We start from the raw sequence: 111,042 nt of genomic DNA, 5'->3' as shown, positions 1-111,042 counted from the left end.
AGGACCGGGACGTCTTCCAGCGTCATACGTTCACGGTGACCGACCGGAGCACCACCCTGGAGGAGCAGGCGGCCGCCTACACCGCGATCCAGGAGATTCTCCACGCGCTGGTACTGACCAAGCGGGCCGAGCCCACCGACGATCTGCTCAGCGACCTGACCAGCAGCGATCTCACCGACGAGGAACTCTCCGGCATCGGCACCTTCCTGCTGGGTGCCGGACTCGACACCACCGCCAACATGCTCGCGCTGGGCACCTTCGCGCTGCTGAGCAATCCCGAGCAGCTCGCCGCGCTGCGCGGCGACCCGGGCCTCGCCGACCAGGCCGTCGACGAGCTGATGCGCTATCTGAGCATCGCCGACACCGGAATACGGGCGGCGCTGGAAGACGTCGAGCTGGACGGTCAGCTGATCAAGGCCGGCGAGACGGTCGTCCTCTCCGTCCAGGCCGCCAACCGCGACCCGGAGCGGTTCCCCGACCCCGACGTCCTCGACGTGCACCGCAAGGCCACCGGACATCTGGGCTTCGGCCACGGCATGCACCAGTGCCTGGGCCAGCAACTGGCCCGCGTGGAGATGCGCGTAGCGCTGCCCGCGCTCCTCACCCGGTTCCCGTCGCTGCGGCTGGCCGTGCCGCCCGAGGAGGTGCCGCTGCGTACCCAGTCGAGCATCTACGGCGTGCACGCGCTGCCGGTCACCTGGGACAAGGAGGAGAACGGTGGAACTCCGCGTTGACCGCGACCGCTGCTGCGGCGCCGGGATGTGCGCACTGACCGCTCCTGAGGTCTTCGACCAGGACGCCGAGGACGGCCGGGTTCTGCTGCTGCTCCCCCGGCCGCCGCACAAGCACCATGCGGCCGTCCGCGAGGCCGCCGGGCTCTGCCCCGCCGGGGCCATCTCCCTCGGGGAAGGGGGAGACATCGGCTCGTCGGTGCCGTAGCCGAACGGGCCGCCCGCGGCCGCGACACAGGAACGGCACACCGCTGCCGGACAGCCGCCCGCCGGTCGGGCGGCTGTCCGGAGTACGTCGGTACCGGCGTCCGTACCGCTGTCCGGACCGGCGTCCGTACCGGCGTCCGGACCGGCCGACGGGGCGGACGGAGCCGGTGCGCCGGACGCTCGAAGGGGCGTTGTCGGTGACGGACCGTAAGGTGATCCGTGGCTCGTTCCCGGCTCCTGCCTGCCGCGGGGACGGCGCGTGCGCTACGGTCCCGGCGACCGCGCAGGGGATCTTCGTGACGGGTTCGGAAGGGGGGCCGGTGGCGGCGACGGGGTTCGATGAGAGCGAGCGGCTGATCTGGGCGGGACGGGCTGCTGCCTATGCCCGCAGCTACGCCAGGCTGTGCGCCCATCCGGTGGCGCGATTGCTGGACGCCGCCTCGGTCGGTCCCGGTGTGCGGATGCTGGATGTGGGGACCGGGCCCGGCACGGTCGCGACGGCCGGGTGCGCGCGAGGCGCGACGGTGACGGCCGTGGACGCGGAGCCCAGCATGGTCGAGCTGGCCGGCCAGGCGGAGCCTGCGGCCGATATCCGTGTCGCCGCCCTGCCGGATCTTCCCTTCGGCGAGGGGGAGTTCGATGCCGTCGTCGGCAATTTCGTGCTGAATCACGTGGGCCGGCCCCGGGCCGCGCTGGCCGAGCTGCGCCGCGTCGTACGGCCCGGCGGCTGGGTCGCGCTGACGATCTGGGCGGCACCTCCCGCGGCGGGGCAGGCCTTGCTCGGCCGTGCCGTTCAGGCCGCGGGCGCGGCGCGGCCGGCCCACTTGCCGTCGCTCGCGCCCGAGGAGGATTTCCCGCGTGATGATCGCGGTCTGACGGATCTGCTGGCGTCCGCGGGGCTGCGCGATGCGGTCTGCGAGACGCTCCGGTGGGAGCATCGGGCGAGCGTTGAGGAGTGGTGGCGCGGTCCCGCGGCCGGTGTCGCGGCCATCGGGCAGGTGGTGCAGAGCCAGGCGCCGGGCATGCGCGCCGAGATCAGGCGTCACTTCGAGGCGCTCAGCGCGGAGTTCGCCGACGCCGACGGCATGCTGACGTTGCCGCACGCGGCCTTGCTGGCCCGTGCGCGTCGCTGACCGGTCGGCTCCGTGCGTTGCGCCCCGCCCCCTCACGTAGCGCACGCTCTCCCCGCGGAGGCGGCTCGCGTTCCGGCGGCTCGTCAGAGGGCCGGTGCGGCCGCTTCACCACGCCGCTGCCACTCGCCGCGGGTGAGTGCGTACTCGACCTCGCCGTGCTCGGATCCCTCGATCGCCTCCGGCCATTCCCCGGTGAAGCTCCGGACGAAGGACAGGCCCGCCTTCTCCATCACCCGCCGGGACCGCGTGTTGACGGCCATGGTGTTTGCCGTCACCCGCTCCACCCCCAGCCCCGTGAACCCCTTACCGATCAGGGCCCGCGCCCCCTCCGTGGCATAGCCCTTGCCCCAGGCGGCCTCGTTCAGCCGGTAGCCGAGTTCGACCACGGCGGAGCTGTCCGCGTCCAGCGGCCGGAATTCGAACCAGCCCAGAAAGACCCCGGTGGCCCTCTCCTCCGCGGCCCAGTAGCCACGGGTCCCGAAGCACGGGTAGTCGCGCAGCAGCCGCGGCAGGGTCTGCGTCCGGATCGCGTCGAGGCTCGTCGGCCGCCCGCCGTTGATGAAGCGCATCACGCCGGGGGCGTTGTCGAGGGCGAACAGATGGGTGTCGTCGCCTTCGGTGAACGGGCGCAGCACGAGCCGGTCGGACTCCAGGAAAATACGCATGCCGCGATCTTCGCCACCACCGGCCGGTTCCGCCACCGGCCCGTACGGAGAAAGGCCCGCACCACGGAGCACCCGCACCACGGGGAAGAGGCCGCACGCGGAGAAACGCCGTCAGGACCGGCGCCGCAGCCCTCTTGGTAGGGTCTTCGGCCATGAGTGCGCCGGAACCCACCATCCTCGCCACCTCAGGTGGTCACCGCATCGGAGACCGCACCCGGGTGACGTTCGGCCCCCTCGTGCATCACGCGGTCCATCTGTCGGGCGTCCATGGGCGCCGGCCTCGCGTCATGTATGTGGGTACGGCGATCGGCGATTCCGAGCACTTCACGGCGCGGATGAGTGAGGCCGCGCGGGTGGCCGGGTTCGACCTGACGCCGCTTCATCTCTTCCCGATGCCGAACGTCGAGGACGTGGCGGGCGCCGTCCTCGACCAGGACGTCGTCTGGGTCATGGGCGGTTCGGTGGCGAACCTGCTGGCGGTATGGCGCGTCCACCGACTCGATGCGATTTTCCGGCGCGCGTGGGAGGCCGGCGTCGTGCTCAGCGGTGTGAGCGCGGGATCGATCTGCTGGTTCCAGGGCGGCACCACCGACTCCTTCGGGCCTGAACTGCGCCCGCTGACCGATGCACTCGGATACCTGCCCTACGGGAACGGCGTGCACTACGACAGTGACGGTGGCCGCCGCCCCCTGGTGCATCGCCTCGTCGCGGACGGCACGTTGCCCCTCACCCACTGCACCGACGACGGGGTGGGTCTGGTCTACCGCGGAACGGAACTGGCGGAAGCCGTCACCGAGATCCCGGGAAAGAGTGCGTACATTGTCAGACGCGACGGTGACTCGGCCGTCGAGCAGCGCATCACACCACGGCTGCTGCCTTCGCCGTAGCCCTGGAAGGTCGTCAAAGGTTCCAACGTTCCAAGGGCACGAAGGTACGAAGGCGCGACGGAACGCAGCACGGGTCACCGCGGTGCGTCGTCAGCCCGGCATCCCCACGTCCCCGTATCCCCACGTCCCCTCATCCCACGTCCCCTCACCCTCACGTCCCCTCATCCCCGCATCTCCGTGAATAAGGACAGCCCCACCCGTGAAAAAGAGCGCGATAGCCGGCATCTTCCTCCTGACCCTCCTCCTGGCCGTCGGCATATACAAAGCCAGCGCTCTCACCAACGATCCCCTGACCCTCGCCGAATTCAACGAGATCAAGACCGGCAGCAGCCAGAAGGTCCTGCTCAAGTACGCCAGCACCTGCCAGGAGGACAACGAAGCCGGACACGCCCACGGCTACCCCACCACCTGGACGTGCTACGGCGCCGACGGCAGCAGCAATGCGGTGTTCTTCTACTCCGAGGGCGAACTGTTCAGCAAGACGCAGACGGGGCTTCAGTAAGGCGGCGGGGCCGTGCCGCGCACCGGCACACGGCCGCGGTCAGTCGTCCGGCATCTCCGCCAGCCGGAAGGGCCCCGCGGCGCCGGGGCCGAACATCACCGGCAGGTTCCGGCCGAGCGGCACCACGACGAGCGGCTCGTCGCGGTACTCGCGGAGGAACTTCTCCAGCGGCTCCCAGATGAGGCTCCGATACCCGGACTCGGTCCGCTGACGGTCGAAGGAGAGGGTGAGCGCGGACTCCTCCACGGTGACGCTCACCGCGTCCACCTCGAGCCACTCTCCACCGATCCAGGCTTCCAGCCTTACGTGCGACATGACGCAAGGGTGCCTGTCACCACACGAAACCCGCAATCGGCCACGGCGGGGCACCCGCCGATGGCGGCGCGGCGGCGCGTCCGCGGACGCTCGTGGGGAACCGCTCCGACCGGCGCGACCGGCCGCGCCGGCGGGTGATCAACGGGCCCGTGCCGCGCGGTGCGGAGCGGGTAGCTCGGTGACGTGGGGCGATGTGCGTTCACGTGACGTGATGGCGTCCGGGCCGGGCTTGACGAAACGGCCATCCCCGATCTTGACTGCCGGGGTCCCCACCACGGGTAGTGTCCCCTTACCAAAGGTCTCGCGAACATGACGGTTGACGCCTCCGCCGCCACTGAGGTCGCTCAGTTTCTCCTCGGCGACTCATTTCCCTGCCTGGCCGGCCGTTCGGCATGGCGGCAGGGCGGGATCACCCACCACCACTACACGTGGTTCGGGGATGACGATTCCGCCCGGCTGATGGCGGCTGACCTGCAGGCCTACGTGGAGGCGGTGGACTGGTCCGCCAAGCCCTTCACCAGCTTCGTGGCCACCTTCTCGGGTCCCCTGATGCTGTCGGAGCTCGACTTCGAGCGGCTGATGTGGGAGCAGCTGCAGGCCCTGCACGATCATGACAGCCTGACGCACCCGTGGGCCGAGGGCTACGACCGCGACCCGTCGTCCGGCGCCTTCGCCTACAGCGTCGCCGGGCACCCGTTCTTCGTGATCGGGCTGCACGAGACGCACAGCCGCATCGGCCGCCGCCCTCCGTTCCCGATGCTCGCTTTCAACTCTCACGCGCAGTTCGACCGGATAAAGGCCGCCGGGCTGTGGGACCGGCTGCAGGAGAAGATCCGTAAGCAGGACATCGAGCTGTCGGGCGATATCAACCCCAATCTCGTGGAGTACGAGAAGCTCTCCGAGGCCCGGCGCTACTCGGGCCGGCGCAAGCCCGCCGACTGGGCCTGCCCCTTCACTGCCCGGAACTGAGCCCGTACGCCGTCGCCCCTGAGGGACGCTCCGGCCCGCCGTACGGGGACGCCGGCGGGCCGTACCGACAGGTGATGGGTGTGACGCATTCCGGCCCCGTTCAATTTCCGGTCACGCGCGCCGCGGACTCTTTCGGAAGGAGATGTTCCGCTTGGTGACACCGCCGTGACCGGTACGCCGGCCACGGCACGGAGGGCCTCATGGCCGGTATGGACACCACCGCCAATCGTCGTCGATTCCTCTTCACGTCCGGTGCCGCGCTCGCCGGAGTCGGGGCCGGATGGGCGCTGCCGGGCCAGCGCCGCGGCAGTGCGTCCGCGGCCGCGCCCCCGCAGGCCGCTCCCGCCGCGTCCCAGGCCCGCCCGGGTGGCGGGCGAGCGGCACCGCATGGGGCCACCACCCTGGAGACCACGGCACGCCTGGCCCGCGGCAGCGGCTACCGGCGCATCGTCTCCGGCCCCGGCTGGCCGGTGGTCGTCCGGCCCGAGCTGGCCGCCGCGCGACCCGGACGCCAGGACCGGCGCACCGCGCTGGCGTGCTTTGTGCAATTCACCGACCTGCATGTGGCCGATGTCCAGAGCCCCTTGCGTACGGAGTTCCTGCGTGCGCGGTCGGCGGGGTCATGGCGGGCGCAGGAGGCCCTGTCGGTGGCCGGCTCGGTCTCGCTGGTGGAGCAGGTCAACGCGCTCGGCGGCGGCCCGCACACCGGCCGGCCGCCGGCGTTCGTCATGTCCACGGGGGACAACATCGACAACCACTCCGCGGTGGAGCTGGAGTGGTTCCTGACCCTCATGAGCGGCGGCCGCATCACGCCCAACACCGGCGACCCGCACGCGTACGAAGGCGTGCAGAACTCCGGTCTGCCGCTCTACTGGCACCCGGACCGGGGCCTGCGCGACCAGGACAAGCGGCGTGGCCTGCCGCAGATACCCGGCTACCTCGACGCCGCGCTGCGCCCGGTGGTCAGCCCCGGTCTGCGCATCCCCTGGTACTCGACGCCCGGCAACCACGACGATCTGCCGGGCGGCTGTCTGGCACCGCAGGATCCCCTGCTGCGGGACTACGTCACCGGGGCGCGGAAGCTGTTCGCCGTACCGGATACGGACGTGGCCGCCCTCGCCCGCGTGCTGAACACCGGCGGCGACCCGAAGAGCACCGTGCTCAAGGAGATCCTGCGCCGCAACGCCGCCGGGGCCCGCACCGTGACCCCCGACGAGCGCCGGCGCATGTTCACGCCGCACGAGTACCTGCGCGCGCACCTGGACCCGGCCTTCGCCGGAGCGGGACCGGTGGGGCACGGGTACCGCGAGGACCATCTGGACGGCGAGCGGATGTACTACTCGTTCCCCGTGGCGGAGGGGGTCATCGGCATCAGCATCGACACCACCTATCGCAGCGGTCACTACGAAGGGTCCCTCGGCAGCGAGCAACTCGCCTGGCTGGAGCGGACGTTGGCCGCGCACAGCACCCGGTACTACGACGCGGACGGGCGGCTGGTGCGCCATGCCGGGGCGGACGACGCGCACATCCTGGTCTTCAGCCACCACCACAGCCCCAGCATGACGCGGCGCCCGGACGCCGGGCGCGGGGAGGAGCGGCGGCACGACGGCGAAGAGGTGATCGCGCTGCTCGGGCGGTTCCCGAACGTGGTGGCATGGATCAACGGCCACAGTCACATCAACCGCATCACACCGCACGCCCATCCCACGGCCGCCCGGTCCTTCTGGGAGGTCAACACCGCCTCACACGTGGACTATCCGCAGCATGCGCGGCTCCTCGAACTCGTCGACAACCACGACGGGACCCTCTCCCTGTTCGGGACCCTCATCGAATCCGCCGCCCCGCATCGCACGGACTTCGACGATCTGTCGGCCGTGGGCCTCGCCTCGCTCTACCGCGAGCTGGCCTACAACGCCCCTGGCCTCGCCGCCAAGATGACCACCGGCGTGCACGAGGCGATGGCGGGTGGCGCGGCGGACCGGAATGTGGAGCTGGTGGTGCGGCGGGCCTGACGCGACCCTCATGAGGCCCCTGCGACCCCAGTGGGCTCCCGCGCCCAAGCAAGCTCACTGTGGTCTTGCCGAGGCGGTGCGCCCGGCCGAACTCCGGGTATCACCCTGGTAATCCGCCTTTGCGCCCTGGGAGCTGCTCATGAGGCACACCCACCCCCTGCCCGGCGACATCGGGCTCACCCAAATATCCGGCGTCACGGGCCAGTTGATCCGCTTCGGCCAATGGATCAACAAGGACGGCTTCGCCGACTACGAACACGCCTTCCTGGTCCTGCCCGAGGACCGGCTGCTGGAGGCCGAGCCGGGTGGGGCCCGGATCGGCGACCTCACCCGCTACAACGGCGCCAACGTCCTCTACGTCTGCCCGGCAGGGCTCACCGAGCGGCAACGCACCGCCATCTGCGAGGCGGCCACCTCGTACGTCGGGGTGCCGTACAGCTTCCTCGACTACTTCGCGATCGCCGCGCACCGCTTCCATCTGCCCGTTCCGGGGCTGCGCCGCTATATCTCCGGCACCGGCCACATGATCTGCTCCCAACTCGTCGACCAGTGCTACCAGGACGCCGGTGTGCATCTCTTCACCGACCACCGCTGGCCCGGTTATGTGACGCCGATGGCGCTCTACAAGCTGCTCGCCCGCTGATCCGGTCCGAGCGCCTTCGGGGTAACGTGGAGACGTCGCTTCGAACGGCGCTTCGGACGGCGGACCGGATGCCGATGCAGAGGGTGTCGTCGGCACGGCGCGAGGGAGGACGCGGGCGCATGGACAGCGTGGGCAAGCAGGCCGTACTCGTCTATGACGGGGACTGCGCCTTCTGCACGTCCGCGGTGCGGTTCGCCGAGCGGCGGCTGCGCCCGCGCTGCGCGGCAACGCCCTGGCAGTTCGCCGATCTGGAGAAGCTCGGCGTCAGTCAGCGGCGCGCCGAGCACGAAGTGCTGTGGGTGACGCCTCCCGGATCCGTGTACGGCGGCGCCCAGGCCGTCGCCAAGCTGCTGCTGAGCGCGCGCGGCGGATGGCCGCTCGTGGGGGCGGTGCTCACGCTCCCGCCCGTGCGCTGGGCAGCCCATGGCGTGTACCGGCTCATCGCGGTCAACCGGCACCGGATGCCGGGAGGCACGGCGGCCTGTGCGCTGCCCGCCGCCGCCCGCGTCCCGCGGCAGGAAGTCTGACGACACCGGGACGCCCGGTACGACACGGGACGCCCGGTGACCTCCAGGCCCCCGGGCGCCGCATTCCCGTTGTCCGCCGCTGTCCCTCAGGTGCCGGGCTTACGGCCGTAGACGTGGACGTCGTCACCGTTCCTGAGCAGGGACCAGTACTTCTTGGCGTCCTTGCTGCGCATGTTGACGCAGCCGTGCGAGCCGGGTGCCGACCAGACGCTGCCGCTGATGGAGTGGAACGCCTGGCCGCCGTCGAAGAACTGGCTGTACGGCATGGCGACGTGGTAGAGCGTCGACACGTGGTGCAGATGGCGCCAGTAGATCCGCTTGGCGCCGGTGCGGGTCTCGAAGCCGTTTCGGCCGGTGCGGATCGGTACGGGGCCGAACACCAGCTTCGATCCGTCCTGGACCCAGCTGATCTGGCGGGTCAGGTCGACGCAGGCTATTCGCCCTTTGTTGGTGGGGCACTTGTGGGCCTTGTTGGGGTGGCGCCCGGCCGCCTTCTGCTGGGCGACCACGCGCATCACGCCCCAGGTGACGGGGCCCGCGTAGCCGATGTTCGGCGTGATGCCATGGCTCGTCTGGAACGCGCGGATCGCCCGGCAGTCGGACGCCGATTGCCGGCCGTCCACCCGCAGCCCGAGGAACTTCTCGGCCTGCTTCTGATACGGGCCGCGGACCGCGTAGCACGGGGACGCGGCAGCGGCCGAGGCGGGAGAACCAAAGGCCACCGTCAGTGGCACGGTCAACGCCGTGAGGGCGAGCGCCGCGCCCGCTCTGTGGGCGGTGCGGGACCGCCGCATGCGGAGGTTCAGTAGTCGTTTCATACCGGGTAGGACCAATTGCCCCACGCGCCGGTTGCAGGCCGGCCCACCCGGAATATTTCCTCCGTCGTACTTCGGCCACCTGGGCGGCGGTTCGGGCGGTGCCGGGCCATGGGTGCACGAAGCGGCCGCCCGGCCGCACCTGAGGTGCGGCCGGGCGGCCCTTTGGGTGACGGTGCATCACCAGGAGTGCGCGACGTCCACGATCAGCTGGTGGCCGGACTGGGACACGCGGAACGGCAGCTTGGCGCGGGTGCCCAGGCCGACCTGGGTCTGTCCCTCGAAGCTCGCCCCGAACTTGGTGTCCTTGAACGTCTTGTATCCGGTGATGTTCACGCCCGGCAGCGGCTTCCCCGCCTTCCCGGCGTAGGTCGGCTTGCCGGTCGCCGTGTCATAGCTGGGCGCGGACACGAAGATCTGCAGGATGGCCCCGCCCTTGACCGGTATGCGCTCGCCGGACCCGTCCTGGTGGAACGCATCGACGTATCCGACGTGGTAGCCGACCTTGCCGCCGGTCCCTCCGATGTCGAAGACCATGCGGTCGTAGCACGCGCTTCGGCTGGTGGTGATGTTCTTCAGCGGCTTGGCGTTGGCGTCCTCGCCCGACTTGGCGCCGCTTCCCCAGGCCGTCGAGCAGGCCTTGGCCGACGCGGCCTTGCCCACCGGTGCGGATGCCGCATGCGCCGAGCCGGCCGTCGCCGCCAGGCCGGCGGCCGCCAGCACGAGTGCCGCGGCCGCTGTTCCCCACTGTCGCAAGATCTACCTCACAGAAGAATTGAGTACAGGTGCACGCGAGAGGAGGTCGTAACCGGCAAAAGCGTTGCGCATCGGTCGGAATTTGGCCAATGACGGCGCGAAGTTGTCGTAAAGCGGGGGCGTCGCGGCGGTGACTCGGGGAGCGTTGCGGCGGTGAGGCGGGCGCGTTTCGGCGGTGACGACGGGCGCGGGCGGCCGTGGACGCGGGGCCGGTCGCCGCACCCCCCGGCCGTACCGATGGGCCGAGCCGCCCTAAGGTGGCCGGATGGGCGACAACGAGACACCCGCCCGGGACCGGCCCGCACCGGGAACCGGTCGGCCCGCACCGGCGCCGAGCGACGGCACGGACCACTGGGACGCGGCGTCGGTCCGGGCCCGGATCGACGCCATGGCGCGTCAAGACCCCGACTGCGCACGCTTCGGCGCCGACCTGCACCGCTACCGGCTCCGGCCGCCGCTGCCCACCGCCGAACTCCATGCCTTCGAATCCCGGCACGGCATCGAACTCCCCCACGCCTACCGCGGCTTTCTGACCCAGGTGGCCGACGGCGGCGCCGGCCCGCACCACGGCCTGTTCCCGCTGGAGGGTCCCTGCTACGCGGGCGGCTACGACGACTGGGCCGCGGACGACGAACGCGAACAGGACCGGCGGCCCGGATTCCTGTCGACGCCCTTTCCGCTCACCGAGGCCTGGCGTCCCGGCCCGAAGGAGCGGTTCGACGCCGTCGCCATGGTGACGGGTTCCCTGGCCGTCGCCGAGACGGGATGCGGCGGCTTCGCCCGTCTCGTCGTCACCGGCGAGGGAGCCGGGCGCATCTGGTTCGGCGACCTGACGGTCTGGCCCCACCTGACGCCGGGCCCCGACTTCCGCGAGTGGTACGCGTCCTGGCTGCGATCCGACCCACCGGGGAGCGCCGCCCGTCGGCCGTGACGGGGGCGGCGCCGAAGCGTCGCGGAGGTGCCGGCGGGGTGGCCGATCTTCCTGCGGCGGAGCGGAAACAGCAGGTCACGGCCATGGTCAGCAGGGCGGACAGTGGCGCAATACTGCGGCAACACCACAGCCCGTAACGCGTCGGTATGGTCCGGCGCAGGCCCGCCGAAGGCATCCGCCGCCGCGCCGGCCTGCCCTAGCTGCCGCGATGAGAGGCACCCCCATGGAGATCCCCGCCCCCGACGCCCCAGAGGAACTCTCCTGCGACGTCCTGGTCATCGGCGGCGGCACCGCCGGCACCATGGCGGCGCTCACCGCAGCCGAACACGGCGCGGACGTCCTCCTCCTGGAGAAGGCGCATGTGCGCCACTCCGGTGCGCTCGCCATGGGCATGGACGGCGTCAACAACGCCGTCGTCCCCGGCCGCGCCGAACCCGATGACTACGTCGCCGAGATCACCCGCGCCAACGACGGCATCGTCGACCAGTCCACCGTCCGCCAGACCGCGACCCGCGGCTTCGCGATGGTGCGGCGGCTGGAGTCGTACGGCGTGAAGTTCGAGAAGGACGAGCACGGCGAGTACGCGGTCCGCCAGGTGCACCGTTCCGGCTCGTACGTGCTGCCGATGCCGGAGGGCAAGGACGTCAAGAAAGTCCTCTACCGGCAGCTGCGGCGCCGCGAGATGCGCGAGCGGATCCGGATCGAGAACCGCGTGATGCCCGTGCGGGTGCTGACCGGGGACGACGGCCGGGCGATCGGTGCGGTGGGCTTCCACACCCGCACGGGCGCCTTCGTGGCGGTCCGCGCGGGCGCGGTGATCCTCGCGACCGGCGCCTGCGGCCGCCTCGGCCTGCCCGCCTCCGGCTATCTCTACGGCACCTATGAGAACCCCACCAACGCGGGCGACGGCTATGCCATGGCCTACCACGCGGGCGCCGAACTGACCGGCATCGAGTGCTTCCAGATCAACCCGCTGATCAAGGACTACAACGGCCCGGCCTGCGCCTATGTCGCCAACCCCTTCGGCGGCTACCAGGTCAACCGGCACGGCGAGCGGTTCGTGGAATCCGACTACTGGTCGGGGCAGATGATGGCGGAGTTCGCGGCCGAGGTGGCCTCGTCACGCGGGCCGGTCTACCTCAAACTCAGCCATCTCCCCGAGGAGTCGGTCTCCGCGCTGGAGACGATCCTGCACACCACCGAACGCCCCACCCGCGGCACCTTCCACTCCGGGCGCGGCCACGACTACCGCACCCACGACATCGAGATGCACATCTCCGAGATCGGGCTGTGCGGCGGGCATTCGGCGTCGGGCGTGCGCGTCGACGACCATGCGCGCACCACCGTGCCGCGCCTGTACGCGGCCGGGGACCTGGCCTGCGTCCCGCACAACTACATGATCGGCGCGTTCGTCTTCGGCGACCTGGCGGGCGCGGACGCCGCCCGGCACTCCGCGTACGAGGGCGCACTGCCCACCGACCAGCTGCGGGCCGCCCATGAACTGATCTACCGGCCGCTGCGCCACCCCGACGGTCCGCCCCAGCCCCAGGTCGAATACAAGCTCCGCCGCTTCGTCAACGACTATGTCGCCCCGCCCAAGAGCGGCGCCCGTCTGTCGCTGGCCGTCGAGCACTTCACGCGGATGCACGCCGACATCGCCGCCATGGGCGCCCGTACCCCGCACGAACTGATGCGCTGCGCCGAGGTCACCTTCATTCGCGACTGCGCCGAGATGGCGGCCCGGTCGTCACTGGCCCGGACCGAGTCCCGCTGGGGGCTCTACCACGAGCGCACCGACCATCCGGAGCGCGATGACGCCGGGTGGCTGCACCACCTCGACCTGCGCAAGTCCGCCACGGGGACGATGGAGTTCACGGCCCGGCCGGTGGCGCCGTACCTCGTGCCGGTGGACGAGTACGCGCCCACCGGCGGCGCGTCCCGCTTCCTCGGGGAGGTGCATCCCGAGCAGGTGGCGACGGCGGGCCCGCGCGACACCCCGCCGATGGGCGCGACGGCGGCCGCCACGACCGCGGGCGCGGGCGGCGGCGCGGCCGGACCGGAGCCGGTCGCCGCGCCCGCCCCCCGCATCCTCGAACTCCTCGCCCTCGCCGAGGACCAGCCGGACCTGCCCGCCCTGCGCCCCTACCTCGCCGACCCCGACCCGGCCGTCCGCCGCGCCGCCGTCGACGCGCTCACCGAAAGCGTCCCGCCCGGCACCGGGCAGGCCCTCGCCGCCCTGCTCGCCGACGCCGACCCGGCCGTACGGGCGGCGGCCGGTGCCTCGCTGCGCGAACTGGTCGAGGTCCTGCCGCCGGACCCCGGGCTGCGCACACCGCTGAGCGATGCGGCCGTGCGCGGCGCCGACGCCCTCGTGCGCGCGGCGGCCCTGCACGTCCTGTACGTGCGGGGTCTGGGCGAGCGCCCGCTGTACGCCGCCGCCCTCGCGGACCCCGTGGTGGACGTCCGTATCCAGGCCGTCCGCGCCCTGGTCTCCGTCGACGCCGCCGACGACCTCCGGCGCGCCGCCACGGACCCCTCCCGCGAGGTCCGGGTCGCCGCCGCGCACGGACTGGGCGGCGTGGGCGCGCCGGAGCACCTCGCGACGCTGCTCGGCGATGCGGACCTCCTCGTACGGGCCGCGGCGCTGGCGGCACTGGCCAGCACCGGCTGCCCGCCGCCGTACGCGGCCCTCGCCGTCGCCGCCCTCGACGACGAGGCCTGGCAGGTCCGCTCCGGCGCCGCCCGCGCGCTGACCGCCGCCGCCCCCGAAGCGGCCGTCCCCGCACTGCGGTCGGCCCTCGCCGACGGCCATGCGGACGTACGCAAGGCCGCGGTACTGGCCCTGGGCCGCCACACCGCGCACCCGGACGCCCTGCGCGCCCTGGCCACGGTCGCGGACGACCCGGACGCCGATGTCCGTGCCTACGCCCGGCTGGCGTCCCGGGGCCCGGAACACCCGCCCGCGCGATCGGGCGCGAGGGGGGAGTGAGCTGGGGCGTGTCCGATGGGTCAGGCCCTAGGGCGTGTCCGCAAACTCCCGTCGTTCGCCCGGAGGGCGGGCGCGCGGCGTCTGGTGCGGTGCATCGCAAGGCGGAGGTGCGCCCGCATAGTGGTTCTATGCGGGTGTGCCGACAACGCCGCGAGGTGCCGTGCCAGGCGTCGCGCGCCAGGCGGGAGTTTGCGGACACGCCCTAGGTGTATTGATCACGAGCGTTGTTAACGGTCGCTGAGCTTGATCATGGCGAAGACCTCCGGTGTGGTGGAGGTGTCTAGGACTACACCGTACGGAGGTCTTCGTGTCCCACCGTAACGCCCGGCTGACCGTCTTCGGCAGGCGGCTGCTGGTCGAACGTGTCCGCTCCGGCCGCCCTGTGGCTCATGTGGCGGCTGAAATGGGCGTATCCCGGCCCACCGCGCACAAGTGGGTCCGACGCTGGCGAGCCGAAGGCGAGGCGGGCCTGCACGACCGCTCCAGCAGACCTCGCACCACCCCGCACCGCACAGGGTCCGAGACCGAAGCCCGCGTCTGCGAACTGCGGCAGAGCCGCAAGCTGGGACCTGCCCGCATCGGACCGATCCTGGGCCTGCCGGCTTCCACCGTGCACCGCATCCTCACGCGCCACGGACTGCACCGCCTGGCCTGGCTGGACCGGCCCACCGGCCGGCCGGTAAGGCGTTACGAGCGGGCCCGGCCGGGCGAGCTGGTCCACGTCGACATCAAGAAGCTGGGCAACATCCCCGACGGAGGCGGATGGCGCACGGTCGGCAGAGAAACCGGCGACCGCAACCGCCAGGCCACCACCGACCAGCGCAGAAGCTGTAAACCGGTGATCGGCTACAGCTACATCCACTCCGCCGTCGACGACCACTCCCGCCTGGCCTACAGCGAAGTCCTCACCGACGAACGCAAAGAGACCGCCGCAGGCTTCTGGCAGCGGGCCCATGCCTTCTTCACCGCCCACGACATCACCGTCGAACGGGTCCTGACCGACAACGGCCCCTGCTACAAGTCCAGGCACTTCACCCGCACCCTCACCGCCGCGGGCATCGCCCACAAACGCATCCGCCCCTACCGCCCACAGACCAACGGCAAGGTCGAACGCTTCAACCGCACCCTGCTCGACGAATGGGCATACCTACAGCCCTACACCAGCAACACCCAACGCACCGAAGCCCTGACAGACTTCCTCCACACCTACAACCACCACCGATGCCACACCGCACTGGACGGGAAACCACCCATCAGCCGCGTGAACAACGCTGCGGGTCAATACACCTAGGCCCGGTCCCCCACCGCCGCCGTGACGACCCCGGCCCGCTTGTACGTGCGCAGCAGCAAGGCCGTCTCGGCGCCCGTGAGTCCCTCCAGTTCGGCGAAGACGCGGGCGGTGAAGGCGTGCAGGTCCTGGGCGGAGCGGTGGCTGGTGTAGCCCAGGACGTTGGCGCGGCCGGTGGTGATCAGGAGGTGCCGTACGTCGCTTTCGCGGGCGAGGTGGCGTACGGCCGCGTCGAGGGCGCGGTGCTCCAGGCTCAGGCGGAAGCGGGCCTCGACCGGGAAGCCCAGTACCTCGGGTTCGGCGTGCATGCGGAGGTGGAGGACATGGGACTCCATCAGGCGGGTCAGCCGGCGGCGAGCCGTGGTTTCGCCCACGCAGAGCTCGCGGGCGAGCCGGGTCATGGGGGCGCGGGCGTCGCGCTCCAGGAGGGCCACCAGGCGCCGGTCGAGTTCGTCGACGACCAGCGGTGGGGGCGGCTCGCCGCCCTCGGTGGCGCGCAGGCGGGCGGCGGTGGGTTCCTCGCCGTACGGGTCCCAGTCGTTGGCGGTCAGCAGCAGGCGCAGCACGACCGAGGTGTGGATGTCGGTGACGCCCGGGATACGGGCGATGGAGCCGTCCACGGTGGTCAGGAGGTGGTCGGGCCCCGGGACGATGACCTCGGCGACGACCTCGGAGGAGCCCGAGGCGACATCGACGGCGCGGGTGTCCGGCCGCTGGGCGAGGGCGACGGCGGTGTCGTGCAGCCGGCCCGGGGCGCAGCGCACGCCCAGTTCGACGACCAGGCCCTCGCCGAGGAATTCGGGCACGAGGAACGCGGTGAAGCGCACCAGCCCGGCCCCGACCAGGCGGTCGAGCCGGCGGGCGATGGTGCGTTCATGGACGCCCAGGCGCTCCCCCACGTCCGCGAAGGCCGCTCGGGGCTCGCGGCTGAGCACCCGGACGATGGCGTGATCCAGCCCGTCCAAAACCTCCGGCGCACTGCTTTCCCTGCCTGAATCCGCCAATGATCACCCCTAGGATGCGGGTTTCCCTCGTTCTTACGGTCGAATATTGCCGAGGGTACGCCGCCCCCGCCACATTGGGCAGCACTTTCCGCCACCGGCCCTTCTCAGCCACCGTGGCGGCTTCCCCTTCTGGCACGTCCGGCACGGCACTGCCCCCGCGTGCCCTCACAGAACAGGTGCGGCACCCTCCATGACCGAGACCGGAGCCCTTGGGCTCACCTCTCCCGCCGGATCCGGCGGGGCCGCCGGAGGCGGGCGTCGTACGACCCCGGCGGCGGCCGTGATCATCAGCCTGGTCCTGGTCGAGCTGGCGAGCGGCGTCACCCAGGGCTTCCTGGGCCCGCTGCTCAAGGGGCTCACCGCGACCCTGCACGTCACCGTCGCCCAGCTGAACTGGATCAGCGTCGCCAATCTCCTCGCCAGCGTCGCCTTCACCCCCGTCCTCTCCCGGCTCGGCGATCTGCACGGACACCGCCGCGTACTGCGCTGGAACCTGGCCATCGTGCTGCTGGGCTCGGTGCTGGTGGGCGTGAGCCGGTCCTTCGGACTGCTCCTCGCGGGTTCGGTGCTGCAGGGCGCCTTCGCGGGCTTCTTCCCCCTGCTGGTCGGCATCGTGCGCAACCGCCGCACCGCGGCGGAGAACCGCCGGGGCATCAGCTTCATGGTCGCCGCTCTGGTCAGCGGGCTCGCGCTCGGCACGGTGTGCAGCGGACTGATCGCCCAGTACGTGGCCCGGCCGACCGCCGCCCTGTGGGTGCCCGCGCTGGCCGTGACGATCGCGATGGCGGTGACCTGGCCGCTGCTGCCGGAGAGCGATGCGCGTCCCGACGGCAGGGCCGACTGGGTCGGCGCGGTGCTGCTGTGCACCGGCCTGGTGGCGATCATGCTCGGGCTCGGGCAGGGCGGCGCCCCCGGCTGGGCCTGGACCTCGCCGAAGACCCTGGGCAGCCTCGTCGGCGGACTGGTGGTGACCGGCATCTGGGTGCTGGTGGAGCTGCGCACGGCCGAGCCGGTGATGGACGTACGGCTCTTCCGCCGACGCAATGTCGTCGTGGTGGCGCTGGTGACGCTCACCTTCAGCTCCTGCATGCTCGGGCTGCTGGTCGCCAGTCCGGTCTTCCTCAGCACCTCGCGCGCCGAGGCCGGTTACGGGCTCGGGCTCTCCCCGCTGATGACGGCGTTCGCCCTGTTGCCCAACATGCTGGCCCTGGTGCTGGGTGCGCTGATCGCGCCGTCCGTCGCCGGGCGGATCTCCGACCGGCTGACGCTGGTCACCGGCTCGCTGCTGATGGCCGCCGGAAATCTGGCGACCTTCGCCTGGCACCGCACGCTGCTGCCGTATCTCGTCTTCACCGCGGTCGTCGGGCTGGGCAGCGGGCTGCTGCAGCACGCCACCCGGACCCTCGCCGTGGAGGCGGTGCCGCAGCACCAGACCTCCGTGGGCTCCGGCATCAATGAGCTGCTGATCAATGTTGGCGGCTCGCTCGGCGCGGCCGTGGTGCTGTCCGTCTTCGCCGCGCAGACCGCCGCGGGCCGGCCGCTGCCGGCCGTCACCGCCTACACCCACTCGTGGGCGATCTGCGCGGCCGTGTCGCTGGCCGGCGCGCTCATCGCGCTGCTGTACCGCCGCGGCCGCACCCCTGACGGGCCCGGGTCCCGCTGACCCCGCCCGACCGACCCCAACGAAGGAGAGACGCATGGTGATGAGCGAGACGGACGCGATGGACGCGTCGTTGGGCGCGGGCCCCGCCACGGCCGCCCTGCGGGAACGCTGCCGGGAAACCGTCACGAGCCGCCAGGACGACGTCATCGCGCTCAGCCACAGCCTGCACGCCGAGCCCGAACTCGCCTATGAGGAGCACCGGTCGGCGAAGAAGATCGCCGATCTCGTCGAGGGCGCGGGCTTTCAGGTCGAGCGCGGGGTCGCCGATCTGCCGACGGCGTTCTCGGCCACCGCCGGGTCGGGCGATCTGGTGATCGGGATCTGTGCCGAGTACGACGCCCTGCCGGGCATCGGGCACGCCTGCGGGCACAACGTCAACGGGGCCGCCTCGGTGACCGCCGCGCTGGCGCTCGCCGCCGTCGCCGACGACATCGGCGTCACGGTGAAGCTGCTCGGCACACCGGCCGAGGAGTACGGCGGCGGCAAGGCCGACATGTTGCGCGGCGGCGTCTTCGACGATGTGGCGGCGGCCATGATGGTGCACGCCGCGCCGTCCGACGCGATCGGGATGAACGCCCTGGCGATCAGCAGCTGGCAGGTGACGTACACCGGCCGGGAGGCGCATGCGGCCGCCCTGCCGCACCGCGGCGTCAATGCGGCCGACGCGATGATGATCGCGCAGGTCGCGATCAGTGCGTACCGGCAGCAGATGGTGCCGGGCGGCGTCGTCCACGGGATCGTCACCTCGGGCGGCGAGGCGTCCAATGTCATCCCGGGCCGGACCACCGCCGCCTACGACTGCCGGGCCGAAACCCTGGAGGAGCTGCGGGAGTTGCAGGCCCGCATCCGCGCCTGCTTCGAGGCGGGCGCCCTCGCCACCGGCGCCGAACTCGCCCTGGAGGCCGTCGGCAACGACTATGCGGACCTGCGCCAGGACCTGGAGATGAGCCGCCTGTACGGCGCCGCCGCGACCTCCCTCGGCCGCACCGTCGCACCGCGCGATACGGCTCTGCGCGGCGGCTCGACCGATATGGGCAATGTCTCCCATGTCCTGCCGACCATCCATCCCATGATCGGCTACGACTGCGCCGGCGCCATCATGCACAACCCCGAGTTCACCCGCCACGGCATCACGGCGGGCGCGGATCGCGCGGTGCTCGACGGCGGCCTCGCGATGGCGTGGACGGCGCTCGCGCTGGCCGCGGACGAGGGGCACCGCGCCCGGCTGCTGGGACGGCTCGCCGAGCGCACGCGGGCGGGGGCCGGCGCGCCGGTCGGCGCGGGGACGCCGTGATGCCGTGACGCCTTGACGCGGCATCAGCCGGTGGTGGCGGCCGCCATGCGCCGTACGGCCTCCGTGATCAGTTCCGGTGAGGTCGCCAGGTTGAGCCTGGCGTGCCCCGCTCCCCCGGTCCCGAAGGCCGTACCGGAGCTCAGGGCCACCCTGCCGCGTTCCAGGAAGACGGCGGCGGGGTCGTCGCCGAGTCCGAGGTCACGGCAGTCGAGCCAGGCGAGGAAGGTGGCCTCGCCCGGCCGGTAGCGGACGGCGGGCAGCTGCTCGGCCAGCAGGCCGGCGAGGAGGTGGCGGTTGCGGTCGAGGCCGGGCAGCAGGGCGTCGAGCCAGGCGGTGCCGTCGCGCAGGGCGGCGGTGTGGGCGATGACCCCGATGTGGCTGGGGCCGTGGCCGACCTCTTCGGGCAGCCGCGCGAGGTCCCCGGCGGCCGCGGGGCCGGCCACGGCGACGGCGGCCTTGAGTCCGGCCAGGTTCCAGGCCTTCGACGCCGACAGCAGGGACAGGCCCCGCTCCCCGCCGGGCACGCTCAGATACGGCACGAAGGCGGCCCCCGAGGCCACCAGCGGGGCATGGATCTCGTCGGCGACGACCCGTACCCCATGGGTTTCGGCCAGTGCGGCGACGGCGGTCAGTTCCTCGGCGGTGTGCAGGGTGCCGGTCGGGTTGTGCGGGCTGCACAGCAGATACGCGGCCCGCCGCCCGCCCACGACGGCGCGCCGGAACGCCTCCTCCAGCGCGGCGAAGTCGATCCGCAGGTCCTGGCCCAGCGGCGCCTCGACGACGCGCCGTTCCATGTTGCCGACGAACTGGTAGAAGGGAGGGTAGACGGGGCAGTTGACGACCACCGGGTCCCCTGGGCCGGTGACCAGCTTGAGCATCTCGACGACGCCGAGCATCACATCGGGCACCAGCGCCGTCCGCTGCACGGCGAGCCCGTCCCAGCCCCACCGCGTCCGCGCGAACTCCGCCAGCGCCTCGGCGTAGCCCGTCCCGTACGCATATCCGGTGTCGCCGAGCGCCATCGCGTCCGCGACCGCCCGCAGTACCGGGCGGGGCGGCGATACGTCCATCTCGGCGACCCACAGCGGCAGGACGTCGGGCGGATACCGGCGCCACTTCATGCTCGTGCGCCGCCGGAGCCGTTCGAGGGTGTGGTGGCTGAGGGGGTTCGCCTCGTCCGGAGTCTCGCTCGGGATGCGGTCCATGACGCCACAAGATAGGCGCGATGGAGCGCCAAGTCTGTACGCCCTGCTCCTACCGTTGTCGCCATGTCCCTTCACACAGGTCGCAAGCAGAGACGGCGCCCGGGGTATGTCGCGGCCGCGGGCGTGTTCGCCATCGGCATGGCCGGCACGACGCTGCCCACCCCCCTGTACGGGCTCTACCGCCAGCAGCTCGGGTTCTCCGAACTGATGGTCACGGTGGTCTTCGCCGCGTACGCGATCGGGGTGATCACCGTGCTGCTGGTGGCGGGCCATGTCTCCGACGAGGTCGGCCGGCGTCCGGTGCTGCTGTGCGCGCTGGGGCTGTCCGCGGCCAGCGCGCTGTGCTTCCTCTTCGAGGGTGGGCTGATTGCGCTGTTCGCGGGGCGGGTGCTGTCCGGGTTTGCCGCGGGGCTGCTGAGCGGCGCCGCCACCGCCACCGTGCTGGAGCTGGCGAAGCCCGGCCACGAGGGGCGGGCGGGGTTCGCCGCGACGGCCGCGAACATGGGCGGTCTGGGCTGCGGTCCGCTGCTCGCGGGTGTCCTGGCCCAGTACGCGCCCCGGCCGCTGGCACTGCCGTTCCTGGCGCATCTGCTGCTGCTGGCCGTGGCGGCGGTGGTCACCTGGCTCCTGCCGGAGACCGTCCGCACGCCGCGGCGGCCGGTGCGGCTGCGGCCGGACGGGCTGCGGCTGCCGCCCGAGGTACGGGGGGTGTTCACGCCCTGCGCGGTCGCGGCGTTCGCCGGGTTCTCGCTGCTGGGCCTGTTCACCGCCGTCTCGCCCGGCTTCGTCGGGCAGACGCTGAAGGTGCACGACCTGGCCGTGACCGGGGTGATCGTCTGCACCGTGTTCCTGGGCTCCACGCTCGGCCAGTTGCTGACGGGACGGCTGGGGGTGCGGCGGGCGCTGCCGGGCGGCTGTCTGGTGCTGGCGGTGGGACTGGTGCTGGTGGGGACGTCCCTGGCGGTGCAGTCGCTGCCGGTACTGGTCATCGGCGCGCTGTGCGGCGGCACCGGGCAGGGCCTCGCCTTCCGCGCCGGTCTGACCGCCGTCAGCGCCGCGGCGCCGCCCGAGCACCGGGGCGGCACCATCTCGGCCTTCTTCCTCGTCGCCTACCTGGGCATCTCGCTGCCGGTCGTCGGCGTCGGGGCGCTCACGCTCGCGCTGGGCCTGCGCGGCGCGGGCCTGACGTTCGCCGGCTGTGTGATCGCGCTGGTGGTGTGCGTCGGCCTGTACGTGCTGCGCCGGCCACCGGCGGAGGCGTGAGCGCGGCCGGCACCGGGCCGAGGGGCGGGGCAGGGGCCGGGGCCGGGCGGCTACGGCCCCGTGGGACATGGCCGGGCCGAGACCGGGCCACCAATGGGGTGAAATGGTAGAAAGTAGACCAATGCGCCACCATCGAGAAAGGAGCCGGCATGTCCTCGAAGCGACGCCGCAAGAAGAAGTCCCGCCGTAAGCACGCGGCCAACCACGGGAAGCGGCCTCAGTCCTGAGACGCGAGCCGGACCCGGACCACGCCGTCGGGCTCCCCGCACCCGCGCCGCGGGGAGCCCGGCGGGTCAGGCCGTCCCCTGGCCCGCACCCCCGGTGATCTTCTCGATCGCCTGCCGGGCCTGCTCCCCCGGGGAACGGGCGGGCAGCGGCGACACGGGCGCCGGCGCGACGGCGGGCTGCGGCCGCTCCCGCCCCTGCGCCACGGGCTTGACCGGGGCCGCGGACGGACGGCCGCGCAACCGGTGACTGGCGGCCTCGTCGAGCGTCACCGGCCGCTTCATCTGCACGGCGAGCCGCCCGGCCTCCTGGCCGAGCGCGGCGATGTCCTCCCACTGCAACCGGAGCACCACACGGAGTTCGGCCTCTCCGTCGGGCAGGGCGGTCAGCGGCGGGGTGATGGGCTCGGACATATGCCCCTCCTCAGAGGATGAGTGATGAGGAGTAATACGGGAGCGGCCGCGCCGGCGTTCAGCCATGGCGATGCGGACTTCGCGTCCGGCTCGTGACACGGGCTCATGACCATCGGCCGAGCGGGCGGGCATGGATGTGACTGCCCGTCAAAATGTTAGCCACGGCCCTGGTTGAATCTGCCATGTCCCGCCACCGGGGCGAGCGGGAACCGTTCGCGACGGGCTCGCCCAGCTCCTCCGGCCGCGCCGCGCCCCTCAGCCCCCGGCCAGCACCCTGCGCAGTACGCCGACCACGGCCTCGTCCGGGAAGCGTTCGCGGGCGGCCGCTTCGGCGCCGGCCAGGGTGTCGGCGAGGCTGTCGGGCCCTGCGTCGGCCAGCAAGGAGTGGATCCAGGGGGCGAGGTCGTCGATCCGGTCCGGGACGCCCGGCGGCAACGGGCCCTCGAAGGGCGCCAGTTCGTGGCGGGCGGGTCGCTTCGTCCGCCTCGTCCGCCGCTGGAGCAATGCCCGCGCGGGGGTGGCATCGGGCTCGCGGGGCGGCAGTGGGTCGACGGCCGGTACCGGCGCCGCGACGGCCTCGGGCAGCTCCGGCATCCGGCCCTCGGAGCGGTACTTGCCCGCCTCCAGGCCGATCCGCTCGGGGTGGACGCACGCCGGTACCCGCGTCACCCGGTGGTATCGGAATCCGTCCGCGGCATCGAACGGATAGTCATGGCTGGGCCCCTCCAGCACATCGAAGCCGCCCGGGGGCAGGCGCAGGGAGGGGCAGAACCAACAGGCGCGATGGTCGGTGGCATCGTCGATGAACGGCTCGGTGCTGTGCATACCGCCGGACGATAGCGGCCCGCGGCCTTCCGACGCAGTCCAACTGACCTGCGGTGGAACGTTGTTGTTCGCCGTCGCCCGCTCGTCCGTCGATCCGCGCGCGCAGCGGTCCGGCGTGCCGTTGGGCGGGCGCACTCCGCCACCTCATTCCCGCGCGCGGAGATACGCCTCCAGCTCGGCGGCCCCGGTCAGCAGCGCACGTCCGCGGGCGGACAGCCGGCCGTGCCAGTCGTGCAGTGCGGCCTCCAGCGGCTCCAGCCCGCCGGCCGCCCGCACCTGGGTGAGCAGCGGGGCGATCTGCTCCAGCAGATAGCCGCCCCGCCTGAGCTGGTGGGCCAGCCGGGCGTCCCGGACGTCGGCCTCGTCGTAGACGCGGTATCCGGTCAGCGGGTCCCGGCGCGGGCGCACCAGCCCGGCGCGCTCCCATTTGCGCAGCGTCGCGGGCCGGATTCCGAGCTTCCCGGCCAGCGGCCCGATGAAAATGCCGCCGGACGCGGACGCCGAGCCCGGCCCGGACCCCGCACCGGGCTCGGGCGCCGGGGCGGGCTCCAGGTCGCGGAGGGCGTTCTCCACGGCCTGGAGGGTGCGGCGGTCGTCGAGGAGCTGGGCGTGGCTCTCGTCGATGAGGCGGAACGCCTCCTCGGCCGCGCCCGCGTTCACCGCCCGCATGATCGCCGTCGCCGTCCGGTGGCCGTGGCCGGGCAGCAGGGCGAGGAAGGCGCGCAGGGCCCCCGCGTGCAGCGAGGTGTAGGTGCGGTAGCCGTGGGCGGTGCGACCGGCGGCCGGAAGGATGCCGGCCTCCTCGTAGTTCCTGACCGCCTGGGTGGACAGACCGTGCCCGCGCGCCAGATCAATCGGCCTGAGCCGCTCGCCATTTTGAAGGTTTCGCGCCATGGAACCGACGATATCGCGGAAAAGTTTCCACCGAAGGTTCAACGATACCGTTGATGGCATGGCTACCGACATCAAGGACACCACCCATGCCGTCGAGGCGGCCGCGGTCATGCGACTGCTCCCGGCCCGGCCCCGGCTGCTCGCCCTGGGCGAGCCGACCCACCGCGAGGACACACTGCTGGACCTGCGCAACGAGCTCTTCCGGCAGCTCGTCGAGCAGGAGGGCTACCGGACGATCGCGATCGAGAGCGACTGCATGATGGGTCTGGTCGTGGACGACTACGTCACCTCGGGCACGGGCACCCTCGATGAGGTCGTGGAGCGCGGAATCAGTCACGGCTGGGGCACCTCGGCGGCCAACCGCGAGCTCGTGCGCTGGATGCGCGACTACAACGACGGTCGGCCCGCGGCCGAACAGCTGCGTTTCGCCGGTTTCGACGGCCCGCTGGAGATCACCGGCGCCGCGAGCCCCCGGCAGGCCCTCACCGCACTCCACGGCCACCTCGCGGCCCGGGTGGACGCGGACCTGCTCCCCTGCACCGCGGAAACCCTCGACCGTCTGCTCGGCGCCGACGAGCGGTGGAGCGACCCCGACGCGATGACGGACCCGGCGAAGTCCGTGGGGCAGTCGGCCGAGGCCGGTCAACTGCGGCTGCTCGCCGATGACTTGGTGGCACTGCTCGACCAGCAGACGCCGCACCTGCTCCGGACGGACTCCCGGGACGACCGGTTCCGGGCGCACCTGTACGGGCGCACCGCCACCGGCCTGCTGCGCTACCACCACTGGATGGCCGACACCTCGGCGGCCCGGATGACCCGGCTGTGCGCGCTGCGGGATCTGATGATGGCCGACAACCTCCTCGCCCTCGCCGCGCGGGGTCCGGTACTCGTCCACGCCCACAACTCCCATCTCCAGCGGGAGAAGAGCAGCATGCAGATGTGGCAGGGGCCGGTGGAGTGGTGGAGCGCCGGTGCGCTGGTGAGCGCCCAGCTCGGTGCGGAGTACGCCTTCGTGGCCACGGCCCTCGGCACGATCCGGCACCAGGGAGTGGACACCCCGCCGCCGGACACCGTCGAGGGACTCCTCTACGCGCTCCCGGAGGACCGCTGCGTCGTCGACGCCCGGCGGCTGGCCACCGCCCTCGGCGACACACTGCCCGCGCCCCGTGTGTCCCCCTGGTTCGGTTACGCCTCGTTCGACCCCGCCCACCTGGCGGACAGTGACGGCATCGTGTTCGTCAAGGACGTCCCGCAGAGCCAGGGATAGGGGGGCAGGAGGCCGCGACGGCGGAGTTCCCGCCGGGTCCGCTCAGCGGCCCGGTCCGACGGCCGGTGACCCGGCCCCTGTTGGGGCGCATTCCGGAGGCCGGGTCACCGGGAGGTCCGGTCGGTCGTCAGGCGCGGCAGCGCAGCATCTCCAGGGGGCGGTTGGCGAGGAAGTCCGCCCAGTAGTCCGCACCGAACTTGCGCATACCGGCGTGGGACACCTCCATCTGGGACCAGGTCAGCTCGCTGAACCCGGCCGTACGCAGACACTCTTCGCGGACCTCGCGGCGCGGCAGTGTGGAGACGAAACTGACCGGGTGGCCGTCGAGCAGCGCCGTGGTCCGGACGCGCGGTCCCGTCTCGGCCTCCCCGCCCGCCAGTTCGCTGCGAAAGCCGTACTTCTCCGGGGACGGCCCGTCGAACCGGAAGTCGGGCGACTGGTTGACCATGAAGAACTCGGCGCCGGGCTTCAGGCTCCGGTGTACGTTGCGGCACATCCGCTCCATGGTGGCGATGTCCTCCGCGTAGTTGAGCAGCTGGACTCCCACGGCCACGTCGAAGCGCTGCTCCAGGGAGCGCAGTTCGGAGACGTCACCGACCTCGTAGCGCACGCCCAGCGGATCGCGCTCCTCCAACCCCTGGGCCACGGCGATCATTTCGCCGGAGATGTCGACACCGAGCACCTCCGTGGCGCCGCGCCGCTTGAACTCCCTGCTGTAGAACCCGGTGCCGGAGGCCAGGTCGAGGACCGACTTGCCGCGTACGTCCCCGACCATGGCCAGGAAGCTGGGCACCGCCGCGTACTGCTCCAGCGGCAGGGCCTTGAAGCCCTCGTACGCCTCACCGATCACGTCATACTGCTGCACGCCCATGGCGCCGTCCTCCCCGTGTGTGTCATGCCCTTGGCCGCGGCCCCCCGACTACGGGGCAGGCCACGGCCGCTGACGGGCAGTCTTCACGAATCCGGGCGGGCTCTCGTACTGGCAGAAGCCACAAAGATCAGGACCTCGTCCCGGCCTCCCGTACGGAACGATGCGCCGCGGGCGGCCACCGATTCCCGGGTCCCCGGGCGTCACCAGGCCGCGGGCGCGTAGTCCTTGAGGAAGCAGCCGTACAGGTCCTCGCCGAGTTCGCCGCGGACGATCGGGTCGTAGACGCGGGCCGCGCCGTCGACCAGGTCGAGGGGGGCGTGGAAGCCCTCGTCGGCGAGGCGCATCTTGTCGGGGTGCGGGCGCTCATCGGTGATCCAGCCGGTGTCCACGGCGGTCATCAGGATGCCGTCGGTCTCCAGCATTTCGCGGGCGCTGGTGCGGGTGAGCATATTCAGCGCCGCCTTGGCCATGTTGGTGTGCGGGTGGCCGGCGCCCTTGTAGCCGCGGCTGAACTGGCCTTCCATGGCGGAGACGTTCACGACGTACTTACGGCGGGCCGCCGCGGCCGCCATCGCCGGGCGCAACTTGCTCACCAGCAGGAACGGCGCGGTCATATTGCACAGCTGGACCTCGAGGAGCTCGACCGGGTCGACCTCGTCCACCTTCTGGATCCAGCTGTTGGTGGCGTGCAGGTCGGGGACGAGTCCGCCGGCGTCGATGGCGGTGCCCGCCTCGATCCGGGCGGGCGAGGCGGAGCCGCTGGTGAGGGCGAGGGCGGTGAGGCGCTCGGCGGACAGGCCGCCGTCCTCGCCCGCGGCGGCGGGCAGGGCCGCGGGGGCGCCGCTGCCGAAGTGGCCGAGCACGAGGGAGGCGGGCAGCTCACCGGCGGGCAGCGGGGCGGACTCGGCGCTGACCAGCTGTCCGTACGCCTCGGGGGAACGGCGGACGGTCTGCGCGGCGTTGTTGATCAGGATGTCGAGGGGGCCCTCGGCGCTGACCGAGTCGGCGAGGGCGATCACCTGGGCCGGGTCACGCAGATCGATACCGACGATCTTCAGCCGGTGCAGCCACTCCGCGCTGTCCGGCATGGCCGTGAAGCGCCGGATCGCGTCGTTGGGGAAGCGGGTGGTGATGGTGGTGTGCGCGCCGTCGCGCAGCAGGCGGAGCGCGATGTACATGCCGATCTTCGCGCGGCCGCCGGTGAGCAGTGCGCGCCGGCCGGTGAGGTCCGTACGGGCATCGCGGCGCGCCCGGTTCTCGGCGGCGCAGGTGCGGCACAGCTGGTGGTAGAAGGCGTCGACCTCGACGTAGCGGCTCTTGCAGACGTAGCAGGACCGGGGCCGCTCCAGGACCCCGGCTATCTCGGACGTCACGGAGCTGGTCAGGGCCAGGCCCTGGGTCTCGTCGTCGATGCGGTCGGGTGCCCCGGTGGCGGTGGCCGCGGTGACCGCCTTGTCGTTGGCGGTCTTGGCGGCCCGGCGCTCCTGGCGGCGGCGCTGCTTGACCTTGCGGAAGATCCCGGCGGTGGCGCGCCGTATGGTGATCGCGTCCGGGTGGTCGAGCGGCAGTGCGTCGAGCTCCTCGAGCACGCTCAGGCAGATCGCCATCCGCTCCACGTCGATGGCCGCGCCCGCGGCCCGGCCTTCCTCGGTCACCGTCATCGCCGCTGCGCCGCTTTCCTGGGATTGTGTGTTCGCTGCAAAGTGCCTGTTCACGCTTCGGCGGAACTGTACGTAGACGGGGGCGGGTCCGCCAAACCCGGCAGGGCCCGGCGGACCCGGCGAGCCGCCCCGGAAGCGGTCCGCTGTGCGGCGCGGCGCCGGGCGGCCAATAGTGGAGGGGTGGAACGTGGCGGACCTGGTCTGCGGGAACACCGGGCCGTGGTGGGCAATGCGGCGCGGGTGACGGTGGCCGCCTGTGCCGCCTTCTACCTCTGCCGTTACGGCCTCGGTGCGCTGGTGATGGCGCTGTACGCCACCTTCGCGGTGGTGGCGCTCGGCGCGCTCGCCCAGGTCCCGGGGTCGGGGCGGCAGCGCGCCGCGACCCTGCTCATGGCGATCCCGGCGGGAACGGCGCTCGTCACGCTGGGCACGCTGCTTGCGGTGCGCACCTGGGCGGCCGTCCTCGGCATGCTCGTCATCGGCTTCATGGTCGCCTACGCGGGGATCGCGGGGCCGCGGATCGCCGGGGCGGCGCCGGGGATGCAGCTGCTGTACATCCTGCCGTGCTTCCCGCCGTATGCGCCGGACACTCTGGACCAGCGGGTTTTCGGGTTCCTGCTGGGGGTGGTGCTGTTGGCGGCGGCGGAGGTCCTCATCCTGCCGGAGCCGGCGACGCCGTCGTTCCGGGCGCTGCTGGCCGATGCCGCGGATGCGGCCGCGGAGCTGGCGGACCACCATGCCTGTCCCGCGCCGCAGGGTGTGCTCGCGCGGGCGCGCTCGGCCGGTGACCGGCTGCGTCCCTCCCGGGTGCCGCCCGCCGATCTGCCCGCCTCCCCCACGCTGGCGCACAAGGCCATGCGGCACGCCGCCGAGGCGGTGCGCACGCTGCTGGCCCAGCTGGCCGCGCTGCACGGCGGGGCCGGGGCGTCCGGCTCGTTCCAGGCGGAGACGGCGGCGCTGCTGCAGGGGATCGGCGATGCGGTGCGGCAGGCGGCGCGCGCGCTGCGCGAGGGGCGGCCGGCTCCGTCCGCGGCGGCGCTGGAGGACGAGCTGGACCCGGTGCGGGCGCGCCGGGCGGTGGCCGCGCTGGGGCGGCTCGGCGCCGATGACCGGCTGGTCTCGCTGCGCCGCCGGGCGCTGGCGGTGCAGGCGGCGGACTCCGCGGTGGTGCTGGTTCTGGCGACCCGGCTGCTGGGCGGGGACCGTACGGTCGGTGCGGACCGGGCGGGGCACGCCTTCGCGTATGCGCGGGTGCGCGGCCCCCAGCGGTGGTGGCTGCGGTTGTCCACGCATTTCACCCCGCGCTCGGTGATCTTCCAGAACGCCTGCCGGTTCGCGCTGGGTCTGGCCGCGGCGCGGGCGATCGCCGGGGTGCTCGATCTGTCGCACGGCTTCTGGGTCCTCCTGGCGACGCTGACGCTCACCCGCACGACCACTCTGGAGACCCGCTCCGTGGTCCGGCGGGCGCTGCTGGGCACGCTGGTGGGGGCGGTCGCGGCCGGGGGGCTGCTGGCGCTCGTCCAGGACCGCAACACGGTGTATGCGCTCGTGCTGCCGGTCGTGATGTTCTCGGCGTTCACCCTGGGGCCGCTGCGGGGTCCTGCCTGGGCGCAGGGCGGCTTTACGCTGGTCGTCGCGACGCTGTTCGCGCAGGTCGCGCCCGTGACGTGGCACCTGGCGCCGACCCGCTTCGCGGATGTGCTCACCGGCAGCCTGATCGGCCTGGCCTGCGGGCTGCTGGCGTGGCCGCGGGGTGCGGGCAGCGAGCTGCGGCGGAGCATGGCGGGGGTGTGCGCGGCGGTGGCCGATGCCGTCGGGCGGACCACGGCACGGGTCGTGGCGCGGACCGCCGTCGGCCCGGACCGCAATGACTCCGGCGCCGGTGTCGTCGCCACGGACCGCGCCCTGATCCTGGCCGAGGAGAGCCTGACGCAGTATCAGAGCGAGCCTCGGGAGAAGACCGCCCGGCAGATGGACTGGCCGGCCGTACTGGCCGCCGGGGCGCATGCCCGGCGCGGCGAGCGGCTGCTGCCGGGACGGCCCGGACGGATCGCCGATCCGGCGGTCGGTGACTGGCTGCGTCAGGCGGCCGGGCAGACGGCCGACGGCTATCGCGCGCTCGCCGAGCGGCTGTGCACGGGGGCCGTGTCCGCTGCGCTCCCGGACGCGGCCGCGCTCGACTTCCACGGGCTGCCGTCCGTCGCCCCCGTCCCGTCGGACGGCGACGGCGCGGAAGGGGGCGGCATGGAAGGGGGCGGCATGGAAGGGGACGGGGACGGCATGGAAGGGGACGGCCTGCCCGCCCTTTCCGCGGCGTTGCTCGTCGACTGCGTGATCTGGCTGGACACGCTCACCGCCGATCTGCGCCGCATCCATGAGGAGGTGAACGGCCGGGCACCGAGCGCCAACTGATCCACCCTCCGGTCGAGTGGATGAACGAGGCGGGGCTCTGCCGCTGACGCAGCGGGCAGGAGGCAACGGCGCGGCTATTCCCGGCCCTCCGGCGGCCCCTCCAGCAGGGTGGTCAGGGCGCCGCCGGCCAGGGCGCATATCGTGTCCGGGTCGGCGCTTGCCAGTGGCTCTTTCCCGACAACCACTCGCATCAAGCCAATTCCGAGCAGCCAGGAGAGCGCCAGATCGGCCCGCAGATCGCCGTCTTCGGCGCGGGCGAGGGTCGCCAGCACCTCCGCGTACTCCTCGCCCAGGCCCCGTAGCGCCTCGGCGATCTCGTCGCTGCCGCCGATGGAGCGCAGGCAGACCTCCAGCGAGCGGTCCTTGGCGGCGCCGTCGTCGGCGAGCATGCCGCGCAAGGCGGTCTCGAAGAGCCGGTCCGGCGGGGTGGCCCGCAGCTGCTCCTGGCCGCCACGCGCCATGACCTCGCCGAACAGGGCTTTCTTCGTGCCGAAGTAGCGGAAGAGCAGGGCCTGGTTGACGCCGGCGCGGGCGGCGATATCGCGTACGGTCGCGCGTTCGTAGCCGCGCTCGGCGAACAGCTGCGACGCGGCGTCGAGCAGCCGTCGCCGGGTGCCCTGCGCGTCCCGGCGGCGTTCGGGCGCCGCACCGGCGGCGGCCGTGCCGGTGCGCTCGGCGGTGTCCTGCGGGGTCTCCTCCATTGCCACGCTCCTCTCGTCGGCGCGTCACCATGACGGCCATATTGCGTCGTTGACCACTCCGGAGGGAGCGGCCTACCTTGTGTAAGCAGGTGCTTACATGAGGGAGGTCTCCATGACCATGGCCGACACAGCACCACTGTCCTACCCCTTCAACACGCCCGAGAGCCTCGACCTCGCCGAGGAGTACGAGCGGGTGCGCAGCCGTCCCGGGCTGCTGCGCGTGCGGATGGCCTACGGGGAGCCGGCGTGGCTCGTCACGCGGTACGCCGATGCCCGGCTGGTCCTGGGTGATCTGCGCTTCAGCCGGGCCGAGGGGGCGCTGCACGACGAGCCCCGGCAGTCCGAGGGCCGCCGCAGCAGCGGCATCCTGGGCATGGATCCGCCCGATCACACCCGGCTGCGCTCGCTGGTCGCCAAGGCCTTCACCGTCCGCCAGGTCGAGAAGCTGCGACCGCAGGTCAAGCAGCTGACGCACGAGCTGCTGGACGAGCTGGAGGCGGCCGGTCCGCCGGCCGATCTCGTCGACCGGTATGCGCTGCCGATTCCCGTCGCGGTGATCTGCCGGCTGCTCGGGGTGCCGGCCGAGGACCGGCCGCGCTTTCGGGTGTGGAGCGATGCCGCACTGTCCACCAGCTCACTGACGGCGGAGGAATTCGACGCCAATCTCGAGGAACTGCGCGCCTATATGGGCCAGTTGATCGAGGATCATCGCCGGGAGCCGCGCGATGACCTGATGACGGCGCTGATCGACGCCCGGGACGTCGACGACCGGCTGTCCGAGCTGGAACTCGTCGATCTGTGTGTGGGGATCCTCGTCGCGGGCCATGAGACGACCGCCACCCAGATCCCCAACTTCGTGCTGGCGCTGCTGGATCACCCCGGACAGCTGGCGCTGCTCCGCGAGCGTCCGGAGCTGATCGGCGGCGCCGTGGAGGAACTGCTGCGGTTCGTTCCGCTGGGCAGCGGCGCCGGCCAGGCACGCTACGCGAAGGAAGACATCGATGTCGGCGGCACGCTGGTGCGGGCGGGCGACCCGGTACTGGTCGCGGTGGGTGCCGCCAACCGTGATGCGCTGCGCTTCAGCGAGCCGGGGAAGCTGGACATCTCCCGGGGCGGCAATCAGCACCTGGGGTTCGGGCACGGTGTGCATCACTGCCTGGGCGCGCCGCTCGCCAGGCTCGAACTCCAGGAGGCGATCGGCGCGCTGATCGGCCGCTTCCCCCGCCTGCACGTCGCCGGGGACGTGGAGTGGAAGAGCCAGATGCTGGTGCGTGGCCCACGGGTCATGCCGGTGGGGTGGTGAGCGCCGATGACGTGGAAGGTGGCGGTCGATTCCCGCCAGTGCATGGCGTCGGGGATGTGCGCGAACATCGCGCCGGAGCTGTTCGTCCTCGGTGAGAGCTCCTCGCGCCCGGTGAACGACGAGATCGGGGCGGACGAGCGGGCGCTGGACGCCGCGGACTGCTGTCCGGCCATGGCCATCAGCGTGCGCGACGACGCGGGCGAGGTCATCGGGCCCCGCCCTTAGTGCGGCGCCCCACGCCGGGCGGGTCCCGGCGTGGGGCGCGCGGCGTCAGCTCGTACGGAGTGCCTCCGCGAGGTGATTGATCGCCGACCAGCTGAAGGTCATGGCCGGCCCGATCGTCGCCCCCGGCCCCGGATAGGTCTCCCCCATCGGCGCCGCGGACACATTGCCGGAGGCGTACAGCCCCTCGATCGGGCTGCCGTTCTCCCGGAGCACCCGTGCCGTGCCGTCGGTGACCAGGCCGCCCTTGGTGCCGATGTCCCCGGGGTGTACGGGGATGGCGTAGTAGGGCGGCTTGGACAAGGGGGCGAGGTTGGGATTGGGCAGGGTCGGATCGCCGTAGTAGCGGTCGTAGACGCTTTCCCCGCGGTGGAAGTCGGCGTCGCGGCCCGCGTGGGCGAAGGTGTTGAAGCGGTCGACGGTGGCGTTCAGGCGCTTGGGGTCGATGCCTGTGCGGCCGGCCAGCTCGGTGATCGAGTCCGCCTTCTCGATGAAGCCGCCGGACAGCCATTTCTTGGGGAACGGCTGTCCGGGGAAGAGGCCCAGGAAGAGATAGCGGGACTTCGCGCGCGCGTCGAGGATGAGCCAGGAGGGGACGGTGGACGCCTCGGGGGTGTGGTGGGCGTACATCTCGTCGACGAACTCGCTGTACGGCGCGGCCTCGTTGGCGTAGCGGTCGCCCGCCTGGTTGACGATGACCATGCCGGGGATGCCGCGGTCGGCGACCAGGAAGAAGGGGCGTTCGCCCGGGGGGACGACGGAGGGGGCGCCCCAGACCTTGTCGAGCAGGTCGGTGGCGGCGCCGGCCTCGATGCCCAGCTCCAGCGCGTCCCCGGTCTGCTGCTCCGAGGCCGAGGACCAGACCGTGGAGGTGGGGGCCGGGAGGTGCTTCTCGCGCAGCTCCTGGTTGTGGGAGAAGCCGCCCGAGGCGAGGACGACGCCGCCGGTCGCGGCGACGGTGACCTCCTTGCCGTCGCGCCGGACGCGGACGCCGGTGATCCGGCCGTTCTCCTCGACCAGGCCGGTCAGGGGCGAGGACAGCCACAGTTGGCCGCCCAGGCCGTCGAGGGAGTGCCGCATCCGGGCGATCAGCGCCTCGCCCAGCGACAGCGGCTTGCTGCGGGTGGCCAGCGCCTTGGCGGCGCGCAGGCCGACCTTGAGGGAGGTGCGGCGGCCGGCCCAGGTGCGGGCGACCATGTTGAGGTAGCGGAAGTCGTAGCTGGTGATGGTCAGCCCGTACGTGGGCAGACCGGCCCGGCGCATGGTGCGGCGCGCTTCGGGCTGGAGCCGGTTGAAGTCGAAGATGGCCGGCTCGATGGATCGGCCCTGCGGGTAGCCGCCGAGGCGCTCGGGGAAGTAGTCGCAGTAGCCGGGGGTGTAGACGAATTTCACGTCCGTGCGGTCGTGGAACTCCCGGACCATACGGGGGCCGTTGCTGAGGTAGGCGTCCTTGAGGGCGTCCGGTACGCGGTCCCCGACGGTGGCGTCGAGGTAGGCGCGGGCCTTCTCCCGGGTGTCGCCCAGGCCCGCGGCGTCCAGGTGGAAGTTGGTCGGCACCCAGATGGCGCCGCCGGACAGGGCGGTGGACCCGCCGTAGAACGCGGTCTTCTCGACGACCAGGGCGCTCAGGCCCCGTAGCCGGGCGGTGAGGGCGGCGGCGAGGCCGGCCGCGCCGGATCCGACGACCACCACGTCGTAGGTGTGGTCCCAGCTCTTGCTCATCGGGGCTCCGTTCGGTGCGGAGGACTGCTGAGGGTGACGCTCGCTCCGGTCAGTACCGGCGCCTCGTCGCGGTCGGCCGCGCTCGCCCGGAACACCAGGCCGCCGGCGTCCTCCCAGATGTGCAGCCGCAGCGTCTCGCCGGGGAAGAAGACCCCGGCGAAGCGGGTGCGGCAGGCGGCGACCCGGGTGGGGTCGCAGTGCAGCAGCCGGTCGGTGATGGCCTTGACGGCGATGCCGAAGGTGCACAGGCCGTGCAGGATGGGGCGGTCGTAGCCGGCCGCGCGGGCGGTGGCCGGGTCGGCGTGCAGCGGGTTCCAGTCGCCGGTCAGGCGGTAGAGGAGGGCCTGCTGACGCATCGTCGGCACGTCGAGGACATGGTCGGGGGCCCGGTCGGGGGCGGCGGTGCGCTGCGAGGGGCCGCGGTCGCCGCCGAAGCCGCCGGCGCCGTGCACGAAGATCTGGTTGCGCTGGGTCAGCAGGGGCTCGTCGTCCTCGTCGTACAGGGTGGATTCCTGCACGATGACGGCGGCCTTGCCCTTGTCGTACACGGCGGGGACGTGGGTGACGGCGGTGGCGCGGGCGGCGGCGGGCAGCGGGCGGTGCACGGTGATCTCCTGACCGCCGTGCAGCGCCTGGGCCAGGTCGATATCGGCTCCGGGGAGGTCGAAGACCTGGAAGCCGATGCCGCCGGTGCCGCCCGCGACCGTGCCGAAGGTCGGCAGTACGGCGAGGCCGCGGGGGTGCCGCTCGTAGACATAGGCCAGTTCGCGCTCGTCGGTCTCGGGGACGCCCGCGCCGAGGGCGAGGTGGTAGAGCCGCACCTCGCGGTCGTCCCACGTCACCTGTGTCCGGACGGGCGGCGCGCCGGTGAGCTTCGCGGCGTCGAGGGGCATCAGAACGCTCCGGCGGCGTAGGCGCTGCGGAAGTACAGCAGCGGCGATCCGTCGTCGCGGGCGGCGAGTTCGGTGACCCGCCCGGTGACGACGTAGTGGTCGCCCGCCTCGTGGACGGCTTCCAGCGCGCAGTCCACGGTGGCCAGCGCGCCGTCGATGTGCACGGTGCCGTGTACGGAGGCGCGCCAGTCGATGCCGGCGAACTTGTCCGGGCCGGAGCGGCCGAGCGCCGCGCAGATGTCGCGCTGCTCCTCGGCGAGGATGGAGACGGCGAACCGTCCGGCGGCCTCGATCGTCGGCCAGCTCGTCGAGGACTTGCCGACGCAGAGCATGATCAGCGGCGGGTCGAGGGAGAGCGAGGCGAAGGACTGGCAGGCCAGACCGGCGGGCCGGCCGCCGTCGCCGAGGGTGGCGACGACGGTGATGCCGCTGGCGAAGCGCCCGATGATGTCGCGGAATGCCGCGGGCTCGATCAGCCGTTCCACTGGTGGCCCCAGAAGCTGTCGGAGGTGATCTCCTTCGTGGTCCAGGTGGCCGGGTCGACGATCAGGCCGTCCCAGCCGTATTCGACCTGGAAGCCACCGGGGGCCTGGGCGTAGAACGACACCATGTGGTCGTTGGAGTGCCGGCCGAGCGAGGAGGCGATCGGGATGCCCGCCTTGTTCATCCGGTCCAGGCAGAAGCCGACGTCGTCGAGCTTCTCCAGCTCGACCATGAAGTGGACGATGCCGGGCGGGAGGGCGCCCGGGTAGAGGCCGAGGCTGTGGTGGCGGGCGTTGGGGCTGAGGAAGTTCATCCAGTAGAAGTCGCGGCCCGGCTCGCCGGTCGGGACGGCGACGGGCGGCAGCTTCATCCGGTCGCGCAGCTGGAAGCCGAGCAGGTTCTCGTAGAAGTCGACGGCCGCGTCCATATCGGGTGCGGGCATCACGACATGGCCCAGGCCCAGGTGGTCGCCGGTGACGAAGCGGTTGCCGTAGGGGGTGCCGAGGGGGGTGTGGTCCTGGGCCTGGCCCCAGTAGATCTCCAGGGGGTTGCCGGCCGGGTCCTCGCAGTGGATCAGGCCCTGCACCCGGCGCTCGGCCAGGGTGGCCTCGTCGGCCTGCTTGACGGCGACACCGGCCGCCTCGAGTTCGGCGGCGGCCTCGGCCAGCGCCCTGGCGTTCGCGACCTCGAAGCCGGCGCCGATGAGCCGGTCCTGCTCTCCGGCGACGAAGGAGAAGCGGCGGATGCGGTCGTCGATACGGACGTGCAGCACCTCGTCCGTGCTGCCCTCGGCCTCGGTCATGCCGAGGATGTCGAGGACGTAGGTGCGCCATTCGGCGAGCTTGGCGGTCTCGATGCGCAGATAGCCCAGAGAGCGAATGTCCATGGTGAAGTCCCTCGGTGTTCCGGTGTCACTCAGTGCGAGAAGAAGTCGATGGCGAGGCGGTTGAACTCGTCGAACCGCTCCGTCTGTGCCCAGTGGCCGCAGTGCGGGAAGACGTGCAGGCGCGCGTCGGGGATGGTCTTGAGGGCGACCAGCGCCCCGTCGAGGGGGTTGGTGCGGTCCTCCCGGCCCCAGGTGATCAGCGTGGGGTGGGTGATGCGGTACGCCTCGCGCCACAGCATGGTGTCCTGGGGCCACTTGGCGAACGAGGCGCCCATCCGGGCCGTGCCGAGCCGGGCCTCGGGGTCGATGGCCTGCGCATAGCGCTCCTCGACGAAGGCGTCGGTGACGATCGCCGGGTCGTACGCCATGGTCAGCAGGAAGTCCCGCATCTGCTCGCGGGTGGGCTCGCCGGAACCGCTCGCGGCGTTGAAGGCGAAGAGCTTCTTGATGCCCTCGGTCGGGTCGGGCGAAAAGAGGTTGACGGAGATGCCGCCGGGACCCATCAGCAGGAGCTTGCCGACCTTGTCCGGGTGGTCGAGGGCCATCCGGGTGGCGGTGCCGCCGCCGAGCGAGTTGCCGATGAAGTGGGCCTTCTCCAGGCCGAGTTGGTCCATCAGCGCCGCCACGGCGGCGGCGGAGAAGGAGAAGAAGTCCCGGCCCAACTCCGGCTTGTCGGAGGCGCCGTAACAGGGCTGGTCGATCAGCAGGGTGCGGAAGTGCTCGGCGAAGACCGGGAGGTTGCGGCCGAAGTTTGACCAGCCGGAGGCGCCGGGGCCGCCGCCGTGCAGCATGATCACCGCGGGTGCGTCCTGCGGCCCCGCCTCGTTGTAGTGCAGGCTCAGCCCGCCGGCCTTGGCGACCTTCACGGTCTTCGAGGTGCTCTCGTAGGTGATCACAGCATCGTGTCCTGGATGTCGATGCCGAGCGCGCCCTGACCGTAGAGGACGAGCGCCCGCTCGGGGTCGTTGGCGGCGTGGCCGCGGCCGGTGTGCACATCGCGCCAGGCGCGCTGGACCGGGTTCGGGCCGGTGCGCATGGCGCTGCCGCCGGCGTTCTCCATCAGCAGGTCCACGGCGGCGACCGCCCGCTCGGTGGCGAGCACCTGGTCCCGCCGCGCGCGGGTGCGCAGCCCCATCGGCATCCCCTCGCCCCGCACCGCGAGGTCGTACAACTCGCCGATGTTGCGGGTCAGTTGCAGCCATGCGGCGTCGATGTCGCTGGCCGCGCGGGCGATCCGCACCTGGGCGAAGGGGTCCTCGGCGACCTTCTGGCCGTAGGAGACCCGGAACCGCTCCCGGGTGGCGGCGACATAGCCGTCGTAGGCGCCCTCGGCGATGCCGACGATGGGGGTGGAGATGGTGGTGGTGAAGACCGCGGCGTACGGCAGCCGGTACAGCGGTTCGGGGTGGATCCGGTGGCCGGGGCAGTCGAGCGCGCTGACCGGGCCGAAACCCAGGGCCCGGTGGTCGGGGACGAAGACGTCCTCCATGACGATGTCGTTGCTGCCGGTGCCGCGCAGGCCGACGGTGTCCCAGACGTCGATGATGCGGTAGTCGGTGCGCGGGACCAGGAAGGTGTAGACCTCGACCGGCTTGCCGTCGCTGTCGGTGACCAGGCCGCCGAGGAGCGCCCAGTCGGCGTGATCGCAGCCGGAGGAGAAGTGCCAGCGGCCGGAGACCTTGAAGCCGCCGGTGACCTGGGTGACCTGGGTGGTGGGGGCGTACGAGGAGGAGATCCGGGTGTGGGGGTTGTCGCCCCACACCTCGTCCTGGGCACGCCGGTCGTAGAGCGCCACATGCCAGGGGTGCACGCCGACGACGGAGGACACCCAGCCGGTGGACCCGCAGGCCTTGGCTATCTCCTTGACGCAGCGGTAGAAGACCAGCGGGTCGGCGGCCAGTCCGCCGTAGGCCTGGGGCTGAAGCAGCCGGAAGAAACCGGTCTCCTCCAGGTCCTTGATGGACGTGTCGGGCACCTTGCGGAGCGCCTCGGCCTCCGCGGCACGCTCGCGCAGGGTCGGGGCGAGTTCGCGGACCGCTGCGAGTACGTCGTCGTCGCGCATGCGCATCCCCTCTCGGGTCGTACGGGATGGGCCCCTGCCGCTCCGTCCCGCGACAGGGGTAGGGGGAACCTACGCTTTACTATTCCGAAACGAAATACCCTCTTCCCACTCAGCGGGAGGGCTGGCAGTCTCCTCGCAACCCCGGAAAGAACCTGGTCACGACCCTGCTCGGGCCCGCCCCAGGCACCTCTGACCGGGGTGTTCACCATGAACGCCAGTCATGTGGGAGGTGGGCCGATGTCGCAGCAGTCCGTCGAGGGCGGCTGTCCGCCGCTGTCTCTGCTGGAGAAGGCCGCGCGGGTGATGAGCGCGTTCAGCAGTACGGATCCGCGGCTCACCCTGACCGAGGTGGTGGAACGGTCGGGGGTGCCCAGATCCTCCGCGCACCGCATCCTGGACCAGCTGATGCAGCTGCGCTGGCTGGAGCGGGAGGGCCGGGGCTACCGCCTCGGCATGGGGGTGCTGGAGCTGGGTGCGCTCGCCTCCCACCATCACCGGCTGCGCCGGGCGGCCCTGCCGCATCTGCACGCGCTCCACGAGTCCACCGGGCATCTGGTGCATCTGACGGTGCTGGACGATGCGGAGGTCGTCGTGGTGGAGCGGATCGGCGGGGCGATGGACACCGCGGTGCCTTCGCGGGTCGGCGGCCGGCTGCCCGCCTACTGCACCGCGGCGGGCAAGGCGATCCTGGCGTTCAGTGACGATGCGCTGGTGGAGCAGGTGATCCGGCGGGGGCTGCGGGCCCGTACGCCGCGCACGATCAGCCGCCCGCAGACGCTGCACGGCGAGCTCGTCTCGACGCGCGAGCGCGGCATCGCCTTCGACCGCGAGGAGGCGTACCGGGGCGTCTCGTGCGTGGCGGTACCGCTGCGCGGGGCGGGCCGGGCGATCGCGGCGATCTCGCTGTCCGGCAACGGGGCGCATCGCGAGCTGGAGCGGCTGGCGCCGGCCGTGACGGACTGCGCACGGGCGGTGTGGCAGTCGCTGTTCGGGCCGGGGCGGCGGGCCGCGAAGCCGCAGCGGCCGCCCCGGCCCGTCGCCCCCGCGGGGCCGAAGCTGTCGCCGGCGGCGATGGACAGCACCATGGCCTGGATCCGGGACAGCGAATGGCTGTGACCGGCGGGGTGGTGCCGTTCTCCGGACATGTCGTTCTCCGGCGGGGCGTGCCCCGCCGGAGAGTGTGTGAGGGTCGGCCGGTGGCCAGGGTGTCGGGGGGTCAGTGGGTGCGGTTCAAGAGTAGGTGAGGCCGACCCGGGGGGTGAGGGGCAGGCTCTGGCAGGCCAGGACGTAGCCGTCCGCGAGATCGGCCTCGTCCAGTACCTCGTTGCGTGTCATCTTCACCTCGCCGTCCAGTACCCGGCAGGTGCAGGCGGCGCAGGCACCCTCCCGGCAGGAGTACGGGGCGTCGACCCCGGCGGCGAGCAGCGCATCGAGCAGGGGGGTGCCCGACGGCCAGTTGATCTCATGGGTCTCGCCGTCGAGTTCGACCCGGGCGGTGCTGCCGGGTTCGTCCGCAGCCGCTGCCGCCGCGGGCCCACCCGCCGCGGACGGCGCCTCGAACGCGGCGCCGCTGAGGGAGAAGAACCGTTCGCGGTGCAGCCGGTCGCGGGTCGCGCCGAGTCCGCTCAGGGCTTCCTCCGCGGCGTCCATCAGCGGTTGCGGGCCGCACAGGTAGGCGGCCCGGCCGGCGTACGGAGCGAGCGCGGTGGCCAGCCGGTCCACGGCGGGCAGGCCCTGGAGGCTTTCCAGCCAGTGGATCACCTGGAGCCGGTCCGGGTAGTCCTCGGTCAGCTCCCGGAGTTCGTCGCGGAAGATGACGGCGGATTCGGAGCGGTTGGCGTAGAGGAGGACGAGCCGTCCCCGGCCCTGGGTCAGCACGGATTTGAGGATCGACATCACCGGGGTGATGCCGCTGCCGCCGGCGATGAGCAGCAGGTCCGTGTCCAGGCCGGGCGGGGTGAAGGTGCCGGCGGGCGGTAGGACCTCCAGTTCGGTGCCCGGTGCGGCGTGGTCGCACAGCCAGTTGGAGCCATGGCCGCCGGGCACCCGTTTGACCGTGACCTTCATCGGCTCGCCGGTGTGCGGGGAGCTGGCGAGGGAGTAGCAGCGGGCGCTCACCGCGCCCCCGTCCGTGCCGGGCAGCTTGAAGGTCAGGAACTGACCTGGCCGGTAAGGGAGTTGAGTGGTGGACTCGAAGACCAGCGAGCGGGCGTCGGCGGTCTCCTCGACCACTTCGGCGATCACCAGCCGGTGCGTGCGCGGCTCAGCCATCGGTCACCGCCACGCCCGCGTAGGCGTACGCGCCGCCCGCCTGCTCGGCCTCGCGGGTGTCGTCCACCGTCAGCGTCCCGTCCTCGACGGCGCGGGCGATGCTCTCGCGCAGCGCGTCGCAGGAGCGGACCCGGGCGCTCGGTTCGCCCGCCGCCACCCGGGCGCGGATCCGCGGGCAGGCCTCGGCCGCGTCGCCGGTCCACTGCACCTGGGTGTGGGCGGGGCTGAACTTCTCGCACAGGACCTGGTTTCCACAGGCCCCGCATGCCACGGGCCGCACCTCAGGCTCCGGACGCGCGGCGGGCGAGGTTGTCCGCGACCTCGGCCTGCCAGGCCGCGTTGGCCCGGGTGGTGTCGATCTCGAACTCGAAGCGGCGCACCATTTCGTCCTTGACGTCGGCGGCGTCCACATAGAACTGCTCGTACCAGCGGCGCAGTTGATAGACCGGGCCGTCCTCCTCGGTGAGGAGCGGATTGTCGATCCGGGTCTTGTTCCGCCAGATCTCGACGTCCTGCTCGAAGCCGACCTTGAGGCCCTCGGAGGCGAGCTGGGCGGCCTCGGCGGCCTGTTCGTCGCTCATACCGGGGAGCTTCTTGATGCTCGCGCCGTACATCAGCAGGAAGCTGTTCTCGTCGATGGGGTAGTGGCAGTTGATCAGCACGGACTCCATCTCGACGCCGCCGCCTACATCGGTCCACAGCTTGTCGATCATGTAGGAGGGGCCGAAGTACGAGGCGTCGGAGCGGAGTTCGCCGATCGAGGAGGGGGTGGTCAGGTCGATGTCGCCACGCGGGGAGGACTCCATGTACTGGGTGGCGATGTGGCCGTCGAAGACGTTCTTGAAGTAGGTGGGGAAGGAGTAGTGGATGTAGTAGAAGTGCGCCATGTCGACGACGTTGTCGACGATTTCGCGGCAGTTGGAGTTCTCCACGCGCAGCGAGTTCCAGGACCAGCCGGACCACTCGGCGGTGCCGATGCCCTCGATTTCGGGGATGGTGACCTCGGCCGGTGGCGGGTTGCCCTCGGGGTCGTGCCAGACGTAGAGCTGCTGGTTGCGTTCGAGGGCGATCCAGGTGCGGGTGCGGGCGCGCGGCGGGACGCGGCGGGCGTAGGGGATGCCGGCGCAGCGGCCGTTGCCGGACCAGCGCCAGTCGTGGAACGGGCAGGCCACGGCGTCGCCCTTGATGCTGCCGCGGGCGAGGTTGCCGCCCATGTGGGGGCAGTAGGCGTTGAGGATGTGCAGTTCACCGTCGTCGGCGCCCTGGAAGACGACGAGTTTGGTGCCGAACGCCTCGATCTCGTGCGGCGCGCCGTCCTTGAATGTGTCGGCGAGGCCAAGACAGTGCCAGCCCCGGGCGAACCGGGTGGGCAGTGCGGCCGCCTCGATGACACGGGCCTCTTCATTGAGTGCGGTCATCGTCTCTCCTTCGTGGATACGCCCACCTTTGGGTGGGGGAGGAAGCGAAGCTCCTGCGGAGCAGGGCAGGGATAGCCGGGTCGCCGCCGGGCGACCGGGTGTCTAGCACGGGTGGCGAGAGACCCGTAACGATCAAGAAATCTCAACTGTCAGTCCTCCCAGGTAGGTTCAGGACTGTGACGACACCAGCGCAGGCGACGGAGGGTTGCGGGTATGCCCGCTACACCTACCGTCTTCGTGTGTCGTCCACGGCCCGCACGGCCCTGGAAGCGGAGTGGGCGCGGTGAATGGGGTATCCCCTGCTCGAGCGGAGTTCGAGAGCTTGGGGAAGGGTGTGGAATGAGTGCGTGGCCAAGTCGAAGGCCGTGTCCGCGCACACCAAGGCCACCGGCGAGAAGAGGACGTGCGGTCCGGTGCAGCTCGCGGCGACGCTGACCGGGGCGCGCGCCGTGACGCCGTGGTTGCGTGAGGGGGCGTGCGTTCCGCAGCAGCAGCTGATTCGCGACTTCGGCAAGTCCCGGGCGAAGGCGCTCAAGGACATCAAGGCCCGGTTGCCGATGCGGCAGCGGGCGGGGATGCCGAAGTACGAGAAGAAGCGCGAAGCGCTCCCCACCCTCGCATACACCCGGCGTGCCTTCCGCTTGAAGGACGGCCGCCTGCATCTTGCCGGTGGTATTGCGGTGACCGTTGTGTGGTCGCGGGACCTTCCCGGGCCCCCGTCCAGCGTACGTGTCTACCGCGACAGCACCGGAGCCTGGTACGCCTCCTTCGTCGTACCCGCCGTGACCGAGCACCTGCCGGAAGCCGGCGCGGTGATCGGGATCGACTGGGGCGTCAAAGAAACCGCGACCACCACATCCGACGAACACGACCTCCCCCACGCCCAGCACGGGAAGACGGCGGCGCAGAAGCTTGCGCGCTATCAGCGGATGATGGCCCGCAGGAAGCCGAAGAAGGGTCAGGCTGCCTCGAACGGCTACCGGGCCGCGAAGAAGCAGACGGCGAAGCTGCACAAGAAGATCGTCCGGCAGCGTCAGGACACCGGCCGAATGGGGTCTCCCCTGCTCGAGCGGAGTTCGAGAGCTTGGTGAAGGGCGAAGTCCGTGGTCCGCGACCACGACGCCCTTGCGGTGGAGGACCTCCACCCGAAGTTCCTCGCGAAGACCACCATGGCCCGCAAGGCAGCCGACGCCGCGATCGGCGCTACCAAGGCGGCATTGGTCGAGATGGCCCGTAAGCACGGCAGGGCCGTGCATCTGGTACACCCCGCGCACACCACCATGGACTGTGCGCAGTGCGGAGCGAGAACCAAGCACGCACTACCTCTCTCAGAACGAACCTACGCCTGCACCGCGTGCGGAGCCATATCCCCCAGGGATAAGAACTCCGCCCGCGTAATGCTCGTCCGGGCTGGTCTCATACCCGGCTGGTGCTGATCGTGTAAGACCTGTCGGCCCGCCGGGCCACAGGCGACGTGAGCCAGGAATCCCCCTTTTACGAGGGGGAGGAGTCAATTCTGTGCCGCGAGTTCGACGGCGATGTCGATGAGCTGGTCCTCCTGGCCGCCGACGAGGCGGCGTTCGCCCGCCCGCAGCAGGATTTCGGCGCCGGAGACGCCGTAGCGTTCGGCCTGCTGGTAGGCGTGCTTGAGGAAGCTGGAGTAGACGCCGGCGTGGCCCATCAGCAGGGCGAGCCGGTCGAGTTGGCACTCGTCGTCCATCACGGGGCGGACCGCGTCCTCGGCCGCGTCGATGATCTTGAGTACGTCGATGCCGGTGCGGATGCCCATCTTGGCGCAGACCGCGACCAGTGCCTCGACGGCGGTGTTGCCGGCGCCCGCGCCGAGGCGGCGGGTGGAACCGTCGATCTGGAGCGCTCCCGCCTTGATGGCGGCGATGGAGTTGCCCGTACCCAGGGCCAGGTTCTCGTGCCCGTGGAAGCCGACCTGGGCGTCGTCGCCGAGCTCGGCCACCAGGGCCGCGACCCGGTCGCTGACATCGTCCATGACCATGGCGCCGGCCGAGTCGACGACGTACACGCACTGGCAGCCCGCGTCGGCCATGATGCGGCCCTGCCGGGCGAGCTTCTCGGGGGTGGTGGAGTGCGCCATCATCAGGAAGCCGACGGTCTCCAGGCCCATCTCGCGGGCGAGCCCGAAGTGCTGGACGGAGATGTCGGCCTCGGTGCAGTGGGTGGCGATCCGGCAGATCTGCGCGCCGTTGCCGTGGGCGGCGCGGATGTCGTCCTTGACGCCGAGGCCGGGCAGCATCAGGAAGGCGATCCTGGCCCGTTGTGCGGTGTCCACGGCGATCTTGATGAGCTCTTGCTCGGGGGTCTTGGAGAAGCCGTAGTTGAAGGACGAGCCGCCGAGTCCGTCGCCGTGGGTGACCTCGATGACGGGGACGCCCGCGCCGTCGAGGGCCGCGACGATGGTCCGTACGTCCTCGCCGGTGAACTGGTGCCGCTTGGCGTGCGAGCCGTCGCGCAGCGAGGAGTCGGTGATCCGGATGTCCAGCGCCTCGGAGTAGGTCTTCGGGGCGGGGACGGTGTGCGTGCCGGAGTCGGTCTTCATGCCTGCATACCCTTCGCGAACTCCTCGCCGACCTTGGTGGCGGCGGCCGTCATGATGTCGAGGTTGCCTGCGTACGGCGGCAGGAAGTCACCGGCGCCTTCGACCTCCAGGAAGATCGCGACCCGCGCCATTCCGCCGCTGACTGGGGTGGGGTCGTCGAACTGCGGCTCGGTGCGCAGCCGGTAGCCGGGCACGTAGGTGGCGACCTGCTCGGCGATCTCCTTGACGGACTGGGCGATGGCGGCCCGGTCGGCGTCCTCGGGGATGGCGCAGAAGACGGTGTCGCGCATGATGACCGGTGGCTCGGCGGGATTGAGGATGATGATGGCCTTGCCGCGGTCGGCGCCGCCGATGGTCTCGATGCCGCGCGAGGTGGTGCGGGTGAACTCGTCGATGTTGGCGCGGGTACCGGGCCCGGCGGAGACGGAGGCCACCGAGGCGACGATCTCCGCGTACGGGACCGGGACCACCCGGGAGACCGCGTAGACCATGGGGATGGTGGCCTGGCCGCCGCAGGTGATCATGTTGACGTTGGGGGCGTCGAGGTGCTCGCGGAGATTGGCGGGCGGGACGACGGCGGGGCCGACGGCGGCCGGGGTGAGGTCGACGGCCTTGATGCCGAGTTCGGCGTAGCGGGGCGCGTTGGCCCGGTGCACGTAGGCGGAGGTGGCTTCGAAGACGATGTCGGGCTTTTCGTCCTGGGCGAGCAGCCAGTCGACGCCCTCGTGGCTGGCCTCCAGGCCGGCGCTGCGGGCGCGGGCGAGTCCCTCGCTGTCCGGGTCGACGCCGATCATCCAGCGGGGTTCGATGACATCGGAGCGTTGCAGCTTGTAGAGCAGGTCGGTGCCGATGTTGCCGGATCCGACGATCGCGGCGGTGGCCTTGCGGGCCGGCCTGGTCTTCGCGGAGGGCTTGGCCGTGTCGGACGGCTTGGTGTTGCTGGTCATCATCACCTCAGATGAACGAGAGGGAGACCGAGCCCAGCCCGGTGAACTCGGCGGTGAAGGTCGCTCCGGCCGTCACGTCGACGGCTCGGGTGCAGGAGCCGGGCAGCACCAGGTGGCCCTTCTTGAGGGGCACGCCGAAGCGGGCGACGGTGCGGGCGAGCCAGGCGACGGAGCGGGCCGGGTCGCCGAGGACGGCGTCGCTGCGGCCGGTGGCGAGCTGCTGGGTGTCGTCGTGCAGCGTCGCGTCGATGGCCTTGAGGTCGAGCTCGCGCGGGTCGCGGCCGTCGCCGATCACATAGCCCGCGGAGGAGGCGTTGTCGGCGATGGTGTCGGGCAGTGCGATCCGCCAGTCGCGGATGCGGCTGTCGATCAACTCCAGTGCGGGCACGACCCGTTCGGTGGCGGCGAGCACATCGGCCACCTCGCATTCCTCGCCCGGCAGGTCGTCGCCGAGGACGAAGCCGACCTCGACCTCGATGCGCGGGGCGCAGTAGCGGGCGAGGGGCACGGGCCGGTCCTGATGCAGTGCCATGCCGTCGAGGAGGTGGCCGTAGTCGGGTTCGTCGACGCCCATCATCTGCTGCATGACCGGCGAGGAGAGGCCGACCTTGTGGCCGGTGACGGTGGCGCCGGCGGTGCACTGCCGGCGGATGTTGATCAGCTGGATCTCGTAGGCGTCCTCGGCGTCGACGCCCGGGAAGGTGTCGACGAGGGGGGCGACGGGGGTGCCGCTGCGCTCGGCGTCCCACAGCAATTCTGCCGCGAGGTGCCGTTGGCGGTCCGTGAGCATGAGTGGTCCTTCGCAGGGCGGTCGGTTCGTCCGGGGAGGCTAAGCGGGGTGGCCTGCGGGCGGGGAGCGCGCGTTCCCGCTGAGCGGGATTTCGACGCCGTGAGGTTATTTCGATCAGTCATAACTCCGGGAGCGGGGCCGGGTCGGGGCGGGGCGGGCGGGAGTTGGGGCGCCGCAACCGGCCGCCCGCTCGCCCGGAGCCGCCCCGTACCGGCCCGCGCCACCCCGCACCGCCCCCGTCGGCGTGCCGTCAGCGCGCCCCGTACACCGGCTGCGGCGCTTCGGCGTCGGCGAGGAGTTTGCGGGCGGCCTCGCCGGCCTCGGCCGGGGTCCAGCGGGCGGCCTTGTCGGCGGTGGGGCCGGGCCGCCAGCCCTCCATCACGGTGATCCGGCCGGCCTCGGCCTCGAAGACCCGGCCGGTGACGCCGTCGCTGGCGGCGGAGGACAGCCAGACGACCAGCGGGGAGACGTTCTCGGGGGCCATGGCGTCGAACTCCCCCTCGGCCGGGGCCGCCATCGTCTCGGCGAAGGTCTGCTCGGTCATCCGGGTGCGGGCGGCCGGGGCGATCGCGTTGACCTGGACGCCGTAGCGGCCCATCTCGGCGGCGGCGACGAAGGTGAGGCCGAGGATCCCGGCCTTGGCCGCGGAGTAGTTGCCCTGGCCGACGCTGCCGAGGAGTCCGGCGCCCGAGCTGGTGTTGATGACCCGGGCGTCGGGCGTCCGCCCGGCCTTGGCCTCGGCGCGCCAGTGCCCGGCGGCGTGCTTGAGCGGCAGGAAGTGGCCCTTGAGGTGGACCCGCATCACCGCGTCCCAGTCGTCCTCGTCGAGGTTGACGAGCATCCGGTCGCGCAGGAATCCGGCGTTGTTGACGAGGGTGTCGAGGCGGCCGAAGGCGTCGAGGGCGGTGGTGACGAGGGAGGCGGCGCCGTCGGTGGTGGTGATGTCGCCGGTGTGGGCGACGGCCTGGCCGCCGCGGGCGCGGATCTCGTCGACGACCTGCTGGGCGGGCCCGGCGGAGGTGCCGGCTCCGTCGGCGGCCACGCCGAGGTCGTTGACGACGACGTGGGCTCCTTCGGCCGCGAGGGCGAGGGCATGGGCGCGGCCCAGTCCCCGGCCGGCTCCGGTGACGGCGGCGACGCGTCCGGCGCAGATTCCGGTCATCTCAGGACTCCTTGGTGGCTTCGGTGGTGGGGTGGTCGGCGGTGCTGGAGTGGTTGACGGTGGCGGCGTCGAGGAAGGCAGGGCGTTCCCCGCCGCCGTGGACGAGCAGTTGGGCGCCGCTGAGGTAGGCGGCGCGGTCGGAGGCGAGGAAGACGCAGGCGTCGCCGATCTCGGCGGGCTCGGCGAGCCGGCCGAGGGGCACTGTCGCGCCGACGGCCGCGATGCCCGCCTCGTCGCCGTAGTGCAGGGCGGAGAGTTCGGTGCGCACCATGCCCAGGACGAGGGTGTTGACGCGGACCTTCGGCGCCCATTCGACGGCCATGGAGCGGGCGAGGTTCTCCAGGCCCGCCTTCGCGGCACCGTAGGCGGCGGTGCCGGGTGAGGGGCGGGTGCCGCTGACGCTGCCGATCATGATGACCGAGCCGCCGTCGGGCTGGGCGCGCATGACCTCGTACGCGGCGAGCGAGGCGGTCATCGGCGCGATGAGGTTGAGTTCGACGACCCGGGCGTGCCGTGTGGCGTCGCTCTCGCCGAGGAGGCGGTAGGGGGTGCCGCCGGCGTTGTTGACCAGGCAGTCCAGGCGGCCGTGGTCGGCCGCGACCTGGGGGAAGAAGGCGCGTACGGCGTCCGGGTCGCGCAGGTCGAGGGGGCGGAAGTCCGCGGTGCGGCCGGCGGCCTCGACGGGGACGTCGGGCGGTCTGCGGGCGCAGACCACGACGGTGGCTCCGGCCTGCAGGAATGCGCGGGCGATTCCCGCGCCGACGCCCCTGGTGCCGCCGGTGACGACGGCCACCTGTCCGGTCAGATCGAGGGTCAGGCTCATGTGACACCCCTCCCGCAGCGCGCGATCCGCTGCTAACTTCGCTACCTAACAAACGCTTGGTGGAAAGGTAGCTGATCTGCTCATGGGTGTCTCCACCTCCAGGCCGGACAAGGGAATCGCGGTCGTCACCGTCGATTTCCCGCCGGTCAACGCCCTTCCCGTTCAGGGCTGGTACGACCTCGCGGACGCGGTCCGGGCGGCCGGCCGCGACCCCGACGTCCGCTGTGTCGTGCTCACCTCCGAGGGACGCGGCTTCAATGCGGGCGTCGACATCAAGGAGATGCAGCGGGACACCGCTTCCGGCGGCCATGGCGCGCTGATCGGCGCCAACCGCGGCTGCGCGGAGGCGTTTGCGGCGGTCTACGAGTGCGAGGTGCCGGTCGTCGCTGCGGTGCACGGCTTCTGTCTGGGCGGCGGCATCGGCCTCGTCGGGAATGCGGACGCGATCGTGGCCAGCGAGGACGCCACCTTCGGCCTGCCGGAGCTGGACCGTGGCGCGCTCGGCGCGGCCACCCATCTGGCCCGGCTGGTCCCCCAGCACCTGATGCGGGCGCTCTACTACACCTCGCGCACCGCCACCGCCGCCGAACTGCACTCCCACGGCTCGGTCTGGAAGGTCGTCCCGCGCGAGCGGCTCAGGGACGCGGCGCTGGAGCTGGCGCGCGAGATCGCACGGAAGGACGGCCTGCTCATCCGGCTGGCCAAGTCCGCCATCAACGGCATCGACCCCGTCGACGTACACCGCAGCTACCGCTTCGAGCAGGGCTTCACCTTCGAAGCGAACCTCAGCGGAGTCGCCGATCGCGTCCGCGACACCTTCGGCAAGGAGGACTCATGACCGACAAGACCATGACGCCCGAGGAGGTCGTCTCCCGCCTGCGCAGCGGGATGACCCTCGGCATCGGCGGCTGGGGCTCGCGCCGTAAGCCGATGGCGCTGGTGCGGGCGCTGCTCCGTTCCGAGATCACCGATCTCACCGTCGTCTCGTACGGCGGCCCCGACGTCGGCCTGCTCGCCGCCGCCGGGAAGATCCGCAAGCTGATCGCCCCGTTCGCGACCCTCGACTCCATCCCCCTGGAGCCGCATTTCCGCGCGGCCCGCCAGCGCGGTGCGTTCACCCTTACGGAGGTCGACGAGGCGATGTTCATGTGGGGCCTGCACGCCGCCGCCAACCGCCTGCCCTTCCTCCCCGTCCGCGCCGGCCTCGGTTCGGACGTCATGCGGGTCAACCCGGAGCTGAAGACGGTGACGTCGCCGTACGAGGACGGGGAGACCTTCGTCGCGATGCCCGCGCTGCGGATGGATGCGGCGCTGGTCCACATGAACCGCGCCGACCGGCTGGGCAACGGCCAGTACCTGGGGCCCGATCCCTACTTCGACGATCTGTTCTGCGAGGCCGCGGACACCGCGTACGTCTCCTGCGAGCAGCTGGTGGACGGCTTCCAGGACGCCGCCCCGCAGACCCTTCTCGTCAAGCGGCATGCGGTCACCGGCGTCGTCGAAACGCCGAACGGCGCGCACTTCACCTCGTGCGTGCCCGACTACGGGCGCGACGAGCCGTTCCAGAAGCTGTACGCGACCACGCCCTGGGCCGAGTTCGCGGAACGCTTCCTGTCCGGAGCGGACGAGAAGTCCTACCAGTCCGCGGTGCACGCCTGGCACGAGGAGCAGAAGTGACGACGACCGTGAGCGCGGCCACCCGCGCCGAGTACTGCGTGATCGCCTGTGCCGACGCCTGGCGGGACAACGGCGAGGTGCTCGCCAGCCCGATGGGCCTGATCCCGTCCATCGGCGCGCGCCTGGCCAAGCGGACCTTCTCCCCCGACCTGCTCCTCACGGACGGCGAGGCGATGATCGTCGGGCTCGACGGGGAGCCCGAGGGCTGGCTGCCGTACCGCCAGCACCTGGCCATGGTCACCGGCGGAAAGCGCCACGTCATGATGGGCGCCAGCCAGATCGACCGGTTCGGCAACCAGAACATCTCCTGCATCGGCGACTGGGAGCGGCCCGCCCGCCAGCTGCTCGGCGTCCGCGGCGCGCCCGTCAACACCCTCAACAATCCGGTCAGTTACTGGGTGCCCAAGCACTCGACCCGGGTCTTCGTCGAGAAGGTCGACATGATCAGCGGCGTCGGCTACGACAGCGCGGCCGCGGCCGGCCCGTCGGCGACCCGCTACCACCGCATCCCGCGCGTGGTCACCAACCTCGGCGTCTTCGACTTCGAGACCCCGGACCGCGCGATGCGCCTGGCCTCCCTGCACCCCGGCGTGACGGTGGACGAGACGGCGGAGGCCACCGGCTTCCCGCTCGCCCGGCCCGACGAGGTGCCCTGCACCCGCGAGCCCACCCCCGAGGAGCTGCGGCTGATCCGCGAGGTCATCGACCCGAAGGGACTGCGCAACCGCGAGGTGCCGTCGTGAGCGGGGCCGGCGAGGCAAGCAGTGCGGGCGGGACGAGCGGTACGGACGAGGCAAGCGATCCGGGCGAGGCGGGCGTTGCCGGCTTCGCGACGCCGCTGACGAAGCTGGTCGGGGTACGGCATCCGATCGTGCAGACCGGCATGGGATGGGTGGCCGGGCCCCGGCTGGTCTCGGCCGCCGCCAACGCGGGCGCGCTGGGGATCCTCGCCTCGGCCACCATGACGCCCGCGCAGCTGCGGTCCGCCATCCGCGAGGTCGCCTCCCGCACGGACCAGCCGTTCGGCGTCAATCTGCGCGCGGATGCGGGCGATGCCGCCGAACGCGTGGGCATCATCATCGAGGAGGGCGTACGGGTCGCCTCGTTCGCGCTGGCCCCCTCGCGCGATCTGATCGCCCGGCTGAAGGACGCGGGAGTGATCGTCGTCCCGTCCATCGGTGCCCGCCGGCACGCCGAGAAGGTCGCGGCCTGGGGCGCCGACGCGGTCATCGTCCAGGGCGGCGAGGGCGGCGGCCACACCGGGAACGTCGCCACCACGGTCCTGCTCCCGCAGGTCGTGGACGCGGTCGACATCCCGGTGATCGCCGCCGGCGGCTTCTTCGACGGCCGGGGACTGGTCGCGGCCCTCGCCTACGGCGCGGCCGGCATCGCCATGGGCACCCGCTTCCTGCTGACCTCGGACAGCACCGTGCCGCAGGGCGTACAGGCCCGCTATCTGGAAGCGTCCGTCAAGGACATCACCGTCACCACCAAGGTGGACGGCCTGCCGCACCGGATGCTGCGCAGCGAGCTGGTCACGGCGCTGGAGAAGTCCGGGCGCGCCGCCGCGCTGCTCAAGGCGGTGCGGCACGCCGCGTCGTTCAAGAAGCTGTCCGGGCTGAGCTGGGCGCAGATGGTCACCGACGGCCTGGCGATGAAGCACGGCAAGGATCTGACCTGGAGTCAGGTCCTGCTGGCGGCCAACACGCCGATGCTGTTGAAGGCGTCGATGGTCGACGGCCGTACCGACCTCGGCGTGATGGCCTCCGGCCAGGTCGCCGGGCTGATCGACGATCTGCCGTCGTGCGCGGAACTCGTCGACCGGATCATGGCCGAGGCGCGGTCGGCGCTGACGGCCCTGCCCCGCTGAGCGGGACCTTCCGGTCTCCCCACTCCCCACTCCCCCGTCCCGGACCGTCCTCCGGGCGGCGGCCCGCCGGCTGTCGCCACGGCGCCGGTCCGGGACGGGGTTCCCCGTCTCCTCCCCCCATCCCCCTTTCTCTCCTCCCCTCTGCACAGGAGCTGCCGCGTGTTCCCTACTCGCCGTCGCGCCACCACCCTGCTCTTCGGGTCCGCCCTCACGCTCGGCGGGCTCTCCGTGACCGCCGCCTGCGGCCGGGCCGCCCGCGCACCGTCCGACGAGGCTTCCGAGGCCCACGCCAAGGCCGCCGCGCCGGCCGCCGTCCACCGCATAGCGCTCCGGGGCGCGGTCAACGTCCGTGATCTCGGCGGCTATCGCACCACCGACGGCCGGGAGGTCCGCTACGGCAGGCTCTTCCGCGCCGGCTCCCTCGCCAAGCTGACCCCGGCGGATCTGCGCACGCTGGCCGGTCTCCATCTGCACACGGTCGTCGATCTCCGGGTCCCGGCGGAGCTGCGGTTCGACGGCAGGGACCGCCTGCCGCACGGCCTGGAGGTGACCTCCCGGCCCGTCGACGACACCGGGCTGTTCCAGGCGATGCAGTCGGCCGTCGCCACCAAGGACCCGGCCGAGCAGCGGAAACGGCTGGGCGGCGGCCGGGCCGAGCGGCGGATGCGGGAGATCTACCCGGGCTTCGTCAGCAACGCCCGCAACCGCGACCAGTTCGCGGCGACCATCGAGGACATCGCGCGCGACGACCGGCTGCCGCTGCTGTTCCACTGCACCTCGGGCAAGGACCGCACCGGCTGGCTGAGTTACGTCCTGCTGCGCCTGCTCGGCGTCCCGCACGCCGCCGCCGAACGGGACTATCTGCTCTCCAACACCATCCGGCGCCCGGCGGACGCCAAGGTCAACGCCGGGCTGAAGAAGGCCGGGATGATGCGGGACACGGATCTGCTGCGGCCGCTCCAGGAAGTGCGCGGGAGCTATCTGGACGCGGGGCTCAAGGAGCTGCGGCAGGAGTACGGCAGCATCCAGCACTACGTCGCCAAGGGCCTGGGGCTGGACGGGAAAACCGTGAGCCGGGTCCGCGCCAATCTGCTGCGCTGACCCGGCCCGGGTTTCGCCGCCGCCCGTTCAGCGGGCGGCGGCGTGTGCGCCGGCGCGGCGTCCGGAGAACACCGCGTCGGCGATCGAGAGCCCGCTGACGTAGCTGTGCGAGCAGACTCCCACCGCGCTGCGGCCCGCGGCGTACAGCCCGTCGATGACCGAGCCGTCCGGGCGCTGTACCTGCCCGGAGTCGTCGTGCACCCGCAGGCCGCCGAGGGTGATCATCGGGCAGGGGTAGAACAGCGAACTGCCGAGCGAGCAGTCCAGGACGTAGTACGGGCCGCCCTCCAGCGGCTGGACGTACTCCGCGGGCTTGCCCAGCGGATCCGGGCGGCCCTCCCGCGCCGAGGCGTTGTAGGCCTCCAGCGTCCGCATCAGCCCGTCCGGGGAGATTCCGGCGCGGGCCGCGGCGGCCGCGGGGGTGGCGGCCTTGTCGTGGCCGAGGGCGAACAGATAGCCCATCTGCGCCTTCTGGAAGAAGACGGTCTGGGTGCGCAGCTCCTTCCTGGCCCGTTCCCAGATCGCGCGGTCGACGACCAGGTAGGCGTGTCCGTCATGGTGGTTGACCATGTGGTCGCCGATGGCCGCGCCGTAGAGCAGCTCGTTGCAGATCCGCCGGCCCGCCCGGTCGACGAGCAGACCGCGGCCGAGCGAGGTGGGCGGGGAGAAGAAGCGCCAGGCCGACACCCGGTCGAGGTGGGCGGTCGCGCCGCCCACCGAGGTGCCGAGCCGGATGCCGGACCCGTCGTCGCCGATGGTGCCGAGCGGCCGGCCCGGCAGGTACTGCGGGGCGTGCTCGGACAGCATCCGCGGGTTGAACGCGAAGCCGCCCGCGGCGAGGACCACGCCGCGGCGGGCCCGTACGGTGAAGGTCGGGGCGCGGGCCTCCAGCCGCCGCACCGCGCGGACGAGGGCGCCCACGCCCTGCGGGTAGTAGTTGCTGCCCTTGCCCAGGGGGGCGGACAGCGCCTGGTGGGCACGGGCCGCGGCGCCGGTCAGCCGGCCGTACTCCACGCCCACGACCCGGTCCCCGTCGAGGATCAGGCGCCGGGCGCGGGCCCGGGGGACGAGGGTGACGCCGCGGGCGCGGGCCGCCGCCGCGAGATGCCCGAAGAGCACTTTGCCCGAGGCGAGCCCCTTGGCCTTGGTGCGGTGGCCGCGGGGTGCGGGCGGTGCCGCGTCGCGGTAGGGCGGGAACTGCTCGTTGCCCGAGTGGTAGAGGAGGTAGTCGTCCGTGGGGTAGGAGGTCTTGAACGGGCAGAGGGTGCCCTCGAAGACCGCGCCCTTCTCCTCCAGCCAGGTGAGGTTCGCGGCGCTGTCCGCGCAGAATCTGCGCAGTACGGCATCGCTCACCACGCCCTGGGTCTCGGCCTTGAGGTAGGCGTACATGGCGTCGGGGGTGTCGCTCGCCCCGGCGGCGCGCTGCTGTGCGGTGCCGCCGCCGGCGTAGACGACGCCGCCGCTCAGGGCGGTGGCGCCGCCGCCGCCGAAGCGGTCCAGGGCGAGGACCTCGGCGCCGGCGTCCATGGCCTCCAGGGCCGCGGACGCTCCGGCGGCGCCGAATCCCACGACGCACAGATCGGTCTCGGCGTCCCAGTGGGTCACGGGCGCGGGCATCAGAGGCGCTCGATGATGGTCACATTGGCCTGGCCGCCGCCCTCGCACATGGTCTGCAGCCCGAACCGGCCGCCGGTGCGCTCGAGTTCGTGCAGCATGGTCGTCATCAGCCGGACGCCGGTCGCGCCGAGCGGGTGCCCCAGGGCGATGGCGCCTCCGTTGACGTTGACCTTCTCCGGGTCGGCGCCGGTCTCCTTGAGCCAGGCCAGGACGACCGGTGCGAAGGCCTCGTTGATCTCGACCAGGTCGATGTCGTCCAGCGACATACCGGCCTTCTTCAGCGCGTACGCGGTGGCGGGTATCGGCGCGGACAGCATCCGGATCGGGTCCTCGCCGCGCACCGAGAGGTGGTGGATGCGGGCGCGGGGGGTCAGGCCGTGCTCGGCCACCGCCCGCTCGGAGGCCAGCAGCATGGCGGCCGCGCCGTCGGAGACCTGCGAGGAGACCGCCGCGGTCAGCCGGCCGCCCTCGACGACCGGTGCCAGCGAGGCCATCTTCTCCAGCGAGGTGGCGCGGCGCGGCCCCTCGTCGGTGGTGACGTCCCCGTAGGCGACGATCTCCCGGTCGAAGCGGCCCTCGTCGATGGCGCGGACGGCGCGCTGGTGGGAGCGGAGCGCGAACTCCTCCATGTCCGTCCGGCTGATGTCCCATTTGGTGGCGATGAGTTCGGCGCCGTGGAACTGGTTGACGGGGGCGTCGCCGTAGCGGGCGCGCCAGCCCGCGGAGCCGGCGTAGGGGCCCTCGGTCAGGCCGAGGGGCTCGGCGGCCTGACGGCTGGCGAAGGCGATCGGGATCTGCGACATGTTCTGTACGCCGCCGGCGACGACCAGGTCCTGGGTGCCGGAGAGCACGCCCTGGGCGGCGAAGTGGACGGCCTGCTGGGAGGAGCCGCACTGGCGGTCGACGGTGACGCCGGGGACCTCCTCGGGCAGCCCGGCGGCGAGCCAGCAGGTCCGGGCGATGTCCCCGGCCTGCGGTCCGACCGTGTCCAGGCAGCCGAAGACGACGTCCTCGACGGCGGCCGGGTCGGCGTCCGTACGGTCCATCAGCGCCTTGAGCACATGGGCGCCGAGGTCGGCGGGGTGGACGGCGGCGAGACCGCCGCCTTTCTTGCCGACGGGGGTGCGCAGTGCATCGACGATGTAGGCCTCGGCCATGAGGGTCTCCTTGGTGATGATTCTGCGGATGTGCCGGTCAGTTCCGCAAGGCGATGCCGTCCAGGACCATCGAGAGGTACTGGCGGGCGATCTCCTCGGGGCTGTGCTGTGCTCCGGGCCGGTACCAGCTCGCGGCGACCCAGACGGTGTCGCGGACGAAGCGGTAGGTGAGCCGGATGTCGAGATCGGCGCGGAAGACCTGGGCGGCCACGCCGCGCTCGAGGGTGCCCAGCCAGGCCTGTTCGAAGTTGCGCTGCGCGGTGGCGAGGTAACCGAAGCGCGGCTGCTGGGCGGCCAGGTGCTTGGCCTCCTTCTGGTAGATCGCGACGGCCGCACGGTGCCGGTCGATCTCCCGGAAGGAGGCGGTGACCAGGGCCTCGATGGTCTCGCGCGGGCCGAGCCGGGCGGCGAGGACCGCGTCGTAGCCGGCCCACAGCTCGTCCAGGAAGGTGCCGAGGATCTCGTCGAGCATCGACTCCTTGGAGTCGAAGTGGTAGTAGAGGCTGCCCGCGAGCATGCCGACCGCATCGGCGATCTGCCGGACGGTGGTGGCGTTGTAGCCCTGGGCGGCGAACACCTCCGCCGCGGTGGCGAGGAGTTCGCGACGGCGGGTCTCAGGCATGCTGGGAGCTGACGGAGACGGTTTCGCCCGTCATGTACGAGGAGTAGTCCCCAGCCAGGAAGACGATCACGTTGGCGATCTCCCAGGGTTCGGCGTAGCGGCCGAACGCCTCCTTCTCGGTGAGTTCGGCCAGCAGCTCGGGCGTGGTGACCTTCACCAGGTGCGGGTGCATGGCGAGGCTGGGCGAGACCGCGTTGATCCGGACCCCGTACTCGGCGGCCTCGACGGCGGCGCAGCGGGTCAGGGCCATCACCCCGGCCTTGGCGGCGGCGTAGTGGGCCTGGCCGCGCTGGGCGCGCCAGCCGATGACGGAGGCATTGTTGACGATCACGCCGCCGTCGCCGGTGGCCTTCATCCGGCGCAGCGCGGCCCGGGTGCAGCGGAAGGTGCCGTTCAGGGTCACGTCGAGGACCTTGCTCCACTGCTCGTCGGTCATCTCGACGAGGTCGGCGGTGCCGCCGAGGCCGGCGTTGTTGACGAGGATGTCGAGGCGGCCGTGGCGCTCCTCGGCGAGGTCAAAGAGACTGTTCACCTGGTCTTCGTCGGTGACGTCGCAGGGCAGGCCGGCGACCTTGTCGGCGCCGAACTCCTCGGCGAGGGCGTCCGCGCTCTCCTTCAGCCGCCGCGGATGCGCATCGCCGATGACGATCCGGGCGCCTTCTTCGAGGAACCGGCGGGCGGTGGCGCCGCCGATGCCGGCTCCGGCGGCGGCGGTGACGACGGCGGTGCGGCCGGCGAGCAGGCCGTGGCCGGGGACGTAGCGGGGCGGGGGTGCGGGGGTCATGCGCGGGCCTCCTTGGGCAGGCCGAGCACCCGCTCGGCGATGATGTTCCGCTGGATCTCGTTGGAGCCGGCGTAGAGGGTGTCGGCGCGGGAGAAGAGGAAGAGCCGCTGCCAGTCGTCGAGGTCGTAGGGCTCCCCGGCGGCCAGCATGCCGCCCGCGCCGCAGATGTCCATGGCGAGTTCGCCCAGGTCGCGGTGCCAGGTGGCCCAGAAGATCTTGCCGATGGACGCCTCGGGGCCGGGGGCGCCGGCCGCGACGCCGTCGAGCATCCGCAGGGCGTTGAAGCGGATGGTCTCCAGGCCGATCCAGGCCTGTGCGAGGCGGTCGCGGATCAGCGGGTCGTCGGCCGCGCCGTTGCGGCGGGCGAGGTCGATGAGCGTTTCGAGTTCGCGGCGGAAGCCGACCTGCTGGCCGAGGGTGGAGACGCCGCGCTCGAAGCCGAGGGTGGCCATGGCCACTTTCCAGCCGTCGCCGGGGGCGCCCACGAGGTGTTCGGCGCGGGTGCGCGCCCCGTCGAAGAACACCTCGTTGAATTCGGAGGTGCCGGTCAGCTGCTCGATGGGCCGTACGTCGACGCCTTCCTGGTCCAGTGGGACCAGGAGGTAGGACAGGCCGCGGTGGCGTGCGGAGCCCGGCTCGGTGCGCGCGACGACGAAGCACCACTGCGACTCATGGGCCAGTGACGTCCAGATCTTCTGCCCGTCGACGATCCAGTCGCCGCTGCTCTCGTCCCGTACCGCCCGGGTCCGTACGTTCGCCAGGTCGGAGCCCGCGTCGGGCTCGCTGTATCCCTGGCACCACAGTTCCTCGACGGCGACGATCGGCGGCAGGAAGCGGGCGCGCTGCTCGGGGGTGCCGAAGGCGATCAGGGTGGGGCCGAGGAGCTGTTCGCCGATGTGGTTGACGCGTGCGGGGGCGTCGGCGAGGGCGTACTCCTCGTGGAAGGCGACCTGCTGTTCCAGGGTGGCGCCGCGGCCGCCGTACTCGACCGGCCAGCCGACGCAGGTCCAGCCCGCGGCCGCCATGTGCCGTTCCCAGGCGAGGCGTTCGGCGAAGGCCTCGTGTTCGCGGCCGGGGCCGCCCCGGCCGCGCAGGGAGGCGAACTCGCCGGTGAGGTTGGCCTGCAGCCACTGGCGGATCTCGGTGCGGAAGCTCTCGACGTGGGATGGGGCCTCGACGCTGCTCATGGCGGTACGTTAACCTACCAAACACTTGTTAGGGAAGTTGCTTGTGAGGGAAGGAGGGGCGGGGAATGACCGCTGCCCACGACGACGAGCCCGTGCGCTATGAACGGCAAGGACCGATCGCGACCGTCACCATGAACCGGCCGGACTACCGCAACGCCCAGAATTCCGCGATGACCTACGCCCTCGACCGCGCCTTCTACCGCGCCGCGGACGACGACGAGGTCAAGGTCGTGGTGCTGGCCGGCGCGGGCCGGCATTTCTCCGCCGGCCACGACATCGGCACCCCCGAGCGCGACGCCCACCTCCCCTTCGACCGCACGGCGGGGCTGTGGTGGGACCACTCGGACAAGGCGGGGGCGGAGAGCCGGTTCGCCCGCGAGTCCGAGGTCTATCTCGGTATGTGCCGCCGCTGGCGGGAGCTGCCCAAGCCGGTCATCGCGTCCGTACAGGGGGCGTGTGTGGCGGGCGGGCTGATGCTCGCCTGGATCTGCGATCTGATCGTCGCCTCCGACGACGCGTTCTTCGCCGATCCCGTCGTACGGATGGGCATTCCCGGCGTCGAGTACTTCGCCCACCCCTGGGTGATGCCGCCGCGGATCGCCAAGGAGTTCCTCTACACCGGGGACCGGATGGACGCCCGGCGGGCGTACGAGGTGGGCATGGTCAACCGTGTCGTACCGCGGGACGAACTCACCGACCGCACACAGGAGTTGGCGCTGCGGATCGCGGAGATGCCGCGCCTCGGTCTCGCCCTGACCAAGCGCGCCGTCAACCAGGCCGAGGACCTTCAGGGCCTGCACACCGGCCTGGACTCCGTCTTCGGCCTGCATCACGTGGCGCATGCGCACAACGCCGAGACCGCCAAGGACTCGCTCGGCGGCATGGACATCCGGAAGATGAAGGAGGCCGGTGCCTGATGGACCTCGACTTCACCGCCGCCGAGGACGCCTTCCGGGCCGAGGCACGCGCCTGGCTCGCCGAACACGTCCCCGCCACCCCGCTGCCCTCCCTGGAAACCGCGGAGGGCTTCGCCGCCCACCGCGCCTGGGAGCAGCGGCTCGCCACGGACCGCTGGTCGGTGGTCTCCTGGCCCGAGGAGTACGGCGGCCGGGGCGCCTCGATCCTCCAATGGCTGATCTTCGAGGAGGAGTACTACGCCGCGGGCGCACCCGGCCGGGTCAGCCAGAACGGCATCAACCTCCTCGCCCCCACGCTCTTCGAGCACGGCACCGACGAGCAACGCGCCCGCATCCTCGGCCCGATGGCGAGCGGCGAGGTCATCTGGGCCCAGGCATGGTCCGAGCCGGAGTCGGGCTCCGACCTGGCGTCGCTGCGCTCGACGGCCGAGCGGACCGACGGCGGCTGGCTGCTCAGCGGCCAGAAGACCTGGTCGTCCCGGGCCTCCTTCGCCGACCGCGCCTTCGGCCTCTTCCGCAGCGAACCGGACACACCGAAGCCGCACCAGGGGCTCACGTATCTGATGTTCCCGCTGGACGCACCCGGTGTGACCGTCCGCCCCATCGGCCGCCTCGACGGCAAGCCGGCCTTCGCCGAACTCTTCCTCGACCAGGTCTTCGTCCCCGACGCGGATGTCATCGGTGAGCCGGGACAGGGCTGGCGCGTCGCGATGAGCACCGCCGGCAACGAGCGCGGGCTGACCCTGCGCAGTCCGGGCCGCTTCACCGCGGCGGCCGACCGGCTGACCGACCTGTGGCGTTCGAGCGCGGACCCGTCCGACACCGCGCTGCGCGACCGCGTCGCCGACGCCGTGATCGGCGCCCGCGCCTATCAGCTCTTCACCTACGCCAACGCCTCCCGGATCGCGGCCGGAGGTTCGATCGGCGCCGAGTCGAGCCTGAACAAGGTCTTCTGGTCCGAGCTGGACATCGCGCTGCACGAGAGCGCACTGGACCTGCTCGGCCCGTACGGAACCCTCGCCGATGACGCCGATGACGCACCCGCACACGGGAGTTGGGCCGAGGGCTACACCTTCTCCCTGGCCGGACCGATCTATGCCGGCACCAATGAGATCCAGCGCGACATCATCGCCGAGCGGCTGCTCGGCCTGCCGAAGGGACGCCGGGCGTGACAACCAGGACCCCACGCAACGACACCGCCCGACGAGAACACCACCCCCACCACACGGACCGGACCGGCCGGGGGCCCGGGGGTTGCCCCCCGGAACAGCACAGGATCACCGAGCGGTTGCTCGGCCTGCCGAAGGGACGCCGGTGATGCGGTTCCTCCTGAACGATGAGCAGCGGGAGTTCGGCCGCACGCTGGACGGCATGCTGGGCGCGTCCGGCACCCCGGCCGCCGTGCGGGCCTGGGCGTCCGGCGACCACAAGCCGGGGCGCGACCTGTGGGCGCGGCTCGCGGCGGCGGGGGTGTTCGGCCTCGCCGTGCCCGAGGAGCACGACGGCATGGGGCTGCTGCCCGTCGAACTCTCCGTGGCCTTCACGGAGCTGGGGCGCCATGCGGTGCCGGGCCCGCTGGTGGAGACGGTCGCCGCGGCCGCCTTCCTGGGCCGCCTGGCGGATGCCGCGGTGGCCGGCGACCGGCTCGCCGGGATCGCGTCCGGCGAGACGGTCGTCAGCCTCTGCGCCGGGACCCCCTACGCGCTGGACGCGGACGCCGCCGACGCCGTGTTCGTCGTCCAGGACGACACCGTCCGGCTCACGGAGCGCCACGGCCCCGTCCAGGCCTCCCTCGACCCGGCGCGGCGGCTGTCCCGCCCCCTCGACGGCACCGTCCTCGCCCAGGGCCCGGCGGTGACCGCGGCCGCCGCACACGCCCTCCAGGTCGCCCGGCTGGCCACTGCCGCGCAGTCCCTCGGGCTGGGCCGCGCGCTGCTGACCGAGACCGTCTCCTACGTCGGGCAGCGCACGCAGTTCAAGGTCCCCATCGGCTCCTTCCAGGCCGTCAAGCACCGGCTCGCCGACGCGCTGATCGCCCTGGAGTTCGCCCAGCCGCTGGTGCACGCGGCGGCGCTGGCCGTGGCGGCGGACGCCCCGTCGGCCGGCCGGGAGACCGCCGCGGCGAAGGTGGCGGCCGGTGAGGCGGCGTACACCGCGGCGCGTACCGCCCTCCAGCTCCACGGCGCCCTCGGCTACACCGACGAACTGGACCTCTCCCTCTGGATCCGCAAGGCCCGCGCACTGCGGGACGCATGGGGCACACCGTCCGAGTGCCGGGCGCGCGTGCTGGCCGACTAGCCGGCCTCCCGAAGCCCGCGGCGCCTCCGGTACGAGTCGTCGCGGGCCGGGCCCGACGTGGGGCCTCAGGGAAGGTGGCCGGTGACGGCCCGACGATCGTCACCGGCGTCGCGGCCCACGTCCGGGCGGCCTCCTCCCGCGCGCGCCCGCCCGAACCGGGGCGCGCGCCAGGCCCGCTCCCCCAGCAGGGCCATCGCTGCGGGCAGCAGCACGCCCCGCACCACGGTGGCGTCCAGCAGCACCGCCGGCGCCATCCCGAGCGTAACTCGGCTGTCAGTGCCGGAAGTTAGAGTTCGGGGCATGACTGATGAGCGCATTGACGAGCGGATGATGACCGGCCTCTCCGGCCACCTCCACGCCGGTTGCCGCGACACCTCGCCCGTCATCGAGCTCGACGGCGCTCCCGTTGGGGTCGGCATCGACGACGACGGCATCCTGTGGACCTGCGACCTCCGCACGGGCGCGTGTGCCCAGCGCCCGCTGGAGCTCGAAGCGGCCGTACCCGAGGACGACTGGTACCGCGAGGTCGGTCTGCTGGACGACGACACCGGTGAGGACCTGAGGTCGGAGGTCGAGACCGACGCACCGGGGATCGTCTCCGTCTTCACGACGGCCCGCCTCGGGGGCCGGCCCGTGGTCGTCACGGGCGGTGGGCGTTTCGACCTCACCCGCTTCGAGGAGGAGATGATGGGCGGGGCCGTACGGGTCTGGGATCTGCGGACCGGCCGCAAGATCGGCAAGACCGGGACCGGCCATGAGCTGGGCGTCTGCTCGCTCGCCACCGTTCCGTACGAGCAGGGGCTGCTGGCCGTCAGCAGCAGCGAGGAGGGGCTGCTGCTGGCATGGGATGTGACCACCGGTGAGCGCGTCGCGACGATCGAAGGCAGCTATAACGGCGGGATGGGCGCCGCGCTCATAGCCGGCCGACCGGTTGCCGCCACCGGAGGGCACGACTCCTTCGTCGAGGTGTGGGACATCCTCAGCGGGGAGCGGCTGGGAGAGCCGCTGACCGGCATCGAGCCCGTCGTCAGGGCGCTCGCGCTCACCGAGGTGAACGGGCGCGCCGTGGTGGTGGCCGGGGGCGACGACGGCGCGCTGCACATATGGGACCTGGTCGGTCAGGAGCCGGTGGGAGCGCCCCTGACCGGTCACACGGACAGCATCCGGACGCTGGGCACGGCGACCGTCGCCGGGCGCACGATCGGCGTGACCGGCAGCGATGACGGCACCACCCGCGTGTGGGACCTCGCCCGCCGCGAACAGCTCGGGGAGCCGTTCGCCGGGCATCGCCTCCAGACCGTCACCGAGTTGGCCGGTGTCCCGGTCGCGGTCACCCTCGGCCCCGACACGACCGTCCGGGTGTGGGATCTGACGCGCGCCGCCCCCGCACCGACGGATCGGCTCCGGTAGTACGGGGGCGGTCGCCCGGTCAGGTCAGCGGCTCGCGGTCAGGTCAGCGGCTCGCGCTCGCGGTCAGCCCCAGCTCCTCCGCGAGCCGTTCGCGGTGCCGCGCTGGTGCACCGAGCAGCTGCGCGCCGCCGTGCGCCCGCTTGAAGTAGCGGTGGGCGTCGTGCTCCCAGGTGATCCCGATTCCCCCGTGCAGCTGGATCATCTCGCCCGCGACCGCCGAAAACGCCTCCGAGCAGGCCGATTTGGCGACGGCCGCGTAGCGGGGCAGCTCCGCCGCGCCCTCGGCCGCCGCGAAGGCGGCGCCCAGTGCAGCCGACCGCGCCGCCTCCACCCGTACATAGGCATCCGCCAGCCGGTGCTTGACGGCCTGGAAGGAGCCGATGGAGCGGCCGAACTGCACCCGCTCCCCGGCGTACGCCACGGTCAGTTCGAGGCAGCGCTCCGCCGCCCCCACCTGCTCGGCGGCGAGCGCCACACAGCCGAGGTCCCGTACCCGGCGCAGCGCGCGGGCGCCGTCGCCGTCCGTGCCGAGGGGCCGCCCCTCTGCGCCGTCGAGGACGATCCGCGCCTGCGGGCGAGAGGAGTCCATCGTCACCAGCCGCTCGCGCCGCAGACCGGGGGCGTCCACCGCCACCTGGAACAGCCGGACGCCGGTGTCGGCACGGGCGGCCACGATCAGGACATCGGCATCGGCGCCGTCAAGGACGTGCTCCTTGACGCCGGTGAGCCGCCAGGTCCCGTCCGCCGCGCGACGGGCCCCGGCCTGGACCGCGTCCGGGTCCCAGGAGCCGTTCTCCGCCCAGGCCAGCGCGCCGACCGCACTCCCCTCGGCGAGCGCGGGCAGCAGCTCCCCCTCGCCGCAGGCGAGCAGGGCCTGTGTGGTCAGCACCGCGGAGCCGAGGAAGGGTACGGGTACCAGTGCCCGCCCCAGCTCCTCCATGACGACATGGATTTCGAGCGCGCCGCAGCCCGCGCCCCCGTACTCCTCGGGTACCGCCAGCCCCGCCACGCCGATCTGTTCGGTGAGCGGGCGCCACGCCGACGCATCCGGATGGCGGGCGAGCAACGACCGTACGGCGGAACGCAGTTCCTCGTGTTCCTCGGTCAGTGTCATGTGCCGAGGTCTCCTTTCCGTGCCGTGCGGCGCAGCTCACCCTTGAGGATCTTGCCGCCGGCGTTGCGGGGCAGTTCCGGAAGCAGGTGGTAGCGGCGCGGCACCTTGAAGTTGGCGAGCCGTTCGCGGGTCCAGGCGGTCAGCTCGTCGGGGTCGGGTTCGGTATCGGTCGCGGGCACGATGAAGGCGACGCCGACCTCACCGAGCCGGTCGTCGGGGGCGCCGACGACGGCGATGTCGGCGATGTCGGGGTGGCCGCGCAGCACCTGTTCCACCTCCGCCGGATAGGCGTTGAAGCCGCCGACGACGTACATGTCCTTGATCCGGTCGGTGATGGCGAGGAAACCCCGGTCATCGAGCACGCCGACGTCACCGGTGTGCAGCCAGCCGTCGGCGTCGACGGTCCGGGCCGTGGCCTCCAGGTCGTCGAGGTAGCCGCGCATGACGTGGTAGCCGCGGACGACCACCTCGCCCGGCTCGCCGGCGGGCAGCGGTTCGCCGGCCGGGTCGACGATGCGCAGTTCGGTCCCCGGCAGCGGCAGGCCGACGGTGTGCGCGATGGTCCAGGCGTCGGCGTCGGTGGGGCAGACGGTCACCACACCGGCCGATTCGGTCAGTCCGTAGGCGGTGAAGACAGCGGGTGCGCCGAGCACGTCGCGGATCTCGCGGACGAGTTCGGTGGGCACGGTGGCGGCTCCGGTGCCGGCCAGCCGGAGCGCGGTGAGCCGGTGGCGGGCGCGTTCGGGGTGGTGGATCAGGCCGTGGAAGACGGTGGGCGGCCCCATGAGCACGCTGACCGATTCGGCGGCCATCCGCTCCAGGATGCGGTCGGTGTCGTAGACCGCCTCGGGCAGCATGGTGACGCCGCGCAGCAGGCAGGCGAGGATGCCGGCCTTGTAACCGAAGGTGTGGAAGAAGGGATTGACGAGGAGATAACGGTCGCCCGCGCGCAGCGTGACCAGGCGGGACCATTCGGCGAAGACGCGGAGGGTCTGGCCCTGGGTGGTCATCACGCCCTTGGGGCGGCCGGTGGTACCGGAGGTGAAGAGGATGTCGCCGAGGTCGTCGGGGCCGACGGCCTGGGTGCGGGCGGCGAGCTCGGCGTCGGTGACGGCGCGGCCGGCCGCCAGATATGCGTCGTAGGTCAGGGTGGGCCCATAGGGCGGGACGGGCGTATCGGACCCGCCTGTCCCCGCTCGCCCGCCCGACCTGCCCGACCCACCCGACTCGCTCGGGGTGCCGGTTTCCGCCGGTCCCGGGGACGGCTCACCGTCGTCCCGCAGTACGACCGTGCCGCGCAACTCCCCAAGTTCCTCACCGGAGTTGAGCAGCATCGCATCGTAGTCACAGCCGAGGAAACCGCGTGCGGTGAAGAGCAGCCGTGCCCCACTGCGGCGCACGATGTCGGCGGCCTCGGCGGCCTTGTAGCGCGTATTGAGGGGGACGAGTACGGCGCCGACGGAGACGGCGCCGAGCACCGCGGTGATCCACTGGCGGCTGTTCGGTGCCCAGACGGCGACCCGGTCTCCGTGCCGTACGCCGTGTGCGAGCGCGGCCCGTGCCGCGGCGTTTACCTCCCTTTCCAGCCGGGCGAAGGTCCAGCGGACCTCGCCGTCGGCGAGCGCCTCCCGGTCGCCGTACGCCTCGGCGGCGTACGCGACGAGCTGCCCGATGGTGGCCGGCTCCAACTGGTCAGGCGGCCCTTGCTGGTTGTCATGTGCGCTGGTCATGGCCTCCCGCTCCCTTGCTCGGAGGTGGCGGCCGCGGTCCCGCGCGGTGCCGCCTACTTGACGTGCGGACGTGGCCGGTATCCAATCACAGTGTTTCGGTTAGACATATACCTAGTAGAAACAACTTTGGGAGGCCGCGTGCCCACCTTCGCCCCAGACACCCAGCAGCCGCCCGCCGCGCCGGCCCTCCCGGTCGACGACGCGGCGATGCGCGAGACGCTCAGCAGCTTCTGCACCGGCATCGCGGTGATCACCGCGCTCCAGGCCGACGGACGGCCGGCCGGCATGGCGGTGCAGTCCTTCGCCTCGGTATCCCTCGACCCGCCGCTGGTGTGCTTCTGCCCGGCAAAGACGTCCACCACCTGGCCGAAGATCAGCGCCGCCGGACGCTTCGCGGTCAACCTCCTCGCGGCCGACCAGCAGGAACTGTGCCGCCAGTTCGCGGTCACCGGCGGCGACAAGTTCACTGGGATCGACTGGCGGACCGGGCTCAACGGCGCGCCGCTGCTGACCGCGGCGCTGGCGACGATCGAATGCGACCTGGTGGACACCCTGCCGGGTGGCGACCACGTCATCGCGCTGGGCAGGGTCACCGCACTCACCCCCGCGGACCGGGTCCGTGACACCGATCCGCTGCTCTACTTCCGCCGCACCTACGGGCGCTTGCGGCCCTTCTCGCCCGCCTCGCCGGCGGCCGCCGCCTCGGCCGCCTCATCCAGGTCCGCCAGCATCGCGTCGGCCAGATCCCGTTCGGAGGCGTAGTACCGCTCCGACCACTTCAGGACGAGCGACGGGTAGGCCCACTCCTCCTTGTCCCGGGCGCCCGCCGCGTCCACCTCGGCGCGCTGCCGCATGGTCTCCGCGTACTCCCGGTGCCGGCCGAGCACTTCGCGCATCTGGTCACCCTCGAGCAGATGGCCGAGCCAGAGGCGCAGCATCACACCGTGCTTGAGGACCGGGGGCTCCACCGGCGCCTCGCGCGCCCAGTGGCGGACCGCCGCCATGCCCTCGTCGGTGATCACATAGACCCGCTTGTCGCGGTTGCCGGTCTCCTGCGCGACCATCCGCGAGGTGACATAGCCGCACTTCTCGAGCCGCTTGAGCTCGCCGTAGATCTGACTGAACGACGGGCTCCAGTAAAAGAAGCGCAGCGACCAGTCCGACCACTTCTTGAGGTCGTAGCCGGACAGCTCCTCGCCGAACGAGAGCAGCCCCAGCACCGCCCAACTCGTTGCCGGCAGCGCCGGGCGCCCGTCTTCACCGGCCTTCGTCCCGCTGGCTTTCTTCTCCGTCACGTTCCGCAGTCTACGGTCCGCGCCCGTCGGCTCCATGGGGGCACCTGCCGGACGGAGTCCGGAGGGCGGGACATCACCGACTCCACTTCCCTAGCCCTCGTATACCTGCTAGACATATTCCTATTAGGAATAACTACTCTCGATGTAACAGCTTGATGTAGCCGGAGTATCCAGGAGGCAGTTCCGTGAAGTTCTCGATGATCTTCGAGGCACAGCTCGCCAACCCCACCCCCGAACGGGAACAGCAGGTCATCCGCGATTGCGTGGAACAGGCCGTGTACGCCGAGGAGATGGGCTTTGACCGCATCTGGGCGGTGGAGCACCACGCCCTGACCCAGTACGCGCACATGAGCGCCTCCGAGATCTTCCTCACCTGGGTGGCCGCGCGGACCTCCCGAATCCGTATCGGGCACGGCGTGGTGACGATGCCGTTCGGCTACCAGCACCCCGTACGGGTCGCCGAGCGGGCCGCCATGCTGGATGTGCTCTCCGGCGGACGCGTCGACATCGGCGCGGGGCGCGGCGCCACCAAGCAGGAGATGTCCATGTACGGGGTCAACCCGGCGGACACCTACCCGCAGATGGAAGAGGCGCTGCGGATCTTCGCCAACGCCTGGCGCGAGGAGCAGTTCGAGTGGCACGGGTCGATCGACATCGGCCCCGGCGCGATCCTGCCCCGCCCCGTCCAGGACCCGCACCCGCCGCTGTTCATGGCCTGCAGCAAGCACGACACCCTCAAGCTCGCCGCCGAACTGGGCATCGGCGCGCTGGTGATGGGCTTCGCCGGGGCCGATGACGTCCGCGAGATGCGCAAGGTCTACGACGAGGCGGTCGCCACCCGCGGCACGGAGCGGCTGGTCTCCACCGAGGTCAACAACCACTTCTCGGCACTGTGCCCGACCATCGTGCTGGACGATGCGGAGGCGGCGTACCGGATCGGCACCCGCGGCCAGCGGTTCTTCGCCGAGTCCATCGCCCACTGGTACGGCAACGGTCCCGCGCCCACCGGTTACGACGAGGGTGAGGACCATGTGGCGGCGATGGAGCAGGGCCGCGAGCGGCTGGTCGCCAAGCTGCACGAGGCGAACATCCCGGCGCGCCCCAACGACACCGGTGCCTACAACGCCCAGCACGCCTACGGCACCGCGCAGGACGCCATCGCCTACGTCGAGCAGCTGCGTGAGATCGGCGTGGACGAGGTGATGTGCCTGATCCAGATGGGCACCGTGCCGCAGGAGGCGTGCATGGAGACCATCCGGCAGTGGGGCGAGACGGTGCTCCCGCACTTCCGGGCCCTTGAGGAGCGCGCTTGACTCCTCCCCCTCGTGAACGAGGGGGATTCCTGGCTCACGTCGCCTGCGGCCCGGCGGGCCGACAGGTCTTACACGATCAGCACCAGCCGGGTTGAAGACCAGCCCGGACCAGCATCACGCGGGCGGAGTTCTTATCCCTGGGGGATACGGCTCCGCACGCGGTGCAGGCATACGTTCGCTCGGAAAGAGGTAGTGCGTGCTTGGTTCTCGCTCCGCACTGCGCACAGTCCATCGTGGTGTGCGCGGGGTTCACCAGGTGCACGACCCTGCCGTGCTTGCGGGCCATCTCGACCAACGCCGCCTTGGTGGCGCCGATCGCGGCGTCGGCGGCCTTGCGGGCCATGGTGGTCTTCGCCAGAAACTTCGGCCGGAAGTCCTCCACCGCCAAAGCGTCATGGTCACGGACAACGCGCTTGGCCCACTTGCGTGCCGTGTCCTGACGCTGCCGGGCGATCTTCTTGTGCAGCTTCGCCGTCTGCTTCTTCGCGGCCCGGTAGCCGTTCGAGGCGGCCTGGCCCTTCTTCGGCTTCCTGCGGGCCATCATCCGCTGATACCGGGCAAGCTTCTGCGCCGCCGTCTTCCCGTGCTGCGGGTGGGGCAGGTCGTGTTCGTCGGATGTGGTGGTCGCGGTTTCCTTGACGCCCCAGTCGATCCCGATCACCGCGCCGGTTTCCGGCAGGTGCTCGGTCACGACGGGCACGACGAAGGAGGCGTACCAGGCTCCGCTGCTGTCGCGGTAGACACGCACGCTGGACGGCGGCCCGGGAAGGTCCCGCGACCACACAACGGTCACCGCAATACCACCGGCAAGATGCAGGCGGCCGTCCTTCAAGCGGAAGGCACGCCGGGTGTATGCGAGGGTGGGCAGCGCTTCGCGCTTCTTCTTGTACTTCGGCATCCCCGCCCGCTGCCGCATCGGCAACCGAGCCTTGATGTCCTTGAGCGCCTTCGCGCGGGACTTGCCGAAGTCGCGGATGATCTGCTGCTGAGGAACGTTGGCGCCTTCCCGCATCCACGGCATCACAGCGCGGGCCCCGGTCAGCATCTTGGCGAGCTGGACAGGCCCGCACGTGCGCCTGTCTTCGGGGTTGGTCTGGTTGTACACGTGCACGGCCTTGGACTTGGCAACGCACTCATTCCACACCCTTCCCCAAGCTCTCGAACTCCGCTCGAGCAGGGGATACCCCATTCACCGCGCCCACTCCGCTTCAAGCGCCGAGCGGGCCGTGGACGACACACGAAGACGGTAGGTATAGCGGGCATACCCGCAACCCTCCGTCGCCTGCGCTGGTGTCGTCACGGTCCTGAACCTACCTGGGAGGACTGACAGTTGAGATTTCTTGATCGTTACGGGTCCCTCGCCACCCGTGCTAGACACCCGGTCGCCCGGCGGCGACCCGGCTATCCCTGCCCTGCTCCGCAGGAGCTTCGCTTCCTCCCCCACCCAAAGGTGGGCGTATCCACGAAGGAGACCCGATGACCACCGACGGACAGCGCCTCGACGGCAAGGTGGCCGTGATCACCGGTGCCGGGCGGGGCCAGGGTGCGGTCGAGGCACGGTTGTTCGCCGAGGCCGGCGCGCGTGTGGTGATCACCGACGTACGCGAGGAGGAGGGCCGCGCGGTCGCCGCCGGGCTGGGCGACGCGGCCGTCTTCGTCCGGCACGACGTGACGGATGCGGCCGGCTGGGACGCCGTCGCCGACACCGCCGTGGCGTCCTTCGGGCGGCTCGACATCCTCGTCAACAACGCGGCCCTGTGGCGTACCGCCCCCGTCGACACCGAGACCGAGGAGAACTTCGAGCTGCTGCTCCGCGTCAACCTGCTCGGCTCGTTCCTCGGGATCAAGGCGGTGGTTCCGGCGCTGCGCGCGGCGGGCGGCGGCTCGATCGTGAACATCTCGTCGACCGCCGGGCTCAAGGGCCTGCCGCAGCACGCGGCCTACGGGGCCAGCAAGTTCGGGCTGCGCGGCCTGACCAAGTCCGCCGCCCTCGATCTGGCCGGCGACCGGATCCGGGTCAACTCCGTCCACCCGGGAATGATCGACACCCCGATGGTGGCGAGCGTGCTCGGGTCGGAGCGCCGCGACCAGGAGTACCCGCGGGTGCCGTTGCGGCGCGTCGGGCAGCCGGACGAGGTGGCGGAGCTGGTGCGCTTCCTGGCGTCGGACGCGTCCTCGTACATCACCGGCGCCGAGTTCGCCGTGGACGGCGGGCTGACCACGGGGTGAGGGCCGCACGTCCGGGGTGGGGCCACCCCGTCCCGCCCCTCGTCGAATCAATGTGCGGGCCCCTGCGGGCCGTTGACGGAAGACCGCGCTCCGCCCCGAGCGGCGGAGCATCCACGGAGGACATCTCATGAACACGTTAAGGCCCCCCGCGACCGGGCCCGGTTCCCCGGACCCGCTGACCCCCGCGGCCCGCCAGATCTGCGACGCGATGTCGGCGACCTTCCCCGACCCCGCGCGCGGGCCGCTGGACGTCGATTCCCTGCGTCGCGCCAGCGGCGCACGCGGCGGCCGGCCCCTCCGGGAGGGCGTCACGGCAACGGACCGCACCATTCCCGGGCCGCCGGGGTCGCCCGACCTCCCGGTCCGCCTCTATCACCCGGAGACCGAAGCGACCGGCCCCCGGCCCCTCCTGGTCTTCTTCCACGGTGGCGGCTGGGTGATGTGCGATCTCGACACCCACGACGGCCTGTGCCGCGAACTCGCCGCGCTCAGCGGTGCGTTGGTGATGTCGGTGGATTACCGCCGGGCGCCGGAGGACCGTTTCCCGGCCGCCGCCGAGGACGCGTACGCGGCCACCCAGTGGGCCGTCGAGCGGGCGGCCGAGCTGGGCTGCGACCCGGGCCGGGTGGCCGTCGGCGGCGACTCCAGCGGCGGCGGGCTCTCCGCCGCGGTGACCCTGATGGCCCGCGACCGCGGCGGCCGGGCGCCGGCCGCCCAACTTCTGCTCTATCCCGCCCTGGACCACCGGCTGACCGGCGACTCGGCGGCCGACTACGCCACCGGCTACTTCCACACCACCGCCCATATGCGCTGGTACTGGGAGCAGTATCTGGGCCCCGGCGGCGATCCCGCCCACCCCTACGCCTCCCCCGGCCTGGCCCCGGACCTGACCGGTCTGCCGCCCGCCCTGCTGGTCCTGCCCGAGTGCGATCCGCTGCGGGACGAGGGGCGTGCCTACGCCACGGCGCTGCGCGCGGCGGGCGTCGCGGCCCGCGTCGACGAACACGGCGGCACCTTCCATGGCTTCCTGGGGGCCCTGGGACATCTGCCGGCCGCGGACCTGGCGGTCGAGGCGGCGAGCACCTGGCTCACGGAGGTGCTGGGCACGGCGGCGGCGTAGGCCAGGACGCGGGCGACGGCGGGGCCCGCCGCACCAGCGGGCTCCGCCGTCGCGCCCGGCCCCCGGGCGTACCGGCGCATGCGTACGGGCTGCTGCCCGCGGGCTCATGCGTTCGGGCTCATGCGTTCGGGGCCGCCCGGCTGGCCCGGTCCGTCCGAGGGCAGGAGGCTGAGGGCGCAGCCGTCCGCCACAAGGAGCTCCCATGGCCGCCACCGCCCTCCGCTACGACGACCTGAGTGCGCTGTTCCTCAACTGCACCCTCAAGCGCTCCCCCGAGACCAGCAACACCGAGGGACTGATCGACAAGAGCCGCGGCATCATGGAAGGCAACGGCGTCACCACCGAGCTGATCCGCGCGATCGATCACGACATCGCCACCGGGGTCTGGCCGGACATGACCGAGCACGGCTGGGCGTCGGACGCCTGGCCGCAGCTGTACGAGAAGGTGACGGCCGCCGACATCCTCGTCCTCTGCGGCCCGATCTGGCTCGGCGACAACAGCTCCGTGATGAAGCAGATCATCGAACGGCTCTACGCCTGCTCCAGCATCCTCAACGACCGCGGCCAGTACGCCTACTACGGCCGGGCCGGCGGCTGTCTGATCACCGGCAACGAGGACGGCATCAAGCACTGCTCCATGAACGTCCTCTACAGCCTCCAGCACCTCGGCTACACCATCCCGCCCCAGGCCGATGCCGGCTGGATCGGCGAAGCCGGGCCCGGCCCCTCGTATCTGGACCCGGGCTCGGGCGGCCCGGAGAACGACTTCACCAACCGCAACACGGCCTTCATGAGCTGGAACCTGATGCATATCGCGGCCCTGCTCAAGGCCGCCGGCGGCATCCCGGCCCACGGCAACCAGCGCACCGAGTGGGACGCGGGCTGCCGGGCGGACTCCGCGAACCCCGAGCACCGCTGAGGGGCCGGGGGGGCGTCCGGCCGGTTCAGCGCGCGGCCTCCCGGAGCGCCTTGGTCACGATCGCCTCCAGGCGGGCATGGTGGGCCCCGCGCCAGTAGACCCGGCCGCACGAGGTGCACTGCGCGAAGACGTCATAGGTGCGCTGCGTGCCGTGCTGGAGCTGTTCCTGGACCGAGTCCTTGTCGGCGTCGGTCAGTTGGCCGTTGCAGGCGGTGCAGCGGGTCCAGGGGGCGAGCTCGGGGGCGAAGCGCCGCAGGACGTCGGGGAGTTGGTCCTCGGGGCGGTCGCTGTAGATGTACGCGCCGGCCCAGATCTCGCGTCGCCGCAGGAGCCCGCGGTCGCGGGAGAGCAGTACCCGCCGCTCCTTCGCCGAGAGCGCGGCGAGCGCGGCGTCACCCGGGTCCTCGTTGGTGTACGACGCGTCGACGCCGAGCAGCCGCAGCCGCCGCGCCAGGGTGCCCAGGTGCACATCGAGCAGGAAGCGCAGGGGCGCACCGGGGACCAGCTGGGGGCGCTCGACGGCACACACCTCGACGTTCTCGTCCGCCTGCGGGATATGGGAGACGGGGACTTCGCGGCCGTCCACGAGGAACCGGCCGACCTCGGTGAGCGGGACGCCCAGGGACTCGATGACATGGCCGAGCGTCGACGCCCCGTCGGTGACGACGCGGGTGCCCGCCGGGGTGCGGCCCGCCGCGAGGAAGAGGTGCAGCTCAGGCGGGAAGTTCACATGGATCTCGGGACCGTTCACGCGGCCAGCATGCCATCGGGCGCGGCGGGGCGGCCACGGGATTCCGGGGCGGCGGGCGGATCGTGCGGCCACATCGGTCGGCTTGATTTGATCATGACAGGCAACAACTTGTTCATCAAAATGTTGAAACACGTTCCTGAGGGATCATCAGTTCACCGGCATCGGGTATCCGGTACCGCACACCGAATACGGAAGGGAGTTGCGCAATGGGCAGGGCCACGGCGGTCAATGGCGTGCTGGAGGTACCGGTCATCGATATCTCCGCCTGGCACAAGGGCAGCGAGGCCGATCGCGCGGCCATCGCGGCGGAGGTCGACGATGCGGCGCGTTCGGTCGGCTTCATGCAGATCCGCGGGCACGGCATCCCCGAGTCCACGGTGGACGCCTTCACCCGGGCACTGGACGGTTTCTTCGGGCTCCCGCCGGCGGAGAAGAAGACGCTGCGGTCGCCGTCCCCCGACATCAACCGCGGCTACACCCCGCCGCGTACCGAGAAGCTCAGCCTGAGCCTGGGCGTGGAGGCGGCGGCCGAGGATCTCTTCGAGGCCTTCAACGTGGGCGCCGAGGCCGGGGCCTACCCGGAGCTGGATCTTCCGGAAACCCACTACCCGGCCAATATCTGGCCGTCGCTGCCGGGCTTCCGCGCGGCGGTGGAGGACTGGTGCTCCCAGGCCGGCGGGCTCGCCGAGCGGCTCACGGACATCTTCGCCCGCGCGCTGGGGCTGGAGGAGGGCTACTTCGGCCCGTTCACCGACCACTCCCTCGATGTGCTGCGGATGATCCACTACATGCTCCCGGAGAAGGAGACGGTGATCGACCGCGATCAGATGGGAATGGGCGCGCACACCGACTACGGCATCGTGACCGTGCTGTGGGCGGACCGCGTTCCCGGGCTGCAGATCCTCGACAGCGCCGGCACCTGGCACGACGTCCTGCCGGAGCCGGGCTGCCTGCTGGTCAACCTCGGTGATCTGCTGGCCCGCTGGACCAATGACCGCTGGCTGTCGACGATGCACCGGGTGCTGCCGCCGACCGACGCGCAGGGGCGGGTGGTGCGGCGCCGCTCCGCCGCGTACTTCCACGACGGGAACTGGGACGCGGAGATCAGCACGCTGCCCGGCTGCGTCCCGGCCGGCACCGAGCCGCTCTACCCGCCGACGACGGTGGGCCGCCACCTCGCCGACAAACTGGCGGGTTCGCGCGCCGGCCGGCTCAACGAGAACTCGCCGCGCGAGGCCGCCCGTCTGCGGGCCGCCGGGAACGACTGACACCCGCACCGCCTCGCGTACGGCCGGGCCCCGTCCACCCGGCCCCGCCCGCGCACCCGAAAGGCCCGCCATGCCCCCGAGATTGCGCCGCAACCTCCCCCCACCCGCCGAAGCCGGACGCCACCCCTCGACCCGGCGGGACACCCTCTCCGCCGGCCGCCTGCTGAGCCTTGGGTTACAGCACGCGCTGGTGATGTACGCGGGCGCGGTCGCCGTCCCGCTCGTCTTCGGCGCCGGAGCGGGGCTGGACCGGGAGACCGTCGGCGTGCTGATCAACGCCGATCTGTTCGTCGCCGGGATCATCACGATCGTCCAGAGCCTGGGGGTGGGGCGACTGCTGGGGGTGCGGCTGCCGCTGGTCACCGGCGGCTCGTTCGTCTGCGTGACCCCCATGATCATGATCGCCCGGCAGTACGGGATGCCCGCGGTGTACGGATCGATGATGGCCGCGGGACTGTTCGGCCTGCTCCTCGCCTTTCCTTTCGCACGGGCGCTGCGCCTGTTCCCGCCGCTGGTCAGCGGGGTGGTGATCACCGTCGTCGGCCTGGCGCTGATCGGTACCGCCCCCGGGATGATCGCCGGGCCGGATCCCGCGGCCGCGAGCTACGCACCGGCGGGCCATCTGGCCCTGGCGGGCGCGGTGGTGCTGTTCCTCGTCCTGCTGCGGCGGTTCACCCGCGGGCCGCTGGGCCAGGTGAGCGTGCTGATCGCGCTGGTCGCGGGCACGGTCGTGGCGGTCCCGATGGGGCTGGCCGACTTCTCCGGCGTCGCCGACTCCGGCTGGCTGGGGGTGGTGACGCCGTTCCGCTTCGGGGCACCGCAGTTCCCGCTCGCGGGCGTCGTGTCGATGTGCGTGGTCATGCTCGTCGTCTTCGCGGAGACCACGGCTCAGATGATCGCGGTCGCGGAGGTCGTCCAACTACCGCTGAGCGACCGGGCGTTGGGGCGCGGACTGGCCGCCGACGGGCTGTCGGGCATCCTCGGCGGCGCCATGAACTCCTTTCCCGACACGGTCTTCTCCGGGAACGTCGGGCTGACGATCATGACGGGGATGCGCAGCCGCGCCATCACGGCGGTCGCCGGCGCCATGATGATGTTCCTGGGCACGGTCCCCAAGCTGGGTGCGCTGATCGCCGCCCTCCCCCAGCCGGTGGTCGGCGGCGCCTCCCTGATGTGCTTCGCCACCGTCGCCGCGGTCGGGATCGGCATCCTGCGCCGGGCGGGCCTCGACGACGGCGACAACCTCCTGATCGCCGCGGCGGCGATCGGCACCGGCATGCTCCCCGTCGTCGCACCGCGCATCTACCACCGCTTCCCCGAGTGGTGGCAGCTGGTCTTCGGCAGCCCCTCGACGGCCGCGCTGATCGTGGCGTTCGCCTTGAACGTGCTCTTCCCGGCCGGCCGCCGGCGCCTCAAGGAGCAGCGGGCGGACTGAGCGAGGGCGCCCCCTGCTCCCCCGTCATCTCCCCCACCAGTGGCTGCTCCGTCCAGATGACCTTGCCGTCGCCCGTGTAGCGGGTGCCCCAGCGTTCGGCCAGCTGGGCGATGAGGAAGAGGCCGCGGCCGCCCTCGTCGGTGGTGGCGGCCTGTTTGAGGTGCGGGGAGGTGCTGCTGTGGTCGGAGACCTCGCAGATCAGGGCGCGGTCGCGGATGAGGCGGACGTGGATGGGGCCGGAGGCGTAGCGGATGGCGTTGGTGACCAGTTCGCTCAGGATCAGTTCGGCGGTGAAGGCCTCGTCGGCCAGGTCCCATTCGACGAGTTTGCGGACGGCCGCGGCGCGTACCTGGGCGACGGCCGAGGGGTCGGCGGGTACGTCCCAGTCGGCGACGTGCGAGGTGTCCAGTACGCGGGTGCGGGCGACGAGCAGCGCGATGTCGTCGCTGGGGCGCTCGGGCAGCAGTACGCGCAGGGCGGCCTCGCAGGTCTCCTCCGGGGTCCGGTCGGCCTGGCCGGTCAGGGTCCGGGACAGCAGGGCCATGCCGGCGTCGATGTCGCGGTCGCGGTCCTCGACGAGGCCGTCGGTGTACAGGACCAGGCGGCTGTTCTCGGGGAGCGGCAGTTCCCAATTCTCGAAGGGCATACCGCCGAGGCCGAGCGGCGGGCCGCCGGGCACCTCGACGAATTCGGCGGTGCCGTCCGGGCGCAGCAGCAGGGGCTGGCAGTGGCCGGCGCGGGCGATGGTGCAGCGGCCGGAGGCCGGGTCGTAGATGGCGTAGAGGCAGGTGGCGCCGGTGACGCCGGCGGAGCCGTCGGCGTCGGCGCCTTCGTTCTGGTCGATTCTGGTGACCAGCTCGTCCAGATGCCACAGGAGCTCGTCGGGTGGCAGATCGAGGTTGGCGAAGTTGTGGACGGCGGTGCGCAGCCGGCCCATGGTGGCGGCGGCGTGCAGACCGTGGCCGACGACGTCGCCGACGACCAGGGCGACCCGGGCGCCGGGCAGCGGGATGATGTCGAACCAGTCGCCGCCGACCCCGCCAACGCCGCCGAGCCCGGCCTGCGCGGGAAGGTAGCGGTAGGCGGCCTCGACGGCGTTCTGTTCGGGCAGGCCGCGGGGCAGCAGGCTGCGTTGCAGGGTGACCGCCATGGCGTGTTCACGGGTGTAGCGGCGGGCGTTGTCGACGCTGACCGCGGCGCGGGCGACCAGCTCCTCGGCCAGGGAGAGGTCCTCCTCGTCGAAGGGCTCGGGGTCCTGGGCGCGCCAGAACATGGCGACGCCCAGGATGACGCCGCGGGCGCGCAGCGGCACGGCGATCATGGAGTGGACGCCGTGGTCGATGAGCCGGCGGGCCCGCTCGGGGTCCTGGCGCTGCCAGCCGGACAGGGCGGTCAGATCCGCTTCGAGTACGGGCTCGCCGTTGGCCAGGCCGGCGCCCAGTGTGGTGTCCGGGTTGAAGCGGATCACCTTGCCGACCGGGTAGAGCGCGGTGTTCTCGGCGCCCTCGCCGCTGACCGCCGTACGCCGCATCTCCGGGCCGGAACCGGACGCGGCGGGCTCCTCGCCGCGCAGCACGGCCCCGGCGAGGTCCACGGTGACGATGTCGGCGTAACGGGTGGCGGCGAATTCCGCCAGTTCTTCGCAGGTGCGCACGACGTCGAGGGTGGTGCCGATCTCGGTGCCGGCCTCGTAGAGGAGTTTGAGGCGGCCGCGGGCCACATCGGCCTTGCCGGAGAGCGCCTGGAGTTCGGTGGTGTCGCGCAGTGTGGTGACGCTGCCGGGCGGGCCGCCGTCCTGGTCGGTGGAGCGCTGGTTGACGGCGAGCAGGCGCTCCCCGACCGGGTACACCTCATCGGTGACGACCCTGCCGGAGGCGAGAAGTCCCCCGGTCTCCGCGTCCAGTCCGAGGTCGTCGACCTGGCGCCCTTCCACATCGGCGGGGAGGTCGAGCAGCCGGCGCGCCTCGTCGTTGGCGAGCAGCACCCGGCCGCTGCCGCTGACGATGATCACGCCCTCGCGGACGGCGTGCAGCACCGCGTCGTGATGCTCGTACATCCGGGTCATCTCGGCCGGGCCCAGGCCATGGGTCTGGCGGCGCACGCGTCTGCTGACGAGTGCCGTACCGCCGGTGGTGAGCAGCAGTACGCCCGCGGCGGAGCCGAAGAGCAGCGGGAACTGGTCGTCGACGACCCCGCTGACCTTGCTGATGGTGATGCCGGCGGACACCAGGCCGACGACCTTGCCACGGCGGTCGGTGACCGGCACGACCGCCTGGACGAGGGGGCCTATGGTCCCGACGATCTTCTCGGTGGTGATCCCGCCGGCCAGCGCGGGCGCGAGATTGCCGACGAATTTCTTGCCGATGCGGTCGGGCAGGGGGTGGGTGTAGCGGATGCCCTGGGTGTTCATGACGACGATGAAGTCGACGCCGGAGCCCTTGCGGGCCGCTTCCGCCCGGGGTTGCAGCACCGCCGTGGGATCGGGGCTCTGGAGCGCCTGCACGATGCCGGGTGCGTTGGCGAAGGCTTCCGCCACGGCGACCGAACGGTTGCGGGCCTCGCGTTCCGAGTCGGTTCTGGACTGCAGCACGAGGGCCGCTATGGCTGCGGCGACGAGCATCACCACGATCGCCACCTGCAGGAGAAAGACCTGGCCTGCGACAGTTCGCATTCTCAGAACCGAACGCGGGCGGCCGTAGCGTCCGGCCATGTCCTCTTTCTACACCTCCCGCATACGGTGGGCGACCCGCGCGATGCGGAGCGCAACCGGTCGGGCCGCACCGCGACGGCCGAGTTCACGGGCATCTCGAAGTGCGTCCGATGATCCCGCGCTCCCGGCTCGGGCACCAGAGGGCCAGTAAACCAGCGGGTATGTTTCACGGCTATGCGGTTGCGGAGTTCTTTATCCGCAGATGCGTATTGCGGTGGCCGCGGGCGTCTTTGCCGACGGCGTCGGCGGCCATGTACCGGAGGTCCGCTCCCGTACACCAATGTGCGTTTTGCCCGATAGCAGTCGGGAATTGGGGCGTGTACGGCATTCGCCGTCACCCTCCGCCACCCGTCGGGAACGGCATTGCCCCGTCTCCCTCTTCTCTTCTTCATCCGGCATGTAACTCTTGCCACAGGTTTGGCCGCCGGAATTCCGGATTTCGGCCGGTCGGGTGAGCGCGCGCCATTCCGTAATGTGCCTGGTCAGCCGGGATCGGCGGCAGCTTCGGGACGATATGCGGGCGGCCGCGGCGGCCCGGGAACGGCCCGGCGGGCCGGCAATGCCGTATGAGACGTTCGTGGGATGCATGTTGCAGAGGACATTCGTGCCGAGGCGGTTGCGCTCATCGACCACCACGCGCTCGGTCTGTGGAAGCCCAACGACGCCGACCGGCGAGCCGCCGTGGCGTTGTTCCGCTGCCTGGAGACGGGCCTGCCGCTGACCGGCGAGCAGATCCGTTCCGTCCTTGTGGCCGCGGCGCCTTCGCCGGGCGCGAGCGAGAGCCTGCTCGGGCTGCTGCGGGCGACCGCCGGTCTGCTCGACGAAACGACAGCGGCCGACGGCCCCGCCGGGCGGGATGCCGTCGACCACGTGTGTCTGCTGCTGGACGCGCTGGCCCTGAACGGGCCCGCCGAGGACTAGAACCTGTCCCAGCGGGCCGGGATCCGTCAGGCGCTCACCGGGGAGGTCACCCTCTCTTCGGTGGGCGCCTGCTCGTCCTCCGGGACGGAGATCACCCAGTGCGTGTCCTGCCGCGGGCGGAGGTAGACGGCCCAGTACACGGCCGCCGCGGCGACGATGAACCCCGTGATCAGCAGGCTCTTGGTGCTCTGCTGCCACAGCACCCAGACCAGGACGAGCGCCAGCAGCGCCGGGATCGCGGGCCACAGCGGCATCCGCCAGGCCGCCCGGTGCTTGTGTGCGCCGCGGCGGGAGACCAAGGCGCCCAGCGCGACGAAGACGTACATGGCGGCGACGGCCACGCCGGTGACCTCGCTGAGCGTGTCGAGGTTGACGAAGCACAGCGCCGCGCCGGGGACACCGACGACCAGGGTGGCCACCCACGGGGAGCCGAAGCGCCGGCCGACGTGCGAGAAGGCGCGGTTGACCGGGGTGGGCCAGGCGGCGTCGCGGGCCGAGGAGAACACCACGCGGGAGTTCTGGATCACCATCACGATGGCGGCGTTGATGATCGCCAGGGCGATGCAGAGGCTGACGAAGGTACCGACGCCGGAGTTGCTCCAGGACTGCACCATGCCGGCGACGTCACCGCCCGCCAGCGTGCCCAGGTCGGGGGCGCCGAGGGTGATGGCGACGACCGGGATCAGGACCACGGCGGCGCCGATGGCCAGGGTCCACAGGACGGTGCGGGAGACGTTGCGGCGCGGGTTCTCCATCTCCTCCGCGAGGTACACGGCGGTGGAGAAGCCCTGGAGGATGAAGAGCGCGGTGGCCAGTCCGGCGATGATCAGGCCGCCGGTGACCGCCGTGCTGTGACCGTGCCCGGCGTCCATCACGGGGTGGACGAGCACCGAGGCCGAGCGCTGGGTGTGGGTGAAGCCGAGGAAGGCGACGACGGCGCAGGCCACGACCTCCAGGACGAGGAAGATGCCGGTGATCCAGGCGTTGGCGCGCAGGTCCAGCAGGCCCATGACGGTGGCCAGCAGCATCACGCCGGCCGCGGTCCACTGCGGATCCAGGTGCATGATCGGGGCCAGATAGTCGGCGGTGCCCAGCGCGATGATGGGCGGGACGATCATGACCACGATCAGCGAGAGTATGAAAACCAGCCATCCCGCGAGCCGCCCCATGAGGGTGCCGACCATGGCGTACTCGCCGCCGGAGCTCGGGATGAGCGTGCCGAGCTCCGAGTAGGTGAAGGCGACGCCGATACACAGCAGGGCCGCGATGGCGATGGTCAGGGCGGTACCCGTGCCCAGGGTCGCGAACGAGTCCGGCACGATCACGAAGAGCGAGGACGCCGGGGTCAGACAGGACAGGGTGAGCAGGGTGCCACCGACGACACCGATGGAGCGGGTGAGCTTGGGGGCACCCTCCGCGGCGCTCTCGGTCGTACCGCGGTCTTCCCTGGCGGGAGCTGTGGAGGCAACGGGTGTGTTGGCCATATCTGTTATCCGTGTCCCATCAGTGCTGGCGGCAGGAAGGGGGCGCTCTTCGAGGGAGAGGGCCGCAAGGCGGGGGGATCGAGGGGATCCGCTGACTCCGCTTTGGTGACCGAATACAACCCCTGCGGACGACTCCCGTCAAGGTTTTGTTAAGGCCGCACGACAACGAAATCCGTTGCGTGACGGAGGCCACAGGAGCTAATCGATCCCCAAGTGCCGATCTTGGCTCGGATTTCGTAGCCCCCGTGGCGATGCGGATTCTGCGGTCCGGGGCCGGAATCCCTTGCCCGCGAAGGGCGGCCGGCCCCCCCCGGCCGTCAGCAGTCGTCGTGGGCGCGGGCGCGGGCCACCAGGAGCGCGACATCGTCGTGGTCGTGCCCGTGGCGCAGCTCGCCCAGCAGCCGGTCGCAGAGCTCCTCCAGCGGCCGCTCGGGCTCCGCGAGCAGCTCCAGGAGGGTGTCGAGGCGTTCGTCGATGGGGTCCTCGCGGGTTTCGATCAGCCCGTCGGTGTAGAGGACGAGCTGATCACCCTCGGCCACCGGCACCATCGTCTGCTCGAAGGTGACGCCGCCGACGCCGAGCGGCGCGCCGGTGGGCAGGTCCAGCAGCTCCGGCGGCTGTCCGGGGCGCACCAGGACCGGGGGCAGATGGCCCGCGACGGCGATATGGCACTGCTTGGCGTGCGGGTCGTAGACGGCGTAGAGGCAGGTGGCGAAGGCCGGGTCGAGGCCGGCGGCGATGTGGTCGAGGTGGCGCAGCACCTCGGCGGGGTCGAGGTCCAGGTCGGCCAGGGCGCGGGTGGTGGTGCGCAGCTGGCCCATGGTCGCGGCGGCGTTGATTCCGCTGCCCATGACGTCCCCGACCACCAGGGCGGTCTTGTCGCCGGCGACCGGGATGGCGTCGAACCAGTCGCCGCCGACCTCGCTGGCCGCCTGCGCGGGCTGGTAGCGGTAGGCGATCTCCATGCCGGAGGGCTGCAGGGGCCGGTGGTTCATCAGGTGGCGCTGGAGGGTGAGCGCGGTACGGCGTTCGCTCTGGTAGGAGCGGGCGTTGTCGATGCAGACCGCCGCGCGGGCGGCCAGCTCGACGGCGAGTACGGCGTCGTCCTCGTCGAAGGGCACCGGATTGCGTACGCGGTAGAGCGACAGGGCGCCCAGCACCTCACCGCGGGCGATCAGCGGCACCGCGAGGTAGGAGTGCAGTCCGGCCTTCCCCAGGAGTTCGGCGCCCTGCGGGTCGGCGGCGATGCGCGGCAGATCCTCCTGACCCACCTGGGGGACGAGCACGGGGCGGCCGTCGGTGACGCACCGGGTGATCAGCCGGTCGGCGTCGTACGAGGCGATCTGGCCGGGGGGGTCGGCGGCGCGGGCGGCGTCGGTGGGGTAGGCGGTGGCCACCGCCAGGGCGCGGAAGCGGGCCGCGGAGCCGGGGGACACGGAGGCCGGGCGGCGGCTGTTCAGCACGGCGTCCAGGACGTCCACCGCGGCCAGGTCGGCCAGCTCGGGCACGATGACCTCGGCCAGTTCGCGGGCGGTCTGGTCGACGTCGAGGGTGGTGCCGACGCTGGCGGAGGCGTCGGCGATGACGGCGAGGCGGCGGCGGGCGCGGGCCGCTTCGGCGGCGGCCCGGTGCTGCTCCGTAACGTCCACGACGGAGGTCGCAAGCCCCAGCACCCGACCGTGGGGGTCCTCCAGCCGGTAGTACGACACCGACCAGGCCTGCTCGGAGTCCGGGGCGGAGCCGGTGCGGCCGATGGTGAACTGATCCAGCAGCGGGGTGCCGCTGGCGAGGACCTCGCGCATCCGGGAGGCGATGACGCCGGTGTCCAGGAACGTCAGGGTTTCATGGACGTCGCGGCCGATGTGCGCTTCGGCGGGAAGGTTGTTGATGCGCTCCAGCGCCGGGTTGACCATGACGAACCGCAGGTCGGTGTCGAGCACCGCCAGCCCGATCGGCGACTGGGCCACCAGCCGTACGGACAGCGCCAGGTCCCGCTCCACCCGCCGCAGTACGGCCTGGTCGGTGGCGATGCCCAGGGCGTAGGAGTCGCCGCGCTCGTCCAGCAGCCGCATATTGCGGAATTCGACCAGTCGGGTACCGCCGTCCTTGTGGCGGACGGGGAAGACCCCGGCCCAGCTCTCGCCGCCCCCCATCACCTGGGAGAAGAGGGAGAGCGCCAGATCGAAGTGTTCCGGGCCGACCAGCAGCTGCGCGGCGAGCTGCCCCAGCGCCTCGTCGGCGGTCCAGCCGAACAGGTCCTGGGCCTGCGGGCTCCACAGGGTGATCCGGCCGTCCGCGTCCAGCATCACCGCGGCCACGCCCAGGACATCGAGCAGGCCACCGGGCCGAGACGTGCCTGCCCCCGCCGGGGCCGCATCCTCGGGGAACGCGTCGGTCGCACCCATCAAGGCACTCCTTCCGCCGGTCACCGAGGACCGACAGCCGTGGTGCTCTCCGCGCCCGGCTGTCTGCGCCGTGCGTTCGCTGCCCTCCATCATCTCTCCAGACGGGACGGCCCCGCAGGGAGAGCGAGATCTTCCAGCAACGGTGTTCTGTGGGGGAGCCAGCATTATGCGCCGGAGTAGTACACCTGGGCGACCGGTCCGACGAATTTCCCGGTGTGGCGGATAACAGCCGTGCGGCGCCATCCGACTTGGTGTTGTTGATCTCCAACGACTAGGCTTGCTTAGTTGCCTCTAGCAACTAATTTTCTCGTACCCGCACCGCCGGAGCCATGACCGGGCTCCGGCCTCAGGAGAAGCCCCACATGTCGATGGACGACCAGAACTTCCGCACGTACGTGGAGGAAAACCTCGATGCTCTTAGCACCCACCCGGGCCACGAGGCCCTGATCCATCAAGGCCGGCGCGTCACCGCGGGGGAACTGCGTGACCTGGTCCATCGGATGGCGCGGGCGCTGCTCGCCCAGGGTGTCGGCCGCGGCGAAACCGTCACCCTGCTCAGCGGCAACCTCCCGGAGACCATCGCGGCCCGCTACGCGGCCAACCTGATCGGCGCCCGCGTCAACCACCTCTACAACAAGCTCTCCGCCGACGCCCAGGCCGCCATCGTCCGCGATGTCGAGACCCGGGCACTGATCGTCGACCCCCGCTACGCCGAACGGGCCGCCGAGGTAACGGAGTTGGCGCCGGTCCCGGCCGTGCTCGTCCTCGGCCCCGCGAAGCTGGGCGCCGACCTGCTGGAGCTGTCGGCGCAGCAGTCCGCCGAGCCGCTGGCGGGCCGGGCCCGGCCCGAGGACGTCTGCACCATCCGGCACACCGGCGGCACCACCGGCCACCCCAAGGGCATCTGCACCACCTTCGAACAGGCCCGCTGGTTCCGCGGGGTACTGCCCGAGGAGCCGGAGTACGAGCGCCGTCAGCTGGTGGTCACCACCCTCGCGCACGCCGCCGGGTACCTCGCCGACAGCACCCTGCACAGCGGCGGCACCGTCGTGCTGCTCGACGACTTCGACCCGGCGCAGGCGCTGGCCGCGATCGAACGCGAGCGGATCACCGACATGTTCATGCTGCCGCCGCTGCTCTACCAGCTGATGGACCACCCGGACGCGCAGCACACCGACACCTCCAGCCTGCGGATGCTGACCTACGGCGGCTGCCAGGCGTCGCCGGCCCGGATAGCCGACGCGGTCCGCAGGTTCGGCCCGGTGCTGATGCAGGGCTACGGCCAGAACGAGGCGGGCGGGATCGCCGTCCTCACCCCGGAGGACCACGACCTCGAACGCCCCGAACGGCTGCGGTCCGCCGGAAAGGTGCTGCCGGACGTCGAGGTGGCGGTCCGCGACGCGTCGGGCCGCGATCTGCCCAACGGCGAGCACGGCGAGGTCTGCGTCCGCTCCGCCATGATCATGCAGGGCTACTGGAAGCAGCCCGAGCTGACCGCCGAGGTGCTGCGGGACGGCTGGCTGCACACCGGGGACATCGGATTCCTCGACGACGAGGGGTACTTGACCATCGTCGACCGCATCAAGGACATGATCGTCGTGGTCGGCGGCCATGTGTACACCACCGAGCTCGAGGACCTGCTCAACTCCCATCCGCAGGTCCTGCAGAGCGCCGTCTTCGGCGTCCGCGACGCGGACCGCATGGAGCGGGTGTACGCCGTGGTGGTCCCCGTCCCGGGCAGCGACGTCGACGGGCAGCAGTTGCGCGCGATGGTGCACGAGCGGCGCGGCGCGATGTACGAGCCGGCGCACATCCGCTTCGCCGACGCGCTGCCGCTGACCGATGCCGGCAAGCCGGACAAGAAGGAACTGCGCCGCCTCGCCGAGCAGGAGCCCACCACCGCGGACCGGGCCGACGCCTAGGCCCTCTCGTCCGGACCATCTGACGGTCGGTCCGGGTGCGCCGTGGGGACACGGCCCGGGGCCTGTCCGGTGGGGCAGGCCCTGGCTGCGCCGGAAGTTCCATAAACCCAGGACCTCCACAGCGGTGCGTGCGCCTCGCCACAGCTGCCGGGCGCACGCCCGGCCTGCCCTGCCGCGCGTATCCGGCGCGCGCGATCGGCCCGGAGCTGGTCTGCTGGAGACGGGGACCGTCGTACCCGCTCCCGGAGAGATGCAGATGAGCACGTATCGAGTCGCGCAGGTCACAGCCGCCCGAGGCCCGTTCGAGATCGTCGAGCGTGAGGTGCAGCAGCCGGGCCCCGGGCACGTACGGATCGCCGTGGAGGCCTGCGGGGTCTGCCACAGCGACAGCGTCTTCGTGAACGCCTCGGCGCCGGGCGTTCGGTTCCCACTGGTCCCCGGGCATGAGATCGCCGGGCGTATCGACGCGCTCGGCGAGGGGGCGCAGGACAAGGGATGGCAGGTGGGTGACCGGGTGACGGTGGGCTGGTTCGGCGGCAGCTGCGGCCACTGCACGCCCTGCCGGCAGGGCGACTTCATGGTGTGCCCGAACCTGAAGGTCCCGGGACCGGCCTACGACGGGGGCTTCGCCGAGGCGGTGATCGTGCCGGTCGACGCGCCGGCCCGCATCCCCGATTCGCTGGCGGCGGCCGATGCGGCGCCCATGGCCTGCGCGGGCGTGACCACGTACAACGGGCTGCGGCGCAGCCCCGCCCGGCCGGGCGATCTGGTCGCCGTGCTCGGCATCGGCGGCCTCGGCCACCTGGGAGTGCAGTACGCGGCCGCGATGGGCTTCGAGACGGTGGCCATCGCGCGGGGGGCCGCCAAGGCCGACTTCGCCCAGCGGCTCGGCGCGCACCACTACATCGACAGCACTGCGGACACCTCCGTCGCAGACGCGCTGCTGGCCCTCGGCGGCGCCAAGGTCGTCCTGGCCACCGCCGCCAGCTCCGACGCCATCGCGGCGACCGTGGACGGGCTGACGCACCGCGGCGAGCTGGTGGCCATCGGAGTGGAGCGCGACCCGCTGGGAATCAGCCCGCTCCAACTGCTCACGGCCGGCAAGGTCGTTCGCGGCCATCCGTCCGGCACGGCGCAGGACGTGCAGGACACCATGGCGTTCAGCGCGCTGCACGGGATCCGCCCGATGGTGGAGACGCTGCCGCTGGACAAGGCCGATGAGGCGTACCGGAAGATGGAAGCCGGCGCCGCCCGCTTCCGGATGGTGCTCACCACCCACTGAGGCGCCCGCCCCCCGGACGACCTAGAGCGCGTCCCAGGACTCGGGGCCGCCGCCCTGCCAGTCGATGAGATCGGTCTCCTCGATCTCGATGTCGTCCAGTCCGATGTGCCGCAGGACCTTCACCAGGTCCTCGATGCGATGGGCGACGCCCAGTTTGCGGTCGCCGGCCGTCACCCGCCGCGCCCCGTCCGGGCCCGGCGGGTGCACGGTCACCTGCGGTGGTGGGTTTGCTTCCATGGCACCAGGGTGCGGGCCGGGACGGCGGACCGCACGTTCCGGGGACGGGGACACGGGCGGGGCCCGAGCCGGGGGCGAGTGGCGGGAGCCCGTCAGAGGCGGATGATGACCAGCGCCGTGTCATCGGTGGTCCCGCCCGGCGGCAGCAGCTCCGTCAGGAGGGCGTCGGCGAGGGGTTCGGCGTCGCTGCCCCGGTGGCGGGCGAGCGAATCGGCCAGGCGGGCCAGGCCCACGTCGATGTCCTCGTGGCGGCGCTCGATCAGGCCGTCGGTGTAGAGGACGAGAACGGTGCCCTCGGCGAAGGGGGTGTCCGCCTCGGGCCGGGCCACATGTTCCGGCCGTGCTCCCAGGGGCGGATCGGTGGCCCGGTCGAGGAATTGCACGGTGCCGTCGGGGTGCAGCAGGGCGGGCGGCGGATGACCGGCGCTGCTGTAGTGGACGGTGTGCGTGGTCCAGTCGATGACGACCTGCACCGCGGTGGTGGACTCCGCGCCGTCCACCGAACGGGCGTACAGGCCGAGCACCTCCAGCGCCTTGGCGGGCCCGGGGGCGACCAGGACGGCGGCGCCCAGGGCGCTGCGCAACTGGCCCATGACACAGGCCGCTTCGAGCCCGTGGCCGACGACATCGCCGACGGCGACCGCCATCCGGTCCCCCGGCAGATCGGTCAGTTCGTACCAGTCGCCGCACACATTGAGCGCCCCCATGGCGGGCTGATAGCGCACCGCGGCCCGGTGATGCCCCACCGGCCGTGGGGCGGGCAGCATGGCGGCCTGGAGGGCCAGCGCCACCTCCCGCTCCCGGGCGTGGGACTCCCGCAGCCGCACGTTGACCTCCTGGAGTTCCCGGGCGCGGCCGTAGAGCTGGGCCTCCATCCGGTCCCGTTCGGCGCCGAACTCCGCGCGCCGCGCCCGCAGCAGTTCGGTGACCTCCTCGACCCGGTGCACCAGCAGCTTCACCTCTCCGTCGGGACCGAGTACGGGTGCGTTGACGGTGCTCCAGTACCGCTCCTCGAACACACCGGGCCGGCCGGGCACCTCCACGTCGTAGCGGTGCAGCGGCAGGGCGTCGGGGGCACGGGTGGCCATCGCGTGCCGCAGCGACGTCTCCAGGCCGCGGGCGCCGGTGGCGTCGGGATCGGCGGGGTTGTCGGGGAAGACGTCGAAGAGCGGGCGGCCGATCTGTTGGTCGCGCGGACGGCCCGAGAGCCGCAGATGGGCCTCGTTGACGTCGAGGATCACCAGCTCCGGGGTGAGCAGCATCGCCCCGCCCGGCAGTGCCTGGAAGACGGCCTGGTAGTCGATCTCGTCGGGCACGGGCGTCACCCGCCCGCGAGCGGCTGCGCGCGGCGCGCCGCGGCGGCCGTCCCGGAGGGGGCCTTCCGGGGGATCGGGCCGCGGGGCCGGGAGGCGGCGCCACCGTCCTCGGAGGAGACCGGGAAGCAGCGGCCCGCCCCCGTGTGCGGCAATGTCCCGTCGTACTCCACGGCCGAAATGTTTCCTCCCCGGCGGCTTCCGCGCACGCCGGGCGGGGCGTCTCCCGGGCCCTCGACGCCCGTACGGCAGGACGGATCCGGCCTGTCACGCATACGTGGCCGATGCCGCCGTTCGGGTGGGCCGAGGAGAGCCCGGAGCGGGGGGCTGGAGTTGCGCGGGGCGGCGCGGGAGCCGGTCTCAGCGCTTCCGGGCCCGGCTCGGCTGCACCCGGGCCGGCTCCCCCGGCATCTTGGGATGGTCGGGCGGGTAAGGCATGTCGCCCAGTCCCTCGTCCGCCTCCTGACGGTCCGCCAGTTCCAGTACGGACTCCAGGCCGAAGGCGTGCTCGCTCATATCGGCGTGGACGTCGCCGAGTTCGGCGAAGCGGGGCGGGACGGTCCGCAGGTCGAAGTCCTCGGGCGCGGCGTCGGTCAGCTCCTCCCAGCGCAGCGGGGTGGAGACCGTCGCCCGGGGCCGGGCGCGCAAGGAGTAGGCCGAGGCGATGGTCCGGTCCCGAGCCATCTGGTTGTAGTCGACAAAGACCTTCGCGCCGCGCTCCTCCTTCCACCAGGCGGAGGTCACCCGGTCCGGGCTGCGGCGCTCAAGAGCCCGCGCCACGGCGATGGCGGCCCGCCTGACCTCGGTGAACGTCCAGTTGGGGCGGATCGGTACGTAGACGTGCACGCCCCGGCCGCCGGATGTCTTCGGCCAGCCGCGCAGCCCGTGCTCCGCCAGCAGTTCCCGCAGGTCGCAGGCGACCCGCACGGCGTCGGTGAAGTCCGTGCCGGGCTGCGGGTCGAGATCGATCCGCAGTTCATCGGGGTGTTCGGTGTCGGCGCGGCGCACCGGCCAGGGGTGGAAGGTCAGACAGCCCAGATTGGCCGCCCAGACGACCGCGGCGGGCTCGGTCGGGCACATCTCGTCGGCGAACCGGCCGCTGGGGAAGGCGATCCGGGCGGTGGGCAGCCACTCCGGCAGCCCCTTGGGCGCCCGCTTCTGGTAGAAGAACTCCCCCTCGACGCCGTCCGGGAAGCGCTGCATGGTGGTGGGCCGGTCGCGCAGACCGCGCAGCACGCCGTCCGCGACCGCGAGGTAGTACTGCGCGACGTCCAGCTTGGTGAAGCCACGCTCGGGGTAATACGTCTTGTCCGGATGCGACACCCGCACGGTGCGCCCCGCGACGTCCAGCTCCACAGCTCCTGCGGCCATGACTCAACGCTAAGTTCCGGCCGTCCCCGGCGCGCGCCAGGGACGCCGGGCCGTCACGATCGAAGACATGGACCTGCCCGTCATGCCCCCGGTCTCCCCCATGCTCGCCAAGCTCGTGACCGAGATCCCCGCCGGCATGCAGTACGAGGCCAAATGGGACGGGTTCCGCGTCATCGTCTTCCGCGACGGCGACGAGGTGGAGATCGCCAGCCGCACGACGAAGCCGCTGACCCGCTATTTCCCGGAGGTGGTCGCCGCCGTACGGGCCGAGCTGCCGCCGCGCTGCGTCGTCGACGGCGAGATCGTCATCGCCCATGACGGGCGGCTGCACTTCGAGGAGCTGCTGGAGCGCATCCATCCGGCCGACTCCCGGGTCCGTACGCTCGCCGAGCGGACGCCCGCCTCCCTCGTCGCCTTCGACCTGCTGGCCCTCGGCTCGGATTCCCTGATGGCAGAGCCGCAGTCGGCGCGGCGGGAAGCGCTGGTGGCGGCGCTGGAGCCGGCCCGTGCGCCGGTGTACACCGCGCCCGCGACCACCGATCAGGAGCTGGCGCACACCTGGTTCACCCGGTTCGAGGGGGCGGGCCTGGACGGGGTGGTCGCCAAGCCGCTGCACCTGCCCTACCGGCCGGGCGACCGCGCGATGTTCAAGATCAAGCACGCCCGTACCGCCGACTGCGTCGTCGCGGGCTACCGGCTGCACAAGAGCGGGCCGGTGGTCGGATCCCTGCTGCTGGGCCTGTACGACGACGCCGGGCGGCTGCAGCACGTCGGGGTGTGCGCCTCGTTCCCGATGGCGAAACGGCGCAGCCTCGTCGAGGAGCTCGCACCGCTGCGGATGGACGATGTCGCGGCGCACCCCTGGGGCACCTGGACGGACGAGGCGGCCCATGCGTCCCGGCGGATGCCGGGCGGGCCCAGCCGGTGGAGCGGCGGCAAGGATCTGTCGTGGGTGCCGCTGCGCCCGGAGCGGGTGTGCGAGGTGGCGTACGACCATATGGAGGGCAGCCGGTTCCGGCACACGGCGCAGTTCCGTACCTGGCGTCCGGACCGTACGCCGGAGAGCTGCACCTATGCGCAGCTGGAGGAGCCGGTCGGCTACGACCTGGGGGACCTGCTGACCGGCTGAGGGCGGGGTCAGCGGGCCCTGCCGTTCGGCGGCCAGCGGCGCCGGCTCTCACCGGGCGCGAGACGGTCCACCACTTCGGCCAGTTCCGAGCAGGCCCGCTCGATCTTGTGCCGGATGCCGTTCTGCTCGCTGATGATCGCCGACAGCAACAGCGCGGTGAGCGCCGTGGACGCGTTGAGGGCCTGCAGATTGACCATCGCCTCCAGCAGGCTCTGCCCTTCGAACGGCCCCATGCGGCGGGTCGCCGCCATGATCGCCACCACGGAAACGAACAGCACGATCGGCGCCGCCCCCGCCAGCTGGAAGCGCAGCGCCGCCCAGACGATCAGCGGAAAGACCAGGAACAGCAGGGACAGCGGGCTCCTGACCACGAGGACGGCGACGACGACCGCGCAGGCCAGCAGGGCCGCCGCCTCGCCCCACCGGTAGAGGGGGATGTCGCGGGGCCGCCGGACCGTGCGCCAGGCCAGCACCAGCGGCGTGATGACGAGGATGCCCATGGCGTCCCCCACCCACCAGGCCGCCCAGGTCCGCCAGAAGTCACCGGGCGGCAGAGACCCCGCGAGCACCTGGGTGCCGCTGCCGAACGTCGCGCTGATGAGCATCCCGGCGAAGGCGCCGAGGACCACCAGGGCGACCCCGTCGCGCAGCCGGTCCAGTTCGGGGCGGAAGCCCACCCGCCGCAGCATCAGGCATGCGCACACCGGGGCCAGGGTGTTGCCCGCCATGATGCCGAGGACGGTGACGTCGAGCGGGCTGATCGACGAGACGACGGCGAGGGTGCCGAGGGCGAACGCCGGCCAGGTCCACATGCCCAGCAGGAGCAGGCTGCTCAGCGCGATGCCCGTGGGCGGCCACAGCGGCGTGACCACGGTGTCCACGACCACCACCTGCTCCAGCAGCCCGATCCGGGCCGATCCGTAGTAGACGGCGGCGAGGGCGACGATCGTCAGGGCAGGGGTAGCGAGCCGCCGGAACCGCTCGGTGCGCACCACAGCAGCCATCAGACAACGCCGGTGTCCCGCCGTCGGCCGCGACACGCATGCCCGGCGCGCGCTTCACCCGGGTCCCTGCGCCGCCCCGTCGAAGCTCAGCACCATGACCGCCGCGTCGTCGGTGTGGCCGGTGCACTCGGCGAGGTTCATCACTTCGGCGGCCACTTCGGCCGGGTCCGCGCCGGCCCTGGCGCCGACCAGTCGGGTGACCTGCGCCAGCCCGGTCTCGATCGCGAACGACGGCCCCTCGACCACGCCGTCGGTGAGCAGTACGAACGTGCCGGACGTGGTGAGCCGGCGGCGGGTGACCGGGTACGTCTCCCCCGCCGCGATGCCCAGGGGCAGGCCTCCGGGGTCCTCGGCGACGCCGTAGCTGCCGTCGGTGCTGGCCCACACGCCGGGCACATGGCCCGCGCGGGCGCTGGAGAGTTCCCAGGTGGCCGGGTCGAAGCGGAGGAAGGTGCAGGTGGCGAAGAGGCCGGCGGCCACCGACAGCAGCAGGTCGTTGGCGCGGCTGAGCACCTCGCCCGGGTCGGCGGCGTGCGGGGCGACGGCGCGCAGGCCGATGCGTATCTGGCCCATGAAGGCGGCCGCCTCGACGTCGTGGCCCTGCACATCACCGATGCAGTACGCCAGGGACCCGTCGGGCAGCGGGAAGCCGTCGTACCAGTCGCCGCCGATGTCCAGGCCGTGCCGGGCGGGTGCGTAGGTCGCGGCGGCCCGTAGCCCCGGCGCCTCCGGGAGGGTGGCGGGCAGCATCTCCCGTTGCAGCGCCTCGGCCAGCTCCACCCGGGCCTGCTGGAGTTCGGCCCCTTCCCGCGCCTGGGCGGTCAGCCGCCCGAGCGTGGTCAGCAGGTCGTCGGCGCTCGACGACCGCGGAGGACGACGCCGAAGCATGGACCGCTCCAAGGTGCATCGGTACATGGCCACTGCGGGGTGCGACCCGCGCGGCTCGTCCGCTGCTGCCTCCTGACCTGGCGGGATCCACAACTCCCGGACTCATCATATTTCTGCGGGTCGGCTTCCGCGCGGCCGGTGCCGTGGCCGCTCCCTCACGCCGCGGCCGCGCGGGACGCCGTCAGCTGCCCGACGCCGGACCGTACCGCCCAGGAGAAGACCCCCAGCGCCAGGACCGCCACGGCCACGGAGTCGTAGGGGGCGGGCAGCCGGCCGGAGCCCTCGAAGGTGCCCAGCCAGGAGACCACGGTCAGGGCGGCGAGGTAGAACACCAGCCAGGCGCCGGTGCGCAGTTCCGTCAGGAGCGGGCGCACGGGAGCGGCGTGGGCTCCCGGGCGGCGCATGGCCAGGAAGATCAGCAGCCCGCCGAGGACCAGGGGCAGCGCCAGCCGCAGATCGTGCCAGCCCGACCAGTACACGAACTCGGTCGCCACCACGAAGCTGAGCGGGGCGATATAGCGCAGCCCCGGCACCCAGCCGGCGGTGCGGCCGCCCGGCTCGGCGCGGAACACCGCGACCGCGACCGCCGAGGCCGCGTAGATCAGCAGATACATGTCGCCCATCACGCTGACGATGTCCTGCCAGCCGCCGAACGGCAGCAGAAAGACCAGGATCACCACGAGGTTGACGACCAGCGCCCGGCGCGGGATGCCGAAGCGCTCGTTCACCTTCATGAAGTACCGGGGGATGGTGCCGTTCTTGGCGAGGGCGTAGGTGTGCCGGGCGTCGATGGCCACGCCCACGTAGGCCGAACCGCCCGGGGAGAGCACCGCGTCCGCGTACAGCAGGCTGGAGAGCCAGTGCAGATTGAGGATCAGCGCGAGCTGGCCGAACGGCGAGTCGAAGGAGATCCCCTTCCAGCCGCCGCCGAGCAGGTCGTCCGGGACGGTGAAGAGGAACGCCACCTGTAGGGCCAGGTACATCAGGACGGCCAGGCCGATGCCGGTGAGGACCGCGGCCGGGATGGTCCGGCGGGGGTTGCGGGTCTCGCCCGAGAAGTCCAGCGGCGCCTGGAAGCCGTTGACGGAGTAGACGATGCCGCCGCCGGCCAGCGCGGTCAGACAGGCCACATAGCCGTACGGCGCGAAGCCCCCGTGGTCCGTCAGGCGTCCGGAGTGCCAGCCGGAGGCGATCAGCGCGATGACGGTGACGATCGGGACCACGATCTTGAACACCGAGATCAGGTTGTTGAGTTGGGCGAACAGCCGCACCGCGAACCAGTTCAGCACGGTCAGCAGCACGCTGAGCCCGGCGGCCAGCGCCAGCCCGGAAGCGGTGAGGGTGTGCCCCTCGTAGAGACCCGGCAGGTAGTGGGCGGCGTACTGCATGATCGCGCTGATCTCGGCCGCGGTGCCGCCGACCGAGAGCAGTACCGACCAGCCGACGAGCGTGCCGACCAGGGGGCCGCTGGCGTAGAGCGGCCAGCGGACGGTGCCGCCGCCCTCGGGCCGCGACGCGCCCAGCTCGATCATGACCAGGGCGACGAGCGTGCACAGCACCCCCGCCCCGATCCAGGACAACAGCGACGCCGGGCCCGCTGTCTGGGCCGCGTACATGGCGGCGAACAGCCAGCCGGAACCCACGATGTTGGAGAAGCCGATCCCGGTCAGTCCCCAGAAACCCAGGTCCCGGCGCAATCGCCGTTCCTGCGCCTGCACTTCCGGCGCGCCGGCCTCGTCGCCCCCGCCTGACACCTGACGCTCCGTCACGAAAACGGCCTCCTCGATCACCTGCGTTGCAGCTCGGAGCCTACGTGACGGGACCGGATACGGATCATGCCGCTCCGGCGGACGGCGGCGCCTCTTGGGCACAAAAAACCCCCGCGCCGAATTGACGGCCGGGGGAATTCGCTGCGTATATTGGGAGCTTGTCTGTCTTGTGAATCGCGAGACAGACTAATCATCCGTCAACTGCACTGTATCCGAGCGGGGCCGAATTGTCAAATGTGTCGAACGAGGAATTGCGGCGCGAGCAGGAATTCCTGGATCTGCTCCACGAGCACCTCGCCGAAATGCGTGCCGGAGCCGAGACCGCGGTGAATGCGGCCCTGCCGCTGGAAGGGGGCACCTTCCAGGCACGGCTGGAGCGCGATGTGCTGGTGGCCGAGCAGACCGGGCTGCTGGCCGCCCTGCACTCCGGGGAGAACGGCCTGTGTTTCGGCCGCCTCGCATTCCGCGACGGCCGCGATCACCACATCGGCCGGATCGGAATCCGGCGCGACGACCCGGACCGTACTCCGCTGGTCATTGACTGGCGGGCCGAGGTCGCCCGGCACTTTTATCTCGCCACCGGGCACACCCCGATGGGATTGCGCCGCAGGCGGCACATCACCAGCGCGGGCCGCCGTGTCACCGCCCTGCACGACGAAATCCTGGATCTCGCCGACGCGGTATGCACCGGGCACGAGGGCGCCGACGCGGACGCCGTCCTGCTGGCCGCGCTGGACGCCGCGCGCACCGGGCGGATGCACGACATCGTGCAGACCATCCAGGCCGACCAGGACCGGATCATCCGCGCCCCGCACCGCGGCGTCCTCGTCGTGGAGGGCGGCCCCGGCACCGGCAAGACCGTCGTCGCGCTGCACCGCGCCGCGTATCTGCTGTACGCGCACCGCGAGCTGCTGGCCCGCCGTGCCGTGCTGATCGTCGGGCCCAACCCGGCGTTCATCGGCTACATCGGGGAGGTGCTGCCCTCGCTCGGCGAGACGGGTGTGCTGCTCGCCACGCCCGCCGAGCTCTTCCCGGGCGTGACCGCGACCGGTACCGACACCGCACGGGCCGCCGAGGTCAAGGGCGGTGCGGCGATGGCCCGCGCGCTGGCGCGCTTCGTGGCCGACCGGCAGGCCCTGCCCGACCCCGCGATCGTCATCGCGCACGACGACGGCGAGCTGATGCTGGACGCGGAGTTGGCCGGCCGGGCCCGGCGCCGGGCGCGCGAGGCGCTGCTGCCGCACAACCTCGCCCGCCCGCACTTCGCGTTCCAGGTCATCGACGGGCTCACCGCCCAGCTGACCGAGCGGCTGGGCGCGGACCCGTACGGCGGACCGAACCTGCTCGGCCCCGACGACATCGCGCAGCTGGGGAAGGCGATCGCGGCCAGCCCCGAAGTGCACGCCGCCATCGAGGAGTTGTGGCCGACCCTCACCCCGCAGCAGCTGGTCGCCGACTTCCTCGCCGAGCCCGTCCACCTGCCCGAGGCCGATGCGGCGGCGATCCGGCGCGCGGGCGGGGAGTGGACGCCCGCGGATGTGCCGCTGCTGGACGAGGCCGCCGAGCTGCTCGGCGAGGACGACACGGCGGCCCGGGTCGCCGAGGAGGCCGAGCGCCAGGAGCGCATCGCGTACGCACAGGGCGTGATCGACCTCTCCTACGGGTCGCGCACCCAGGAGTTCGAGGACCGCGACGACGAGGAGTCGGAGGTGCTGGCCGTACACGACCTGCTGGACGCGGAACGGCTCGCCGACCGGCACGAAGAGGCCGACCACCGCAGCGCCGCCGAGCGCGCCGCGGCCGACCGCACCTGGGCCTTCGGCCACATCATCGTCGACGAGGCGCAGGAGCTGTCCGCGATGGCCTGGCGGCTGCTGATGCGCCGCTGCCCCACCCGCTCGATGACCCTCGTGGGCGACCCCGCGCAGACCGCGGAGCCGGGCGGCTGCGGCGCCTGGGAGACGATCCTCGCGCCGTATGTCGACGACCGCTGGCAGCATGTCCGGCTCGGCGTCAACTACCGCACGCCGACGGAGATCATGGAGATCGCGGCCGAGGTGCCCCGGTCGGCGGACCCCTCCTTCGAGCCGCCGCGCTCCATCCGTTCCACGGGGATACGGCCCTGGGCGTGGCGCACCGACGACGTGGCCGGTGCGGTCGCCGAGGCGGTCGCGCGGGACTCGCACGCGGCGGGCCGTCTCGCGGTGATCGCCCCGCGCTCCCGGCACCGGGCCCTGTCCGCCGCCCTGCCGGCCGCCTCCGCCGGCGCCACCCCGGACCTGACCAGCCCGGTGGTGCTGCTCGACCCTCGGCAGGCCAAGGGCCTGGAGTTCGACACGGTCATCGTGGCGGCACCGGAGGAGCTCGGGGCGAGCGATCTGTACGTCGCGCTGACCCGGGCGACGCAGCGGCTGGGCGTGGTCCATACGGGGGCGCTGCCGGCGGGGCTGGGGTCCGGGCTGGAGCCGATGCCGCGGGACTAGCGTCGCCTCAGGCGCAGCACCAGCAGCCCGACCAGCAGGCACAGCGCGCCCCTTGGACGATGTGCTGCTGGTCGCTCTGCCTGCGCCGGTGGTTCTCCTCAAGGACGCGCAGGCCCACGAGACGGGCGCCCAGGATGACGGTCAGGGCTGCGAGTTCCTCGGGTTCGGCCTGGCCACGGTCGATACGCAGCGGCACCTCGGGGAGCTCGTGCGGAGTATCTATGCAGGTCACACGCCCGACGTTAGGAGCGCGGGCGGGCGCTGTCGTGCGGGGGCCGGGTCCGTGTGGGCCATTCGGGGGAACGGGGGAATCGGGGGTGCGGGGAATCGGCGCGCGACGGCGGCCGGTGCGGCGCGGTGGGTGCCGCCCCGCACCGGCCGCCGGCGGTCAGCCGCAGTTGCCGCTGGTCGGGCTGTCCGCGAAGCGGTCGGCGAGCCAGTTGGCGGCCGGGACGGAGCCCGCGATCGCACTGACGACATGCTCACCGAGCGGGATGGCGGCCCACTGGACGGTGGCGCCCCGGCCGCACCAGTCGGCGCGCAGCTGTTTCCCGACGCCGTACGGGATCAGCTCGTCGGCGGTCCCGTGGTAGAGGTACACCGGGGCGTCCGGTGTGCGGGTGCCGAGGCGGGAGGCGTCCAGCCGCTGCTGCCAGTCCGGTTCGTCGAACGGGTTCTTGACGGTGACGTCGGAGATTTTCTTGAAGAGCCCGGCGACGGTGCCGGCGGCCACGCAGTTCTGCTTCATCAGGTCGACGTAGTGCCGGCCCTTGTCGTTGAGGTATTTCTCCAGGTGCAGTTCGGGGAAGGCGGCGTTCTGGCCGATGGCGGCCATCAGGATCAGCCCGGCGCCGATGTTGCCGTTGTTGTGGTCGGCGACCGTGCGCAGATCGGCGGGCACGCCGCCGGTGGCGGTGCCCTTCACCTGGAGCTCGGGGGCGTACGAGCGGTGCAGTTCGGCGGCCCAGCTGCTGGCCTGGCCGCCCTGGGAGTAGCCCATGATGCCGACGGGTGAGTTCGGGGTGACGCCGGCCGCGGCCGCTTCGGGCAGCCGTTGGGCGGCGCGGGCGGCGTCGAGGACGGCCTGGCCCTCGGAGCGCCCCACGGTGTACGTGTGGTCGCCGGGGGTGCCGAGGCCTTCGTAGTCGGTGACCGCGACCGCCCAGCCGCGGACGATGAGTTGCTGGATGAGAGTGGCCTCCATGGTGGTGCCCTTGGGGAATCCGGCCGAGGGCGCGCAGGAGTCGTGGAGGCCGACCGTGCCGACGGCATAGGTGATCAGCGGGCGGGGGCCGCGGCGGCCGTCGTCGGGGACGATGACGGTCCCGGAGACGGTGTTGGGGGTGCCCCTGGCCGTGGTGGATCGGTAGGTGAGGTGCCAGGCGCGGGTGCGGGTCGGCTGACCGGGCGTCGGGTGGAAGGACGTGGGCGAGGACGTGACGATGTCGCCGGGGGCGGCGGGTGCGATCGGCTGGCCGGCCGCGGCGCTGCTGCCCGTGAGGCCGAGCGTCAGGCACAGGGCGGCGACGGCGGTGAGTGCGGTGGAGCGTGGCTGCATGTGGCTCTCCCAACGGGCTCGGGTGCCAGGGTGATGGGGGCGACCGTGGCGAGGTACGGGTGAGAAAGGCGCTGACCGGGACGCGCAGTTTTGTGCCCCGGTATCTCTTGAGGGGCAACCTGGCAGGCCTCCGCCAGCCGGGCCGCGGACGGTGCGCGCGGCGCCTGGACGAGGCTGCGCCGCACCTGCTCGGTGACGGTCGTGCCGTACTCGCGGCGGCCGACCAGATCCACCGGCGCCCGCCGCGGCATCGCGGCCGGCGCGGTCTCGTCCCGTACGACGGGCGCGGCGGGCCAGTGCGCGCCCCGGCCCGCCGCGGTGCGCCGGGTGCCGAAGCGCACCGGGCAGCCGAACGGGACCTCGTGCTCGGCGGCATGGGGCGGCGCCGGGTGGGCGAACTGCGCCCGGCGCAGCGGGATGCGCCGTCCGATCGGCCGGCCGGAGAGCCGGTGCCGGATGATCAGCACGCATGCGGCGAGGAAGTCGCCGTGGTCGTGGCGGCGGAGGTCATGGCGTACGGAGAAGACGGCCTCGGGCGGTCCTCCCCCGCGCTCGGCTTCTCCCCCGCTCCCGGCTTTGCTCGAACGGAGGGACCCCCACGAGCGGGGGGAGGCCCACGGCCCCGGGCCGGTCGCCACCGCCGTCTCAGGCCCGCCGGTGGCCCGGTGCAGGGCCTTGACCAGGCGGGTGAACCGTTCGGGGGTGACCCGGGCGCGGTCGTCGGCGAGCAGCGGCGGCGGGATCCGGGCCGTCCGGAGGAGCGGCGGCACGGTGTCGGTGCCGTGCCGCTCGGGGCCGCTGAGCGCGGCCCGCACATGGTGCACGGCGATCGTCGGGCGGCTCATGCCGCAACTCCCCCTAGGGTCTGTCCGGTGGGTCAGGGTCGGAAAGGCCGCGGCGTCTGGCGTGGTGCATCGCAAGGCGCCGGAGCGGCCTGACAGCGGAGCTATGGGGACGTTTCGGCAACGCCGCGAGGTGCCGTGCCAGGCGTCGTGGCCCCGGCCATGACCCACCGGACAGGCCCTAAGGGCAAGGCGGCCGTGCCGCGCTCGCTCATGGCCCGACACGGTAGCCGCCGTGGGCGAAGAGGTCGGCGGGCATGACGACTCCTGTCTTGCGCGAGGTGTCTCCCGCCGGGCGACCGGAGCGCGGCGCCCCGGTCGTCCAGGTGGCGACGGCTCAGCAGATCCGCGGCAGCTGCTCGCCCAGCGGCAGATCGACCACCCGGGTACCGCCGAGCGAGGTGTGCGCGACCACCATCCCGGGGTGTGCCTCGACGGCCTCCCCGATCACGGTGGCGCGGGCGCCCAGGGGGTGCGCGCGCATCGCGTCCAGTACCGCATCGGCGTGCTCGCGCGGGACGAACGCCACCAGCTTGCCCTCGTTGGCGACGTACATCGGGTCGAGGCCGAGGATGGCGCAGGCGTTGGCGACGGTGGGCGGGACGGGGACGGCGCGTTCCTGGAGGGCGATGCCGGTGCCGGAGGCCGTGGCGATCTCGTTGAGGGCGGCGGCCAGGCCGCCCCGGGTGGGGTCGCGCAGGGCGTGCAGGTCCGGGGTGACGGCGAGCATCGTCTCGACCAGGCCGCCGAGGGCCGCGCAGTCGCTCTCGATCTCGACGCCGAATTCCAGGCCCTCGCGGACGCTCATGATCGCCACGCCGTGGACGCCGATGTCGCCGCTGACGATCACCACATCGCCGGGCTGCACGCGCTGCGGACGCAGGTCGACGCCCGCCGGGATCAGTCCGATGCCCGCGGTGTTGACGTAGATGCCGTCGCCGTGGCCGGCCTCGACGACCTTGGTGTCGCCGGTGGCGATCTCGACGCGGGCGGTGCGCGCGGCGGCGCCCATCGCCTCGGCGACGCGGGCGACCACCGGCGTCTCGACGCCCTCTTCGAGGATGAATCCGCAGGAGAGGTAGGCGGCGCGGGCGCCGCTCATGGCCAGGTCGTTGACGGTGCCGTTGACGGCGAGGTCGCCGATGCTGCCGCCGGGGAAGAACAGCGGCCGGACGACGTACGAGTCGGTGGAGAAGGCGAGGCGCAGCCCGCCGAGCGTGAGGGCCGCGGAGTCGCCGAGCTGGGCGAGGATGTCGCCGCCGAAGGCGGGGGCGAAGATCTCCTGGACGAGTTCGGCGGAGAGTGCGCCGCCTCCGCCGTGTCCCATGACGATGCGGGGCTGGTCCCGCAGCGGCGTGGGGCAGGTCCAGCCGGAGATGTCGAGGGCGGGCAGGGAGGTGTCAGGCAACGGGGCTCGCCTCCAGCTTGGTGGGTGTGACGCCGAGTCGGCGGTAGAGGTAGTAGGCGGCGCAGGCTCCCTCGCTGGAGACCATGGTGGCGCCGAGTGGGGTGCGGGGGGTGCAGGCGGTGCCGAAGGCCTCGCACTCATGGGGCTTGATCAGGCCTTGGAGGACCTCGCCGCTGCGGCAGGCGGCGGGCTCGCGGGTGGCGATGTCCGTGACCGAGAAGCGGTGTTCGGCGTCGAAGTCGCGGTAGCGGGCGGACAATCGCCAGCCGCTGGCGGGGATGGTGCCGATGCCGCGCCAGGCGCGGTCGGTGACCTCGAAGACGTCGGCGAGCATGGCCTGGGCGGCCGGGTTGCCCTCGCTGCGTACGGCGCGCGGATAGGCGTTGTCGACGGTGTGTTCGCCGCGTTCCAGTTGGCGGACGGTGCGGCGGATGCCTTCCAGGATGTCCAGCGGTTCGAAGCCGGTGACGACGATGGGGACCTGGAAGCGTTCGGCAAGGGACGGGTACTCGCCCATGCCCATGACGCTGCACACATGCCCGGCGGCGAGGAAGGCCTGGACCCGGCAGCTCGGCGAGGTCATGATCGCCTCGATGGCGGGCGGGACCCGGACGTGCGAGACCAGCAGGCTGAAGTTGGCGATGCGGTGCTTGCGGGCCTGATAGACCGTCATGGCGTTGGGCGGGGCGGTGGTTTCGAAGCCGATGCCGAAGAACACCACCTCGCGGTCCGGGTTCTGCCGGGCGATCTTCAAGGCGTCGAGCGGCGAGTAGACGACGCGCACGTCGCCGCCCTCGCTGCGCACCCGGAACAGATCGCGGTCGGTTCCCGGGACCCGCAGCATGTCGCCGAAGGAGCAGAAGATCACCTCGGGGCGGGCGGCGATCTCCAGGGCCTTGTCGATGACCTCCAGTGGGGTCACACACACGGGGCAGCCCGGACCATGGATCAACTCGACCTGTTCCGGGAGGAGTTGATCGATGCCGTGGCGGATGATGGTGTGGGTCTGGCCGCCGCAGACCTCCATCAGCGCCCAGGGCCGGGTCACCGTGGCGCGGATGTCGTCGAGCAGCCGCCGGGCCAGCTCGGGGTCCTGGAACTCGTCGATGTATTTCACTGCTGCGCCTCCCGCACTCCGTCGCTCATGGCGGGCCCCGGCAGGACGCCCGCCTCGGCGGCAGCCGCTTCCCAGGGATCGCCGAACTCCTCCTGCAGCAGCCCGAGTTCCTCAAACAGCGCGAGGGTCTGCCGGGCCGATTCCTCGTCCAGGCGCTGGAGCGCGAAGCCCACATGGACGATCGCGTATTCGCCGACCGCGAGGTCCGGTACGTACTCCAGGCAGACCTCCTTGACCACGCCGCCGAAGTCGACGGTGGCCATCCGGGTGCCGTCCCGTTCCTCGATGTCCATCACCTTGCCGGGTACCGCCAGGCACATGGGTCTCTCCTCGTCGTGGGTGTGGTCGTGGGTGCGGTCATGGGGGACGGTCCGCCGGGCCCACCGCGGGCCGCCGGGCTCACCGCGGGCCGCCGGCCGCGCGCGCCGCCACGACGAGCTGGCCGAGCGCCAGTCCCCCGTCGTTGGGCGGGACGCGGCGGTGGCGCAGGACGGTGAGGCCGTCGCTCCGCAGCAGGCGGGCGGTGGTGCCGGCCAGCAGGGTGTTGGCGAAGACGCCGCCGGTCAGGGCGACGGTCTCCAGGCCCGTGCGGGCGCGGGCCAGGGCGCAGCAGCGGCGGACGAGGGTGGCGACCGCGGTGTGGAAGCGGGCCGCGATCAGCGCCGGGGCGGTGCCGGCGCGGAGGTCGTCGACGAGGGCGGCGAGGACGGGGGCGGGGTCGGCGACGGCGGTCGCGGCGGGGTCGGTGGCATCGAGCGCGAATGCGTAACCGGGGCTGCCGGGGCCGTCGGCGCCGTGCGCGGTGAGCGCGGCGGCCTCCAGCTCGATCGCGGCCTGGGCCTCGTATCCGGCGTGGTGGCACACCCCGGCCAGGGAGGAGACCGCGTCGAAGAGGCGGCCCATGCTGGAGGTGGGGACGCAGTGGAGGCCGCGTTCGAGCTGCCGCTCCAGCAGCCGCCGTTCGTCCGGCGGGCAGGCCGCGACGGGCGGCAGATCACCGGCCCAGTCGATGCCCGCGGCGCGCAGCTGGGCCAGCGCCATCCGGTACGGACGCCGGACGGTGGCGTCGCCGCCGGGGAGCGGGACGTAGCGCAGCCGGCCGAAGCGGCGGTATCCGTCGTAGTCGGCGAGCAGGATCTCGCCGCCCCAGATGGCGTTGTCGTCGCCGTATCCGGTGCCGTCGAAGGCGATGCCGATGACGGGCCGGCGGCCGTCGAGACCGTTTTCGGCCATGGCGGCCGCGATATGGGCGTGGTGGTGCTGGACGTGGATCAGCGGCCGGCCGGCCGTGTGGCGCTGCGCCCACCGGGTGGAGCGGTAGCCGGGGTGGCGGTCGGCGGCGAGCAGTCCGGGGCGTACTCCGGTGACCGTCTCGAGGTGTTCCTCGGCCCGGCCGAAGGCCTCTTGTGTCGCCAGGTCGTCCATGTCACCGATGTGTGCGGACAGCCAGGCGCGGCGTCCCTCGCCGAGGCAGAGGACGTTCTTGAGGTCGCCGCCGACGGCGAGCGCGGGCGGTACGGGCAGCGGCAGCGGGAGGGGCAGCGGCGCATAGCCGCGGGAGCGGCGTACGAACAGCGGCTCGCCGTCGCAGATCCGGATCACCGAGTCGTCGCACGGGACCCGGATGGGGCGGTCGTGGGTGAGCCAGGCGTCGGCCAGGTGCGCGAGGCGCCGCAGGGCCTCGTCGTCGTCGGTGACGATGGGCTCGCCCGCGACATTGCCGCTGGTCATGACGAGCATCCGGGGGCCGGGGGGATCACCGGGCAGGCCGAACAGCAGGTGGTGCAGGGGCGTGTAGGGCAGCATCACGCCGAGGTCGGGGCTGCCGGGGGCCACGGCGGGCGACAGTTCCGGCGTGGGGCCCTGGGTGCGGCGGCGCAGCAGGACGATGGGCCGGGTGGGGCCGGTGAGCAGGGCGCGCTCCTCGGCGGAGAGGTGCACCAGGTGCTCGATGTCGCCGGGTCGGCGCGCCATGAGGGCGAAGGGTTTGCCGCCACGGGCCTTGCGGCGGCGCAGCAGGGCGACGGCGCGGTCCTGGGCGGCGTCGCAGACGAGGTGATAGCCGCCGAGTCCCTTGACGGCGACGATCGCGCCGTCGGTGAGGAGTTGGCGGGCGGCGGCGACCGGATCGCCGCCGTGCTCGTCCGGTGGCCCGCCCACCAGCCGCAGCCGGGGTCCGCAGTCGTGGCAGGCGATGGGCTGGGCGTGGAAGCGCCGGTCGGTCGGGTCGGCGTATTCGCGCGCGCAGCGGGGGCACATCGGGAAGCGGGCCATGGTCGTCTGGGCGCGGTCGTAGGGCAGCGCGGTGACGATGGTGAAGCGGGGGCCGCAGTGCGTACAGGTGAGGAAGGGGTGCCGGTGGCGGCGGTCGGCCGGATCGCGCAGCTCGGCGAGACAGGCGTCGCAGGTGGCGGCGTCCGGCGAGACCAGGGTGCGGGCGGGTCCTTCGGTGTGGGAGGGGAGGATGACGAACCCGGTGCCCCCGGTGGGGGCGATGTCCTCGGCGTCGACGGCCTCGACCATGGCCAGCGGTGGCGCGTCGGCGCGGATCCGGGCGGCGAAGCGGGCGAGGGCGGCGGGTGCGCCCTCGACCTCGGCCAGGACGCCGTCGCCGGTGTTGGTCACCTGGCCGGTCAGCCCCAGTTCGGTGGCGAGGGTGTGCACGAACGGCCGGAACCCCACGCCCTGGACGACTCCGCGGACGGTGATCCTGCGGCGTACGGCGGCCGTCGCCGGGGCGACGTCCACCTGCCGGACCGTCATGAGTGACTCTGCGCCAGTGCGTTGGGGGCGACGACGGATGCGTGCTCGTGGGTGTGCGGCCGGCGGGCCATGACCGGGACGTGGACGGGGGCGCCGTCGCGGGCCGCCAGCGCCCGGTCGAGCAGGGTGCCGTCGCCCTCGCCGCGCCGGGCCGAGGTACACACGATCTCCACCCCGGGGTTGACCTGTTCGACATGGGCGCGGAACGCCGCCTCGTCGAAGCCGACCGCCTCGGCGATATCGGCCTTGGTCACCACGACCAGGTGGGCGAGCCCGAAGGCGGTGGGGTACTTGAGCGGCTTGTCCTCGCCCTCGGTCACCGACGCCAGCACGATGCGCAGCGTCTCCCCCAGGTCGTAGGAGGCCGGGCAGACCAGGTTCCCGACGTTCTCGATGAACAGCAGCCGGGTGTCCGCCGGGAGCCAGCCGTCGAGGTGCCCGCTCAGCATTCCGGCTTCCAGGTGGCACAGCCCGTCGGTGAGGACCTGCTTGACGGGCACGCCGGAGCGGGCCAGCCGCTGGGCGTCGTGCTCGGTGGCCAGGTCGGCGGTGAGCGCCGCCACCGGCACCCCGCGCCGCCGGGCGAGGGTGAGTTCCCGCTCCAGCAGGGCGGTTTTGCCGCTGCCGGGGCTGGAGAGCAGATTGACGACCGCGGTGCCCCGGGCAGCCAGGTCGTCCCGCAGCGTGCGGGCGCAGGCGTCGTTCTTGGCGAGGACGGCCTGTTGCAGGTCGACGACACGGCACATGGTTTCAGCGCTCCTGGTGGGTCGGTACGGGCAGCGGGGCGTCGTGCCAGCTGACGCTGACGATCCCCAGTTCACGGCCGGACAGCAGCTCGGTGCTCGCCCCGCCGCAGGTCGGGCAGCTCAGTTGCGGTGGCATTCCCGCGGGCCAGGTGTGCGCGCACGGGCCGCAGCGGGCGCGGGCCGGCACCGCCTCGACGATCAGTTCCGCGCCTTCCAGGACCGTTCCGGTGCAGGCGAGTTCGAAGGAGAAGGCGAGGGCGTCCGGGACCACTCCGGCCAGTTCGCCGACCTGGAGCCGGACGCTGCCGACCGAGACGGCGCCGTCGGGCCGGGCCGCGCTTTCGACCTGGTCGACGACCGCCAGCGCGATGGACATCTCGTGCATCGGGATCTCTCCGGTACGGGGCTCGCTCCGGTACGGGGGCTCGCTGCGGTCCGGGGCGCTCCCGCCGGAACGGGAACGACCGGGGGCCGCCCGGCTCATTAGACGGCGGGGCCCCCGGGCGGCCGGGGCGCCCCGCCGGGCGGGCCGGTGGCGTCCGCCGTTCGGTGCAGCGGTGTCGGGCCGGCCGGTGGTACCCGGCCGCGGTTCACATGGCCCGCATCCGCAGATAGCGCCGGATGTCGGGCAGCTGGGTCAGGAGGGCGGCGAAGGCGGCGGCGAGTGCCGCGCCGAGGACGAGCTTGCGCATGGTTCGGGTTCCTCTCACGGGTGGGTGGCGCGGGTGGACGGCCGGGCGTCGGCCGCGGTCGGTTCCGCCCCGCCGACCAGCCGCAGGATCAGCGCCACGGCCTCGTCGACCGCGGCGGCCACCGGCTCGCTCAGTCCGATGCCTTCCTCGACGTCGGCGGGTTCGCAGCCGACGACCAGGACGCGCTGCGGGCGGTCGGCGCCGGTGCCGGCGCTGAGCGTGTCGAGCAGGGCGAGCACGCTGTCCGGGGTCATGTGGTGGCCGTCGACGGCGGGGGGCCGCGGACCGGCGGGGGCGGGGGTGGTGGCGGTGGCGGTGGCGTCGAGGAGGTAGACGGTGCCGGGTGCGCCGCCGCGCGCGGAGGCGTCCACGAGGAGCACCGTGTGGTAGCCGTCGAGCATCTGGTAGGCCAGGTGCACCCCGCGCACCCCGGAGTCGATGACCTCGACGTCATCGGGCAGCGGGTGTTCGCCGAGCCGCCGGACGGCCTCGACGCCGAAGCCGTCGTCGCCGAGGAAGATGTTGCCGACGCCGGCGATCAGCGTCTTGGGCCGGGCGGGAGGGGAAGCCGCGCTCACGCGTCCTCCAGGGGGGCGACCTCGTCGGGCTGGAAGTACAGGAAGCGGCCCTGTTCGCGCCGGATGTCGGCGCCCGGGTCGCCCTCGACGGTCACCGCGAGGTGCACCCCGCCGTCCACGTCGTGCAGGACGGCCTCGATCTGGGCGCTGCGGCCGTGCAGAAAGAGGTCCTGGGCGTCGGTACGGCGCTTGCCGGGGCGCAGCCGCACCCGGCTGCCGGCGCCGAGGGAGCGGCCGTCGACCGTGATGCGGTCGCGGACGGGGTCGACGCTGCGGTCGCTCTCCGGGTCCCACCAGGGGGTTTCGGGGCGCAGGCCGGGTACGTCGGGGGCCTGTTCGGCGGGCGCGGCCGGTCCGGGAGCGGTGACCTCGCGCAGCGCCCGTACCGCGCCGTGCAGCCGTTCCAGCACTTCGGGGGGCATGGTGTCGGCGAGGTCGATGACCTCGGCGGCGCGGGGGTCGGTGCCGCGCGCCTCGCGCTTCTCCTGGTCGGTGAGGGCTGCGGTGCGCAGGGTGAGGATCTCGTCGATCTCCAGGGCGTCGTAGAGCGCGCCGGGGCTTTCGGGGGCGATGGCCGGGTGGTCCTCCAGGATGATCGGGGAGGAGAGGACCACGTCGGCGCGGCCGGGCTCGCCGGCCAGTACGGGCCAGGTGTGCTGGTTGCGGCAGGCCGCGGCGGCGCCCTTGGCCCACTCCGGGGGGTCGGTCTGGGACAGGAAGGACCCGGCGTCGATGCCGAGCAGGAGATGGGCCGCGACCAGCGCGCGGGGCAGCGCCGCGTCCCGGTCGGCGGCGGGGCCGTCGGGCGTCCAGCTGCTGGTGTTCTCGACGGTGGCGGTCAGCCGCAACGTCGCGTAGGGGCCGTCGAGTTCGCTCGCCGAGAGCCGCAGTACGCCCTCGATCTCCTCGCGGCGGCGCACCAGCCGCCCGATCAGTTGCCCGTCCGCGTCGTGCACCGGCTCGGTCTCCTCCCGGGCGGGGCGGGAGAAGGGGAGGGTGCGGCCCGCGCCGAGGAGTTCGGTGACGTCGACGACGCCGGTGATGCGCTCCTCGACGCCTTCGTCCCAGGGGACCAGCACCCGGTCGGGGAGCGGGAGTTCCTCGACGGTCTCGTACTCGCCGTCGGGGCGGAGGCGCTGGACCGTACGGCGCTGGGCCTGCAGGAAGCGCAGTTCGGCGGAGAGCCGGGCGCAGGACCGCGGCTCCATCAGGCATTCGGTGCGCTGGAAGGAGTGTTCCTCGCGCTCGGCGCCCCAGTGGGGCGGGACCAGCACGCCGAACTGCCAGCGCAGGCGGTTCTTGGCGGCGGAGGCGCGGTAGGGGTAGAGCACATAGCCCTCGAAGAGCACCGCGTCCGCCACCTGGCGGGCGGTGGCGAAGCGGGCCGCCATCTCGTCGGGCAGGACGCTGGTGGTCACGGCGCGGTCCTTTCGGCGGCGGGCCGGGCGGCGGTGAAGGGACGCGGGGGCGAAGGGGGGAGCTGCTGCCCCGCTCTGGGGGCGGCGGGGGACGTTTCGGCGGTTCGGGCGTCGTCGAGCAGCGCCTCGACGGTCGCCTCCCAGGAGGGCAGGGCGCGCCGGGAGCGGAAGGCGAGCAGCGCGTCGAGGGTCTCGCGCCGCAGCCGGAGCCAGCCGCAGCCGGGGAAGTGCTGCTCGGTCATCTCCTGCCAGACCGCCACGGGCATCCGGAAGGGCGCCTCCTTGTCCCAGGGCACCGGTCCGACGCTGAAGCCGGCGGGGCCGGCGAACACCGTTCCGGAGAACAGCAGCAGGAGCGGGACCTCGCCGTCGCGCAACGCATGGAAGTAGCGGGCGGCGGCGATGTCCATGTCGTAGGTGCAGGGGACGGGCAGGTCCACCTCCGTCGTGCCGGTGAAGCCGGGGACGACGAGCGAGACCTGCGCGAACTGGAGAGGGTTGAGGGTGCTGCCCCAGCGGGCGCGTTCGCCGAAGAGGTCGGACAGCGCCTCCGCCTCGTCGGAGGCGTAGCCGCGGCGAGCCGGTTCGATACGGATCTGGCAGCGCAGCGCGATGGCGTGCACCCGGGCGGGGTCGGCGGCGGTGATGCGCAGCCGGAAGACGAGGGTGGGGCCGGCGGCGTAGCGGTCGGCGCGGACGCCGGTGCAGTCGAAGGAGAGGTCGGTCACGGCCGGTCGGCCTCCCTCGGCGGGCGGGCGCGGCGTGCGACGCGGGCGAAGAAGTCGTCGAGGGCGGCGCGCGCCTCGGCGCCGCCGTCGAAGCCCTGCCACAGCTGCCGCATCCGGCCGACGAGTTCGTAGCAGATGTCGACGGGTACCAGGAAGCAGTCGACCACGTTCTGCGTGCGGCGCAGCAGGAGGGCCTCGACGTCGGGTTCGAGGAGGCGGGCGAGGACGGTGGCGTCGAGGACGGTCCCCCAGATGCCGGGGTCGAGTTCGCTCTCGGTGGCGCCGGCCGGGCTGGGGTAGAGCGCAACCAGCCGGTCCAGGTCGGTGTTCTTGAGGAAGAAGGCGACGCCGACGGGGATCTGGAGGAGGTCCCAGGTCGCGGTGTCGAGGGTGTGGCCCGGGTCGGTGAGGTAGCGGTCCGGGACGGTGCGGAACTGTCCGGCGCCGGGCTGTTCGAAGAGCAGGGCACAGGGGGTGCAGGCGCATGCCAGCGCGCGGCGTTTGGTGTCGACGAGGTGGCGGTGATGGTGCTCGGCGAGCGACGCGCCGCACAGCTCGCAGCGTTCGGGGGTGGGTGGTTGCGGTGCGCGGAATCTGCGCAGGCCCCGGTGGGCGGTGGGTGCTCCGGGGTGCACGGGCGCGGTGGGCGGGGCGCTCACGAGGCCGTGGCGGCGGTCGGCGGGCGGCGGGAGATCTGCAGCAGCGCCGGCTCCGGCCCGGCCGACTCCAGCCGTACCGAGGTCACCTCGGGTGCGAAGCAGGACAGGGCGTTCTCGATGGCCTGCTGGGCCGCCTGCGCGGTGCTCGGGCAGCCGCAGCCGCCCGAGGCGGGGGCCCGCAGCCGCAGCAGACCGCTCTCCGCGTCGAAGTTGACGATCTCGGCGGGGTGCTGGGGCCGGAGGCTGTCCAGGGCGCGGCCGATGCGGGTGGTGACGTTCTCCGGGTGCAGATCGTGCAGGACGAGCAGGGAGGCCACGAGCTCGTCGCCGAGCAGGGCCGGTTGCCGGTCCTCGCCGAGGAGCTGCAGCATCCGGGTGAGCCCGGCGCCGTAGAAGTCCATCAGGGTGCGGACGAGTTCCTCGGCGGCCGCGCCGGCGTCGGCGCCGCCGCCGTCGGTGAGCCGGTCCAGGATCTCTTCGATGCGGCGGCCGGTCGTCTCGGCGGCCGGAGCGGCGGGGGCGGGGGCCGTGGTGGGGGCGCTCATCCGCCCAGTCCGCTCAGGCCGGTGGGCACATGCATCTTCTGTACGGACTTGCCGTTGCCGACGTACATATGGACGCCGCAGGGCAGACAGGGGTCGAAGCTGCGGACCGCGCGCATGATGTCGATGCCCTTGAAGTTCTCCGGGGAGTTCTCCTCGAAGATCGGGGTGTTCTGGACGGCGTCCTCGTACGGGCCGGGGGTGCCGTAGCTGTCGCGGGTGCTGGCGTTCCAGGGCGTCGGCGGATAGGGGTGATAGTTGGCGATCTTGCCGTCGCGGATGACCATGTGGTGGGAGAGGACGCCGCGTACCGCCTCGGTGAAGCCGCAGCCGATGGACTCGTCGGGGACCTCGAACTTCTCCCAGGTCTGGGTGCGTCCGGCGCGGACCTCCTCGAGCCCCTGCTCGGCGAAGTGCAGGGCCATGGCCGCCGAGTAGGCCTGGAAGTACGTCCGGGCGCGGTTGCGCTCCAGCGCATTGCTCCACTTGGGGATCTTCCACTCGAAGCGGGCCTCGGGCCGGGTCATGCTGCGCGGCAGGTCGATGACGACGCTCTGGCCGGTGGCCTTGACGTAGGGGGTGTCGACGAGACCGGACAGCGCGGTGGACCACAGGCGGGCGATCGGGCCGCCGCCGG

The 111,042-nt window shown here is 72.1% G+C and carries 104 protein-coding genes and 2 pseudogenes (2 of these 106 only partly in view); 43 read left to right on the top strand and 63 right to left on the bottom strand.

Translation table 11 applies throughout. The annotated features are described in order from the left end of the window. The 3 genes from AC5677_RS36085 to AC5677_RS36075 all read left to right on the top strand — a co-directional run. Positions 1 to 734, top strand: the 3' portion of a protein-coding gene (locus tag AC5677_RS36085) for a cytochrome P450 (protein ID WP_497192098.1). 523 nt of this gene lie to the left of the window's left edge; the window shows 734 of its 1,257 coding nt (coding positions 524-1,257); the start codon falls outside the window, past its left edge; its stop codon occupies positions 732 to 734. After that, positions 718 to 939, top strand: a complete 222-nt coding sequence (locus tag AC5677_RS36080) for a ferredoxin (RefSeq protein WP_497192097.1) — start codon at positions 718 to 720, stop codon at positions 937 to 939. Before AC5677_RS36085 ends, AC5677_RS36080 begins: the two co-directional genes overlap by 17 nt. Positions 940 to 1,234: 295 nt before the next feature. Further along, complete coding sequence (locus AC5677_RS36075) at positions 1,235 to 2,071, top strand: class I SAM-dependent methyltransferase (protein WP_497196886.1); 837 nt, start codon at positions 1,235 to 1,237, stop codon at positions 2,069 to 2,071. 83 nt (positions 2,072 to 2,154) lie between these two features. Here AC5677_RS36075 and AC5677_RS36070 read toward each other — a convergent pair whose 3' ends face one another. Further along, a complete protein-coding gene (locus AC5677_RS36070; protein WP_497192096.1) occupies positions 2,155 to 2,736 on the bottom strand; it encodes a GNAT family N-acetyltransferase in 582 nt (193 codons plus the stop codon). Between the two features lie 152 nt (positions 2,737 to 2,888). Between AC5677_RS36070 and AC5677_RS36065 the strand changes: the two genes are divergently transcribed. Together AC5677_RS36065 and AC5677_RS36060 are read left to right on the top strand one after the other, a co-directional pair. After that, positions 2,889 to 3,623: a Type 1 glutamine amidotransferase-like domain-containing protein gene (locus tag AC5677_RS36065; protein WP_497192095.1), complete on the top strand. Its 735-nt coding sequence runs from the start codon at positions 2,889 to 2,891 to the stop codon at positions 3,621 to 3,623. Positions 3,624 to 3,822: 199 nt separating this feature from the next. Further along, positions 3,823 to 4,125, top strand: a complete 303-nt coding sequence (locus AC5677_RS36060) for a hypothetical protein (RefSeq protein WP_497192094.1) — start codon at positions 3,823 to 3,825, stop codon at positions 4,123 to 4,125. A gap of 39 nt (positions 4,126 to 4,164) precedes the next feature. On the opposite strand, the gene AC5677_RS36055 is transcribed toward AC5677_RS36060, so the two are convergent. Further along, positions 4,165 to 4,440 carry a hypothetical protein gene (locus AC5677_RS36055; RefSeq protein WP_497192093.1) on the bottom strand — a complete coding sequence of 92 codons (276 nt, stop codon included), beginning with the start codon at positions 4,438 to 4,440 and terminating at the stop codon, positions 4,165 to 4,167. Positions 4,441 to 4,749: 309 nt separating this feature from the next. On the opposite strand from AC5677_RS36055, the gene gntA reads away from it, so the two are divergent. The 4 genes from gntA to AC5677_RS36035 all read left to right on the top strand — a co-directional run bounded on the left by gntA (position 4,750) and on the right by AC5677_RS36035 (position 8,591). Continuing rightward, positions 4,750 to 5,409: a guanitoxin biosynthesis heme-dependent pre-guanitoxin N-hydroxylase GntA gene (gene gntA / locus AC5677_RS36050; protein ID WP_497192092.1), complete on the top strand. Its 660-nt coding sequence runs from the start codon at positions 4,750 to 4,752 to the stop codon at positions 5,407 to 5,409. 200 nt (positions 5,410 to 5,609) lie between these two features. Further along, complete coding sequence (locus AC5677_RS36045) at positions 5,610 to 7,421, top strand: TIGR03767 family metallophosphoesterase (RefSeq protein ID WP_497192091.1); 1,812 nt, start codon at positions 5,610 to 5,612, stop codon at positions 7,419 to 7,421. A 139-nt stretch (positions 7,422 to 7,560) separates the two neighbouring features. Then, complete coding sequence (locus AC5677_RS36040; protein ID WP_497192090.1) at positions 7,561 to 8,064, top strand: C40 family peptidase; 504 nt, start codon at positions 7,561 to 7,563, stop codon at positions 8,062 to 8,064. 119 nt (positions 8,065 to 8,183) lie between these two features. Next, complete coding sequence (locus AC5677_RS36035) at positions 8,184 to 8,591, top strand: thiol-disulfide oxidoreductase DCC family protein (protein ID WP_497192089.1); 408 nt, start codon at positions 8,184 to 8,186, stop codon at positions 8,589 to 8,591. A gap of 86 nt (positions 8,592 to 8,677) precedes the next feature. Here AC5677_RS36035 and AC5677_RS36030 read toward each other — a convergent pair whose 3' ends face one another. Together AC5677_RS36030 and AC5677_RS36025 are read right to left on the bottom strand one after the other, a co-directional pair. Further along, complete coding sequence (locus tag AC5677_RS36030; RefSeq protein ID WP_497196885.1) at positions 8,678 to 9,385, bottom strand: L,D-transpeptidase family protein; 708 nt, start codon at positions 9,383 to 9,385, stop codon at positions 8,678 to 8,680. 201 nt (positions 9,386 to 9,586) lie between these two features. Further along, on the bottom strand, positions 9,587 to 10,162 hold the full coding sequence (locus AC5677_RS36025; RefSeq protein ID WP_497192088.1) for an AMIN-like domain-containing (lipo)protein: 576 nt from the start codon (positions 10,160 to 10,162) through the stop codon (positions 9,587 to 9,589). A 265-nt stretch (positions 10,163 to 10,427) separates the two neighbouring features. Here AC5677_RS36025 and AC5677_RS36020 point away from each other — a divergent pair, with 265 nt between their 5' ends. The 3 genes from AC5677_RS36020 (at position 10,428) to AC5677_RS36010 (ending at position 15,373) form a co-directional block, all read left to right on the top strand. After that, positions 10,428 to 11,093 (top strand): SMI1/KNR4 family protein, encoded by a 666-nt coding sequence (locus tag AC5677_RS36020; protein ID WP_497192087.1) that lies wholly within the window; start codon positions 10,428 to 10,430, stop codon positions 11,091 to 11,093. Positions 11,094 to 11,316: 223 nt separating this feature from the next. Further along, positions 11,317 to 14,082 (top strand): fumarate reductase/succinate dehydrogenase flavoprotein subunit, encoded by a 2,766-nt coding sequence (locus AC5677_RS36015; RefSeq protein WP_497196884.1) that lies wholly within the window; start codon positions 11,317 to 11,319, stop codon positions 14,080 to 14,082. A gap of 307 nt (positions 14,083 to 14,389) precedes the next feature. Continuing rightward, on the top strand, positions 14,390 to 15,373 hold the full coding sequence (locus AC5677_RS36010) for an IS481 family transposase (protein WP_497189560.1): 984 nt from the start codon (positions 14,390 to 14,392) through the stop codon (positions 15,371 to 15,373). Here the strand turns inward: AC5677_RS36010 and AC5677_RS36005 are convergent. Next, positions 15,370 to 16,335 (bottom strand): Lrp/AsnC family transcriptional regulator, encoded by a 966-nt coding sequence (locus AC5677_RS36005; protein ID WP_497192086.1) that lies wholly within the window; start codon positions 16,333 to 16,335, stop codon positions 15,370 to 15,372. The genes AC5677_RS36010 and AC5677_RS36005 overlap by 4 nt on opposite strands. 229 nt (positions 16,336 to 16,564) lie before the next feature. On the opposite strand from AC5677_RS36005, the gene AC5677_RS36000 reads away from it, so the two are divergent. Together AC5677_RS36000 and AC5677_RS35995 are read left to right on the top strand one after the other, a co-directional pair. Beyond that, positions 16,565 to 18,037: an MFS transporter gene (locus AC5677_RS36000; RefSeq protein WP_497192085.1), complete on the top strand. Its 1,473-nt coding sequence runs from the start codon at positions 16,565 to 16,567 to the stop codon at positions 18,035 to 18,037. Between the two features lie 34 nt (positions 18,038 to 18,071). Further along, positions 18,072 to 19,331, top strand: coding sequence for an amidohydrolase (locus AC5677_RS35995; RefSeq protein WP_497192084.1), 1,260 nt, complete (start codon positions 18,072 to 18,074; stop codon positions 19,329 to 19,331). A 23-nt stretch (positions 19,332 to 19,354) separates the two neighbouring features. On the opposite strand, the gene AC5677_RS35990 is transcribed toward AC5677_RS35995, so the two are convergent. Further along, positions 19,355 to 20,536, bottom strand: a complete 1,182-nt coding sequence (locus tag AC5677_RS35990; RefSeq protein WP_497192083.1) for a MalY/PatB family protein — start codon at positions 20,534 to 20,536, stop codon at positions 19,355 to 19,357. A gap of 63 nt (positions 20,537 to 20,599) precedes the next feature. Here AC5677_RS35990 and AC5677_RS35985 point away from each other — a divergent pair, with 63 nt between their 5' ends. Both AC5677_RS35985 and AC5677_RS35980 read left to right on the top strand, forming a co-directional pair. Then, positions 20,600 to 21,799 (top strand): MFS transporter, encoded by a 1,200-nt coding sequence (locus tag AC5677_RS35985; RefSeq protein ID WP_497192082.1) that lies wholly within the window; start codon positions 20,600 to 20,602, stop codon positions 21,797 to 21,799. Between the two features lie 149 nt (positions 21,800 to 21,948). Next, a complete protein-coding gene (locus AC5677_RS35980) occupies positions 21,949 to 22,026 on the top strand; it encodes a 50S ribosomal protein bL37 (protein ID WP_373287922.1) in 78 nt (25 codons plus the stop codon). A 66-nt stretch (positions 22,027 to 22,092) separates the two neighbouring features. Here AC5677_RS35980 and AC5677_RS35975 read toward each other — a convergent pair whose 3' ends face one another. From AC5677_RS35975 to AC5677_RS35965, 3 genes are all read right to left on the bottom strand, one after another. Further along, complete coding sequence (locus AC5677_RS35975) at positions 22,093 to 22,437, bottom strand: hypothetical protein (protein ID WP_497192081.1); 345 nt, start codon at positions 22,435 to 22,437, stop codon at positions 22,093 to 22,095. 255 nt (positions 22,438 to 22,692) lie between these two features. Continuing rightward, on the bottom strand, positions 22,693 to 23,262 hold the full coding sequence (locus tag AC5677_RS35970; RefSeq protein WP_497192080.1) for a hypothetical protein: 570 nt from the start codon (positions 23,260 to 23,262) through the stop codon (positions 22,693 to 22,695). 144 nt (positions 23,263 to 23,406) lie between these two features. Next, positions 23,407 to 24,156, bottom strand: a complete 750-nt coding sequence (locus AC5677_RS35965) for a TioE family transcriptional regulator (RefSeq protein ID WP_497192079.1) — start codon at positions 24,154 to 24,156, stop codon at positions 23,407 to 23,409. Between the two features lie 58 nt (positions 24,157 to 24,214). On the opposite strand from AC5677_RS35965, the gene AC5677_RS35960 reads away from it, so the two are divergent. Further along, entirely contained in the window at positions 24,215 to 25,423 is a 1,209-nt protein-coding gene (locus AC5677_RS35960) for an erythromycin esterase family protein (RefSeq protein ID WP_497192078.1), read from the top strand. Between the two features lie 127 nt (positions 25,424 to 25,550). Here AC5677_RS35960 and AC5677_RS35955 read toward each other — a convergent pair whose 3' ends face one another. Together AC5677_RS35955 and AC5677_RS35950 are read right to left on the bottom strand one after the other, a co-directional pair. Then, positions 25,551 to 26,294 carry a class I SAM-dependent methyltransferase gene (locus tag AC5677_RS35955; RefSeq protein ID WP_497192077.1) on the bottom strand — a complete coding sequence of 248 codons (744 nt, stop codon included), beginning with the start codon at positions 26,292 to 26,294 and terminating at the stop codon, positions 25,551 to 25,553. A 200-nt stretch (positions 26,295 to 26,494) separates the two neighbouring features. Then, positions 26,495 to 27,955: an SDR family oxidoreductase gene (locus AC5677_RS35950; protein ID WP_497192076.1), complete on the bottom strand. Its 1,461-nt coding sequence runs from the start codon at positions 27,953 to 27,955 to the stop codon at positions 26,495 to 26,497. Between the two features lie 180 nt (positions 27,956 to 28,135). On the opposite strand from AC5677_RS35950, the gene AC5677_RS35945 reads away from it, so the two are divergent. Further along, positions 28,136 to 30,367: an FUSC family protein gene (locus AC5677_RS35945; RefSeq protein ID WP_497192075.1), complete on the top strand. Its 2,232-nt coding sequence runs from the start codon at positions 28,136 to 28,138 to the stop codon at positions 30,365 to 30,367. A gap of 74 nt (positions 30,368 to 30,441) precedes the next feature. Here AC5677_RS35945 and AC5677_RS35940 read toward each other — a convergent pair whose 3' ends face one another. Continuing rightward, complete coding sequence (locus tag AC5677_RS35940) at positions 30,442 to 31,068, bottom strand: TetR/AcrR family transcriptional regulator (RefSeq protein WP_497192074.1); 627 nt, start codon at positions 31,066 to 31,068, stop codon at positions 30,442 to 30,444. Positions 31,069 to 31,180: 112 nt separating this feature from the next. Between AC5677_RS35940 and AC5677_RS35935 the strand changes: the two genes are divergently transcribed. Both AC5677_RS35935 and AC5677_RS35930 read left to right on the top strand, forming a co-directional pair. Beyond that, entirely contained in the window at positions 31,181 to 32,371 is a 1,191-nt protein-coding gene (locus AC5677_RS35935; RefSeq protein WP_497192073.1) for a cytochrome P450, read from the top strand. Positions 32,372 to 32,377: 6 nt separating this feature from the next. Next, positions 32,378 to 32,596, top strand: a complete 219-nt coding sequence (locus AC5677_RS35930) for a ferredoxin (protein WP_497192072.1) — start codon at positions 32,378 to 32,380, stop codon at positions 32,594 to 32,596. Positions 32,597 to 32,641: 45 nt separating this feature from the next. On the opposite strand, the gene AC5677_RS35925 is transcribed toward AC5677_RS35930, so the two are convergent. From AC5677_RS35925 to hsaA, 6 genes are read right to left on the bottom strand one after another with little or no spacing between them, the layout of a single operon-like run. Next, positions 32,642 to 34,315: an FAD-dependent oxidoreductase gene (locus AC5677_RS35925; RefSeq protein WP_497192071.1), complete on the bottom strand. Its 1,674-nt coding sequence runs from the start codon at positions 34,313 to 34,315 to the stop codon at positions 32,642 to 32,644. Then, a complete protein-coding gene (locus AC5677_RS35920) occupies positions 34,312 to 35,208 on the bottom strand; it encodes a MaoC/PaaZ C-terminal domain-containing protein (RefSeq protein ID WP_497192070.1) in 897 nt (298 codons plus the stop codon). Before AC5677_RS35920 ends, AC5677_RS35925 begins: the two co-directional genes overlap by 4 nt. Next, entirely contained in the window at positions 35,208 to 35,693 is a 486-nt protein-coding gene (locus AC5677_RS35915; RefSeq protein ID WP_497192069.1) for a flavin reductase family protein, read from the bottom strand. The genes AC5677_RS35920 and AC5677_RS35915 overlap by 1 nt, the downstream gene beginning before the upstream one ends. Then, positions 35,681 to 36,577, bottom strand: coding sequence for a VOC family protein (locus AC5677_RS35910; RefSeq protein ID WP_497192068.1), 897 nt, complete (start codon positions 36,575 to 36,577; stop codon positions 35,681 to 35,683). Before AC5677_RS35910 ends, AC5677_RS35915 begins: the two co-directional genes overlap by 13 nt. 29 nt (positions 36,578 to 36,606) lie before the next feature. After that, positions 36,607 to 37,473, bottom strand: coding sequence for a 4,5:9,10-diseco-3-hydroxy-5,9,17-trioxoandrosta-1(10),2-diene-4-oate hydrolase (hsaD, locus tag AC5677_RS35905; RefSeq protein ID WP_497192067.1), 867 nt, complete (start codon positions 37,471 to 37,473; stop codon positions 36,607 to 36,609). Continuing rightward, entirely contained in the window at positions 37,470 to 38,639 is a 1,170-nt protein-coding gene (hsaA, locus tag AC5677_RS35900) for a 3-hydroxy-9,10-secoandrosta-1,3,5(10)-triene-9,17-dione monooxygenase oxygenase subunit (protein WP_497192066.1), read from the bottom strand. Before hsaA ends, hsaD begins: the two co-directional genes overlap by 4 nt. A gap of 237 nt (positions 38,640 to 38,876) precedes the next feature. Here hsaA and AC5677_RS35895 point away from each other — a divergent pair, with 237 nt between their 5' ends. Then, positions 38,877 to 39,755, top strand: coding sequence for an IclR family transcriptional regulator (locus tag AC5677_RS35895; protein WP_497192065.1), 879 nt, complete (start codon positions 38,877 to 38,879; stop codon positions 39,753 to 39,755). Positions 39,756 to 39,869: 114 nt separating this feature from the next. Here AC5677_RS35895 and AC5677_RS35890 read toward each other — a convergent pair whose 3' ends face one another. From AC5677_RS35890 to AC5677_RS35880, 3 genes are read right to left on the bottom strand one after another with little or no spacing between them, the layout of a single operon-like run. Further along, positions 39,870 to 40,910 (bottom strand): 2Fe-2S iron-sulfur cluster-binding protein, encoded by a 1,041-nt coding sequence (locus AC5677_RS35890; protein WP_497192064.1) that lies wholly within the window; start codon positions 40,908 to 40,910, stop codon positions 39,870 to 39,872. Next, a complete protein-coding gene (locus AC5677_RS35885) occupies positions 40,903 to 41,181 on the bottom strand; it encodes a hypothetical protein (protein WP_497192063.1) in 279 nt (92 codons plus the stop codon). The genes AC5677_RS35890 and AC5677_RS35885 overlap by 8 nt, the downstream gene beginning before the upstream one ends. Positions 41,182 to 41,191: 10 nt before the next feature. After that, positions 41,192 to 42,328, bottom strand: a complete 1,137-nt coding sequence (locus AC5677_RS35880) for a 3-ketosteroid-9-alpha-monooxygenase, oxygenase component (RefSeq protein WP_497192062.1) — start codon at positions 42,326 to 42,328, stop codon at positions 41,192 to 41,194. Between the two features lie 287 nt (positions 42,329 to 42,615). Here AC5677_RS35880 and AC5677_RS35875 point away from each other — a divergent pair. After that, positions 42,616 to 43,876: pseudogene (locus AC5677_RS35875) on the top strand (RNA-guided endonuclease InsQ/TnpB family protein). Here the strand turns inward: AC5677_RS35875 and dmpG are convergent. From dmpG to AC5677_RS35850, 5 genes are all read right to left on the bottom strand, one after another. After that, positions 43,839 to 44,900 (bottom strand): 4-hydroxy-2-oxovalerate aldolase, encoded by a 1,062-nt coding sequence (dmpG, locus tag AC5677_RS35870; protein WP_497192061.1) that lies wholly within the window; start codon positions 44,898 to 44,900, stop codon positions 43,839 to 43,841. The pseudogene AC5677_RS35875 and the gene dmpG sit on opposite strands and share 38 nt — an antisense overlap. Next, positions 44,897 to 45,847 (bottom strand): acetaldehyde dehydrogenase (acetylating), encoded by a 951-nt coding sequence (locus AC5677_RS35865; RefSeq protein ID WP_497196883.1) that lies wholly within the window; start codon positions 45,845 to 45,847, stop codon positions 44,897 to 44,899. The genes dmpG and AC5677_RS35865 overlap by 4 nt, the downstream gene beginning before the upstream one ends. Positions 45,848 to 45,854: 7 nt before the next feature. Continuing rightward, positions 45,855 to 46,637, bottom strand: a complete 783-nt coding sequence (locus tag AC5677_RS35860; RefSeq protein WP_497192060.1) for a 2-keto-4-pentenoate hydratase — start codon at positions 46,635 to 46,637, stop codon at positions 45,855 to 45,857. A gap of 250 nt (positions 46,638 to 46,887) precedes the next feature. Further along, entirely contained in the window at positions 46,888 to 47,799 is a 912-nt protein-coding gene (locus AC5677_RS35855; protein WP_497192059.1) for an SDR family oxidoreductase, read from the bottom strand. 1 nt (position 47,800) lies between these two features. After that, on the bottom strand, positions 47,801 to 48,622 hold the full coding sequence (locus AC5677_RS35850) for an SDR family oxidoreductase (protein WP_497192058.1): 822 nt from the start codon (positions 48,620 to 48,622) through the stop codon (positions 47,801 to 47,803). 82 nt (positions 48,623 to 48,704) lie between these two features. On the opposite strand from AC5677_RS35850, the gene AC5677_RS35845 reads away from it, so the two are divergent. The 5 genes from AC5677_RS35845 (at position 48,705) to AC5677_RS35825 (ending at position 53,270) form a co-directional block, all read left to right on the top strand. Beyond that, on the top strand, positions 48,705 to 49,460 hold the full coding sequence (locus AC5677_RS35845) for an enoyl-CoA hydratase family protein (protein WP_497192057.1): 756 nt from the start codon (positions 48,705 to 48,707) through the stop codon (positions 49,458 to 49,460). After that, the gene (locus tag AC5677_RS35840; RefSeq protein ID WP_497192056.1) at positions 49,457 to 50,299 is read left to right on the top strand and encodes a CoA transferase subunit A; all 843 of its coding nucleotides are present in this window, start codon (positions 49,457 to 49,459) and stop codon (positions 50,297 to 50,299) included. Before AC5677_RS35845 ends, AC5677_RS35840 begins: the two co-directional genes overlap by 4 nt. After that, the gene (locus AC5677_RS35835) at positions 50,296 to 51,042 is read left to right on the top strand and encodes a CoA-transferase subunit beta (RefSeq protein ID WP_497192055.1); all 747 of its coding nucleotides are present in this window, start codon (positions 50,296 to 50,298) and stop codon (positions 51,040 to 51,042) included. Before AC5677_RS35840 ends, AC5677_RS35835 begins: the two co-directional genes overlap by 4 nt. A 95-nt stretch (positions 51,043 to 51,137) precedes the next feature. Next, a complete protein-coding gene (locus tag AC5677_RS35830) occupies positions 51,138 to 52,169 on the top strand; it encodes an NAD(P)H-dependent flavin oxidoreductase (RefSeq protein WP_497196882.1) in 1,032 nt (343 codons plus the stop codon). 159 nt (positions 52,170 to 52,328) lie between these two features. Continuing rightward, entirely contained in the window at positions 52,329 to 53,270 is a 942-nt protein-coding gene (locus AC5677_RS35825; RefSeq protein ID WP_497192054.1) for a tyrosine-protein phosphatase, read from the top strand. Positions 53,271 to 53,297: 27 nt separating this feature from the next. On the opposite strand, the gene AC5677_RS35820 is transcribed toward AC5677_RS35825, so the two are convergent. From AC5677_RS35820 to AC5677_RS35800, 5 genes are read right to left on the bottom strand one after another with little or no spacing between them, the layout of a single operon-like run. Beyond that, entirely contained in the window at positions 53,298 to 54,887 is a 1,590-nt protein-coding gene (locus AC5677_RS35820; protein ID WP_497192053.1) for an FAD-binding protein, read from the bottom strand. Then, on the bottom strand, positions 54,887 to 56,044 hold the full coding sequence (locus tag AC5677_RS35815; protein ID WP_497192052.1) for an acetyl-CoA C-acetyltransferase: 1,158 nt from the start codon (positions 56,042 to 56,044) through the stop codon (positions 54,887 to 54,889). Before AC5677_RS35815 ends, AC5677_RS35820 begins: the two co-directional genes overlap by 1 nt. 37 nt (positions 56,045 to 56,081) lie before the next feature. Further along, positions 56,082 to 56,666 carry a TetR/AcrR family transcriptional regulator gene (locus AC5677_RS35810; protein ID WP_497192051.1) on the bottom strand — a complete coding sequence of 195 codons (585 nt, stop codon included), beginning with the start codon at positions 56,664 to 56,666 and terminating at the stop codon, positions 56,082 to 56,084. After that, on the bottom strand, positions 56,659 to 57,450 hold the full coding sequence (locus tag AC5677_RS35805; RefSeq protein ID WP_497192050.1) for an SDR family oxidoreductase: 792 nt from the start codon (positions 57,448 to 57,450) through the stop codon (positions 56,659 to 56,661). The genes AC5677_RS35810 and AC5677_RS35805 overlap by 8 nt, the downstream gene beginning before the upstream one ends. Then, positions 57,447 to 58,637: an acyl-CoA dehydrogenase family protein gene (locus AC5677_RS35800; RefSeq protein ID WP_497192049.1), complete on the bottom strand. Its 1,191-nt coding sequence runs from the start codon at positions 58,635 to 58,637 to the stop codon at positions 57,447 to 57,449. The genes AC5677_RS35805 and AC5677_RS35800 overlap by 4 nt, the downstream gene beginning before the upstream one ends. Positions 58,638 to 58,702: 65 nt before the next feature. On the opposite strand from AC5677_RS35800, the gene AC5677_RS35795 reads away from it, so the two are divergent. The 3 genes from AC5677_RS35795 to AC5677_RS35785 all read left to right on the top strand — a co-directional run bounded on the left by AC5677_RS35795 (position 58,703) and on the right by AC5677_RS35785 (position 61,852). Next, complete coding sequence (locus tag AC5677_RS35795; RefSeq protein WP_497192048.1) at positions 58,703 to 59,554, top strand: enoyl-CoA hydratase; 852 nt, start codon at positions 58,703 to 58,705, stop codon at positions 59,552 to 59,554. Further along, positions 59,554 to 60,726 carry an acyl-CoA dehydrogenase family protein gene (locus AC5677_RS35790; protein WP_497192047.1) on the top strand — a complete coding sequence of 391 codons (1,173 nt, stop codon included), beginning with the start codon at positions 59,554 to 59,556 and terminating at the stop codon, positions 60,724 to 60,726. The genes AC5677_RS35795 and AC5677_RS35790 overlap by 1 nt, the downstream gene beginning before the upstream one ends. A gap of 145 nt (positions 60,727 to 60,871) precedes the next feature. After that, a complete protein-coding gene (locus tag AC5677_RS35785) occupies positions 60,872 to 61,852 on the top strand; it encodes an acyl-CoA dehydrogenase family protein (RefSeq protein WP_497192046.1) in 981 nt (326 codons plus the stop codon). Positions 61,853 to 61,917: 65 nt separating this feature from the next. Here the strand turns inward: AC5677_RS35785 and AC5677_RS35780 are convergent, their stop codons facing one another. Further along, positions 61,918 to 62,106: a hypothetical protein gene (locus tag AC5677_RS35780; protein WP_497192045.1), complete on the bottom strand. Its 189-nt coding sequence runs from the start codon at positions 62,104 to 62,106 to the stop codon at positions 61,918 to 61,920. Positions 62,107 to 62,152: 46 nt separating this feature from the next. On the opposite strand from AC5677_RS35780, the gene AC5677_RS35775 reads away from it, so the two are divergent. Then, positions 62,153 to 63,262, top strand: coding sequence for a WD40 repeat domain-containing protein (locus AC5677_RS35775; RefSeq protein WP_497192044.1), 1,110 nt, complete (start codon positions 62,153 to 62,155; stop codon positions 63,260 to 63,262). Between the two features lie 43 nt (positions 63,263 to 63,305). On the opposite strand, the gene AC5677_RS35770 is transcribed toward AC5677_RS35775, so the two are convergent. Both AC5677_RS35770 and AC5677_RS35765 read right to left on the bottom strand, forming a co-directional pair. Continuing rightward, positions 63,306 to 64,376, bottom strand: coding sequence for an acyl-CoA dehydrogenase family protein (locus tag AC5677_RS35770; RefSeq protein ID WP_497192043.1), 1,071 nt, complete (start codon positions 64,374 to 64,376; stop codon positions 63,306 to 63,308). Continuing rightward, positions 64,373 to 66,106, bottom strand: coding sequence for an AMP-binding protein (locus tag AC5677_RS35765; RefSeq protein ID WP_497192042.1), 1,734 nt, complete (start codon positions 66,104 to 66,106; stop codon positions 64,373 to 64,375). The genes AC5677_RS35770 and AC5677_RS35765 overlap by 4 nt, the downstream gene beginning before the upstream one ends. Positions 66,107 to 66,244: 138 nt before the next feature. Between AC5677_RS35765 and AC5677_RS35760 the strand changes: the two genes are divergently transcribed. Continuing rightward, on the top strand, positions 66,245 to 66,868 hold the full coding sequence (locus AC5677_RS35760; protein WP_497192041.1) for a flavin reductase family protein: 624 nt from the start codon (positions 66,245 to 66,247) through the stop codon (positions 66,866 to 66,868). On the opposite strand, the gene AC5677_RS35755 is transcribed toward AC5677_RS35760, so the two are convergent. Next, positions 66,760 to 67,401 carry a PadR family transcriptional regulator gene (locus AC5677_RS35755; RefSeq protein ID WP_497192040.1) on the bottom strand — a complete coding sequence of 214 codons (642 nt, stop codon included), beginning with the start codon at positions 67,399 to 67,401 and terminating at the stop codon, positions 66,760 to 66,762. The two genes, AC5677_RS35760 and AC5677_RS35755, sit on opposite strands and share 109 nt — an antisense overlap. A 185-nt stretch (positions 67,402 to 67,586) precedes the next feature. Here AC5677_RS35755 and AC5677_RS35750 point away from each other — a divergent pair, with 185 nt between their 5' ends. After that, positions 67,587 to 68,714, top strand: coding sequence for an LLM class flavin-dependent oxidoreductase (locus AC5677_RS35750; RefSeq protein ID WP_497192039.1), 1,128 nt, complete (start codon positions 67,587 to 67,589; stop codon positions 68,712 to 68,714). A 51-nt stretch (positions 68,715 to 68,765) separates the two neighbouring features. On the opposite strand, the pseudogene AC5677_RS35745 reads toward AC5677_RS35750, so the two are convergent. After that, a pseudogene (locus tag AC5677_RS35745) lies at positions 68,766 to 69,903 on the bottom strand (RNA-guided endonuclease InsQ/TnpB family protein); the annotation flags it as partial. Between the two features lie 287 nt (positions 69,904 to 70,190). Between AC5677_RS35745 and AC5677_RS35740 the strand changes: the two are divergent. The 3 genes from AC5677_RS35740 to AC5677_RS35730 all read left to right on the top strand — a co-directional run bounded on the left by AC5677_RS35740 (position 70,191) and on the right by AC5677_RS35730 (position 72,982). Next, a complete protein-coding gene (locus tag AC5677_RS35740; RefSeq protein WP_497192038.1) occupies positions 70,191 to 70,943 on the top strand; it encodes a glucose 1-dehydrogenase in 753 nt (250 codons plus the stop codon). Between the two features lie 127 nt (positions 70,944 to 71,070). Then, on the top strand, positions 71,071 to 72,063 hold the full coding sequence (locus AC5677_RS35735) for an alpha/beta hydrolase (RefSeq protein ID WP_497192037.1): 993 nt from the start codon (positions 71,071 to 71,073) through the stop codon (positions 72,061 to 72,063). A 202-nt stretch (positions 72,064 to 72,265) separates the two neighbouring features. After that, complete coding sequence (locus tag AC5677_RS35730) at positions 72,266 to 72,982, top strand: flavodoxin family protein (RefSeq protein WP_497192036.1); 717 nt, start codon at positions 72,266 to 72,268, stop codon at positions 72,980 to 72,982. A gap of 25 nt (positions 72,983 to 73,007) precedes the next feature. Here AC5677_RS35730 and AC5677_RS35725 read toward each other — a convergent pair whose 3' ends face one another. Next, the gene (locus AC5677_RS35725) at positions 73,008 to 73,733 is read right to left on the bottom strand and encodes a Mut7-C RNAse domain-containing protein (protein ID WP_497192035.1); all 726 of its coding nucleotides are present in this window, start codon (positions 73,731 to 73,733) and stop codon (positions 73,008 to 73,010) included. A gap of 206 nt (positions 73,734 to 73,939) precedes the next feature. On the opposite strand from AC5677_RS35725, the gene AC5677_RS35720 reads away from it, so the two are divergent. After that, positions 73,940 to 75,001 (top strand): isopenicillin N synthase family dioxygenase, encoded by a 1,062-nt coding sequence (locus tag AC5677_RS35720; RefSeq protein WP_497192034.1) that lies wholly within the window; start codon positions 73,940 to 73,942, stop codon positions 74,999 to 75,001. A 70-nt stretch (positions 75,002 to 75,071) separates the two neighbouring features. Next, positions 75,072 to 76,436, top strand: coding sequence for a nucleobase:cation symporter-2 family protein (locus AC5677_RS35715; RefSeq protein WP_497192033.1), 1,365 nt, complete (start codon positions 75,072 to 75,074; stop codon positions 76,434 to 76,436). On the opposite strand, the gene AC5677_RS35710 is transcribed toward AC5677_RS35715, so the two are convergent. After that, positions 76,414 to 79,146 (bottom strand): SpoIIE family protein phosphatase, encoded by a 2,733-nt coding sequence (locus tag AC5677_RS35710; protein ID WP_497192032.1) that lies wholly within the window; start codon positions 79,144 to 79,146, stop codon positions 76,414 to 76,416. The two genes, AC5677_RS35715 and AC5677_RS35710, sit on opposite strands and share 23 nt — an antisense overlap. A gap of 582 nt (positions 79,147 to 79,728) precedes the next feature. On the opposite strand from AC5677_RS35710, the gene AC5677_RS35705 reads away from it, so the two are divergent. Beyond that, positions 79,729 to 80,067 (top strand): hypothetical protein, encoded by a 339-nt coding sequence (locus tag AC5677_RS35705; protein WP_497192031.1) that lies wholly within the window; start codon positions 79,729 to 79,731, stop codon positions 80,065 to 80,067. 26 nt (positions 80,068 to 80,093) lie between these two features. Here AC5677_RS35705 and AC5677_RS35700 read toward each other — a convergent pair whose 3' ends face one another. Beyond that, positions 80,094 to 81,551, bottom strand: a complete 1,458-nt coding sequence (locus AC5677_RS35700; RefSeq protein ID WP_497192030.1) for an APC family permease — start codon at positions 81,549 to 81,551, stop codon at positions 80,094 to 80,096. A 317-nt stretch (positions 81,552 to 81,868) separates the two neighbouring features. Continuing rightward, a complete protein-coding gene (locus AC5677_RS35695) occupies positions 81,869 to 83,956 on the bottom strand; it encodes a SpoIIE family protein phosphatase (RefSeq protein ID WP_497192029.1) in 2,088 nt (695 codons plus the stop codon). Between the two features lie 362 nt (positions 83,957 to 84,318). Between AC5677_RS35695 and AC5677_RS35690 the strand changes: the two genes are divergently transcribed. Further along, complete coding sequence (locus AC5677_RS35690) at positions 84,319 to 85,878, top strand: AMP-binding protein (RefSeq protein ID WP_497192028.1); 1,560 nt, start codon at positions 84,319 to 84,321, stop codon at positions 85,876 to 85,878. A gap of 256 nt (positions 85,879 to 86,134) precedes the next feature. Next, positions 86,135 to 87,160 carry an alcohol dehydrogenase catalytic domain-containing protein gene (locus tag AC5677_RS35685; protein ID WP_497192027.1) on the top strand — a complete coding sequence of 342 codons (1,026 nt, stop codon included), beginning with the start codon at positions 86,135 to 86,137 and terminating at the stop codon, positions 87,158 to 87,160. Between the two features lie 21 nt (positions 87,161 to 87,181). On the opposite strand, the gene AC5677_RS35680 is transcribed toward AC5677_RS35685, so the two are convergent. The 4 genes from AC5677_RS35680 to ligD all read right to left on the bottom strand — a co-directional run bounded on the left by AC5677_RS35680 (position 87,182) and on the right by ligD (position 90,081). Next, complete coding sequence (locus tag AC5677_RS35680; RefSeq protein WP_400060151.1) at positions 87,182 to 87,397, bottom strand: hypothetical protein; 216 nt, start codon at positions 87,395 to 87,397, stop codon at positions 87,182 to 87,184. Positions 87,398 to 87,489: 92 nt separating this feature from the next. Further along, the gene (locus AC5677_RS35675) at positions 87,490 to 88,659 is read right to left on the bottom strand and encodes a PP2C family protein-serine/threonine phosphatase (RefSeq protein WP_497196881.1); all 1,170 of its coding nucleotides are present in this window, start codon (positions 88,657 to 88,659) and stop codon (positions 87,490 to 87,492) included. Between the two features lie 59 nt (positions 88,660 to 88,718). Further along, positions 88,719 to 88,883 (bottom strand): hypothetical protein, encoded by a 165-nt coding sequence (locus AC5677_RS35670; protein WP_497192026.1) that lies wholly within the window; start codon positions 88,881 to 88,883, stop codon positions 88,719 to 88,721. A gap of 187 nt (positions 88,884 to 89,070) precedes the next feature. After that, the gene (gene ligD / locus AC5677_RS35665) at positions 89,071 to 90,081 is read right to left on the bottom strand and encodes a non-homologous end-joining DNA ligase (RefSeq protein WP_497192025.1); all 1,011 of its coding nucleotides are present in this window, start codon (positions 90,079 to 90,081) and stop codon (positions 89,071 to 89,073) included. Positions 90,082 to 90,148: 67 nt separating this feature from the next. On the opposite strand from ligD, the gene AC5677_RS35660 reads away from it, so the two are divergent. Continuing rightward, positions 90,149 to 91,210: an ATP-dependent DNA ligase gene (locus tag AC5677_RS35660; RefSeq protein ID WP_497192024.1), complete on the top strand. Its 1,062-nt coding sequence runs from the start codon at positions 90,149 to 90,151 to the stop codon at positions 91,208 to 91,210. A gap of 8 nt (positions 91,211 to 91,218) precedes the next feature. On the opposite strand, the gene AC5677_RS35655 is transcribed toward AC5677_RS35660, so the two are convergent. From AC5677_RS35655 to AC5677_RS35645, 3 genes are all read right to left on the bottom strand, one after another. Then, a complete protein-coding gene (locus AC5677_RS35655) occupies positions 91,219 to 92,205 on the bottom strand; it encodes an MASE1 domain-containing protein (RefSeq protein WP_497196880.1) in 987 nt (328 codons plus the stop codon). Positions 92,206 to 92,268: 63 nt separating this feature from the next. Further along, positions 92,269 to 93,102 (bottom strand): PP2C family protein-serine/threonine phosphatase, encoded by an 834-nt coding sequence (locus tag AC5677_RS35650; protein WP_497192023.1) that lies wholly within the window; start codon positions 93,100 to 93,102, stop codon positions 92,269 to 92,271. A gap of 155 nt (positions 93,103 to 93,257) precedes the next feature. Further along, positions 93,258 to 94,871 carry an APC family permease gene (locus AC5677_RS35645; RefSeq protein ID WP_497192022.1) on the bottom strand — a complete coding sequence of 538 codons (1,614 nt, stop codon included), beginning with the start codon at positions 94,869 to 94,871 and terminating at the stop codon, positions 93,258 to 93,260. Positions 94,872 to 95,122: 251 nt separating this feature from the next. Here AC5677_RS35645 and AC5677_RS35640 point away from each other — a divergent pair, with 251 nt between their 5' ends. After that, positions 95,123 to 97,354 carry a HelD family protein gene (locus AC5677_RS35640; protein WP_497196879.1) on the top strand — a complete coding sequence of 744 codons (2,232 nt, stop codon included), beginning with the start codon at positions 95,123 to 95,125 and terminating at the stop codon, positions 97,352 to 97,354. Between the two features lie 7 nt (positions 97,355 to 97,361). Here the strand turns inward: AC5677_RS35640 and AC5677_RS35635 are convergent, their stop codons facing one another. The 16 genes from AC5677_RS35635 to AC5677_RS35560 form a co-directional block, all read right to left on the bottom strand. After that, positions 97,362 to 97,586, bottom strand: coding sequence for an acyl-CoA carboxylase subunit epsilon (locus AC5677_RS35635; RefSeq protein WP_497192021.1), 225 nt, complete (start codon positions 97,584 to 97,586; stop codon positions 97,362 to 97,364). A 156-nt stretch (positions 97,587 to 97,742) separates the two neighbouring features. Continuing rightward, the gene (locus AC5677_RS35630; protein ID WP_497192020.1) at positions 97,743 to 98,912 is read right to left on the bottom strand and encodes a lipase family protein; all 1,170 of its coding nucleotides are present in this window, start codon (positions 98,910 to 98,912) and stop codon (positions 97,743 to 97,745) included. Further along, positions 98,864 to 99,757, bottom strand: a complete 894-nt coding sequence (locus AC5677_RS35625) for an AraC family transcriptional regulator ligand-binding domain-containing protein (protein WP_497192019.1) — start codon at positions 99,755 to 99,757, stop codon at positions 98,864 to 98,866. Before AC5677_RS35625 ends, AC5677_RS35630 begins: the two co-directional genes overlap by 49 nt. Before the next feature lie 334 nt (positions 99,758 to 100,091). Then, positions 100,092 to 101,162: a hydrogenase expression/formation protein HypE gene (gene hypE, locus AC5677_RS35620; protein ID WP_497192018.1), complete on the bottom strand. Its 1,071-nt coding sequence runs from the start codon at positions 101,160 to 101,162 to the stop codon at positions 100,092 to 100,094. Next, complete coding sequence (hypD, locus tag AC5677_RS35615; RefSeq protein WP_497192017.1) at positions 101,155 to 102,279, bottom strand: hydrogenase formation protein HypD; 1,125 nt, start codon at positions 102,277 to 102,279, stop codon at positions 101,155 to 101,157. The genes hypE and hypD overlap by 8 nt, the downstream gene beginning before the upstream one ends. Next, positions 102,276 to 102,599 carry a HypC/HybG/HupF family hydrogenase formation chaperone gene (locus tag AC5677_RS35610; RefSeq protein WP_403509056.1) on the bottom strand — a complete coding sequence of 108 codons (324 nt, stop codon included), beginning with the start codon at positions 102,597 to 102,599 and terminating at the stop codon, positions 102,276 to 102,278. Before AC5677_RS35610 ends, hypD begins: the two co-directional genes overlap by 4 nt. A 79-nt stretch (positions 102,600 to 102,678) precedes the next feature. After that, positions 102,679 to 105,042, bottom strand: a complete 2,364-nt coding sequence (gene hypF / locus AC5677_RS35605) for a carbamoyltransferase HypF (protein ID WP_497192016.1) — start codon at positions 105,040 to 105,042, stop codon at positions 102,679 to 102,681. Then, positions 105,039 to 105,788, bottom strand: coding sequence for a hydrogenase nickel incorporation protein HypB (hypB, locus tag AC5677_RS35600; protein WP_497192015.1), 750 nt, complete (start codon positions 105,786 to 105,788; stop codon positions 105,039 to 105,041). Before hypB ends, hypF begins: the two co-directional genes overlap by 4 nt. Positions 105,789 to 105,792: 4 nt before the next feature. Next, entirely contained in the window at positions 105,793 to 106,173 is a 381-nt protein-coding gene (gene hypA, locus AC5677_RS35595; protein WP_497192014.1) for a hydrogenase maturation nickel metallochaperone HypA, read from the bottom strand. A gap of 205 nt (positions 106,174 to 106,378) precedes the next feature. Next, positions 106,379 to 106,480 carry a DUF6893 family small protein gene (locus AC5677_RS35590; RefSeq protein WP_497192013.1) on the bottom strand — a complete coding sequence of 34 codons (102 nt, stop codon included), beginning with the start codon at positions 106,478 to 106,480 and terminating at the stop codon, positions 106,379 to 106,381. A 14-nt stretch (positions 106,481 to 106,494) separates the two neighbouring features. Then, positions 106,495 to 107,058, bottom strand: coding sequence for a hydrogenase maturation protease (locus AC5677_RS35585; protein WP_497192012.1), 564 nt, complete (start codon positions 107,056 to 107,058; stop codon positions 106,495 to 106,497). Then, positions 107,055 to 108,449 (bottom strand): hypothetical protein, encoded by a 1,395-nt coding sequence (locus AC5677_RS35580; RefSeq protein ID WP_497196878.1) that lies wholly within the window; start codon positions 108,447 to 108,449, stop codon positions 107,055 to 107,057. The genes AC5677_RS35585 and AC5677_RS35580 overlap by 4 nt, the downstream gene beginning before the upstream one ends. Positions 108,450 to 108,472: 23 nt before the next feature. Further along, the gene (locus AC5677_RS35575; protein WP_497192011.1) at positions 108,473 to 109,204 is read right to left on the bottom strand and encodes a DUF6084 family protein; all 732 of its coding nucleotides are present in this window, start codon (positions 109,202 to 109,204) and stop codon (positions 108,473 to 108,475) included. Next, a complete protein-coding gene (locus AC5677_RS35570) occupies positions 109,201 to 109,863 on the bottom strand; it encodes a DUF5947 family protein (RefSeq protein WP_497192010.1) in 663 nt (220 codons plus the stop codon). The genes AC5677_RS35575 and AC5677_RS35570 overlap by 4 nt, the downstream gene beginning before the upstream one ends. After that, positions 109,860 to 110,408 carry a NifU-related iron-sulfur-binding protein gene (locus tag AC5677_RS35565; RefSeq protein WP_497192009.1) on the bottom strand — a complete coding sequence of 183 codons (549 nt, stop codon included), beginning with the start codon at positions 110,406 to 110,408 and terminating at the stop codon, positions 109,860 to 109,862. The genes AC5677_RS35570 and AC5677_RS35565 overlap by 4 nt, the downstream gene beginning before the upstream one ends. Beyond that, positions 110,405 to 111,042: the 3' end of a nickel-dependent hydrogenase large subunit gene (locus AC5677_RS35560; protein WP_497192008.1), read on the bottom strand. The gene runs 1,147 nt beyond the window's last position; only the last 638 of its 1,785 coding nucleotides appear in the window; its start codon lies off the right edge, out of view — the gene reads right to left on this strand; its stop codon occupies positions 110,405 to 110,407. The genes AC5677_RS35565 and AC5677_RS35560 overlap by 4 nt, the downstream gene beginning before the upstream one ends.

This window comes from Streptomyces sp. JLSY215 (assembly GCF_059682825.1).
The sequence above is the reverse complement of the archived record's forward strand: the minus strand, read 5'-3'. Positions and strand labels throughout refer to the sequence as shown.

What these genes read in the sequence shown, in the direction of transcription:
- AC5677_RS35690 (WP_497192028.1), top strand. Translation starts at nt 84,319, where the DNA reads ATGTCGATGGACGACCAGAACTTCCGCACGTACGTGGAGGAAAACCTC.
- AC5677_RS35680 (WP_400060151.1), bottom strand. Translation starts at nt 87,397, where the DNA reads ATGGAAGCAAACCCACCACCGCAGGTGACCGTGCACCCGCCGGGCCCG.
- dmpG (WP_497192061.1), bottom strand. Translation starts at nt 44,900, where the DNA reads ATGAAGACCGACTCCGGCACGCACACCGTCCCCGCCCCGAAGACCTAC.
- AC5677_RS35880 (WP_497192062.1), bottom strand. Translation starts at nt 42,328, where the DNA reads ATGACCGCACTCAATGAAGAGGCCCGTGTCATCGAGGCGGCCGCACTG.
- AC5677_RS35565 (WP_497192009.1), bottom strand. Translation starts at nt 110,408, where the DNA reads ATGAGCGCCCCCACCACGGCCCCCGCCCCCGCCGCTCCGGCCGCCGAG.
- AC5677_RS35700 (WP_497192030.1), bottom strand. Translation starts at nt 81,551, where the DNA reads ATGGCCAACACACCCGTTGCCTCCACAGCTCCCGCCAGGGAAGACCGC.
- AC5677_RS35975 (WP_497192081.1), bottom strand. Translation starts at nt 22,437, where the DNA reads ATGTCCGAGCCCATCACCCCGCCGCTGACCGCCCTGCCCGACGGAGAG.
- AC5677_RS36020 (WP_497192087.1), top strand. Translation starts at nt 10,428, where the DNA reads ATGGGCGACAACGAGACACCCGCCCGGGACCGGCCCGCACCGGGAACC.
- AC5677_RS35950 (WP_497192076.1), bottom strand. Translation starts at nt 27,955, where the DNA reads ATGACGGTGACCGAGGAAGGCCGGGCCGCGGGCGCGGCCATCGACGTG.
- AC5677_RS35795 (WP_497192048.1), top strand. Translation starts at nt 58,703, where the DNA reads ATGACCGCTGCCCACGACGACGAGCCCGTGCGCTATGAACGGCAAGGA.
- AC5677_RS35840 (WP_497192056.1), top strand. Translation starts at nt 49,457, where the DNA reads ATGACCGACAAGACCATGACGCCCGAGGAGGTCGTCTCCCGCCTGCGC.
- AC5677_RS35625 (WP_497192019.1), bottom strand. Translation starts at nt 99,757, where the DNA reads ATGAGCCGCCCGACGATCGCCGTGCACCATGTGCGGGCCGCGCTCAGC.
- AC5677_RS35855 (WP_497192059.1), bottom strand. Translation starts at nt 47,799, where the DNA reads ATGACCGGAATCTGCGCCGGACGCGTCGCCGCCGTCACCGGAGCCGGC.
- AC5677_RS36045 (WP_497192091.1), top strand. Translation starts at nt 5,610, where the DNA reads ATGGCCGGTATGGACACCACCGCCAATCGTCGTCGATTCCTCTTCACG.
- hypA (WP_497192014.1), bottom strand. Translation starts at nt 106,173, where the DNA reads ATGCACGAGATGTCCATCGCGCTGGCGGTCGTCGACCAGGTCGAAAGC.
- AC5677_RS35980 (WP_373287922.1), top strand. Translation starts at nt 21,949, where the DNA reads ATGTCCTCGAAGCGACGCCGCAAGAAGAAGTCCCGCCGTAAGCACGCG.
- AC5677_RS35590 (WP_497192013.1), bottom strand. Translation starts at nt 106,480, where the DNA reads ATGCGCAAGCTCGTCCTCGGCGCGGCACTCGCCGCCGCCTTCGCCGCC.
- AC5677_RS35780 (WP_497192045.1), bottom strand. Translation starts at nt 62,106, where the DNA reads ATGGCGCCGGCGGTGCTGCTGGACGCCACCGTGGTGCGGGGCGTGCTG.
- AC5677_RS35990 (WP_497192083.1), bottom strand. Translation starts at nt 20,536, where the DNA reads ATGGACCGCATCCCGAGCGAGACTCCGGACGAGGCGAACCCCCTCAGC.
- AC5677_RS35955 (WP_497192077.1), bottom strand. Translation starts at nt 26,294, where the DNA reads ATGGGCGTGCAGCAGTATGACGTGATCGGTGAGGCGTACGAGGGCTTC.
- AC5677_RS35630 (WP_497192020.1), bottom strand. Translation starts at nt 98,912, where the DNA reads ATGCAGCCACGCTCCACCGCACTCACCGCCGTCGCCGCCCTGTGCCTG.
- AC5677_RS35650 (WP_497192023.1), bottom strand. Translation starts at nt 93,102, where the DNA reads ATGCTTCGGCGTCGTCCTCCGCGGTCGTCGAGCGCCGACGACCTGCTG.
- AC5677_RS35930 (WP_497192072.1), top strand. Translation starts at nt 32,378, where the DNA reads ATGACGTGGAAGGTGGCGGTCGATTCCCGCCAGTGCATGGCGTCGGGG.
- AC5677_RS35770 (WP_497192043.1), bottom strand. Translation starts at nt 64,376, where the DNA reads ATGACACTGACCGAGGAACACGAGGAACTGCGTTCCGCCGTACGGTCG.
- AC5677_RS35705 (WP_497192031.1), top strand. Translation starts at nt 79,729, where the DNA reads ATGCATGTTGCAGAGGACATTCGTGCCGAGGCGGTTGCGCTCATCGAC.
- AC5677_RS36070 (WP_497192096.1), bottom strand. Translation starts at nt 2,736, where the DNA reads ATGCGTATTTTCCTGGAGTCCGACCGGCTCGTGCTGCGCCCGTTCACC.
- AC5677_RS35580 (WP_497196878.1), bottom strand. Translation starts at nt 108,449, where the DNA reads ATGGCGGCCCGCTTCGCCACCGCCCGCCAGGTGGCGGACGCGGTGCTC.
- AC5677_RS35715 (WP_497192033.1), top strand. Translation starts at nt 75,072, where the DNA reads ATGCCCCCGAGATTGCGCCGCAACCTCCCCCCACCCGCCGAAGCCGGA.
- AC5677_RS35925 (WP_497192071.1), bottom strand. Translation starts at nt 34,315, where the DNA reads ATGAGCAAGAGCTGGGACCACACCTACGACGTGGTGGTCGTCGGATCC.
- AC5677_RS36040 (WP_497192090.1), top strand. Translation starts at nt 7,561, where the DNA reads ATGAGGCACACCCACCCCCTGCCCGGCGACATCGGGCTCACCCAAATA.
- AC5677_RS35890 (WP_497192064.1), bottom strand. Translation starts at nt 40,910, where the DNA reads ATGGCTGAGCCGCGCACGCACCGGCTGGTGATCGCCGAAGTGGTCGAG.
- AC5677_RS35960 (WP_497192078.1), top strand. Translation starts at nt 24,215, where the DNA reads ATGGCTACCGACATCAAGGACACCACCCATGCCGTCGAGGCGGCCGCG.
- AC5677_RS35805 (WP_497192050.1), bottom strand. Translation starts at nt 57,450, where the DNA reads ATGACCCCCGCACCCCCGCCCCGCTACGTCCCCGGCCACGGCCTGCTC.
- AC5677_RS36000 (WP_497192085.1), top strand. Translation starts at nt 16,565, where the DNA reads ATGACCGAGACCGGAGCCCTTGGGCTCACCTCTCCCGCCGGATCCGGC.
- AC5677_RS35935 (WP_497192073.1), top strand. Translation starts at nt 31,181, where the DNA reads ATGACCATGGCCGACACAGCACCACTGTCCTACCCCTTCAACACGCCC.
- AC5677_RS36055 (WP_497192093.1), bottom strand. Translation starts at nt 4,440, where the DNA reads ATGTCGCACGTAAGGCTGGAAGCCTGGATCGGTGGAGAGTGGCTCGAG.
- AC5677_RS35695 (WP_497192029.1), bottom strand. Translation starts at nt 83,956, where the DNA reads ATGGGTGCGACCGACGCGTTCCCCGAGGATGCGGCCCCGGCGGGGGCA.
- AC5677_RS35785 (WP_497192046.1), top strand. Translation starts at nt 60,872, where the DNA reads ATGCGGTTCCTCCTGAACGATGAGCAGCGGGAGTTCGGCCGCACGCTG.
- AC5677_RS35765 (WP_497192042.1), bottom strand. Translation starts at nt 66,106, where the DNA reads ATGACCAGCGCACATGACAACCAGCAAGGGCCGCCTGACCAGTTGGAG.
- AC5677_RS36035 (WP_497192089.1), top strand. Translation starts at nt 8,184, where the DNA reads ATGGACAGCGTGGGCAAGCAGGCCGTACTCGTCTATGACGGGGACTGC.
- AC5677_RS35970 (WP_497192080.1), bottom strand. Translation starts at nt 23,262, where the DNA reads ATGCACAGCACCGAGCCGTTCATCGACGATGCCACCGACCATCGCGCC.
- AC5677_RS35775 (WP_497192044.1), top strand. Translation starts at nt 62,153, where the DNA reads ATGACTGATGAGCGCATTGACGAGCGGATGATGACCGGCCTCTCCGGC.
- ligD (WP_497192025.1), bottom strand. Translation starts at nt 90,081, where the DNA reads ATGGCCGCAGGAGCTGTGGAGCTGGACGTCGCGGGGCGCACCGTGCGG.
- AC5677_RS35740 (WP_497192038.1), top strand. Translation starts at nt 70,191, where the DNA reads ATGACCACCGACGGACAGCGCCTCGACGGCAAGGTGGCCGTGATCACC.
- AC5677_RS35940 (WP_497192074.1), bottom strand. Translation starts at nt 31,068, where the DNA reads ATGGAGGAGACCCCGCAGGACACCGCCGAGCGCACCGGCACGGCCGCC.
- gntA (WP_497192092.1), top strand. Translation starts at nt 4,750, where the DNA reads ATGACGGTTGACGCCTCCGCCGCCACTGAGGTCGCTCAGTTTCTCCTC.
- AC5677_RS35820 (WP_497192053.1), bottom strand. Translation starts at nt 54,887, where the DNA reads ATGCCCGCGCCCGTGACCCACTGGGACGCCGAGACCGATCTGTGCGTC.
- AC5677_RS35790 (WP_497192047.1), top strand. Translation starts at nt 59,554, where the DNA reads ATGGACCTCGACTTCACCGCCGCCGAGGACGCCTTCCGGGCCGAGGCA.
- AC5677_RS36065 (WP_497192095.1), top strand. Translation starts at nt 2,889, where the DNA reads ATGAGTGCGCCGGAACCCACCATCCTCGCCACCTCAGGTGGTCACCGC.
- AC5677_RS35800 (WP_497192049.1), bottom strand. Translation starts at nt 58,637, where the DNA reads ATGAGCAGCGTCGAGGCCCCATCCCACGTCGAGAGCTTCCGCACCGAG.
- AC5677_RS35815 (WP_497192052.1), bottom strand. Translation starts at nt 56,044, where the DNA reads ATGGCCGAGGCCTACATCGTCGATGCACTGCGCACCCCCGTCGGCAAG.
- AC5677_RS35735 (WP_497192037.1), top strand. Translation starts at nt 71,071, where the DNA reads ATGAACACGTTAAGGCCCCCCGCGACCGGGCCCGGTTCCCCGGACCCG.
- AC5677_RS35675 (WP_497196881.1), bottom strand. Translation starts at nt 88,659, where the DNA reads ATGCTGCTCACCCCGGAGCTGGTGATCCTCGACGTCAACGAGGCCCAT.
- AC5677_RS35710 (WP_497192032.1), bottom strand. Translation starts at nt 79,146, where the DNA reads ATGGCCGGACGCTACGGCCGCCCGCGTTCGGTTCTGAGAATGCGAACT.
- AC5677_RS35720 (WP_497192034.1), top strand. Translation starts at nt 73,940, where the DNA reads ATGGGCAGGGCCACGGCGGTCAATGGCGTGCTGGAGGTACCGGTCATC.
- AC5677_RS36015 (WP_497196884.1), top strand. Translation starts at nt 11,317, where the DNA reads ATGGAGATCCCCGCCCCCGACGCCCCAGAGGAACTCTCCTGCGACGTC.
- AC5677_RS35860 (WP_497192060.1), bottom strand. Translation starts at nt 46,637, where the DNA reads ATGCTCACGGACCGCCAACGGCACCTCGCGGCAGAATTGCTGTGGGAC.
- hsaA (WP_497192066.1), bottom strand. Translation starts at nt 38,639, where the DNA reads ATGCGCGACGACGACGTACTCGCAGCGGTCCGCGAACTCGCCCCGACC.
- AC5677_RS35730 (WP_497192036.1), top strand. Translation starts at nt 72,266, where the DNA reads ATGGCCGCCACCGCCCTCCGCTACGACGACCTGAGTGCGCTGTTCCTC.
- hypF (WP_497192016.1), bottom strand. Translation starts at nt 105,042, where the DNA reads ATGACGGTCCGGCAGGTGGACGTCGCCCCGGCGACGGCCGCCGTACGC.
- AC5677_RS35810 (WP_497192051.1), bottom strand. Translation starts at nt 56,666, where the DNA reads ATGCCTGAGACCCGCCGTCGCGAACTCCTCGCCACCGCGGCGGAGGTG.
- AC5677_RS35865 (WP_497196883.1), bottom strand. Translation starts at nt 45,847, where the DNA reads ATGACCAGCAACACCAAGCCGTCCGACACGGCCAAGCCCTCCGCGAAG.
- AC5677_RS35685 (WP_497192027.1), top strand. Translation starts at nt 86,135, where the DNA reads ATGAGCACGTATCGAGTCGCGCAGGTCACAGCCGCCCGAGGCCCGTTC.
- AC5677_RS35910 (WP_497192068.1), bottom strand. Translation starts at nt 36,577, where the DNA reads ATGGACATTCGCTCTCTGGGCTATCTGCGCATCGAGACCGCCAAGCTC.
- AC5677_RS35965 (WP_497192079.1), bottom strand. Translation starts at nt 24,156, where the DNA reads ATGGCGCGAAACCTTCAAAATGGCGAGCGGCTCAGGCCGATTGATCTG.
- AC5677_RS35920 (WP_497192070.1), bottom strand. Translation starts at nt 35,208, where the DNA reads ATGCCCCTCGACGCCGCGAAGCTCACCGGCGCGCCGCCCGTCCGGACA.
- AC5677_RS35610 (WP_403509056.1), bottom strand. Translation starts at nt 102,599, where the DNA reads ATGTGCCTGGCGGTACCCGGCAAGGTGATGGACATCGAGGAACGGGAC.
- AC5677_RS35660 (WP_497192024.1), top strand. Translation starts at nt 90,149, where the DNA reads ATGGACCTGCCCGTCATGCCCCCGGTCTCCCCCATGCTCGCCAAGCTC.
- AC5677_RS35995 (WP_497192084.1), top strand. Translation starts at nt 18,072, where the DNA reads ATGGTGATGAGCGAGACGGACGCGATGGACGCGTCGTTGGGCGCGGGC.
- AC5677_RS35895 (WP_497192065.1), top strand. Translation starts at nt 38,877, where the DNA reads ATGTCGCAGCAGTCCGTCGAGGGCGGCTGTCCGCCGCTGTCTCTGCTG.
- AC5677_RS35850 (WP_497192058.1), bottom strand. Translation starts at nt 48,622, where the DNA reads ATGAGCCTGACCCTCGATCTGACCGGACAGGTGGCCGTCGTCACCGGC.
- AC5677_RS36030 (WP_497196885.1), bottom strand. Translation starts at nt 9,385, where the DNA reads ATGCGGCGGTCCCGCACCGCCCACAGAGCGGGCGCGGCGCTCGCCCTC.
- hypB (WP_497192015.1), bottom strand. Translation starts at nt 105,788, where the DNA reads ATGTGCCGTGTCGTCGACCTGCAACAGGCCGTCCTCGCCAAGAACGAC.
- AC5677_RS35985 (WP_497192082.1), top strand. Translation starts at nt 20,600, where the DNA reads ATGTCCCTTCACACAGGTCGCAAGCAGAGACGGCGCCCGGGGTATGTC.
- AC5677_RS35845 (WP_497192057.1), top strand. Translation starts at nt 48,705, where the DNA reads ATGGGTGTCTCCACCTCCAGGCCGGACAAGGGAATCGCGGTCGTCACC.